The organism is Streptomyces sp. H39-S7 (assembly GCF_027158205.1).
GTDB lineage: Bacteria > Actinomycetota > Actinomycetes > Streptomycetales > Streptomycetaceae > Actinacidiphila.
Window position 1 is genome coordinate 225,255 of the sequence record NZ_JAPVLU010000001.1, and the last position, 111,619, is coordinate 336,873.

Annotated in this window: 107 protein-coding genes, 1 tRNA gene and 1 pseudogene (2 of these 109 only partly in view); 58 read left to right on the forward strand and 51 right to left on the reverse strand. The window is 70.2% G+C overall.

The window, feature by feature from the left end; genetic code table 11:
- Window positions 1-916, forward strand: the 3' portion of a protein-coding gene (locus O3X23_RS01125) for a M18 family aminopeptidase (protein ID WP_269269086.1). Its footprint begins 374 nt before the window's first position; 916 of the gene's 1,290 nt are visible here — the last part of the coding sequence; the start codon falls outside the window, past its left edge; its stop codon occupies window positions 914-916.
- A gap of 111 nt (window positions 917-1,027) precedes the next feature.
- Complete coding sequence (locus O3X23_RS01130) at window positions 1,028-1,252, forward strand: DUF6458 family protein (protein WP_269269087.1); 225 nt, start codon at window positions 1,028-1,030, stop codon at window positions 1,250-1,252.
- Between the two features lie 39 nt (window positions 1,253-1,291).
- On the opposite strand, the gene O3X23_RS01135 is transcribed toward O3X23_RS01130, so the two are convergent.
- Complete coding sequence (locus O3X23_RS01135; protein ID WP_269269088.1) at window positions 1,292-3,115, reverse strand: NHL domain-containing thioredoxin family protein; 1,824 nt, start codon at window positions 3,113-3,115, stop codon at window positions 1,292-1,294.
- Window positions 3,116-3,154: 39 nt separating this feature from the next.
- Here O3X23_RS01135 and O3X23_RS01140 point away from each other — a divergent pair, with 39 nt between their 5' ends.
- Window positions 3,155-3,658 (forward strand): LURP-one-related/scramblase family protein, encoded by a 504-nt coding sequence (locus O3X23_RS01140; RefSeq protein WP_269269089.1) that lies wholly within the window; start codon window positions 3,155-3,157, stop codon window positions 3,656-3,658.
- A gap of 33 nt (window positions 3,659-3,691) precedes the next feature.
- Here the strand turns inward: O3X23_RS01140 and O3X23_RS01145 are convergent, their stop codons facing one another.
- The gene (locus O3X23_RS01145; RefSeq protein WP_269269090.1) at window positions 3,692-4,492 is read right to left on the reverse strand and encodes a carbon-nitrogen family hydrolase; all 801 of its coding nucleotides are present in this window, start codon (window positions 4,490-4,492) and stop codon (window positions 3,692-3,694) included.
- 134 nt (window positions 4,493-4,626) lie between these two features.
- On the opposite strand from O3X23_RS01145, the gene O3X23_RS01150 reads away from it, so the two are divergent.
- Window positions 4,627-5,451: a maleylpyruvate isomerase family mycothiol-dependent enzyme gene (locus tag O3X23_RS01150; RefSeq protein ID WP_269269091.1), complete on the forward strand. Its 825-nt coding sequence runs from the start codon at window positions 4,627-4,629 to the stop codon at window positions 5,449-5,451.
- A 28-nt stretch (window positions 5,452-5,479) separates the two neighbouring features.
- Here O3X23_RS01150 and O3X23_RS01155 read toward each other — a convergent pair whose 3' ends face one another.
- The 6 genes from O3X23_RS01155 to pdhA (O3X23_RS01180) all read right to left on the reverse strand — a co-directional run bounded on the left by O3X23_RS01155 (window position 5,480) and on the right by pdhA (O3X23_RS01180) (window position 11,413).
- A complete protein-coding gene (locus O3X23_RS01155) occupies window positions 5,480-6,760 on the reverse strand; it encodes an MFS transporter (RefSeq protein WP_269269092.1) in 1,281 nt (426 codons plus the stop codon).
- 2 nt (window positions 6,761-6,762) lie between these two features.
- Window positions 6,763-7,431 (reverse strand): GntR family transcriptional regulator, encoded by a 669-nt coding sequence (locus O3X23_RS01160; protein WP_269269093.1) that lies wholly within the window; start codon window positions 7,429-7,431, stop codon window positions 6,763-6,765.
- A gap of 81 nt (window positions 7,432-7,512) precedes the next feature.
- On the reverse strand, window positions 7,513-7,707 hold the full coding sequence (locus O3X23_RS01165) for a hypothetical protein (RefSeq protein ID WP_269269094.1): 195 nt from the start codon (window positions 7,705-7,707) through the stop codon (window positions 7,513-7,515).
- 150 nt (window positions 7,708-7,857) lie between these two features.
- Entirely contained in the window at window positions 7,858-9,237 is a 1,380-nt protein-coding gene (locus O3X23_RS01170; RefSeq protein ID WP_269269221.1) for a dihydrolipoamide acetyltransferase family protein, read from the reverse strand.
- 56 nt (window positions 9,238-9,293) lie between these two features.
- A complete protein-coding gene (locus tag O3X23_RS01175) occupies window positions 9,294-10,274 on the reverse strand; it encodes an alpha-ketoacid dehydrogenase subunit beta (protein ID WP_269269095.1) in 981 nt (326 codons plus the stop codon).
- Window positions 10,275-10,276: 2 nt separating this feature from the next.
- Window positions 10,277-11,413 (reverse strand): pyruvate dehydrogenase (acetyl-transferring) E1 component subunit alpha, encoded by a 1,137-nt coding sequence (gene pdhA / locus O3X23_RS01180; RefSeq protein ID WP_269269096.1) that lies wholly within the window; start codon window positions 11,411-11,413, stop codon window positions 10,277-10,279.
- Between the two features lie 308 nt (window positions 11,414-11,721).
- Here pdhA (O3X23_RS01180) and O3X23_RS01185 point away from each other — a divergent pair, with 308 nt between their 5' ends.
- The 3 genes from O3X23_RS01185 to O3X23_RS01195 all read left to right on the forward strand — a co-directional run bounded on the left by O3X23_RS01185 (window position 11,722) and on the right by O3X23_RS01195 (window position 13,946).
- Window positions 11,722-12,387: a response regulator gene (locus O3X23_RS01185; RefSeq protein ID WP_269269097.1), complete on the forward strand. Its 666-nt coding sequence runs from the start codon at window positions 11,722-11,724 to the stop codon at window positions 12,385-12,387.
- 92 nt (window positions 12,388-12,479) lie between these two features.
- Window positions 12,480-12,896 (forward strand): pyridoxamine 5'-phosphate oxidase family protein, encoded by a 417-nt coding sequence (locus tag O3X23_RS01190; protein ID WP_269269098.1) that lies wholly within the window; start codon window positions 12,480-12,482, stop codon window positions 12,894-12,896.
- A gap of 15 nt (window positions 12,897-12,911) precedes the next feature.
- Window positions 12,912-13,946, forward strand: a complete 1,035-nt coding sequence (locus tag O3X23_RS01195; protein WP_269269099.1) for a phosphotransferase enzyme family protein — start codon at window positions 12,912-12,914, stop codon at window positions 13,944-13,946.
- A gap of 68 nt (window positions 13,947-14,014) precedes the next feature.
- Here O3X23_RS01195 and O3X23_RS01200 read toward each other — a convergent pair whose 3' ends face one another.
- A complete protein-coding gene (locus tag O3X23_RS01200) occupies window positions 14,015-15,562 on the reverse strand; it encodes a protein kinase domain-containing protein (protein WP_269269101.1) in 1,548 nt (515 codons plus the stop codon).
- A 208-nt stretch (window positions 15,563-15,770) separates the two neighbouring features.
- Between O3X23_RS01200 and O3X23_RS01205 the strand changes: the two genes are divergently transcribed.
- Window positions 15,771-17,495: a protein kinase domain-containing protein gene (locus O3X23_RS01205; protein WP_269269103.1), complete on the forward strand. Its 1,725-nt coding sequence runs from the start codon at window positions 15,771-15,773 to the stop codon at window positions 17,493-17,495.
- A gap of 72 nt (window positions 17,496-17,567) precedes the next feature.
- Here the strand turns inward: O3X23_RS01205 and O3X23_RS01210 are convergent, their stop codons facing one another.
- The 12 genes and pseudogenes from O3X23_RS01210 to pdhA (O3X23_RS01265) form a co-directional block, all read right to left on the reverse strand.
- On the reverse strand, window positions 17,568-18,113 hold the full coding sequence (locus tag O3X23_RS01210) for a bacterial proteasome activator family protein (RefSeq protein ID WP_269269222.1): 546 nt from the start codon (window positions 18,111-18,113) through the stop codon (window positions 17,568-17,570).
- 137 nt (window positions 18,114-18,250) lie between these two features.
- Window positions 18,251-21,103, reverse strand: coding sequence for an FtsX-like permease family protein (locus O3X23_RS01215; RefSeq protein ID WP_443047656.1), 2,853 nt, complete (start codon window positions 21,101-21,103; stop codon window positions 18,251-18,253).
- Complete coding sequence (locus O3X23_RS01220; protein ID WP_269269104.1) at window positions 21,100-21,837, reverse strand: ABC transporter ATP-binding protein; 738 nt, start codon at window positions 21,835-21,837, stop codon at window positions 21,100-21,102. Before O3X23_RS01220 ends, O3X23_RS01215 begins: the two co-directional genes overlap by 4 nt.
- 87 nt (window positions 21,838-21,924) lie before the next feature.
- The gene (locus O3X23_RS01225) at window positions 21,925-22,632 is read right to left on the reverse strand and encodes a PadR family transcriptional regulator (RefSeq protein WP_269269105.1); all 708 of its coding nucleotides are present in this window, start codon (window positions 22,630-22,632) and stop codon (window positions 21,925-21,927) included.
- An 88-nt stretch (window positions 22,633-22,720) separates the two neighbouring features.
- On the reverse strand, window positions 22,721-22,945 hold the full coding sequence (locus O3X23_RS01230; protein ID WP_269269106.1) for a hypothetical protein: 225 nt from the start codon (window positions 22,943-22,945) through the stop codon (window positions 22,721-22,723).
- Window positions 22,946-23,736: 791 nt separating this feature from the next.
- A complete protein-coding gene (locus tag O3X23_RS01235) occupies window positions 23,737-24,693 on the reverse strand; it encodes an NAD(P)H-quinone oxidoreductase (RefSeq protein ID WP_269269107.1) in 957 nt (318 codons plus the stop codon).
- A 10-nt stretch (window positions 24,694-24,703) separates the two neighbouring features.
- Complete coding sequence (locus tag O3X23_RS01240) at window positions 24,704-25,876, reverse strand: potassium channel family protein (RefSeq protein ID WP_443047657.1); 1,173 nt, start codon at window positions 25,874-25,876, stop codon at window positions 24,704-24,706.
- 49 nt (window positions 25,877-25,925) lie between these two features.
- Complete coding sequence (locus O3X23_RS01245) at window positions 25,926-27,362, reverse strand: molybdopterin molybdotransferase MoeA (RefSeq protein WP_269269108.1); 1,437 nt, start codon at window positions 27,360-27,362, stop codon at window positions 25,926-25,928.
- A pseudogene (locus O3X23_RS01250) lies at window positions 27,359-28,281 on the reverse strand (NTP transferase domain-containing protein). Before O3X23_RS01250 ends, O3X23_RS01245 begins: the two are co-directional and overlap by 4 nt.
- Before the next feature lie 81 nt (window positions 28,282-28,362).
- The gene (locus O3X23_RS01255) at window positions 28,363-29,745 is read right to left on the reverse strand and encodes a dihydrolipoamide acetyltransferase family protein (protein WP_269269109.1); all 1,383 of its coding nucleotides are present in this window, start codon (window positions 29,743-29,745) and stop codon (window positions 28,363-28,365) included.
- The gene (locus O3X23_RS01260) at window positions 29,745-30,767 is read right to left on the reverse strand and encodes an alpha-ketoacid dehydrogenase subunit beta (protein ID WP_269269110.1); all 1,023 of its coding nucleotides are present in this window, start codon (window positions 30,765-30,767) and stop codon (window positions 29,745-29,747) included. Before O3X23_RS01260 ends, O3X23_RS01255 begins: the two co-directional genes overlap by 1 nt.
- Window positions 30,764-31,930 carry a pyruvate dehydrogenase (acetyl-transferring) E1 component subunit alpha gene (gene pdhA / locus O3X23_RS01265; RefSeq protein WP_269269225.1) on the reverse strand — a complete coding sequence of 389 codons (1,167 nt, stop codon included), beginning with the start codon at window positions 31,928-31,930 and terminating at the stop codon, window positions 30,764-30,766. The genes O3X23_RS01260 and pdhA (O3X23_RS01265) overlap by 4 nt, the downstream gene beginning before the upstream one ends.
- A gap of 161 nt (window positions 31,931-32,091) precedes the next feature.
- On the opposite strand from pdhA (O3X23_RS01265), the gene O3X23_RS01270 reads away from it, so the two are divergent.
- Window positions 32,092-32,574, forward strand: coding sequence for an Lrp/AsnC family transcriptional regulator (locus O3X23_RS01270; RefSeq protein WP_269269228.1), 483 nt, complete (start codon window positions 32,092-32,094; stop codon window positions 32,572-32,574).
- Between the two features lie 51 nt (window positions 32,575-32,625).
- On the opposite strand, the gene O3X23_RS01275 is transcribed toward O3X23_RS01270, so the two are convergent.
- The 3 genes from O3X23_RS01275 to O3X23_RS01285 are packed head-to-tail and all read right to left on the reverse strand — an operon-like array spanning window position 32,626 to window position 35,565.
- Complete coding sequence (locus O3X23_RS01275; RefSeq protein ID WP_269269111.1) at window positions 32,626-33,390, reverse strand: alpha/beta hydrolase family protein; 765 nt, start codon at window positions 33,388-33,390, stop codon at window positions 32,626-32,628.
- Between the two features lie 58 nt (window positions 33,391-33,448).
- Entirely contained in the window at window positions 33,449-34,051 is a 603-nt protein-coding gene (locus O3X23_RS01280) for a TetR/AcrR family transcriptional regulator (RefSeq protein ID WP_269269112.1), read from the reverse strand.
- Window positions 34,052-34,059: 8 nt separating this feature from the next.
- Window positions 34,060-35,565 (reverse strand): 3-hydroxyacyl-CoA dehydrogenase, encoded by a 1,506-nt coding sequence (locus tag O3X23_RS01285; protein ID WP_269269113.1) that lies wholly within the window; start codon window positions 35,563-35,565, stop codon window positions 34,060-34,062.
- Between the two features lie 121 nt (window positions 35,566-35,686).
- Between O3X23_RS01285 and paaN the strand changes: the two genes are divergently transcribed.
- The gene (gene paaN / locus O3X23_RS01290) at window positions 35,687-37,363 is read left to right on the forward strand and encodes a phenylacetic acid degradation protein PaaN (protein ID WP_269269230.1); all 1,677 of its coding nucleotides are present in this window, start codon (window positions 35,687-35,689) and stop codon (window positions 37,361-37,363) included.
- 148 nt (window positions 37,364-37,511) lie between these two features.
- Complete coding sequence (locus tag O3X23_RS01295) at window positions 37,512-38,285, forward strand: TrmH family RNA methyltransferase (RefSeq protein ID WP_269269114.1); 774 nt, start codon at window positions 37,512-37,514, stop codon at window positions 38,283-38,285.
- On the opposite strand, the gene O3X23_RS01300 is transcribed toward O3X23_RS01295, so the two are convergent.
- Entirely contained in the window at window positions 38,282-39,643 is a 1,362-nt protein-coding gene (locus O3X23_RS01300) for an HTTM domain-containing protein (RefSeq protein WP_443047658.1), read from the reverse strand. The two genes, O3X23_RS01295 and O3X23_RS01300, sit on opposite strands and share 4 nt — an antisense overlap.
- Window positions 39,640-40,401, reverse strand: coding sequence for a DUF5819 family protein (locus tag O3X23_RS01305; RefSeq protein WP_269269115.1), 762 nt, complete (start codon window positions 40,399-40,401; stop codon window positions 39,640-39,642). The genes O3X23_RS01300 and O3X23_RS01305 overlap by 4 nt, the downstream gene beginning before the upstream one ends.
- Before the next feature lie 189 nt (window positions 40,402-40,590).
- On the opposite strand from O3X23_RS01305, the gene paaA reads away from it, so the two are divergent.
- The 6 genes from paaA (at window position 40,591) to O3X23_RS01335 (ending at window position 45,418) form a co-directional block, all read left to right on the forward strand.
- On the forward strand, window positions 40,591-41,565 hold the full coding sequence (gene paaA, locus O3X23_RS01310; protein WP_269269116.1) for a 1,2-phenylacetyl-CoA epoxidase subunit PaaA: 975 nt from the start codon (window positions 40,591-40,593) through the stop codon (window positions 41,563-41,565).
- Window positions 41,565-41,852, forward strand: coding sequence for a 1,2-phenylacetyl-CoA epoxidase subunit PaaB (gene paaB / locus O3X23_RS01315; RefSeq protein WP_269269117.1), 288 nt, complete (start codon window positions 41,565-41,567; stop codon window positions 41,850-41,852). The genes paaA and paaB overlap by 1 nt, the downstream gene beginning before the upstream one ends.
- Window positions 41,849-42,565 carry a 1,2-phenylacetyl-CoA epoxidase subunit PaaC gene (gene paaC / locus O3X23_RS01320; protein ID WP_269269118.1) on the forward strand — a complete coding sequence of 239 codons (717 nt, stop codon included), beginning with the start codon at window positions 41,849-41,851 and terminating at the stop codon, window positions 42,563-42,565. The genes paaB and paaC overlap by 4 nt, the downstream gene beginning before the upstream one ends.
- Window positions 42,559-43,119 carry a 1,2-phenylacetyl-CoA epoxidase subunit PaaD gene (paaD, locus tag O3X23_RS01325; protein WP_269269119.1) on the forward strand — a complete coding sequence of 187 codons (561 nt, stop codon included), beginning with the start codon at window positions 42,559-42,561 and terminating at the stop codon, window positions 43,117-43,119. The genes paaC and paaD overlap by 7 nt, the downstream gene beginning before the upstream one ends.
- Window positions 43,120-44,175, forward strand: coding sequence for a 2Fe-2S iron-sulfur cluster-binding protein (locus O3X23_RS01330; RefSeq protein WP_269269120.1), 1,056 nt, complete (start codon window positions 43,120-43,122; stop codon window positions 44,173-44,175).
- 85 nt (window positions 44,176-44,260) lie between these two features.
- Complete coding sequence (locus O3X23_RS01335; protein ID WP_269269121.1) at window positions 44,261-45,418, forward strand: acyl-CoA dehydrogenase family protein; 1,158 nt, start codon at window positions 44,261-44,263, stop codon at window positions 45,416-45,418.
- 23 nt (window positions 45,419-45,441) lie between these two features.
- On the opposite strand, the gene O3X23_RS01340 is transcribed toward O3X23_RS01335, so the two are convergent.
- From O3X23_RS01340 to O3X23_RS01350, 3 genes are all read right to left on the reverse strand, one after another.
- Window positions 45,442-45,774 carry a rhodanese-like domain-containing protein gene (locus tag O3X23_RS01340; protein WP_269269122.1) on the reverse strand — a complete coding sequence of 111 codons (333 nt, stop codon included), beginning with the start codon at window positions 45,772-45,774 and terminating at the stop codon, window positions 45,442-45,444.
- 95 nt (window positions 45,775-45,869) lie between these two features.
- Complete coding sequence (locus tag O3X23_RS01345; RefSeq protein ID WP_443047669.1) at window positions 45,870-46,712, reverse strand: hypothetical protein; 843 nt, start codon at window positions 46,710-46,712, stop codon at window positions 45,870-45,872.
- Window positions 46,713-46,743: 31 nt separating this feature from the next.
- Window positions 46,744-48,186, reverse strand: coding sequence for a DUF2252 domain-containing protein (locus O3X23_RS01350; protein WP_269269124.1), 1,443 nt, complete (start codon window positions 48,184-48,186; stop codon window positions 46,744-46,746).
- A 240-nt stretch (window positions 48,187-48,426) separates the two neighbouring features.
- On the opposite strand from O3X23_RS01350, the gene O3X23_RS01355 reads away from it, so the two are divergent.
- Window positions 48,427-51,057 carry a SpoIIE family protein phosphatase gene (locus tag O3X23_RS01355; RefSeq protein ID WP_269269125.1) on the forward strand — a complete coding sequence of 877 codons (2,631 nt, stop codon included), beginning with the start codon at window positions 48,427-48,429 and terminating at the stop codon, window positions 51,055-51,057.
- A 39-nt stretch (window positions 51,058-51,096) separates the two neighbouring features.
- Here O3X23_RS01355 and O3X23_RS01360 read toward each other — a convergent pair whose 3' ends face one another.
- Entirely contained in the window at window positions 51,097-51,534 is a 438-nt protein-coding gene (locus O3X23_RS01360; RefSeq protein WP_269269126.1) for a winged helix-turn-helix transcriptional regulator, read from the reverse strand.
- A gap of 138 nt (window positions 51,535-51,672) precedes the next feature.
- Here O3X23_RS01360 and O3X23_RS01365 point away from each other — a divergent pair, with 138 nt between their 5' ends.
- Window positions 51,673-52,320: an FMN-dependent NADH-azoreductase gene (locus O3X23_RS01365; protein ID WP_269269127.1), complete on the forward strand. Its 648-nt coding sequence runs from the start codon at window positions 51,673-51,675 to the stop codon at window positions 52,318-52,320.
- 28 nt (window positions 52,321-52,348) lie between these two features.
- On the opposite strand, the gene O3X23_RS01370 is transcribed toward O3X23_RS01365, so the two are convergent.
- Complete coding sequence (locus tag O3X23_RS01370; protein ID WP_269269232.1) at window positions 52,349-52,789, reverse strand: MarR family winged helix-turn-helix transcriptional regulator; 441 nt, start codon at window positions 52,787-52,789, stop codon at window positions 52,349-52,351.
- A 230-nt stretch (window positions 52,790-53,019) separates the two neighbouring features.
- On the opposite strand from O3X23_RS01370, the gene O3X23_RS01375 reads away from it, so the two are divergent.
- Window positions 53,020-54,393, forward strand: coding sequence for an MFS transporter (locus O3X23_RS01375; RefSeq protein WP_269269233.1), 1,374 nt, complete (start codon window positions 53,020-53,022; stop codon window positions 54,391-54,393).
- Window positions 54,394-54,460: 67 nt separating this feature from the next.
- On the opposite strand, the gene O3X23_RS01380 is transcribed toward O3X23_RS01375, so the two are convergent.
- Together O3X23_RS01380 and O3X23_RS01385 are read right to left on the reverse strand one after the other, a co-directional pair.
- Window positions 54,461-55,036, reverse strand: coding sequence for a TerD family protein (locus tag O3X23_RS01380; RefSeq protein WP_138351212.1), 576 nt, complete (start codon window positions 55,034-55,036; stop codon window positions 54,461-54,463).
- A 217-nt stretch (window positions 55,037-55,253) separates the two neighbouring features.
- Entirely contained in the window at window positions 55,254-55,778 is a 525-nt protein-coding gene (locus O3X23_RS01385; RefSeq protein ID WP_269269128.1) for a PadR family transcriptional regulator, read from the reverse strand.
- A gap of 104 nt (window positions 55,779-55,882) precedes the next feature.
- Here O3X23_RS01385 and O3X23_RS01390 point away from each other — a divergent pair, with 104 nt between their 5' ends.
- The 6 genes from O3X23_RS01390 (at window position 55,883) to O3X23_RS01415 (ending at window position 61,713) form a co-directional block, all read left to right on the forward strand.
- The gene (locus tag O3X23_RS01390) at window positions 55,883-56,449 is read left to right on the forward strand and encodes a hypothetical protein (RefSeq protein WP_269269129.1); all 567 of its coding nucleotides are present in this window, start codon (window positions 55,883-55,885) and stop codon (window positions 56,447-56,449) included.
- A 6-nt stretch (window positions 56,450-56,455) separates the two neighbouring features.
- On the forward strand, window positions 56,456-57,802 hold the full coding sequence (locus tag O3X23_RS01395; protein ID WP_269269130.1) for a carotenoid oxygenase family protein: 1,347 nt from the start codon (window positions 56,456-56,458) through the stop codon (window positions 57,800-57,802).
- Window positions 57,803-57,894: 92 nt separating this feature from the next.
- Window positions 57,895-58,653, forward strand: a complete 759-nt coding sequence (locus O3X23_RS01400) for an aquaporin (protein ID WP_269269131.1) — start codon at window positions 57,895-57,897, stop codon at window positions 58,651-58,653.
- A 57-nt stretch (window positions 58,654-58,710) separates the two neighbouring features.
- The gene (locus O3X23_RS01405) at window positions 58,711-59,322 is read left to right on the forward strand and encodes a TetR/AcrR family transcriptional regulator (protein WP_269269132.1); all 612 of its coding nucleotides are present in this window, start codon (window positions 58,711-58,713) and stop codon (window positions 59,320-59,322) included.
- On the forward strand, window positions 59,306-60,940 hold the full coding sequence (locus O3X23_RS01410; protein ID WP_269269133.1) for an acyl-CoA dehydrogenase family protein: 1,635 nt from the start codon (window positions 59,306-59,308) through the stop codon (window positions 60,938-60,940). Before O3X23_RS01405 ends, O3X23_RS01410 begins: the two co-directional genes overlap by 17 nt.
- Window positions 60,937-61,713: a crotonase/enoyl-CoA hydratase family protein gene (locus O3X23_RS01415; RefSeq protein ID WP_269269134.1), complete on the forward strand. Its 777-nt coding sequence runs from the start codon at window positions 60,937-60,939 to the stop codon at window positions 61,711-61,713. Before O3X23_RS01410 ends, O3X23_RS01415 begins: the two co-directional genes overlap by 4 nt.
- Before the next feature lie 81 nt (window positions 61,714-61,794).
- Here O3X23_RS01415 and O3X23_RS01420 read toward each other — a convergent pair whose 3' ends face one another.
- Window positions 61,795-63,378 carry an FG-GAP repeat domain-containing protein gene (locus tag O3X23_RS01420; RefSeq protein WP_269269135.1) on the reverse strand — a complete coding sequence of 528 codons (1,584 nt, stop codon included), beginning with the start codon at window positions 63,376-63,378 and terminating at the stop codon, window positions 61,795-61,797.
- Window positions 63,379-63,627: 249 nt separating this feature from the next.
- Window positions 63,628-63,710, reverse strand: a tRNA-Leu gene (locus O3X23_RS01425).
- A 424-nt stretch (window positions 63,711-64,134) separates the two neighbouring features.
- Here O3X23_RS01425 and O3X23_RS01430 point away from each other — a divergent pair.
- From O3X23_RS01430 to pknB, 6 genes are all read left to right on the forward strand, one after another.
- Window positions 64,135-64,998: an FhaA domain-containing protein gene (locus O3X23_RS01430; protein ID WP_269269136.1), complete on the forward strand. Its 864-nt coding sequence runs from the start codon at window positions 64,135-64,137 to the stop codon at window positions 64,996-64,998.
- Window positions 64,999-65,008: 10 nt separating this feature from the next.
- Complete coding sequence (locus O3X23_RS01435; RefSeq protein WP_269269137.1) at window positions 65,009-65,524, forward strand: FHA domain-containing protein FhaB/FipA; 516 nt, start codon at window positions 65,009-65,011, stop codon at window positions 65,522-65,524.
- A gap of 60 nt (window positions 65,525-65,584) precedes the next feature.
- A complete protein-coding gene (locus tag O3X23_RS01440) occupies window positions 65,585-67,096 on the forward strand; it encodes a PP2C family protein-serine/threonine phosphatase (RefSeq protein WP_443047670.1) in 1,512 nt (503 codons plus the stop codon).
- Between the two features lie 22 nt (window positions 67,097-67,118).
- On the forward strand, window positions 67,119-68,519 hold the full coding sequence (locus tag O3X23_RS01445) for an FtsW/RodA/SpoVE family cell cycle protein (RefSeq protein WP_269269139.1): 1,401 nt from the start codon (window positions 67,119-67,121) through the stop codon (window positions 68,517-68,519).
- Window positions 68,516-69,979 carry a peptidoglycan D,D-transpeptidase FtsI family protein gene (locus O3X23_RS01450; protein WP_269269140.1) on the forward strand — a complete coding sequence of 488 codons (1,464 nt, stop codon included), beginning with the start codon at window positions 68,516-68,518 and terminating at the stop codon, window positions 69,977-69,979. Before O3X23_RS01445 ends, O3X23_RS01450 begins: the two co-directional genes overlap by 4 nt.
- Before the next feature lie 178 nt (window positions 69,980-70,157).
- A complete protein-coding gene (gene pknB, locus O3X23_RS01455) occupies window positions 70,158-72,128 on the forward strand; it encodes a Stk1 family PASTA domain-containing Ser/Thr kinase (RefSeq protein WP_269269141.1) in 1,971 nt (656 codons plus the stop codon).
- A 167-nt stretch (window positions 72,129-72,295) separates the two neighbouring features.
- Here pknB and O3X23_RS01460 read toward each other — a convergent pair whose 3' ends face one another.
- The 7 genes from O3X23_RS01460 to O3X23_RS01490 form a co-directional block, all read right to left on the reverse strand.
- Window positions 72,296-73,258: a BRO-N domain-containing protein gene (locus O3X23_RS01460; protein WP_269269142.1), complete on the reverse strand. Its 963-nt coding sequence runs from the start codon at window positions 73,256-73,258 to the stop codon at window positions 72,296-72,298.
- 85 nt (window positions 73,259-73,343) lie between these two features.
- The gene (locus O3X23_RS01465; RefSeq protein ID WP_269269143.1) at window positions 73,344-74,036 is read right to left on the reverse strand and encodes a class E sortase; all 693 of its coding nucleotides are present in this window, start codon (window positions 74,034-74,036) and stop codon (window positions 73,344-73,346) included.
- 45 nt (window positions 74,037-74,081) lie between these two features.
- Window positions 74,082-75,368 (reverse strand): class E sortase, encoded by a 1,287-nt coding sequence (locus tag O3X23_RS01470; protein WP_443047671.1) that lies wholly within the window; start codon window positions 75,366-75,368, stop codon window positions 74,082-74,084.
- A gap of 209 nt (window positions 75,369-75,577) precedes the next feature.
- Complete coding sequence (locus O3X23_RS01475) at window positions 75,578-76,216, reverse strand: aminodeoxychorismate/anthranilate synthase component II (protein ID WP_269269145.1); 639 nt, start codon at window positions 76,214-76,216, stop codon at window positions 75,578-75,580.
- Window positions 76,213-76,407: a hypothetical protein gene (locus O3X23_RS01480; RefSeq protein WP_269269146.1), complete on the reverse strand. Its 195-nt coding sequence runs from the start codon at window positions 76,405-76,407 to the stop codon at window positions 76,213-76,215. Before O3X23_RS01480 ends, O3X23_RS01475 begins: the two co-directional genes overlap by 4 nt.
- Window positions 76,408-76,489: 82 nt before the next feature.
- The gene (locus tag O3X23_RS01485; RefSeq protein WP_269269147.1) at window positions 76,490-77,203 is read right to left on the reverse strand and encodes a class E sortase; all 714 of its coding nucleotides are present in this window, start codon (window positions 77,201-77,203) and stop codon (window positions 76,490-76,492) included.
- A gap of 66 nt (window positions 77,204-77,269) precedes the next feature.
- Window positions 77,270-78,052: a DUF881 domain-containing protein gene (locus O3X23_RS01490; protein ID WP_443047661.1), complete on the reverse strand. Its 783-nt coding sequence runs from the start codon at window positions 78,050-78,052 to the stop codon at window positions 77,270-77,272.
- Between the two features lie 139 nt (window positions 78,053-78,191).
- On the opposite strand from O3X23_RS01490, the gene crgA reads away from it, so the two are divergent.
- Window positions 78,192-78,446: a cell division protein CrgA gene (gene crgA, locus O3X23_RS01495; RefSeq protein ID WP_250976783.1), complete on the forward strand. Its 255-nt coding sequence runs from the start codon at window positions 78,192-78,194 to the stop codon at window positions 78,444-78,446.
- A 265-nt stretch (window positions 78,447-78,711) separates the two neighbouring features.
- On the opposite strand, the gene O3X23_RS01500 is transcribed toward crgA, so the two are convergent.
- Window positions 78,712-79,560, reverse strand: a complete 849-nt coding sequence (locus O3X23_RS01500) for a rhomboid family intramembrane serine protease (RefSeq protein ID WP_269269148.1) — start codon at window positions 79,558-79,560, stop codon at window positions 78,712-78,714.
- 84 nt (window positions 79,561-79,644) lie between these two features.
- Window positions 79,645-80,178: a peptidylprolyl isomerase gene (locus tag O3X23_RS01505; RefSeq protein WP_269269149.1), complete on the reverse strand. Its 534-nt coding sequence runs from the start codon at window positions 80,176-80,178 to the stop codon at window positions 79,645-79,647.
- A gap of 238 nt (window positions 80,179-80,416) precedes the next feature.
- On the opposite strand from O3X23_RS01505, the gene O3X23_RS01510 reads away from it, so the two are divergent.
- The gene (locus tag O3X23_RS01510) at window positions 80,417-81,151 is read left to right on the forward strand and encodes a DUF5324 family protein (protein ID WP_269269150.1); all 735 of its coding nucleotides are present in this window, start codon (window positions 80,417-80,419) and stop codon (window positions 81,149-81,151) included.
- 117 nt (window positions 81,152-81,268) lie between these two features.
- On the opposite strand, the gene O3X23_RS01515 is transcribed toward O3X23_RS01510, so the two are convergent.
- From O3X23_RS01515 to O3X23_RS01525, 3 genes are all read right to left on the reverse strand, one after another.
- A complete protein-coding gene (locus tag O3X23_RS01515; RefSeq protein WP_269269151.1) occupies window positions 81,269-82,876 on the reverse strand; it encodes an MFS transporter in 1,608 nt (535 codons plus the stop codon).
- Between the two features lie 46 nt (window positions 82,877-82,922).
- Window positions 82,923-86,210: an AfsR/SARP family transcriptional regulator gene (locus O3X23_RS01520; protein WP_269269235.1), complete on the reverse strand. Its 3,288-nt coding sequence runs from the start codon at window positions 86,208-86,210 to the stop codon at window positions 82,923-82,925.
- Between the two features lie 598 nt (window positions 86,211-86,808).
- A complete protein-coding gene (locus O3X23_RS01525; RefSeq protein ID WP_269269152.1) occupies window positions 86,809-87,246 on the reverse strand; it encodes a pyridoxamine 5'-phosphate oxidase family protein in 438 nt (145 codons plus the stop codon).
- A 674-nt stretch (window positions 87,247-87,920) separates the two neighbouring features.
- Here O3X23_RS01525 and O3X23_RS01530 point away from each other — a divergent pair.
- From O3X23_RS01530 to O3X23_RS01540, 3 genes are read left to right on the forward strand one after another with little or no spacing between them, the layout of a single operon-like run.
- On the forward strand, window positions 87,921-88,496 hold the full coding sequence (locus tag O3X23_RS01530) for a hypothetical protein (protein WP_269269153.1): 576 nt from the start codon (window positions 87,921-87,923) through the stop codon (window positions 88,494-88,496).
- 3 nt (window positions 88,497-88,499) lie between these two features.
- The gene (locus O3X23_RS01535) at window positions 88,500-89,615 is read left to right on the forward strand and encodes an MAB_1171c family putative transporter (RefSeq protein WP_331283871.1); all 1,116 of its coding nucleotides are present in this window, start codon (window positions 88,500-88,502) and stop codon (window positions 89,613-89,615) included.
- A 23-nt stretch (window positions 89,616-89,638) separates the two neighbouring features.
- Window positions 89,639-90,826: an amidohydrolase family protein gene (locus O3X23_RS01540; protein WP_269269155.1), complete on the forward strand. Its 1,188-nt coding sequence runs from the start codon at window positions 89,639-89,641 to the stop codon at window positions 90,824-90,826.
- 57 nt (window positions 90,827-90,883) lie between these two features.
- Here O3X23_RS01540 and O3X23_RS01545 read toward each other — a convergent pair whose 3' ends face one another.
- Window positions 90,884-91,777, reverse strand: a complete 894-nt coding sequence (locus tag O3X23_RS01545) for a helix-turn-helix transcriptional regulator (RefSeq protein ID WP_269269156.1) — start codon at window positions 91,775-91,777, stop codon at window positions 90,884-90,886.
- 659 nt (window positions 91,778-92,436) lie between these two features.
- Between O3X23_RS01545 and O3X23_RS01550 the strand changes: the two genes are divergently transcribed.
- The 21 genes from O3X23_RS01550 to O3X23_RS01645 all read left to right on the forward strand — a co-directional run bounded on the left by O3X23_RS01550 (window position 92,437) and on the right by O3X23_RS01645 (window position 109,399).
- Window positions 92,437-92,826 carry a hypothetical protein gene (locus O3X23_RS01550; protein WP_269269157.1) on the forward strand — a complete coding sequence of 130 codons (390 nt, stop codon included), beginning with the start codon at window positions 92,437-92,439 and terminating at the stop codon, window positions 92,824-92,826.
- A gap of 59 nt (window positions 92,827-92,885) precedes the next feature.
- Window positions 92,886-93,467, forward strand: a complete 582-nt coding sequence (locus O3X23_RS44075; protein ID WP_443047663.1) for a WhiB family transcriptional regulator — start codon at window positions 92,886-92,888, stop codon at window positions 93,465-93,467.
- A gap of 63 nt (window positions 93,468-93,530) precedes the next feature.
- Window positions 93,531-93,893, forward strand: a complete 363-nt coding sequence (locus O3X23_RS01555; protein ID WP_269269158.1) for a hypothetical protein — start codon at window positions 93,531-93,533, stop codon at window positions 93,891-93,893.
- Window positions 93,890-94,753 (forward strand): hypothetical protein, encoded by an 864-nt coding sequence (locus tag O3X23_RS01560; RefSeq protein WP_269269159.1) that lies wholly within the window; start codon window positions 93,890-93,892, stop codon window positions 94,751-94,753. Before O3X23_RS01555 ends, O3X23_RS01560 begins: the two co-directional genes overlap by 4 nt.
- A 2-nt stretch (window positions 94,754-94,755) precedes the next feature.
- Window positions 94,756-95,481 carry an ATP-binding protein gene (locus O3X23_RS01565; protein WP_443047664.1) on the forward strand — a complete coding sequence of 242 codons (726 nt, stop codon included), beginning with the start codon at window positions 94,756-94,758 and terminating at the stop codon, window positions 95,479-95,481.
- Entirely contained in the window at window positions 95,481-95,831 is a 351-nt protein-coding gene (locus tag O3X23_RS01570) for a DUF4326 domain-containing protein (RefSeq protein ID WP_269269237.1), read from the forward strand. Before O3X23_RS01565 ends, O3X23_RS01570 begins: the two co-directional genes overlap by 1 nt.
- Window positions 95,828-96,247, forward strand: a complete 420-nt coding sequence (locus O3X23_RS01575) for a DUF6195 family protein (protein WP_269269161.1) — start codon at window positions 95,828-95,830, stop codon at window positions 96,245-96,247. Before O3X23_RS01570 ends, O3X23_RS01575 begins: the two co-directional genes overlap by 4 nt.
- Before the next feature lie 62 nt (window positions 96,248-96,309).
- The gene (locus O3X23_RS01580) at window positions 96,310-97,362 is read left to right on the forward strand and encodes a DUF2637 domain-containing protein (RefSeq protein WP_269269162.1); all 1,053 of its coding nucleotides are present in this window, start codon (window positions 96,310-96,312) and stop codon (window positions 97,360-97,362) included.
- 341 nt (window positions 97,363-97,703) lie between these two features.
- Window positions 97,704-97,997 carry a hypothetical protein gene (locus tag O3X23_RS01585; protein WP_269269163.1) on the forward strand — a complete coding sequence of 98 codons (294 nt, stop codon included), beginning with the start codon at window positions 97,704-97,706 and terminating at the stop codon, window positions 97,995-97,997.
- 485 nt (window positions 97,998-98,482) lie between these two features.
- Entirely contained in the window at window positions 98,483-99,088 is a 606-nt protein-coding gene (locus tag O3X23_RS01590; RefSeq protein ID WP_269269164.1) for a hypothetical protein, read from the forward strand.
- Between the two features lie 45 nt (window positions 99,089-99,133).
- The gene (locus O3X23_RS01595) at window positions 99,134-100,075 is read left to right on the forward strand and encodes a C40 family peptidase (RefSeq protein WP_269269165.1); all 942 of its coding nucleotides are present in this window, start codon (window positions 99,134-99,136) and stop codon (window positions 100,073-100,075) included.
- A 48-nt stretch (window positions 100,076-100,123) separates the two neighbouring features.
- Complete coding sequence (locus O3X23_RS01600) at window positions 100,124-100,462, forward strand: hypothetical protein (RefSeq protein WP_269269166.1); 339 nt, start codon at window positions 100,124-100,126, stop codon at window positions 100,460-100,462.
- A gap of 105 nt (window positions 100,463-100,567) precedes the next feature.
- Window positions 100,568-101,779 (forward strand): hypothetical protein, encoded by a 1,212-nt coding sequence (locus O3X23_RS01605; protein WP_269269167.1) that lies wholly within the window; start codon window positions 100,568-100,570, stop codon window positions 101,777-101,779.
- Between the two features lie 73 nt (window positions 101,780-101,852).
- A complete protein-coding gene (locus O3X23_RS01610) occupies window positions 101,853-103,364 on the forward strand; it encodes a hypothetical protein (RefSeq protein ID WP_269269168.1) in 1,512 nt (503 codons plus the stop codon).
- Between the two features lie 3 nt (window positions 103,365-103,367).
- Entirely contained in the window at window positions 103,368-104,894 is a 1,527-nt protein-coding gene (locus O3X23_RS01615; RefSeq protein ID WP_269269170.1) for an SCO6880 family protein, read from the forward strand.
- Complete coding sequence (locus O3X23_RS01620; protein ID WP_269269171.1) at window positions 104,891-106,327, forward strand: ATP/GTP-binding protein; 1,437 nt, start codon at window positions 104,891-104,893, stop codon at window positions 106,325-106,327. Before O3X23_RS01615 ends, O3X23_RS01620 begins: the two co-directional genes overlap by 4 nt.
- Entirely contained in the window at window positions 106,324-106,710 is a 387-nt protein-coding gene (locus O3X23_RS01625; protein WP_269269172.1) for a DUF6238 family protein, read from the forward strand. Before O3X23_RS01620 ends, O3X23_RS01625 begins: the two co-directional genes overlap by 4 nt.
- Window positions 106,710-106,973, forward strand: coding sequence for a hypothetical protein (locus tag O3X23_RS01630; RefSeq protein ID WP_269269173.1), 264 nt, complete (start codon window positions 106,710-106,712; stop codon window positions 106,971-106,973). Before O3X23_RS01625 ends, O3X23_RS01630 begins: the two co-directional genes overlap by 1 nt.
- A 34-nt stretch (window positions 106,974-107,007) precedes the next feature.
- Window positions 107,008-108,456, forward strand: a complete 1,449-nt coding sequence (locus O3X23_RS01635; RefSeq protein WP_269269174.1) for a type IV secretory system conjugative DNA transfer family protein — start codon at window positions 107,008-107,010, stop codon at window positions 108,454-108,456.
- Window positions 108,453-108,968, forward strand: a complete 516-nt coding sequence (locus tag O3X23_RS01640; RefSeq protein ID WP_269269175.1) for a hypothetical protein — start codon at window positions 108,453-108,455, stop codon at window positions 108,966-108,968. Before O3X23_RS01635 ends, O3X23_RS01640 begins: the two co-directional genes overlap by 4 nt.
- Before the next feature lie 14 nt (window positions 108,969-108,982).
- Window positions 108,983-109,399 (forward strand): hypothetical protein, encoded by a 417-nt coding sequence (locus O3X23_RS01645; RefSeq protein WP_269269176.1) that lies wholly within the window; start codon window positions 108,983-108,985, stop codon window positions 109,397-109,399.
- A gap of 137 nt (window positions 109,400-109,536) precedes the next feature.
- Here the strand turns inward: O3X23_RS01645 and O3X23_RS01650 are convergent, their stop codons facing one another.
- The 3 genes from O3X23_RS01650 to O3X23_RS01660 form a co-directional block, all read right to left on the reverse strand.
- Window positions 109,537-110,013 (reverse strand): TrmO family methyltransferase domain-containing protein, encoded by a 477-nt coding sequence (locus O3X23_RS01650; protein ID WP_269269177.1) that lies wholly within the window; start codon window positions 110,011-110,013, stop codon window positions 109,537-109,539.
- A gap of 39 nt (window positions 110,014-110,052) precedes the next feature.
- Window positions 110,053-111,444 (reverse strand): Tat pathway signal protein, encoded by a 1,392-nt coding sequence (locus O3X23_RS01655; protein WP_269269178.1) that lies wholly within the window; start codon window positions 111,442-111,444, stop codon window positions 110,053-110,055.
- Window positions 111,445-111,604: 160 nt separating this feature from the next.
- On the reverse strand, window positions 111,605-111,619 hold the final stretch of the coding sequence (locus O3X23_RS01660) for a GNAT family N-acetyltransferase (RefSeq protein ID WP_269269179.1). Its footprint extends 513 nt past the window's final position; only the last 15 of its 528 coding nucleotides appear in the window; its start codon lies beyond the right edge, outside the window — the gene reads right to left on this strand; the stop codon is at window positions 111,605-111,607.

A 111,619-nucleotide genomic window follows, 5' to 3' on the forward strand; every position in this document is an offset into this window, starting at 1 on the left:
CCTCGGACTCTCCGGCCGGCTGACGCTGCGCGACGGCACCTCCCGCCTGGTCAACGTCGACCGGCCGCTGCTGCGCGTCCCGCAGCTCGCCATCCACCTGGACCGGGGAGTGACCGACAACGGCCTCGCGCTGGACAAGCAGCGGCACATGCAGCCCGTCTGGGGCCTCGGCAAGGCCAGTGACGGCGACCTGATCGACTTCCTCGCCGAGGAGGCCGGGGTGACCGGGTCCGACGTCGTCGGCTGGGACGTGATGGCGCACGACGTGCAGCCGCCCGCCTATCTGGGCCGCGACCGCGAACTGCTGGCATCGCCCCGGATGGACAACCTGCTGTCCGTGCACGCCGCCACGGCCGCGCTGGCGGCCGTCGCCGGGCAGGACCTCGCCTACATCCCCGTCCTCGCCGCGTTCGACCACGAGGAGAACGGCAGCGAGTCCGACACCGGCGCCCAAGGGCCCCTGCTCGGCAACGTGCTGGAGCGCTCCGTGCACTCCCGCGGCGGCGACTACGAGCACCGCCAGCGCGCGCTGGCGGGCACGGTCTGCGTCTCGTCCGACTCCGGGCACGCGGTGCACCCCAACTACGTCGAGCGGCACGACCCCACGCACCACCCGCGCGCCAACGGCGGTCCGATCCTCAAGACCAACGTCAACCAGCGCTACGCCACCGACGGTTCGGGGCGCGGCATCTTCACCGCCGCCTGCGAACGGGTCGGCGTGCCGTTCCAGCACTTCGTGTCGAGCAACGCCATGCCGTGCGGCACGACGATCGGTCCGATCACCGCGGCCCGGCACGGCATCACCACGGTCGACGTCGGCGTGCCGATCCTGTCGATGCACTCGGCCCGCGAGCTGAGCGGCGCGGACGACCCGTACCTGCTGGCCAGCGCGCTGAAGTCCTTCATCGAGAGCTGACCGCCGGTCCGGGAGCCATCAACTCCGCAGCCGCGCATGCCCGTTCCGGTCGGGGGTAGACGCCCCTCCACAAGCAACCGGAACGGCCAAGGGACGACGGAGGCGGACATCATGGGAATCGGCGGCTGCATCGCACTGATCGCGGTCGGCGCGATCCTCACTTTCGCGACCGACTGGGACATGTCCGGAGTCAATCTCGACCTGGTGGGCCTGATCATGATGGCCGTCGGGGCGATCGGCGTCGCGGCCTACGTCAGCATCTTCAAGCGGCGTCGGCTGGAGACCGTGCGGGGCGGCGTCGAGCCCGTCGTCGAGGAGCGCCGCTACTACGAGTGACGGCCACCGGGGCCGTGTTGCGGCCCCGGTCGCTGTCGTTCACTCGCCCGGCTGGTCCATCCCCGCCAGCACCAGCGCGAGCCGGCCGGCGCCGGCGGCGGCCAGCCGGACCGGAACGCCCCAGTCCTGCTGGTGCATGTGGCAGGCCGGGAACTCCTCGTCGGGGTCGTCGTCGCACGAGGCGGCCATCGCCGACACATGCAGCACCCCTTCGGTGACCTCGGGGTTCAGCACCAGGTCCCGTCCCAGGTCCGTACCCTTCCCCTCACCCTCCAGCAGGAGTTCCGGCGGGGTCGAGCTGACCAGCAGCCGGGTCGAGGGACCGTAGCGATCGTCGCTCTTCTGGCCCGCGGGCGCGGTGAAAATCACCTCCAGCCGGAACGGTCCCGCGGACACCTCGGTCGCCGGGCGCTGCGTGCGGTGCGCGGCCGACTCGACCCGCACCGCCTCCTCGGGCAGCCGCAGCCGGGTGAGCCGGTGCCGCGCCGACTCGACCACGACGACGTCCTCGCCCACCAGCACCGCGTCCGACGGCTCCCGCAGATCGGTCGCGAGCGTCGTCACCTCGCCGGTCTCCGGAGCGAAGCGGCGCAGGGCGTTGTTGTACGTGTCGCTGATCGCGACCGATCCGTCGGGCAGCGCGGTGACGCCCAGCGGGTGCTGCAGCAGCGCCTGTCCGGCGGCGCCGTCCCGGTGCCCGAAGTCGAAGAGCCCGGTCCCGACCGCGGTCCGCACCACGAACCCGTCGCCGTCGCTCTCGACGTAACGCACCGCGGACGTCTCCGAGTCCGCCACCCACAACCGGTCGCCGGCAGCCGCCAGGCCCGACGGCTGCGCGAACCACGCCTCGTCGGCGGGCCCGTCGACCAGCCCTTCGTTGGTCGTACCGGCCGCGACCTCCACGGTCTCCGCCACCGGGTCGTAGGCCCACAGCTGATGCACGCCCGCCATCGCGATCCACAGCCGGCCGGCGAACCAGGCGACGTCCCACGGCGACGACAGCGCCACCTCACGGGCGGGACCTGCCGTCGGGAACCCCTGCCACCACTGGCCGCCGGTCCCGGCGAACGTCGTCACGGCACCGGTCGCGGTGTCCAGCCGCCGCAGGGCGTGGTTCACCGTGTCCGCGACGGCGACGGAACCGTCCGGCAGCAGCGCCAGCCCCTGCGGCTCACTGAACCGCGCCACGTCGGGACCGCCGTCCACCAGCCCGCGCTCCCCGTCGCCGATCCGCCGCACGACGGTCTCGCCGTCCGCCGCCAGTTCCACGAGCTGGTGCCGGGTCGTGTCCGAGACGAGGAAACCGCCGTCGGCCAGCGCCAGCGCCTTCCCCGGGAACCGCAGATGCGTCGCCACAGGCTCCGGCGCCACGTAGGGCCCGTCCCCGCGCCGCAGTGTCCCCTTGGCGCCGTGCTCCGCCTCCAGCTCCGTGACCAGCGCCTCCAGCGCGTGCGCGTGCCCCTCGCCCGCGTGCTGCGCGACGACGTATCCCTCGGGGTCGATCACCACCAGCGTCGGCCACGCCCGCACGGCGTACTGCTTCCACGTGCCGAGCTCCGGGTCGTCGAGCACCGGGTGACGCACCTGGTACCGCTCCACGGCGTCCACGACCGCCTGGTGCTCCGCCTCGTGCACGAACTTCGGCGAGTGCACCCCGACGATCACGACCGTGTCCCGGTGCTTCTCCTCCAGCTCCCGCAGCTCATCGAGCACATGCAGGCAGTTCACACAGCAGAATGTCCAAAAATCCAGAATGACCACGCGTCCTCGCAGGTCGGCGAGAGTCAGGGGCAGGCCACCGGTATTGAGCCAGCCGCCCTTGCCGATGAGTTCCGGGGCTCGAACGCGCGCGCGTGCAGTCATACCCCCATCCAACAGCACGCACCGGGTAGACATTCCTCCATGAAATACCTCGTGCGGGAGAAGCTGTTCGCGGTCGGTGACGACTACTGGATCGAGGACGAGCGCGGTGACCGGGCGTTCTACGTCGACGGGAAGGTCATGCGGGTGCGGGAGACGCTGGAGCTGCGGGACGCCCGGGGGGCGGAGGTCGCGGTGATCCGGAAGAAGCTGGTGAGCCTGCGGGACACCATGACGGTGGAGCGCGGCGGGGACGTGCTGGTGACCGTCAGGAAGAAGCGGCTGACGCTGCTGCGGGACGTGTTCCGGGCGGAGCTGGCCTCGGGGGAGGAGCTGGAGGTCCGCGGGGACATCGTCGGCAAGGAGTTCGACATCGAGTACGAGGGGGAGCGGCTCGCGCGGATCTCCCGCAGGTGGTTCCGGATGCGCGACACGTACGCGATCGACGTGGAGCGCGAGGACGCGGACGCGGGGATGCTCATCGCGATCGCGGTGTGCGTGGACCGGCTGGTCGACAAGGAGCACGAGGAGCACGGGAACGACTGAGCCGGCCGGGTCCCGGCCGGCTTCCGCGTCCGGTCAGCCGAGGCGGCGGTCCCGGAGCACCGGGAAGTCGAGCCGGGTCTTCGTGACGAGGGCGGGGTCGAGGTCGACGGTGAGGACCTCCTCACCGGTGCCGGCCTCGGCGACGATGTCTCCCCACGGGTCGACGACCATGCTGTGGCCGGCGAGCTCGACCCCCGCGTGGGTGCCCGCCGTGCCGCAGGCCAGGACGTAGGTCTGGGACTCGACCGCGCGGGCCCGCGCGAGCAGCCGCCAGTGCTCCCGCCGCTTCGCCGGCCAGCCGGCCGGGATGACGAGGAACTGGGCGCCGGCGTCGACGAGGAGCCGGAACTGCTCGGGGAAGCGCAGGTCGTAACAGGTCGCCAGGCCCAGGACGGTGTCCGGGAGGGCGACCGTGACGATCTCCTCGCCGGGCGCCATCAGCGCGGCCTCGCCCCGGTCGAAGCCGAAGCGGTGGATCTTGCGGTAGGTGTGCCGCAGCTCGCCGTCCGGATCGAAGACCAGCGAGGTGTTGTAGAGGGGGCCGTCACCCGCGGCGGAGCCGCTGACCGCTGCAGCGCGCTCCACGATCGAACCCGCGTGCAGCCAGACTCCCGCGTCCCGCGCCGCCGCTGACATCGCGTCGGCCGTCGGCCCGTCGAGCGGCTCGGCCTCCGTCGCGAAAGTGTCCGACGCGAAGGCTCCGACGGGCCACAGTTCGGGCAGTACGACCAGATCCGCCCCGGCCTGCGCACGCACCAGCGTGGCCACCCGGGCGCGCCGTCCGGCCACCGTTTCGTTCAAGTCGACGTCGATCTGCAGCAAAGAAGCGCGCATACACCCACCGCCCATACGTTTGGTCGTCAAGTCGGGCCTACCATCGTCACTCGAAAGCACTGCGTGGGTACCCGCGCGGAGCGTAACTTAGGCGCACACCACCACGACCGCGCATCGATCCGTCGAGGGGTCCCGTGACCGTCCACAGTAAGATCCAGCCGTACATCGACGCCTGGACCCACTCCATAGAATCCATAAACGAATTGGTCGCCCCCCTCGTCGAGGGTGAATGGAACCGGCCGACCGAGTGCCCGTACTGGTCGGTGCGTGACGTCGTGTCCCACGTCATCGGCTACGAGTGCGAGATGCTCGGGGATCCGCGCCCGATCCACACCCTTCCGAGTGATCTGCGGCACATCACCAGCGAGTTCGCCCGGTACATCGAGGTGCCGGTGGACACCCGGCGCCACCACACCGCCCCGGAGATGACCTCCGAGCTCGAGTACACGATCATCCGGCGCTCCCGCCAGCTGCGGAACGAGTCGCGCGGGCCCGAGCAGAGCATGCGCGGTCCGATGGGCCAGGAGATGACCCTCGAACACCTGCTGTGGATGCGGACCTTCGACGTCTGGGTCCACGAGCAGGATCTGCGGCGGGCACTGGGCACGCCGGGGAACCTGGCGTCGCCCGCCGCCGTGTACGCGCGGGACTTCCTGCTCCGTGCGCTGCCGAAGGTGATCGCCAAGGACGCCGGCGCGCCGCCCGGGTCCGCGGTGGTCTTCGACATCCACGGCCCGCTGGAGTTCATGCGGACGGTCCGGGTCGACCAGGACGGGCGCGGCACGATCGACTCCGCGGTCTCGCTGGGTCCGGCCGTGACCTTCAGCACCGACTGGGAGACGTTCCTGCGGCTGGTCTGCGGCCGGGTGCGCCCGGCGGCCGTCGCGGACCGGGTGAAGGTGGAGGGCGACCAGGGGCTCGCGAACGCGATCCTGGCGCACATCGCCCTCACGCCGTAGGCCGTGTGCCGGCCGGGGGGCTCGCCCGCTACACCGGCACATGCACGCTCTCGACGCGGCTGACCGCGATCCGGTCCTTCTCCAACCGGGTCGCGCGGCCGCGCAGTCGCAGGATCTGGACGGTGCCGATCGCCTGGAGCACGAAGACGCTGCACCAGGCGATCCGGTAGTTGTCCCCCGTCGCGTCCAGCAGCACGCCGATCGCCAGCAGCGTGATCATCGAGGCGGTGAAGCCGCCCACGTTGACGATGCCGGAGGCGGTGCCGAACCGTTCCGGCGGGTTGGCGGGGCGCGCGAAGTCGAAGCCGATCATCGACGCGGGGCCGCAGGCACCGAGCGCGACGCACAGGCAGATCAGCATCCACAGCGGGACGTGGCCGCCGGGCCAGGACAGGACGGACGCCCAGGCGACGGTGCTCGCCCCGATCGCGGTGAGCGTGATCGGCATCCGGGCGCCGTGGTGACGGGCGATCAGCTGGCCGAAGAGCGTGCCGAAGACCATGTTGGCGAGCACCACGAGGGTGAGCATCGAGCCGGCTGCCCCGCGCGACATCCCCTGGTCCTCCACCAGGTAGGGCAGCCCCCACAGCAGCAGGAAGACCATCCCGGAGAACTGCGTGGTGAAGTGCACCCACATGCCGAGCCGGGTGCCGGGCTCCCGCCAGGCGGAGGCGATCTGGTGGCGCACGTAGCCGAAGCCGGCGTGCTCGGCGGGGGCGGGCTCGTAGCCGTCGGGGTGGTCCTTGAGGAACAGCAGCACCAGGACGAGGACGAACGCGCCGCCGATCGCCGTTCCGGTGAACGTGGCGGTCCAGCCGGCCGAGTGCAGGATGCGGGAGAGCGCGACCGTGCTGATCAGGTTGCCCGCGACGCCGAAGAGCGCGGCGGCCTGGGCGATCATCGGGCCCCGGCGGGCCGGGAACCAGCGGGAACCCAGCCGCAGCACGCTGACGAACGTCATCGCGTCACCGCAGCCGAGCACCGCGCGGGCGCCGAGGGCCATCCCGTACGAGTGCGACAGGGCGAACGCGAGCTGCCCCGCGGTGAAGAGCACGATGCCGATGGTCAGCACCTTCTTGGTGCCGAGCCGGTCGACCATCAGCCCGACGGGGATCTGCAGTCCGGCGTAGACCAGCACCTGGAGGATGGAGAACGTGGAGAGCGCGGAGGCTCCGATGTGGAAGCGTTCCGCAGCGTCGATCCCGGCCACGCCGAGGCTGGTGCGGTGCACCACGGCGACCATGTAGACGAGCGTGCCGATGCCCCACACGGTGGCGGCCCGCCTGCCGCCGGGCGGTTCGCCGGTCATGCTCACGCGTCCCCCCGGGCCATGACCTTCACCCATGAGACGTGGCGGTGCACCAGGGCCGCGGCGCGGACGCCGTCGCCGTCACGGAGCGCCGCGAGGATCTCGCCGTGCTCCACGAGGTTCTTCGCGACGCGGCTGGGTTCGGCGTGCATCGTGGCCACGCCCATCCGCAGTTGCCGGTCGCGCAGCTGGTCGTAGAGGTGGGCGAGGATGCGGTTGCCCGCCGCCCGGACGATCTCGGCGTGGAAGCAGCGGTCGGCGACCGCGAACGCCGCGAGGTCGCCGGCGTCGGCGTGTCCCTGCTGCTCGGCGAGCAGGTCCTCCAGCCGGGCGAGCAGCGCGGGCGGCGCGGCGGGCACCAGCTTGGCGACCGCGTGCTGCTCGACGAGCAGCCGGGTCTCGACGACGTCGGCGATCTCCTGCATGGAGACCGACAGGACCAGCGCGCCCTTCTTCGGGTAGAGCTTGATCAGCCCCTCCGCCTCCAGGCGGAGCAGCGCCTCGCGCACCGGCGTGCGGGACACCCCGACGGCCTCGGCGAGATCGCCTTCGGTGAGCAGGGTGCCGCCCTCGTAACTGCGGTCGAGGACACCCTGCTTGACGTGGACGTAGACCCGCTCGGCGGCGGGCGGCGACTTTGCGGCGGGAGCCGCCACGGGAGCGGGAATCATGATGCACGCATCATAGATACATCACGTATCCACGAGGAACCGGCGTCCGCGATACGGACCGTCAGTGCCGGGGACGGCTCGTCAGGGGTGCAGGCTGCTCACCACGTTGGCCGTCGCCGTGAGCCCGTTCTGGATGGTCGGGGCGACGCTGGAGCCCGCCAGGTAGAAGCCGAGGAAGACGCAGACCAGGGCGTGCGAGACCTTCAGGGACCCGCTGCGCAGGAAGACGACCGCCATGATCAGGAGAAGCAGGATCGCGGATACGGAAACGGCCACGGCGTCCTCCGGGCTGAAAGCCTGAAATCTGGGTTTCTCCCTGTATATCGCCACAGAACGTTCCTTTCATGGCACCTGGACACGCGAAAGAGGCTCGGACGTTTGTACGTCCGAGCCTCTTTCGCGTGACACACGTTCCGCTGCGGCGCATTACGCCCAGGTCAGAAGCCGCTTCGGCTGTTCCAGCAGCGCCGCGACATCCGCGAGCACCTTCGAGCCCAGCTCGCCGTCGACCACCCGGTGGTCGAACGACAGGGCCAGCGTGGTGACCTTGCGGACCTTCACCTTGCCCTTGTGGACCCAGGGCATGTCCTTGACCGCGCCGAAGGCGAGGATCGCGGACTCCCCCGGGTTCAGGATCGGCGTACCGGTGTCGACGCCGAAGACGCCGACGTTGGTGATGGTCACCGTGCCGCCCTGCATCTGCGCGGGAGAGGTCTTGCCCTCCCGCGCGGTCGCCACCAGCTCACCGAGCGCGGTGGCCAGTTCGGGCAGCGTCTTCGCGTTCGCGTCCTTGATGTTCGGCACGATCAGCCCGCGCGGGGTCGCCGCAGCGATGCCCAGGTTCACGTACTCCTTGCGGACGATCTCCTGGCCGGCCTCGTCCCAGGTCGCGTTGACCTCGGGGTTGCGCCGGATCGCCACCAGCAGCGCCTTCGCCACCAGCAGCAGCGGGCTGACCTTGCGGCCGGCGAACGCCGGATCCAGCTTGAGCTCCTGGACCAGCTTCATCGTCCGCGTGATGTCGAACGTCACGAACTCCGTGACGTGCGGCGCGGTGAAGGCGCTCGCGACCATCGCCTGCGCGGTGGCCTTGCGGACGCCCTTGATCGGCGTCCGGGTCTCCCGGACGCCCGGCTCCGCGACGGTCTCCGGGCTCGCGACGGCGGCGGCGGGCGCCACCGCCATGACGGGCTCGGACGACGCGAGCGCGAGCGCCGCGTGCACGTCCTCGCGGGTGACGGTCCCGTCGGGGCCGCTCGGGACGACGGCGCTCAGATCAATGCCGAGGTCCTTCGCGAGCTTGCGCACCGGCGGCTTCGCCAGCGGCCGCTCCCCGGCGGGAGCGTTGAAGCCGTTGGCCGTGCTCGCGCCGTGCCCGTTCAGCTCCGCCGCGGGACGGCCCTTGGGCCGGTCGGGGGCGGAACCCGTCTTGCGGGCCCGGCGGACGGTCGACGCCTCGGAGACGCCGTACCCCACCAGCACCGCCTGCCGCTTCGCCGGCTCGGCGGGCGGCTCGGGCGCCGCTTCGGCGGGCGCGGCCGAAGCCGGCGTCCCAGCCGTGGCGGGAACCTCGTCCGGGGCGCCCGGGGTGGTGTCCACCGAGATGATGGCGGTGCCCACGTCGACCGTCTCCCCCTCGGGGAAACGGATCTCGTGCACGACGCCGTCGAACGGGATCGGCAGCTCCACGGCCGCCTTCGCCGTCTCGACCTCGCAGACGACCTGCCCGTCGGTGACGGTGTCACCCGGCTTGACGTACCACTTGAGGATCTCGGCCTCGGTGAGTCCCTCGCCCACATCGGGCATCTTGAACTCGCGGAAGCGCTGCGCAATGTCGGTCACTGTCACGCTCTCCTCGCCTCTCAGTACGCCAGCGCGCGGTCGACGGCGTCGAGTACGCGGTCCAGGCCGGGCAGGTACTCCTCCTCGAGCCGCGCCGGCGGGTACGGGGCGTGGAAGCCGCCGACCCTCAGCACGGGAGCCTCGAGGTGGTAGAAGCACCGCTCGGTGATCCGGGCGGCGATCTCCGCGCCGGTCCCCAGGAAGACGGGAGCCTCGTGCACGATCACCAGCCGGCGGGTCTTCTCGACCGACGCCTGGATCGTGTCGAAGTCCATCGGCGACAAGGACCGCAGGTCCACCACTTCCAGGCTACGGCCCTCCTTGGCGGCCGCCGCGGCGGCCTCCAGGCAGACCTTCACCATGGGACCGTACGCCGCCAGGGTGAGATCCGTGCCCGCACTGGCCACCCGGGCCTTGTGCAGCGGGCCCGGAATGGCCTCGGTGTCGACCTCGCCCTTGTCCCAGTAGCGGCGCTTCGGCTCGAAGAAGATCACCGGGTCGTCGCAGTCGATGGCCTGCCGCAGCATCCAGTAGGCGTCCTGCGGGTTGGAGGGCGAGACCACCTTGAGGCCCGGGATGTGCGCGAAGAGCGTCTCCGGGGACTCGCTGTGGTGCTCGACCGCGCCGATGCCGCCCGCGTACGGGATGCGGATGGTGACGGGCATCCTGACCTTGCCCAGCGCCCGCGCGTGCATCTTGGCGAGCTGCGTGACGATCTGGTCGTACGCCGGGAAGACGAAGCCGTCGAACTGGATCTCGACGACCGGGCGGTAGCCGCGCAGCGCCAGGCCGATCGCGGTGCCGACGATGCCGGACTCGGCCAGCGGGGTGTCGATGACCCGCTCCTCGCCGAAGTCCTTCTGCAGGCCGTCGGTGATGCGGAAGACGCCGCCGAGCTTCCCGATGTCCTCGCCCATGAGCAGGACCTTGGGGTCCGTGTCCAGGGACTGGCGCAGCGCCTCGTTGAGGGCCTTGGCCATGGTCAACGTGGTCGTGGTCATGGTCAGTGCCCCTCAGTCTCGTCGGCGAACGACGCGAGGTACTCGGCGAACTGCGCGCGCTCCTCGTCGACGAGCGCGTGCCCGTCCGCGTAGACGTTCTCGAAGATCGCCATGGTGTCGGGGTTCGGCATGGTGCGCACACCGTCCCGCACCCGCTTGGCGAGCGCGTCGCTCTCCTGGTCGATCGAGGCGTAGTACGCCTCGTCGGCGAGGCCCTCGGCCTCCAGGTACGTCCGCAGCCGCAGGATCGGGTCCTTCGCCTCCCACTGCTCGCGCTCCTCGTCGGCGCGGTAGCGGGTGGGGTCGTCGGTCGTGGTGTGCGCGCCCATCCGGTAGGTGAACGCCTCCACGAGCATCGGCCCCTGGCCGGTGCGGGCCCGCTCCAGGGCGGCCTTGGTGACGGCCAGCACGGCCAGCACGTCGTTGCCGTCGACCCGGACGCCCGGGAAGCCGAAACCGGCCGAGCGCTGGTAGATCGGCACCCGGCTCTGCTTCTCGGTCGGCTCGGAGATCGCCCACTGGTTGTTCTGGCAGAAGAACACCACGGGGGCGTTGTAGACGGCCGCGAAGGTGAAGGCCTCCGCGACGTCGCCCTGGCTGGAGGCACCGTCGCCGAAGTAGGCGATGACGGCGGAGTCCGCGCCGTCCTTGGCGACACCCATCGCGTAACCGGTCGCGTGCAGCGTCTGCGAGCCGATGACGATCGTGTAGAGGTGGAAGTTGTTCTCGTTGGGGTCCCACCCGCCGTGGTTGACCCCGCGGAACATGCCCAGCAGGTTCAACGGGTCCACGTCGCGGGTCCAGGCCACACCGTGTTCGCGGTAGGTGGGGAACACGTAGTCGTCCGGACGGGTGGCCCGGCCCGATCCGATCTGTGCCGCCTCCTGGCCGAGGAGCGAGGCCCACAGGCCCAGCTCGCCCTGCCGCTGCAGTGTGATCGCCTCGGCGTCGAAGCGGCGGGTCAGCACCATGTCGCGGTACAGGCCACGCAGCTCGTCCGGGGTCAGGTCGATGGAGTACTCGCTGTGCTCGACGCGCTTGCCCTCGGGGGTCAACAGCTGTACGAGCTCGGGCTCGCCCCCACGGCGCTTCGCGCCGCCGCGGGTGGTTCTCCGCGCGGCAGTGCTCTTCACGCTCACGTTCGCTCCTCCGTCTGTCCGGCCCCCGGGATCCGCCGGGAGGCCAGTTGCGGCTCACCTGGTTCGACGCGGCGCACGGGGTATGTGCGGCATGGCCGAGCCAGGCGTGACAGTGCCCCGGCAAGTGGCCTGCAAGAAAGACGTTACCCACTACATCCGCAATCGCGCGAAGGCGTCCTACCTGCGGTTTTGCTTGGATTACCTAGTAAATAGGCGTTGTCGCAGGCCACCGGGACAGAGGAACGGTATCTCGCGGATCGAATTGGCGTAAGAGGTCTGGAGATCGAATCGTGTGGGATGCTCGATTCGTGCGCGAAGACGGAAAAATCCGTGTATTCCTCCTCGATGACCACGAAGTGGTCCGCCGAGGCGTCCATGAGCTGCTCTCCGTGGAGGCCGACATCCAGGTCGTCGGCGAGGCCGGCACGGCCGCCGAGGCCCTGACCCGCATCCCCGCCACCCGCCCCGACGTCGCGGTCCTGGACGTCCGGCTGCCCGACGGCAGCGGCGTCGAGGTCTGCCGGGAGATCCGGTCCGACGACCCGGCCATCAAGTGCCTGATGCTGACGTCGTACGCCGACGACGAGGCGCTCTTCGACGCGATCATGGCCGGCGCGGCGGGCTACGTCCTCAAGGCCATCCGGGGGACGGACCTGCTCAGCGCCGTCCGGGACGTCGCCGCCGGGAAGTCGCTGCTGGACCCCGTCGCGACCGCCCGGGTGCTGGAGCGGCTGCGGCTCGGCGCGGACAAGGGCGACGACCGGCTCGCCGACCTGACGGACCAGGAGAAGAAGATCCTCGACCTGATCGGCGAGGGCCACACCAACCGGCAGATCGGCGAGCGGCTGCACCTCGCCGAGAAGACCGTCAAGAACTACGTCTCCTCGCTGCTCTCCAAGCTCGGCATGGAGCGCAGGACCCAGGCGGCCGCCTACGTCGCCCGGATGCACGCGGAGGAGAACCAGCGGCGCTGAGGGCGCCCCGGCGCCCCCACGGGACCAAGGGCCCCCGCGAAGGGGCCCGGGGACCCTGTTTCGGCCCGACCGCCGCAAGCCACTGTGGAGGGATGTCCCCCCAGGAACGACGCGCGATCGAGCTGGTGGCCGGCGCCCGCTACGGCCGCCTGGCCCTCTCGCGCCACGCCATGCCGTACATCGCCGTCACCCGGCACGTCGTGGTCGACGAGCACGTACTGATCCGCGCCCACCGCGGTTCGGGCGTCCACAGCGCCTGCGACGGCTCCGTCGTCGGCTACCAGGCCGACAATCTGGACACGGCCACGGACTTCGTCTGGTCCGTGCACCTCACCGGCACCGCCCGCGTCGTCCCGGCACCCCGGAACCCGGGTCGGATGTTCGAACCGCTTCCCTCGTTCGTGGACGATCCCGCCTTCGAACCCGTCCACCTGCGGATCGACCCGGAGTTCGTGGACATCCAGTTCGCCAGGGATGTCGCGCAGTGGCCGGGGCCGCACGCCGCGTGATCTACGCTTGGGCGAGTGACGGGCACGGCGACGGAGCTGCTCCCCGTAAGCACGCTCGGCACTCTGCTGCGCCGCTACGAGGGCGCCGGCACCCCGCTGGCCTGTGATCCGGTCCCCCAGGGACTGCTGAACCGCGGCTACCGGCTGGCCACCACCCGCGGCCGCTTCTTCCTCAAGCACTACGTCGCGCCGGACACCGCGGACCCCGCCGTCATCGACCGCCAGCACCGCGCGACGCTGCTCCTGGACGGTCTCGGGCTGCCCGTCGCCCCGCCGCTCGCCGACACGGAGGGCAGGACCGTCGCCGTCGTCGGCGGGCGCTGCTACGCGCTCTACCCGTGGGTCGAGGGGCGGCACCGGGAGGGCACCGAGCTGACCGCCGCCCAGTCCCGGCGCCTCGGCGCGCTCCTCGGCCATGTGCACGCCGGCCTGGCCCGCGTACAGCCCTCGCCGGAGGCGGACCGGATCCCGCACCCCAGCGCCGACCCCGCGCGGACGTACGCACTCATCGACGAGCTGCTGGAGCTGGCTCACGCGCACGAGCCGCGGGGGCCCTTCGACGAACTGGCCGAGCACCGGTTACTGGAACGCCGCACCCTGCTGGAACGGCACGCCCACAGAAGACCGCCCCCGCCGGACGCGCCCGCCACCGGCTGGGTGCACGGCGACTTCCACCCGCTGAACCTGCTCTACCGGGGCGACGAACCCGTCGCCATCGTGGACTGGGACCGGCTGGGCGTGCAGCCGCGCGCGGAGGAGGCGGTACGGGCCGCCGCGATCTTCTTCGTTCGGCCGGGCGACGGGCAGCTGGACCTGGCGAAGGTGCGGCCCTACGCGCGCGCCTACCGGCTCGCCGCCGGGGTGACCTCACGGGAACTGGCCGCGGCCGTGCACCGGGTCTGGTGGGAGCGCCTGAACGACTTCTGGATGCTCTGCTGGCGCTACCAGGAGCGCGACCTGCGCTCCGACCCGCTCTTCCCGGCGTCCTCGGCGCTCGCCGTGTGGTGGACGCGCGAGTACGAGGCCGTCAGCGAGGCGTTCACCGGCTGACCGGCCGGGTGGCCGGTCAGCCGGGTGGCCGGCCGGCCCGTCGGCCGGGGCCGGTGAACGCGTCGCTGTCAGTTGCCGGGCTTGTTGTTGCCGGTGGCGCCGCCGGTGGGCGTCGACGTCTGCGGAGGCGTCGTCGGGTCATCGGTCGGCGTCGGGGAGTCCGAGGGGGACTCGGTGGGCGTCGAGGTCGGGGACTTCGTCTCCGTCTCGCTCGGCTTCTCCGTGGGCGTCTGGGTGGCGGTGCGCGTCGGACGGCGGGACGGCGCCTGCGTCGTCTCCTGGGTGGCGCCCCCGGTGTCCTCGCCCGGATCCGTGGAGGGGTCCTGGCTCGGCGCGGAACTCGAACCCTGCGAGGTCTGCGAGCTCGGCGACACCCCGCCCTTGCCCGGATCCTTCTTGTTCCCCGCCTGCCCGACGGCGAAGTACACACCCATCGATATGGCCAGCACCGCGGCCAGCACGAAGAGCACCGGCTTGAGCCACTTGTTGCCGCCCCGGCCGCGGCCGTGCTGCGGTTCGAGGTAGCCGCGCGTCTCGTCCGCCCCGCCACCCGCCGCGCCCAGCATCACCGGCCGGCTGAACTCCGCCGTGGTGCTGTTGCCCTGCCGCCCGATCGTCGTGCCGGGGTTCCCACCCGTACCCGCGGGCGGGCCGACCGGGGCCGTGTGCGGCACGACGCCGGTGTCCCAGACGTTGTTCCAGCCGCCCTGCTCCTGCAGCATGTGCAGCGCGTACTGCACCACGCCGCGCATCTCCTCGGCGCTCTGGAACCGGTCGTCCGGGTGCTTCGCGAGCGCGCGCAGCACCAGGCCGTCGAGTTCCGGCGGCACCCGGTCGCTGACCGTGGACGGCACCTGCGGTTCGTCCTGCACGTGCTGGTAGACCACCGACAGCGGCGTCTCGCCGGTGAAGGGCGGCCGCAGCGCCAGCAGCTCGTAGAGCATGCAGCCGGTCGCGTACAGGTCGGAGCGGTAGTCGACGGCCTTGCCGAGCGCCTGCTCGGGGGAGAGGTACTGCGGCGTGCCCATGACCATGCCGGTCTGGGTCATGGTGCTGGCCGCGCCGTGCAGCGCGCGGGCGATGCCGAAGTCCATGACCTTGACGGCGCCGGTATTGGTGATGATGACGTTGGCCGGCTTGATGTCACGGTGCACGATGCCGTGCTGGTGGCTGTAGGCGAGCGCCTCCAGCACACCGGAGATGATGATGAGCGCCTGGTCGATGGGCGGCGCCTCGGCGCCGGTCAGCAGGTCGCGGATGGTGTGCCCGTCGACCAGCTCCATGACGATGTAGGGAACCGCGCCGGTGGGGGTGCGGTCCTCGCCCGAGTCGTACACCGCGACCACGGCGTGGTGGTTCAGCCCGGCGACCGACTGTGCCTCGCGGGTGAAGCGCGCCTTGGAGACCGGGTCCTCGGCCAGATCGGAGCGCAGCAGCTTGATCGCCACGATCCGTCCCAGCCGTACGTCCTCGGCCGCGAAGACCTCGGCCATTCCGCCGCGTCCGAGCCGGTGGGTCAGCCGGTAACGTCCGTCACCGACCATGCCCTGCGCGCCCCACAATTCGGGCGAATCGGACCCTCCGGTTCCTGCGGTCGTCTCATGGGGGTCGACCATCAGTCCTCGCCGTCGGTTGTGCCTCGCCTTACAGGTTTTCTGGTCGGTCACGCTACCGTCTCCGGGGACGGTGGCGGGCCGCTCGTGTATAGGCCCCATGCGCATCAGGTGACGAGATGGTCACCAAACTTGACGTGCCCGCGCGATAAGCCAGACTTGGCGGGCAAGCTCGCGGGACGAGGGCCTTCTCTAGGGGGAAGCGGTACAGATGAGCAGCGGGGACGGCGCGCAGCCCAATTACGCGGGTCGCTCGGTCGGAGGCGGTCGCTATGTGCTGCGCGATCTCCTCGGCGAGGGCGGTATGGCCTCAGTGCACCTGGGACACGACACGGTGCTGGACCGCCCGGTCGCCGTCAAGACGCTCCACACGAGCCTGGGGAACGAGCAGTCCTTCCGCGAGCGGTTCCGCCGCGAGGCGCAGGCCGTGGCCAAACTGAACCACACCAACATCGTCTCGGTCTTCGACTCGGGCGAGGACACCCTCGACGGCGCGATGGTCCCGTACATCGTCATGGAGTACGTCGAGGGCAAGCCGCTCAACGTGGTGCTGGCCGAGGACGTCGCGCAGTACGGCGCGATGCCGACCGAGAAGGCGCTGAAGATCACCGGCGATGTGCTGGCGGCGCTCGCGGTCAGCCACGAGATGGGCCTGGTGCACCGCGACATCAAGCCCGGCAACGTGATGGTGACCAAGCGTGGTGTGGTCAAGGTCATGGACTTCGGCATCGCCCGGGCCATGCAGTCCGGCGTGACCTCGATGACGCAGACCGGCATGGTCGTCGGCACCCCGCAGTACCTGTCGCCCGAGCAGGCGCTGGGACGCGGCGTCGACGAGCGGTCCGACCTGTACTCCGTCGGCTGCATGCTCTTCGAGCTGACGACCGGCCGGATCCCCTTCGAGTCCGACTCGCCGCTGGGCATGGCGTACCAGCACGTGCAGGAGATCCCGCCCGCGCCGTCCCAGTTCAACCGGGCGATCACCCCCGGGGTCGACGCGCTCATCGCGCGGGCGCTGAAGAAGAACCCGGCCGAGCGCTTCCCGACCGCGGACGCCATGCACGACGAGCTGGAGCGGGTCGGCGCCTCGGCGCAGGCCGGCGTCACCCCGCTGATCATCGGCGGGGGCCCGCCCGCCGGCAACCGCGGTGAGGGCGTCTCCGCGACGGTCTTCCCGCCCGTCCCGGGTGGTCTGCACACCCCGCCGCCGAACGTCCACAGCCCGTACCAGACGCCCACGCCGCAGCACAGCGCCTACGGCACCCCGGCGCCCGCGGCTCCGGCCGCGTACGGTTATCCGCAGCAGGTCCAGCAGCAGGCGCCGCAGTACCGGACGCCCGCTCCGACGGCCGGGTACCCGATGCAGCACGGGGCGGCCGGCGGACACGGCGGGGGCACCGGGGGCGGGAGCAACGGCGGCAAGTCCAACCGGGCCGTCCTGATCGGCGCCACCGTCGCGGTGGTCGCCGTCGCCCTGATCGTCAGCCTGATCATCGCGAACCAGGGCGGCAAGGACGACGACGCCAACAAGAACCCCGACCCCACCCCGTCGACCAGCCAGTCCAGCCAGTACGCGCCGGGTTCCTCCACCGGCGGGACGTCGCCGTCGACCGCGGCGAACGGCGGGATCGTCGAGGGTGACAAGACCCGGACGCTGGAGTCGTCGGCGTGCACCGGGGCCACCCAGGGCTTCACCAACACGGACCCGAACGTGGTCCTGTTCCCGCAGTTCAACACCAAGTACCGGGACTCCGTCGAGGCGTGCCTGAAGGCCGCCGGGTGGAAGTACACGGTGAAGTACACGAACGAGCAGCAGTGGGGCAAGGGCGCTGTCGTCGACCAGACGCCCAAGGCGCTGTCGGACTACAACGTCACGCAGAAGAACGACGCCAGCAAGATCACCATCTGGGTCTCCACCGGCAAGGGCGCCAACTGACCCGGCCGTAGCGACGACGAAGGGCCCGGCACACCTCACGTGTGCCGGGCCCTTCGCTCTTCTTCGCAGTGATTACAGGTAAGGGCCGGAGCGGGCGTTCGGGTGGCCGCCCTCGTCGTCCTCGTGGCCGCCCGCACCCGGCGGGAGGGCGCGGCGCATCTGCTCCAGTTGGGCCCTCGCCGCCATCTGCTGGGCGAACAGCGCCGTCTGGATGCCGTGGAAGAGGCCCTCCAGCCAGCCGACCAGCTGTGCCTGGGCGATGCGCAGCTCGGCCTCGGTCGGGATCGAGTCGTCGTTGAAAGGCAGAGAGAGCCGCTCCAGCTCCTCCACCAGCTCGGGGGCGAGTCCGTCCTCCAGTTCCTTCACGGAACTGGCGTGGATCTCCTTGAGACGGACGCGGCTCGCCTCGTCGAGAGGCGCCTGCCGCACTTCTTCCAGCAATTGCTTGATCATGCTGCCGATACGCATGACCTTCGCCGGCTGTTCCACCATGTCTGTCACCGGGACCTCGCGCGATTCATCGCCGCCGCCAGGGGTGCCGCCGAGCGCCATTCCGTCAGATCCCACGATCAGGACCTGCGGGCTCTCCTGCGACCGTTCGTTCATCGGCATCTCCATGCCGCCATTCTCTCGCACACCGCGTTCTCCTGAAGGTGTGCCCCCTGACGTGGCTGATCCACCACGTCAGAGGGCATACGTTCGTAGGTTCGGCAGGTCAGGCGCCGGTCAGGTACCGGCCCCCGCCGGGGCCGGCGTCACGACGCCTCGCGGCGTGACAGCGACGTGCGGGACCGGGTGACCAGGGCCGCCAGCAGTGCCGCGCCCAGCGGGACGGCGACGAGCAGGGCCGCCAGCGTCGGCCACGGAACGACGATCGGGATGTGCGGAGGGCTGCTCATGCCGCCCCAGCCCCGGTCCAGCGCCTCCTGGTAGAACTTCAGCTGCTGCCGTTCCTCGGCCTTGCGCAGCCCGATCGCGGGCAGCACGCCCGCGGCCGAGCCGAGGACGACACCCATCACGGCCACCACCCCGCACTGGAAGCCGGAGAGCGTCCTGCGCACCCGCGGGTCCGCGCCGATCGCCGCCAGCGTCTTCAGGTCGGGCTCGGCGTCCGCCTGGGCCAGACCGGTGGCGATGCCCGCCGCACCGATGGTGACCAGGCCGGCGAAGACGGTCAGCGCCAGCAGGATGATGCTGTTGTCGCTGACGTACCCCCGCTCGACGTAGAGGTCCGGGTCGGCGCCCAGCTTGGCGAGATCGTCGTCCAGTGCCTGCCGCGCCTCGCTGCCGGGCGCCTTCTCGTTCACGAAGTACGAACCGAAGGGGACGGTCTGCAGCCCGGCGGCCTGGGCCGTGGCGGGCGTCATGACGGCGCGGACGCCGTAGGACTCCGTGCTGTCCTTGGCCACGTACGTGGGGAACGACTTCAGCGGCCCGACGGGTTCCTGGCCTTCGGCGACCGGCTTCGAGGAGTCCTCGACGATCCGGAAGGTGAGCCGGTTCTTCTCCACGTAGTGCTTGTCGAAGAGCACCGTGTGGCCGGCCGCCAGCGCCTGCTCGGCTCCGGCGTCCTTGATGCCGAGCGCGTGCAGCAGCCCGGCGTCACCGACCAGCACATCGGAGTCCGTGGTGATGGCGCTGGAGTGGTACACCCGGGCGCAGCGCCAGTCCTTGGAGAGCTTCCGGCGCTCGGCCACGCTGAACTTCGTCTCGGTGTCCCGACCGTCCATGGGGCACGCGTTCGCCGGGGGGAGGACCATCTCCGCCCGGCCGCAGCCGGGAGTGTCCCGGTACATCGTGCAGGTCTTCTTGCCGACGACGAGCCGGGAGACGTCCGCGCGGGACGAGACCGGGAAGCGCTTCTCGACGGCCGCCCGGACCGCGTCCAGGTCACGGCCCTGCTCCCGTTCGATGCTGACCGCCGCGACACCGTAGGGCGCCCGCGCCTCGTAGCCGTTGCGCGACTCCAGGTCGCTGCTGGCGGTGTACGTCGCCACCGCGACCGTGCCCGCGACGGCCGCGAGGACCGCGGCGACGGCCGGGGCCGTACGGCCCCGGTTGCGCACCGCGTCTCGCAGGGCGAGCCGCGGGGAGAGCGGCAGCCAGCCACCGAGCCGGCCGAAGAGCCCGACGAGGGTCGGGGTCAGCGCGACGATGCCGAGTTCGGCGATGGCGGAGCCGCCGCCGACGGCGAGCACGTTGTCGGTCTTCATCGAGCCGAAGACCGCGACACCGACGCCGAGGCAGACGGCGGCGAGGCCGAGCACCGGCAGCACCCGGTTGGCGTGCCGGACTCCGCGGCGGCCGGTCAGCGCGGCCAGCACGCTCTGCCGGGAGGCGACGATCGCCGGGACGATGGCGGCCAGCAGTCCGGTGAGGATCGCGAGCAGCCCGATGCCGAGGAGTTCGAGCGGACGCAGCGAGATCCCGCCGAAGCGTGCGCCGACGTACTGCTCCAGGGGCTCCTGGAGGGCGAAGGTCAGCGCGAGGCCGAGCACCGTGCCGATGACGGCGGCGGCCACACCGATCACCAGGCCGCCCGAGAGCACGATCGCGCGGATGTGGCGGCGGTCGCCGCCGTTGGCCCCGACCAGACCGAGCTGGCGGCGGGAGCGGCGGGCGCCGACGGCGAAGGCCGGTCCCGCGAGCAGGCAGATCTCCAGCATCGCCAGACCGACGATGGTCGCGCCCACGGCGAGCAGCGCGGCCCGCTCAGCGGTGCTGCCGCCGTAGTCGTGGTTCCAGTCCGGGTACTTGACGAACAACGGCACCGCGGAGTCGGCCGGCGGGTCGAGTGTCACCGCGCGGGAGTGGGCGACGACGCTCTTGGCGTTGATCTCCTGCACCATGTTCCACGTGAAACCACCGTCCAGGGCGACGAGGTACGTGGACGAGGTGCCGGGCCCGTCGCGTCCGGCCGCCTTCAGAGCCTTGGCCAGCGGAGCCAGGAAGGAGTCCGGCAAGGCGTTGATCTGCTCGGCCTTCAGCTCGCCCGGCAGGTCGTAGGCGCCGACGATCCTGTACTTGGTGGGCAGGTCGCGGGCGGAGACCGACGAGCCGACGTACAGCCCGCTCGTCTTGAGGAACGCGTTGGTCGCGATGACCTCGTCCGGCGCGGCCGGGAAGCGACCGCGGTCCAGCTCCATGATCCCGTCGGCCATCGGGTCGGAGGCCTTCAGCTCACGGATGTCGACGTCCAGTAGGCCGTACTTCGTGTGGACCTTGCCCGTGCCGACGGAGTCCTTCAGCGTCTTCGCCCCGGCGGGGATGACGGCCGGAATATTGACGCCGGGGCCGGTGCCGCCGGACACCAGGTGTCCTTCGGAGTTCTCGTTGACCAGCGCCTTGTTCTGGCCGTCCGGCGCCTGGTAGACCGGCATCCCGTCGTACCCGGCGTCGGAGAGCCGGGCGTCGGCGGCGCCGATGTCGCGGGCCAGCGACTGCTCGGCGGACAACTGCGAACTGCGAATGGTGATGTCCGCGGCGCTCACGCCCAGGATCGGCAGCGCGATCATGGCGAGGACGAGGATGCTGCGTCCCTTGAAGCGCCAGGCGTCACGCCGCGCGATCCGCACCGCGGCACGCCAGGACTGGAGCCAGCCGTTCACTGGGCGACACCGCCGCTGAGCAGCGAATCGGCCGACGAGCGCAGCGTCGTGTCGACGACGGAGCCGTCCCGCAGGAACACCACGCGGTCCGCCCAGGCCGCGAACCGCGGCTCGTGGGTGACGAGGACGCCGGCGGCGCCCGCGTCACAGCGGGCCCGGAGCAGCGCGAGCACCGACTCGCCGGTCTCGGAGTCCAGCGCACCCGTCGGCTCGTCCGCCAGGACCAGCCGGCGGTCGCCGACCAGCGCCCGGGCGATGGCGACCCGCTGCTGCTGGCCGCCGGACATCTCGTCCGGGAAGCGGTCGGCGAGGTGGTCGAGGTCCATCTCCTGCAGCGAGGCCAGCGCCTCCCGGCGGGCCTTGCGGGCGGAGGTGCCGTCGAGCTCACGGGGCAGGGCGACGTTCTCGACGGCGGTCAGCGCCGGGATGAGGTTGTAGTCCTGGAAGACGTACCCGATGCTGCGGCGGCGCAGCGCGGCCATCTGCTTGCGGTTCGCGGTGGTGAGATCGGTGCCCTCGACGAGCACCCGGCCCGAGGTGGGGAGGTCGAGTCCGCCCGCGATGGTCAGCAGCGTGGACTTGCCGGAGCCGGACGGGCCCATGACGGCGACGAGTTCGCCGGGGAAGACGGAAAGGTCGATGCCGCGCAGGGCGTGCACCTCCGTGGTGCCGCTGCCATGAACTCGGGTCAGCTCCTGCAACTGCAGGACGGGCTGATGCTCTTGGGCAGACATGGGTTGATCCCCCTGTGATCAGGTTTGCGTGGGTCGGGTCATCTGTCGCTTGGCGTGCGCGGCGCGGTGCGGCGCGGGGGGCTCGGGTCAGCGGCGGCCGGGGCGCGAGCGCGCCAGGGCGCCCCGCAGACCCCTCTCCACGGCGTCCTGCTTCTTCGCGCCCGGCTCGCCCTGCCCCGGATCCGCCGTCCGGTTCTTCCGGTCCTTCGGGTCCTTCGGGTCCTTCAGGTCGGCGCCGCCTTTGTCGGCGGCCATCGCGTCGGCGAGCCGTACGAGCCGGGTCTCCGCGTGGTCCAGCCAGCGCGCCTCGGCCTCCGCCTGGAAGATCAGCTGCTCGATGACGAGCAGCCACGCGACGTCGTCACGGTTCTGGTCCTGCTCCAGGGCGACGAGCGCCTGCGCCTTCAGCCGGGTGTAGTCCTGCAAGGCCTGGAGGGTGTGGTGCCGCTGCGCCTGGATGACGGCGCGGATGTCGATGTCGGACGAGCCGACGGCCATCGCCAGCTTGATCGCCAGTTCGTTCCGAGGGGGATTCGCCCGGTCCACAGGAGTGGAGAACCAGGTGCGCAGTTCGGAGCGTCCCTCATCCGTGATGGCGTACAGCGCGTGTCCGCCGTCGTCCTCCCCCGCCGGCACGACCAGGCCGTCGCGTTCCAGCCGGTTGAGGGTCGTGTAGACCTGGCCGACGTTCAACGGCCAGGTGGAGCCGGTACGGGACTCGAAGTCGGTGCGCAGCTGGAACCCGTAGCGGGGACCGCGATCGAGGAGGGCCAGAAGGCCGTGACGGATCGACATACTGAGTATGTATACCGAGTATGGTCACGGAGAGCAAGGACGAGGGGTGGGGCAAGGGGTGCGGCAAGGGGCGGATACCGCCGGTGGATCAGCTTCTGCGCAGGCGGAGACCGAGGAAGCCGAGGCCGAGGCCGACCAGAGTCAGTCCCGCCCCGAGCGGAAGCACGCTCACCGCACGGACGACGGAATCCCCGGCCTCCTGTTCGACGGCGGGAGCGTCGGTCGGACGCACCGGAGCCGGCGCTTTCGGCAGCACCGGAAGCGGGACGACGAGCGCGGTGGACGACTGCGGCCCCACGGGCTCGTACTCCACGGCGGCACCTGGGTCTTGAGGCGTGTCCTCGTCCGGGGGCTGGTACTGCGCTGCGATCAGTTCATCGCCGGAACCGGAACCTGAGCCGGAACCGGAGTCGGGGTCGGTGACGTCCGAGCTGGAGGCGTCCGAGATGCCATGTGCCCCGTGATGCGGCTTCGAGGGCTTCGGCGTGGCCGGTTTCGTCGTGGCCGGTTTCGGCTTGCCGGGCTTGGGCTTGCCAGGCTTCGGTTCGACGGGTTTCGGCTCGGCGGGCTTCGGTGTGCTGGGCTTCGGAAGACCGGGCTCCTGCGGCTGCGATGGCGGCGGCGGCCATGACGGCCACGACGGCCGCCCGGGTGACGCCGGGGGCGCGGGTATCGGGGGACGCGACGGCTCGGGCGGCACGTGCACCCTCGGCTGCTTCGGCCACTCCGGCCACTCCGGAAGGCGCGGCAGTTTCGGCATCCGGGGCATCGCGGGGGGTATCACGGGCGGCTGTGCCGTGAGCGCGAGCCCGCCCGGCACCGTCACGGTCACCGTCGCGTGGTCCTGTGCCGCCCACCCGGACCCGACCGGAAGGAGCAGCAGTGCTCCGGTCAGTACGGCTGCCGCCATCACTCGCCCACCGGGTGCCGAACGCAAGACGCCCGCCCCTCTCAGCCACCGACTCCACTGTGAAACACAGCCTCACACAGGGGGTCAATTGCGGCATCTCGGGCGGGCGTCGGAGGTCGAGCGGTCAGAGCGACCGAGCTCCGACCGACCTCTGACCCGAGCTTGACCGGGCCCAGAGCGACCTCGGAGCGACCTCAGACCGTCAGGACGACCTTCCCGACGTGCGTACTGCCCTCGACGATCCGGTGCGCCTCGGCGGCCTCGGCCATCGGGACGGTACGGTCGACGACCGGCCGCACCGTACCGGCCTCCAGCAGCGGCCAGACGTGTTCCCGCACGGCCGCCACGATCGCGGCCTTCTCGCCCAGCGGGCGCCCGCGCAGCGAGGTCGCGGCGACCGCCGCCCGCTTGGTGAGCAACTTGGCGAGGTTCAACTCGCCCTTGGCGCCGCCCTGCAGCCCGATGATGACGAGCCGGCCGTTGACCGCCAGCGCGTCCACGTTCCGTTCGAGGTACTTCGCGCCCATGATGTCGAGGATCACGTCGGCCGTGACCAGCTCCGCGAAGTCCTCCTCGCGGTAGTTGATCAGGATGTCCGCGCCCAGCTCCCGGCAGGCCGCCAGCTTCTCCGCGCTGCCGGCCGTCACCGCGACCTTGGCGCCGACCGCCTTCGCGAGCTGGATCGCCATGGTGCCGATACCGCTCGAACCGCCGTGGACCAGCAGCGTCTCGGCGGGGCGCAGGTGCGCGACCATAAAGACGTTGGACCATACGGTGCAGGCGACCTCGGGCAGCGCGGCCGCGGCCACCAGGTCGACGCCCTTGGGCACCGGCAGCAACTGTCCGACCGGCACGACGACCTTCTGCGCGTACCCGCCGCCGGCGAGCAGCGCGCACACCTCTTCGCCCACCGCCCAGCCGGAGACGCCGGGGCCGAGTCCGGAGATCCGGCCGGAACACTCCAGGCCCGGATACGGGGACGAGCCGGGCGGCGGGTCGTAGAAGCCCTGGCGCTGCAGCAGATCGGCGCGGTTGACGGCGCCGGCCACGACCTCGACCAGGACCTCGCCCGCGGCGGGTACGGGATCCGGGACCTCGGCCCAGACGAGCGCCTCGGGTCCGCCGGCTTCGGGGATGGTGATCGCATACATGAGCGCGAGGCTACTCCCCGGACGGCAGGTCGGGGCCGGCGCGATGGATGGCGATCAGACGATCCGCGAACTGCAGCGTCCCCGCTTCCGGGTCGTCGAAGCCCAGCAGCCGGTGGCCGCGCTTGATGGAGACGACGAGATCGGACACGTCCCGCGGCGCCCTGCCCACCTCGGCCTTGGTGACCGGCCGCTCGATGAGGTCGAGCCCGCTGCCGTACGTGATCAGGTCCTCCATCACCTGCCCCACGCTCGGGCTGAGCATCGACAGGCCGAGCAGCCGGCCGGCGGCGCTGGAGCTCGTGATCACCGCGTTCGCGCCGGACTGGCGCAGCAGCGGGGCGTTCTCCTCCTCGCGCACCGAGGCGACGATGTACGCGCGCTTGTTGAGCTGGCGCGCGGTCAGGGTGACCAGCACGGCGGTGTCGTCGCGCTGCGCGGCGATCACGATCTCCTTGGCGCGCTCGGCCTCGGCGCGCAGCAGCACGTCATTGCGCGTCGCGTCACCCACCACCCCGACGAAGCCCTCGGCGGTGGCCGCCTGGATCACCTTGGGGCTGGGGTCGACGATGACGATCTTCTCGACCGCGATCCCCCGGCCGAGCAGCGTCTGCGCGGCGGACCGGCCCTTGGTGCCGTATCCGACGATGACGATGTGGTCGCGCAAGGTGGACCTCCAGCGTTTGAGCCGCCATAGCTCGCGGGTGCGCTCGGTGAGCACTTCGAGGGTCGTGCCGACCAGGATGATCAGGAAGATGACGCGCAGCGGCGTCACCAGGAAGACGTTGCACAGCCGCGCGGTGACGCTGTACGGGACGATGTCGCCGTAGCCGGTCGTCGAGAGCGTGACCGTTGCGTAGTAGAGCGCGTCGAGGAACGAGACGGTGTCGTCGGCGTTGTCGTGGTAGCCGCCGCGGTCCAGATAGACGATGAGGACCGTGGCCAGCAGGACGAGCAGCGCCATCGCCAGCCGGCGGGACACCTGGACCAGCGGGCCGATGGCCTGCCGGGGGAACATCACCCGGTAGGCGAGACTGCCCGGGCTGTCGTGGTCGGCGGAATGACCGCCGCGGTGTTCGCTCCAGCCGTGGTCGTCGGCCTGGTTGTGGGCGGGGTCACCACCGGAGTGGTCGTCGGAATCGCCGTCCGCCCGGCCCGCGGCGGCGTCGTGGCGGGGCAGTTTCAACGGACTTCACCTCGTGGCACTTGTCATTCCCGTAACTGTCGGGCCGATATCAGCAACCCGCGGTCCCCCATCCGAGGTCGAGCACGGCCGTCTCCTGCCCGGCCACCGCGCCGCCGGGCGGAATGACCGCCAGCCCGTCGGCGGTGGCCAGGCCCCGCAGCATGGCGGGGCCGTGGAAACGCAGCGGGACGACGGCCGATTCGTCGTCGAAGAGGACCGGCACCAGCCGCGTGTCGGTCGGATGGCCGGGCACGTCGGCGGTGAGTGCCGCGGTGTACGGGGCCGGGACCGGACGGCCGGCGAGCATGCGCAGCAGGGGAGCGGCGAGGGTGATGACGCCGGAGACCGCCGCCAGCGGATTGCCCGGCAGCCCCACGAGGTGGCCGCCCCCGGGGAGTTCGGCCAGCAGCATGGGGTGGCCCGGTCGTACGGCGACCCCGTCGACGAGCAGTTTCGCGCCCAGCGACCGCAGGACGGGGTGGACGTGGTCGACCGGTCCGCCCGCCGTCCCACCGGTGGTGACCAGCAGATCGGCGGTGGTCCCGCTGATCGCGGCTGTGAGGGCGCCGACCTCGTCGACGACGCGCCGGGTGCCGGTCACCTCGGCGCCGAGCGCCTCCAGCCACGGCGCCAGCATCGGGCCGAGGGCGTCGCGGACGAATCCGGCGTGGGGGAGTCCGTGGTCGAGCAGCTCGTCGCCGAGGATCAGCACCTCCACCCGGGGGCGGGTGATGACGCGCAGTTCGTCGTACCCGGCGGCCGCCGCGAGACCCAGCACGGCGGGGGTGACGACGACGCCGGGGGAGAGCAGTTCGTCGCCGCCTCGGCACTCCTGGGCGCGCGGGCGCACGTCCTGGCCGGGGGTGGGCGCGCCGCGGGTGGCGTACAGCAGCTCGCCGTCGGTGCGCCGTTCGGTCCGGCCGTGCTCGTTGCGGATGATCGCGGTGGCGCCGGGCGGGAGCGCCGCGCCGGTCGCGATCGCGATGGCGTGGCCGTCGAGCAGCGCGACGCCGGGCCGCTGGCCGGCGAGGAGCTGCCGGGTCTCCAGCCGCCAGGGGCCGGGGCCGGCCACGGCCCAGCCGTCCATCGCCGAGGTGTCGAAGGACGGCAGGTCGGTCAGGGCGGTGAGGGGGGCGGCGAGCGCGTGACCGAGCGCTCCGGCGAGCGGCCGGCTGACGGCGGGCAGCCGCCGACCCGCGGCGCGCGCGGCTCTGCGGGCCTCGGGCCAGGTGTGGTCGTGGTGCCGGGGTGAGGGCTCGGTCTCGGCTGTTTCAGTCCCGGGCTCGGGCGCGGGACCGGGTTTCACCTTGCCGGTGTCCAGACCCACGGTGGCGAGGGGGTCGAGGCTGGGGGTCCGGTCGGGGCCCGGGTGGGGGTGGGGACGGTCCCCGTGCCCGGCCGCGTACCCGCCGGCGGTCCTGCCCTCGTTGGCGAGCATCAGCGCTTCGCCCATCGCGTTGAGGGCGGCCGCCTCCTGATCCGTCATCCGGCCGGGCTCCCTGCTGCGGAAGGCCCGGTATCGCTGCCTTTGGCGGCCTCGGCGGACCAGCGTTCGGCGAGTTCGGCTGCCTTGCGGGCAGCGTTGCGCACTTCCTCGGGGCCGCCCCCGGACTGGGCGGCGGCATAGCCGACCAGAAACGTGGTCAGCGGGGCGGCGGGGCGGGCGACACCATGCGCGGCATCGCGGGCGAGGTCGAGGAGGACCGTGGTGTCGACCTCGAGCTCGATCCCCAGTTCGGCCTTGGCTGCGGCGATCCATTCATCCAACACACGCCCATCGTCCCCGATGCGTGGCCCATCGCCGCGCAGGCTCACCCCTGCTCCAGTCGCGCCCGTGCGGCGGCCACGTCGTCCCAGGTGTCGCAGTCGAAGGAATCCGAACCCGAGGGGTCCGGCAGTCGGTGCAGCCGCAGCTCCTCGGCGAGCAGCCGCAGCGGCAGCCCGACGAGCGTGCCGTGCTCGGTGGCGATCAGCGCCAGCCCCCGGCGCAGGTCCTCCGTGCGGTAGGCCGCGGCCAGCGGCTGGTCCCGGCCGGACGGATCGGTCAGCACGACGCCGTCCGCGTCCTCGGCGTCCCGCAGCGCCTCGCGCAGGGCGTCCCCCGTCGCCCGGGTCAGGAACGGCATGTCGGCGGCGAAGACCAGCACTGTGTCCGAGCCGACCCGCACCAGACCGGCGGCGAGGGCGGGCAGCGGTCCGCCGCCCGGCGGATCCTCCCGCGTCCACAGCACCGGACGCCCGGTGGGCCGGCGCGGGCCGACGACCACCGTGGCGACAGCGCCCTCGCACGCTTCCAGCACCCGGTCGAGGAGCGGCCGCCCCGCGACGTCCAACCCCGGCTTGTCCGCCCCGCCCAGGCGCCTGGCGGCGCCGCCCGCCAGCACCACGGCGTCATGTGCACTCATGCCGCGCAGTATGCCGTGAGGCCCCGGCCGACGGTTCTCCACGGTTCTCCACGGACCCGAAGCGCGGGCAGGGCCACTCGGTCAGACAGCGGCGAGCAGCACCGCCGGCTGTTCCACGCAGTCGGCGACGAACCGCAGGAAGCCGCCCGCCGTACCGCCGTCGCACACCCGGTGGTCGAACGTGAACGACAGCTGGACGACCTTGCGTACGGCCAGCTCCCCCTGGTGGACCCAGGGTTTGGCAGCTATCCGGCCGACCCCGAGCATCGCGGCCTCGGGGTGGTTGATGATCGGCGTCGAGCCGTCGACACCGAACACTCCGTAGTTGTTGAGGGTGAACGTGCCGCCGGTGAGGTCCGCGGGGGTGAGCCGGCCGTTGCGGGCCGCCTCGGTGAGCCGGGCGATCTCCGCCGACAGGTCCGTGGTGGTCCGCGCCTGGGCGTCCTTGACGACCGGGACCATCAGCCCGCGTTCCGTCTGCGCGGCGAAGCCGATGTGCACGGCGGGCAGCCGCACGATCTCGTTCCGCTCGGTGTCGACGGTGGCGTTGAGCTCCGGATACCGCGCCAGCGCCGCCGTACAGATCCGCGCGAGCAGCGCGAGCACGGACACCTTCGGTCCGCCTCCCGCGTTCATCGCGGTCCGGGCGGCGAGGAGTTCCGTGGCGTCGGCGTCCACCCAGCAGGTCGCGTCGGGTATCTCCCGGCGGCTGCGGCTGAGCTTCTCGGCCACCGCTCCCCGTATCCCGCGCAACGGCACCCGCTCCCCCGCCACGGCGACGGCCGGTCCGGCCGTCGCGGCCGCGGCCGGTTCCGCCGTGCCGGCGCTTGCCTCGGCGACCGCCCGCTCGACGTCCGCGCGCAGGATCAGTCCGTCCGGTCCCGAGCCCGTCAGGGACCGCAGATCGAGCTGGTTCTCCCGCGCGATCCGCCGCACCAGCGGCGAGATGACCGCCACGGGACCGTCGACGGACGACGTCTCCCGTACGGGAACGGGGACGGAGGCCGGGACGGGGTTGGAGGCGGGCACGGGCGCCGGCCGCTCAGCTGGTGCCGGACGCCCGGTGGCGGCAGCCACCGGCCGGACCCGGCGGCGCCGGGCCCCGGGCGCGGTCGTGCCGTAGCCGACCAGGACGTTGCCGGAACCCTCGGTCGCGCCGCCGTCAGCGGAAGCGGTACCCCCACCGGCAGAGCCGCCGGTGGCGCCGGCGCCCATCGCGGGTCCGACCGCCACCGTGATCAGGGGGCGCCCCACGGCCAGCGATTCGCCTTCCGCGCCGTACCGGGCGGTGACGACCCCGCCGTAGGGGCACGGAACCTCGACCACGGCCTTGGCCGTTTCGACCTCGACGACCGGCTGGTCGATGGCGACGACCTCGCCGACCTGCACCAGCCAGCGGACGATCTCCGCCTCGGTCAGCCCCTCTCCCAGGTCGGGGAGGGTGAACTCCTTCACGACGGCCATCAGCGCGCCTCCCACTGGAGCCGGCCGACCGCGTCCAGGATCCGGTCCACGCTGGGCAGGTGGTGCCGCTCCAGCATCGGCGGCGGATACGGGATGTCGAAGCCGGCGACCCGCAGAACCGGTGCTTCCAGATGGTGGAAGCAGCGCTCGGTGACCCGGGCCGCGATCTCCGCGCCCGCGCCGCCGAATCCGGCGGACTCGTGCACGACGACCGCCCGGCCCGTCCTGCGCACCGCTGCCGCGACCGTCTCGTCGTCGAACGGGACCAGGCTGCGCAGGTCCAGGACTTCGAGGTCCCAGCCCTCCTCGCGGGCCGCTTCCGCGGCCTCGAGGCAGACCGGCAGGGAGGGGCCGTACGTGATGAGGGTGGCGCTGCGTCCCGGGCGCCGCACGACAGCGCGCCCTATCGGCTCCACCGCGGCCGGCTCGTCCGCGTTCCAGTCGTCCTTGGACCAGTAGAGCCGCTTCGGCTCCAGGAAGACCACCGGGTCGTCCGAGGCGATGGCGGCCCGCAGCAGCCCGTACGCGTCCCCGACCGTCGCCGGGGTGACCACGTGCAGGCCGGGTGTGTGCAGGTAGTACGCCTCCGAGGAGTCGCTGTGGTGCTCCACACCGCCGATTCCGCCGCCGTAGGGCACCCGGATCGTGATCGGCAGCGGCACCGCCCCGCGGGTGCGGTTGCGCATCTTGGCCACATGGCTGATCAGCTGCTCGAAGGAGGGGTAGGCGAAGGCGTCGAACTGCATCTCGACGACCGGGCGCAGCCCGTACATCGCCATGCCGATCGCGGTGCCGAGGATCCCCGCCTCGGCGAGCGGCGTGTCGGTACAGCGGGTCTCGCCGAATTCTTTGGTGAGGCCGTCCGTGATCCGGAAGACGCCGCCGAGGGCCCCGACGTCCTCGCCGAGTACGTGCACGGCCGGATCCGCGGCCATGGCGTCCCGCAGTGCCCGGTTGAGCGCTTGCGCCATGGTGGCGGGCTTGCGCGCGGTGGTGGGGGCGGGGGCGGTCGCGGTGCTCATGAACCGGCTCCGGCATGCTCGGTGTGATCGGTGTGCCCGCCGTCGAGTTCGGCGTCGAGCTCGGCGCGCAGCATGGCCGCCTGCTCCCGCAGCTGCGGGGTCGGCTCGGCGTAGACGTGGGCGAAGAGGTCCATCGGGTCCAGCAGCGGTTCAGCGTTCATCCGCTCGCGCAGGTCCGCGGCCATCGTCTCGGCGGCTTCCTCGGCGACGTGCCGCATCGTGTCGTCGAGCAGCCCGCGCTCCTTCAGCTCCCGCTCCAGCAGGGTGATCGGGTCGTGCTCGCGCCAGGCCTCGACCTCGGATTCCTCCCGGTAGCGGGTGGCGTCGTCGGCGTTGGTGTGCGCCTCCATGCGGTACGTGACCGCCTCCACGAGCGTCGGTCCACCGCCCGCGCGGGCCCGGTCCACGGCCTCGGTGAGCACCTGGTGCACGGCGGCGGCGTCGTTCCCGTCCACGAGCCGGCCCGGCATGCCGTAGCCGACCGCCTTGTGGGCGAGCGAGGGGGCGGCGCTCTGCTTGTCGAGCGGCACGGAGATGGCGAAGCCGTTGTTCTGCACGAGGAAGACGACCGGCGCGTTCCAGACAGCCGCGAAGTTCAGCGCCTCGTGGAAATCGCCCTCGCTGGTGCCGCCGTCGCCGACCATGGCGAGCGCGACCACGTCGTCGCCCTTGAGGCGGGCGGCGTGCGCGAGGCCGACCGCGTGCGGCAGCTGGGTGGCCAGCGGGGTGCTGAGCGGTGCCACGTGGTGTTTGCGCGGGTCGTAGCCGGTGTGCCAGTCACCGCGCAGCAGGGTGAGCGCCTCGACGGGGTCCACACCGCGGGCGATGACGGCGAGGGTGTCCCGGTAGCTCGGGAAGAGCCAGTCCTGGGGGCGCAGCGCCAGTGCGGCGGCGACCTCGCACGCCTCCTGACCTGTGCTGGAGGGGTAGACGGCCAGCCGGCCCTGCCGGGTCAGCGCGGTGGCCTGCCGGTTGTATCTGCGTCCGCGCACGAGCTGGCCGTAGAGCTCGGTGAGCAGCGCCGGGTCGAGCTTGGCGGCGTCGGGGGTGCCCAGCAGCCGGAACGGTTCCGTCTCGGGCAGCAGTGGCGTGGCGTCGATGGGGGGGCGCTGGGGTCCCCCATGCCTGTGGCCAGGGGCGGGTTTCTGGTCCATGACGGTCATCGCGAGCACCTCCTCGTAGGTTGGAGGACGGATCACGTCCTCCCAACCGATTGTTCGGTTGTCGGAGGCATTTTGGCCACAGGTACGTTCAGCCTGTGGACAAACGGTTCTGCACAGCCTGGAATGGAGCCAGTCCGTCCATGGTAGGGAGGTTCGGGGGCATGCCGCGAGAACAGATGGCCGAGCCTGATCCGCAGAGTCGCCCCCTCGATCCCATCGACCGGACGATTCTGCGGCTGCTGCAGGAGGACGGAAGGGCCTCGATCCGTTCTGTGGCCGAGCGCGTGCACGTTTCGCGGGCGAACGCCTACGCCCGGATCAACCGCCTCATCGAGGACGGCGTCATCCGCGGGTTCACCGCCCGGGTGGACCACGAACGCGCCGGGCAGGGCGCGTCCGCGTACATCACCCTCAAGATCGTTCAGAACTCATGGCGGACGGTTCGGGAAACACTTCTCACCCTTCCGGGTGTAGCCCATATTGCGCTGGTAAGCGGAGATTTCGATGTATTGATGCTGGTGCACACCGCGGACAACCGCAGCCTCCGCGAACTCGTGCTGACCCGCATCCAGGCCATACCGGAGGTCCTCAGCAGCCGGACGCTCCTGGTCTTCGAGGAGACGGACCTCGTCGTCGACGACTGAGCCGGCCGGGGAAACAGCGCGGGACGCCCCACGGGGCGGGCCGCGCCCCGCTCAGCCGCCGTACTTCTTCAGGAAGGCGGTGACCTTCGCCCAGTTCTCGGCGTCGTCGAGCATCGACACCCCGTGGTGCGCCCCGGTCACGATCAAAAGAGAGTTCTCCTTGGCCTTCGCCGAGGCCTTGCTGAGCGCTTTGGTGGACTCGGCGAACGCGGCGTCCCCGTCCGCCGCCATGTAGAGGATCGGCGCGGTCAGTCCCGGGACGGCCGCCGCCGCGTCCATCTGCCCGTACTGCTCCGGCGCGGAGAGCGAGACGACCGCGTCCGCGGGCGGCTGCACCTTCGCGGCGGCGGTCAGCACCGAGGTGCCGCCCTTGGAGGCGCCCATGAGCACCAGCTTCTTCGCCCCCTTGCCGCGGAGCAGCTGGGCACCCGCGACGACCTCGGGCGCCTCGTCACCGTTGGAGTCGATCGCCAGCACCTGGAAGCCGCTCCTGGCCAGCTCGAGCGCCTTGGGCACCCATTGGCAGACCGTGCCGTCCGACTGGTGCGCGAGCACGATGCCGGTGGCACCGGTGCCCGCCAGAAAGCCGTCCACGGCGTTGCCACCGGTGTCCTTGAACGTGATCGAGCCGGCCTTGGCCTGGGCCGCGGTCAGACAGTCGAAGGCCTTCACCGTGGCGGTCGGGGACGGCTCCGCCGTCGCCTTTCCCCCGCTGCCGCCGTCGTCGCCACAGGCCGCCAGGAGCAGGGGGAGCGCGGTGGCCAGAGCCACGGCGGTGACCGCGCGGAAGGTTTGGATGCGTCCAGCCGAGTACATGGCTGGATGGTGTCGGCGCCCCCACACGGAGGTCAATGGTCTGGACCTTACGGTTCGGCTACGTGCGCAGCCCCTCGAAGGCGAGGCGCACCGCGGCGTCCGCCACGTGCTCCCCGTCGATCGCGCCCTTGGCCTCGGGCCGGTACCACTCCACGATGGAGTTGATCATGCCGAAGAGCAGCCGCGTCGCCAGCCGGATGTCCATGTCGGAGCGGAGATCGCCCTCGCTCGCGGCGTCCTTCAGCAGGTCGGAGACCCGCTGGTCGAACTCCCGGCGCCGCTCCATCGCCCAGCGCTCGGTGCTGGTGTTCCCGCGCACCCGCAGCAGCAGGGTGACGTAGGGCAGCTCCCGCATCAGCACCTCGGCGGTACGCCGGGTGACGTACTCCAACCGCTCGATCGCCCGCCCCCGACACGCCCGCGGCTCCTCCAGGATGCCGAACAGACCGTCCAGCGCCCGCCCGACGGCGCGGCGGAGCAGCTCCTCCTTGCCGCGCACATGGTGGTAGATCGAGGACTTGGAGATTCCGGCGGCGCGGGAGAGGTCCTCCATCGAGGTGCCGTCGTAGCCGCGCTCGTTGAACACCTCGACAGCGACGGCGAGCAGCGTGTCGGGGGTGTACGTGTCCCGCTTGACGCGCGGACTGGGGTGCTCGGCCATGGTCACGATTAGAACAGCTTCCCGTCGGCCGCCGTACGGCGGCGCAGCAGCGGCGACGGGGCGTAACGGCCACCGGGGCACGAATCGTGCAGCTCGGTCAGGACCTCGCACACCCATCGCGCGCCGAGGCGGTCGCCCCACTCCAGCGGACCGAGCGGATAGTTCACGCCCAGCCGCATCGCGGTGTCGATGTCGGCGGGCGAGGCGACCGACTTGGAGACCGCGTCGGCGGCCAGGTCCACGAGCATCGCCACCGTACGGGCGACGATCATGCCGGGAACGTCCTCGATCACGCTGACCTGCTTGCCCAGCGCCTGGAACAGGCCGGCGGCCGCCCGGACCGCATCCGGCCGCGCGGTGTCCCCGGGCGCCAGGGCGGTCCGGGTGGCGGCCCGGTAGTCCAGCGCGAGGTCGAAGTGGATGACGCTGTCACCGCGCTCGGTGGCGTAGCCGCCGTTGGTGAGGAAGAGCCAGTCGTCGTCACCCAGCAGGATCGCCCCGGGACCGTCCTCCTCGTGGTCGACGGGAATGCCCGCCTCCTCCATGAGGGCGACGAGTTCCGCCGCCGGCCCCAGGTCACCCAGGACCGTCACCCGCTCGGGGGCGGGCGCGGGGGCCGCCGCCGCCGGAAGGGGCCGGTCCTCCTCGTCCCCGTACCGGAACCAGCCGCGCCCCGACTTCCGGCCGAGCAGTCCGGACTCGACGAGGCGGCGCTGGGCGAGAGACGGCGTGAACTTGGGGTCGTGGAAGAACGACTCCCAGACGGAGCGGGTGACGGCCTCGTTCACGTCGTGGCCGATCAGGTCGGTCAGCTCGAACGGGCCCATCGCGAACCCGCCGCACTCGCGCAGGACCGCGTCGATGGTTGCGGGATCGGCGGCCGCCTCCTCGTGGAGGCGGAAAGCCTCGGCGTAGAAGGGGCGGGCGATCCGGTTGACGATGAAGCCGGGGGTGTCGGTGCAGCGCACCGGCGACTTGCCCCAGGCGGCGGCGGTCGCGTACGCGGTGCCAGCCGCGTCCTCGTCGGTGGTCGCGGCGGAGACCACCTCCACGAGGGGGAGGAGCGGCGCCGGATTGAAGAAGTGCAGGCCCACGAAGCGGCCGGGACGCCGCAGGGCGCCGGCGACGGCGGTCACCGAGAGCGAGGAGGTGTTCGTGGCGAGCAGGCACGTGTCGTCGACGACGTCCTCCAGCTCGGCGAAGAGCCGCTGCTTCGCGGGCAGGTCCTCGATGATCGCCTCGATGACGAGAGCGGCGCCGGCCAGTTCGCCGAGGGCCGCCGCGGGAGCGAGCCGGGCCAGCGCGGCATCCCGTTCGGCCGCGTCCATCCGGCCCTTTTCAGCCAGCCGGGCGAGCCGGGCGGCGATGGCGGCCGCGCCGCGCTCGGCGCTGCCGGGAGCAGCGTCGTAGAGCCGCACGCGGTGGCCCGCGACCAGTGCGACCTGGGCGATTCCCTGGCCCATCGTGCCGGCGCCGATGACGGCAACGGTGTGGGTCCGATCAAGCGCGATCATGATGCCGGCTGCTCCTCGCCAAGTTGTCCACAGCTCCGGCCGCCCTCTTGAACCGACCGAACATTCGGTTAATCTAGCGGTGTTCCCCTACCCAGCCCAGCTCGACGAGGAGTTGGTCCCCATGGCCGCCGATCTCACCGCTGTCCCGTTGATCGAACGGCATCGCGGCACTCTCGACAAGGCGCTCGAAGCGATCAGGACCCGTGAGTTCTGGTCGCCGTACCCCGAACACCCGAAGGCTTACGGAGACGGAGCCGACGGCAAGGGCGCCTTCGAAGCGCTGCTCGGGCAGCGCTTCCCGCTCGACCAGCCCGGTACCGACGACTGGACCGGACGCGAGACCTCGCCCTACGGGATCGAGCTCGGGGTCGAGTACCCGCACCCGGACATCGAGGTGCTGCTGCCGGCGATGCGGGCGGGCATCCCCGCGTGGCGGGACGCGGGACCGGAGCTGCGGGCGATGGTGTGCCTGGAGATCCTGGCACGGATCAATGTCAGAACCAACGAGTTCGCCCACGCGGTGATGCACACCTCGGGCCAGGCCTTCACGATGGCGTTCCAGGCCGGTGGGCCCCACGCGCAGGACCGCGGCCTGGAGGCCGTGACGTACGCGTACGCCGAGCAGGTCCGCACCCCGGATTCGGCCGAGTGGGTCAAACCGCAGGGCAAGCGGGACCCACTGCGGCTGCAGAAGACCTTCACGACCGTCCCGCGCGGCGTCGCGCTGGTGGTCGGCTGCAACACCTTCCCGACATGGAACGGCTACCCGGGCATCTTCGCCTCCCTGGCGACCGGCAACCCCGTGCTGGTCAAGCCGCACCCCCGTGCCGTACTGCCGCTCGCGCTCACCGTCGCGGTCGCCCGCGAGGTGCTGGCCGAGGCGGGCTTCGACCCCAACCTGGTCGCGCTCGCCGCCGAGCGGCCCGGCGAGGGGCTGGCCAAGACGCTCGCCCTCCGGCCCGAGATCCGCATCATCGACTACACCGGCTCCACCGCCTTCGGCGACTGGCTGGAGACCAACGCCCGCCAGGCACAGGTCTACACCGAGAAGGCCGGCGTCAACACCGTCGTCATCGACTCGACGGACGACTACAAGGGAATGCTGGGCAACCTGGCCTTCTCGCTGTCCCTGTACAGCGGCCAGATGTGCACGACCCCGCAGAACCTGCTCATCCCCCGTGACGGCATCACCACGGACGCGGGCCACCGGTCGTACGACGAGGTGGTGGCCGACCTGGCCGCGGCCGTCGAAGGACTGCTCGGTGACGACGCCCGGGCCAACGCCCTGCTGGGCGCGCTGGTCAACCCGGATGTGAAGGCACGGCTGGAGGCGGCGCCCTCGATCGGCGAGGTGGCCCTCGCCTCCCGGACCGTCACCCACCCGGACTTCCCGGAGGCGACGGTCCGCACCCCGGTACTGGTGAAGCTGGACGGGGCCAAGCCCGACGCCCAGGCCGCGTACCTGACGGAGTGCTTCGGACCGGTGTCGTTCGCCGTCGCGGTCGACTCCACGGCCGACGCGGTGGAGCTGCTGCGCCGTACGGTCCGGGAGAAGGGCGCCATGACGGTCGGCGGCTACACCACCTCGTCCGAGGTGGAGCGGCTGCTGGAGGAGGCGTGCTGGGAGGAGTGCGCCCAGCTCTCCCTGAACCTGACCGGCGGGGTGTACGTCAACCAGACGTCCGCCTTCTCCGACTTCCACGGTTCCGGCGGCAACCCGGCGGCCAACGCGGCGCTGTGCGACGGCGCCTTCGTGGCCGGCCGCTTCCGCGTCATCGAGGTGCGCAGGCCCGCGTAGCAAGGGTCTGTCCCGTCCGGGCTCAGAGCCAGCCCCGTCCCGAGTTGCCCTGTCACTCCGGACGGGGCTCCCCCGCCCGCGCTCAGTACGGTTCGGCCCAGCTCAGCGCCCTGGCGGGGCGGCCCTCGTGGCGCCGTACGCTGAGGCCATGACGGAAGCGGAAGACGAGGCCGGGCGTGCGGCACGACAGTGGCGCGAGGCAGCCCCCGGCGCCGTTCTGCTCGACGGCTTCCATGCCCTCAAGCACGCACTGCGCTTCGGCGCCGACGTGCGGTTGGCGCTGACCAGTGACCGGGCCGCCGCCCTGGCGCTCGCCGAGGAGCTCGCGGACGACGTGGCCGGCCGGCTCCGCGCGATCCTCGTCGAGGTTCCCGGGCAGGTGCTGCGCGAGCTGCTGCCGCGCATCCACCCGACCGGTGTGGCCGCGCTCGCCGTCAGGCCCGGTGCCGGCACCAACCTCGACGCCCTGAACGCGGCGCCCCGGCGGTCACCTGTCGTCGTCCTGGACAACCCGCGGAACCTCGGCAACATCGGGGCCGTCATCAGGCTCGCCGCCGGATTCGGCGCGACCGGCGTGGTCACCACCGGGGACATCGACCCCTGGCACCCGAACGTCGTGCGCGCGAGCGCGGGCCTGCACTTCGCCACCGCGGTCGAACGGCTGGACCTCCCCGACCTGCCGGCAGGCCCGCTCTACGTCCTGGATCCGGAGGGCGAGGACATCAGGTCCACGGTGATCCCGGACGACGCGCTGCTCGCGTTCGGCTCGGAGCGGCACGGGATCTCACCGGAGCTGCGCGCGCGGGCGACCGAACTGATCGCGGTGCCCATGCGCCCGCACGTCTCCAGCTTCAACCTGGCCACCACGGTGGCGATGGCGCTCTACCACTGGCTGCCCGCGCCCGGCACGGAGCTCGTCTAGACGCGGGAGCCGTCTCCCGCGCCACCTGCCTCGCCCTGGGCCAGCTGCGGCTCGGTGGCGGGCCGCCCGATCGTCGTACCCAGCTCCCGCACCCGGTCATCGTTCGGGTCCTGGTCCGGATCCTGGTCACGCGGGTCGCCGGAGCGGGGGTTGGCCTGGCCGCCCGCACCGCCCGGCACGAGGCCGGCGATCCGGCTGCCGGCCCAGCGCAGGAAGTTCGTCGGCAGGAAGACCGCGTCGGCGGCGATCATCGCGAGGGAGAAGAACGGCAGGCCGAGCACGATCGCGATCGACGCGTGCTCGATGATCATCGCGACGAGCAGCACGTTCTTCACCCGCCGGTTGAAGAGCGTGAAGGGGAAGGCGACCTGCACGATCACCGTGCCGTAGGTGATCGCCATGACGATGAGGCCGGCACCGGCGAGGGTGTGCGAGAGCGCGGGCCACGGGGTGAAATCGTCGAGGTGCAGCGGGTAGTACAGCGCGGTGCCGTCCTGCCAGCGGGAGCCCTGGATCTTGTACCAGCCGGCCGTCGCGTAGATCAGGCACACCTCGACGACGATCACGAGCATGCCGCCGTTGTGAACGAGGTTGGCGATGATGTCCAGCACCTTGCGGGGCTCGCCGGCCGCGTTGCGCCGCGCGGCCCACCAGGCCGCCTGCACCAGCCAGAAGCCCCAGAAGATCGTCCCCCAGAGCGGGTCGAGCTTCCCCAGCAGCGTGATGAGGACGAGCGCGGCGCCGAACACCGACCACAGGCCCACACCGGCCAGGTCCCGGTCGGGGGTCCGGTCCTGCTCGGGGACCCGGTCCTGTGCCGGTTCCCGCGTCCGATCGGCGCGTCGCCTGTCGAAGGACCAGACCTGCCCGCAGCGGGTCAGCACCAGGTAGATCGCCATCAGGTGGATGACGTTGTCGCCGCCGTCGCCCATGAAGATGCTGCGGTTCTGCAGCGACAGCACACCGACCATGAACAGCAGCGACGTGGTGCGGGTCCGCCAGCCGAGGAGCAGCAGCAGGCTCGTGATGATCGAGATCCCGTAGACGAACTCGAACCAGAGCCGGCCGTCGTTCCACATCAGCACGCTGAACGGGGAGCCCGTGTCGGTGTCGGCCATCAGACGCTGGGCCATGCCCCACGCCCACACGCCGTCGGGACCGTACAGCTCGGCCCGGTGCGGCCATTCGCGCAGGAGGAAGAGCAGCCAGGTCAGCGAGAAGCCGATGCGGACGACAGCGCTCTGGTACGGCCCCACCGCGGTGGTGGTGATCCGGGCCAGCCCACGGGTCAGGCCGGCGTCGAGCGCGCCGCCGAGCCCCGCGAAGGGGGACGGCGGCAGATCCTTGCGAGCGCTCACGAGGCGTTCTCCTGTCCGGAGGTGGCCACCGACCACCAGAGCGTCTCCTGGTACTGCGTCCCGGTGGTGGGTTTCGTGTCGCTCCACGCGGGCGGGGGGACCGACGTGGTCGCCGAACGCGCCTGGACGCGGACGACGTCACCGCCGTCCAACGTGGGGCCGAACCGGCTCTCCACGATCCGCTGCACGTACTCCTGGCTGAGCTGGCCGCGCACGCCGTTGGGTGTGTTGTTGTCGCCGTGCGAGGAGGTGTAGAAGCTCCAGGCGCGGCGCAGCTCGTTCTGCCGGGTGTGGCTGGGGGCGAGGGTGTGCTGGATGCCGGTCAGGTCGATCGCCGTGAGGTCGACCCATCCGGTCGTCCGCAGCCCGCCGTCAGGCCCGCGCACCTGGGCGCGGGCCTGCACGTGGATGTTCTGCTGGAGCGGGTCGGGCGCGAAGAGCTTCCAGTTCTGCTCGAACTCGGGGTAGATGTACGAGTCGACCGTCGACCTGTACTCGTTACTGGCCGTGTTCGACGGCGCGACGTGCAGGAACACCATCGCCAGGTGGAAGACGACGCCGACCGCCACGGCCGCGACGGCGAGTGAGACCACGACCCAGGATCCGGTGGACAGGGACGGCAGCTGCCACGCTTCGGCGGCCTCGGCCTCTTCGGAGGTCTCCGTCGCTGCGGAAGCTTCCGCCTCTTCGGTGGCCCCGCCCGCGACCGCACCCGGCTCCGTGTCCGGTCCCGGTTCCGGCCCCTCAGGTGGCTCCATGGTCTCCCCGTTCCTCACGGCGCTCCGCTTCCGCACGGAACGCTACTCATGCCCTCGCGCCAACGGTGACCGTACTGGGTTATCCACAGCCGCCGAGATGGCCTTGACACCCCACGGTGCTCAGCCGACCATTGAACCGAACGATCGGTCGGTCGGTTGAGCCGGAGCGGAACAACGTAGGGGGCACACATGACCACGGCAGCCACGGTCGAGGAGGCGGCACCGCAGGCCGGTCTCCTCGCCGCTTTCGAGGCGGCACTCGCCGAAGACTCCCGGATCGAGCCGCGGGACTGGATGCCCGACGCGTACCGCGCGACGCTTATCCGCCAAATGGCCCAGCACGCACACTCCGAAATCATCGGAATGCAGCCCGAGGCCAACTGGATAAGCCGCGCCCCCTCGCTCCGCCGCAAGGCGATCCTGATGGCCAAGGTGCAGGATGAGGCCGGACACGGTCTGTACCTCTACAGCGCCGCGGAAACCCTCGGCGTCGGCCGTGACGAGCTGCTCGACAAGCTGCACGCCGGCCGCCAGCGGTATTCGTCGATCTTCAACTACCCCACCTTGACCTGGGCCGATGTCGGAGCGGTCGGCTGGCTTGTGGACGGCGCGGCGATCACCAACCAGGTGCCGCTGTGCCGCTGCTCGTACGGGCCCTACGCCCGGGCGATGGTGCGCATCTGCAAGGAGGAGTCCTTCCACCAACGGCAGGGGTACGAGCTGCTGCTGGCTCTGAGCCAGGGCACCGAAGCGCAACACGCCATGGCGCAGGACGCCGTGAACCGCTGGTGGTGGCCGTCGCTGATGATGTTCGGCCCGCCGGACACCGAATCCGGGCACTCCGAGCAGTCCATGGCCTGGAAGATCAAGCGGCACTCCAACGATGAGCTGCGGCAGCGCTTCGTCGACATCTGCGTCCCGCAGGCCGAGGTCCTCGGGCTCACCCTCCCCGACCCCGCACTGCGGTGGAACGAGGAGCGGGGCGCCCATGACTTCGGGGAGATCGACTGGACCGAGTTCCACGAGGTGCTGCGCGGCAACGGGCCGTGCAACGAACAGCGGATAACCCAGCGCCGCACCGCCCATGAGCAGGGCGCCTGGGTCAGGGAAGCGGCCACGGCATACGCGGCCAAGCAGGGAACCGAGCACGGAGAGGTGCGCTGATGACTGCCACTGACTGGCCGCTGTGGGAGGTCTTCGTCCGCAGCCGGCGCGGGCTCAACCACAGCCACGCGGGCAGCCTCCACGCGCCCGACGCGGAGATGGCGCTGCGCAACGCACGCGACCTCTACACCCGGCGGGCGGAGGGCGTGTCGATCTGGGTGGTGCCGTCCACGCAGATCACCGCCTCGTCGCCGGACGAGAAGGACTCCTTCTTCGAGCCGGCCGGCGACAAGCCGTACCGGCACCCGACGTTCTACAAGATCCCGGAAGGGGTGCGGCACCTGTGAACCCGGTACTCGTCGGCACCGCGCTGCCCCTCGGTGACGATGCCCTGGTACTCGCCCAGCGGCTGGGGGAGTGGGCCGGGCACGCGCCGGTCCTCGAAGAGGACGTCGCCCTCGCCAACATCGCGCTGGACCTGCTGGGCCAGGCCCGGGTGCTGCTCTCCCTCGTCGGTGACGAGGACGAGCTGGCCTTCGGCCGGGAGGAACGCGCCTTCCGCAACGTCCAGCTGGTCGAGCAGCCGAACGGCGACTTCGCCCACACCATCGCCCGCCAGCTCTACTTCTCGACGTACCAGGAGCTGCTCTACACGGAGCTGGCGCGGGGCGACAGCGAGCTGGCGCCGCTGGCCGCGAAAGCGGTCAAGGAAGTCGCCTACCACCACGACCACGCCCGGCAGTGGACGCTGCGGCTCGGGGACGGCACGGCCGAGAGCCACGAGCGCATGCAGCGGGGCCTGGACGCCCTGTGGCGGTACACCGGCGAGCTCTTCCAGCCCGTGGAGGGCCTGGCCACCGACCTCGGCGCGCTGCGCGAGCCCTGGCTGGAGCGCGTCTCGGCCGTCGTCCGGCAGGCCACGCTGACGATGCCGGAGGGTCCCGACGTGACGGCCTGGTCGGCGGGCGCGGGCCGGCAGGGCATCCACACCGAGTCGTTCGGCCGGATGCTCGCCGAGATGCAGCACCTGCACCGCGCCCACCCGGGTGCGACATGGTGACCGGCGGCACGGCGACCGGCGGCACGGCAGCCGCCGCTCGGGCCGACGAGACGGCCGCGGCCACGCCGGACGGCGTGCTGGAGGCGGAACTGCTGCGGCTCGCGGGCTCGGTTCCGGACCCCGAACTGCCGGTGCTCACCCTCGCCGAGCTCGGTGTGCTGCGCGGCCTGCAGCTGCTCGGCCCCGGCCGGGTCGAGGTGCGGCTGACGCCGACCTACACCGGCTGCCCGGCCATCGACACGATGGTCGCCGACATCACCCAGGTCCTCCGCGAGCGCGGCATGACCGAGGTGTCCGTCCGTACGGTGCTCGCGCCGGCCTGGTCGACCGACGCGATCAGCGCCGAGGGGCGGCGCAAGCTCGCCGAGCACGGGATAGCGCCGCCGCGCCCGGTCGGCAGCGGCGGCCCGGTCCCGGTCGCCCTGTCGGTGCGCTGCCCGCACTGCGGCTCGGTGGACACCACCGTGCTGAGCCGGTTCTCCTCCACCGCGTGCAAGTCCCTGCGCCGCTGCGAGAGCTGCCGCGAACCGTTCGACCACTTCAAGGAGTTGTGAATGTTCCATCCGCTCCGGGTCACCGGGATCGAGCGGCTCACGGACGATTCGGTGACCGTGACCTTCGATGTGCCCGCCCCCCTGCGCGAGACGTACCGCTTCGCGGCAGGCCAGCACCTCGCGGTGCGCCGGTTCGTGGACGGGACCGAGATCCGGCGGACGTACTCGGTCTGCGACCCGGCCCCCGGCCCCGCGGGGCCGGAGAGGCTGCGGGTCGGCGTGCGGCTGGTCGAGGGCGGCGAGTTCTCGGTGTACGCCCACAAGGAGCTGGCCGTGGGCGACGTCGTGGACGTCATGCCGCCGATGGGCCGGTTCATCCTCGACCCGCGCCCCGGCTACTTCGCGGCCGTGGTCGGCGGCAGTGGCATCACCCCGGTGCTCTCGCACATCGCCACCGTCCTCGGACGGGAGCCGGCGGCCCGCTTCTGCCTGGTGCGCAGCGACCGGACCGCCGCTTCGACGATGTTCCTGGAGGAGATCGCCGACCTCAAGGACCGCTACCCGGACCGGCTCCAGCTGGTGAACGTGCTGTCCCGCGAGGACCAGCAGGCGGGGCTGCCGTCCGGCCGGCTGGACGAGGAACGGCTGGCCGCCCTGCTGCCCGCGCTCCTGCCGGTGGACGCGGTGGACGGCTGGTACCTGTGCGGACCCTTCGGACTGGTGCGGGGGGCCGAGCAGGCGCTGCGCGGTCTGGGAGTGGACCGGTCCCGGATCCACCAGGAGATCTTCCACGTGGACGACAGTCCGGTGACCGGTCCCGCGCGGACCCCGGCCCCGGTCGGCAGCGTGGTCGCCGCGACGCTCGACGGGCGCGGCGGGAGCTGGCCGTCCGAGGGCGGTGAATCCGTCCTCGAGACGGTGCTGCGCAACCGGTCGGACGCCCCGTACGCCTGCAAGGGCGGGGTGTGCGGGACCTGCCGGGCCCGGCTGGTCTCGGGCGAGGTGCGGATGGACAGGAACTTCGCGCTGGAGCCGGACGAGACGGAGGCCGGGTACGTTCTGGCCTGCCAGTCGCACCCGCTCACCGACCGGGTGGAGCTGGACTTCGACGCGTAACGGTGTTCCGCCGCTCTTCCCTCTCACTAGAACGTGTTCTAACCTGACGCACTGTCAGGAGACCGTGCGGTGGGAGGGGCTAGCAGTGGACTTCAGCTTCACCGAGGAGCAACTGGCGGCGGTCGAGGCGGCGCGGGCCGTGTTCTCGGGAGTCGCACCGGACGCGGTCCCCAGCCCCGCGCTGACCCATGGTGCCGTCGCCGAGGACTTCGACCGCGCCCTGTGGCGCAAGCTCGCGGACAGCGATCTGCTGAGCCTCGCCCTGGCCGGGACCCACGGCGGAGCCGGCCTCGACCCGATAGCGCTCTGCCTCGTCCTGCGGGAGGCGGGCAAGGTGCTCGCCCGGGTGCCGCTGCTGGAGACCTACGCCGCCGGGCTCGCCGTACAGACCCACGGCTCCGAGGCGCTGCGCGCCCGGCTGCTTCCGGCGGCGGGCAGCGGCGGGATCGTTCTCACCGTCGCCTCCAACGGCCGCACCGGCCACGACGGGGCCGAACTCGCCGTTCAGGCACGCCACCAGGACCAGGGGAACGCGGCGGCGGACGGGAGTCAGTGGCTGCTCGACGGGGTACAGACGGCCGTCCCGTGGGCGCAGCAGGCCGACCACGTCCTGGTGCCGGCCCACACCACCGAGGGCCGGCCGGTCATCGCGGTGGTCCCCCGGGTGCACGAGGGTGTGACTCTCGCCGAGCAGGTCTCCACCAGCGGTGAGCGGTTCGCCGAGATCACGCTCGACGGCGTGCGGATCCCGGCCGACGACGTCATCACCGCGGACGGCGCCTGGGAGTGGCTGCGCAATGTGCTCGCCACCGGCACCTGCGCGCTGGCGCTCGGCCTCGGCGAGGCGGTCCTCGGCATGACCAGCGCCTACGCGAGCAAACGGGAGCAGTTCGGGCACCCCATCGCGACCTTCCAGGCGGTCGCGGTGCAGTCCGCCGACCGCTACATCGACCTGCGGGCGATGGAGGCCACCCTCTGGCAGGCCGCCTGGCGGCTGAGCACCGGCACCTCGGGCGCGCTGCCCCTCACCGGAGACGTCGCGGTCGCGAAGATCTGGGCGGCGGAGGGCGTCCGCCGGGTCGTCCAGACCGCGCAGCACCTGCACGGCGGCTTCGGCGCGGACACCGACTACGCCCTGCACCGCTACCACGCCTGGGCCAAGCAGCTGGAGCTGTCGCTCGGTCCCGCCGCCGCCCACGAGGAGGTCCTGGGCGACCTGATAGCCGCCCACCCGCTCGGCTGAGCCGCGCCGAGACCCGTCCGGGACTAGAGCACGAAGGCCGGACCGTCGCCGTCCGCCACGACCGGCCGTCCGGCCGCTTCCCAGCCGAGCATCCCGCCGTCCACGTTCACCGCGTCGACGCCCTGGGCGATCAGGTACTGGGCGACCTGCGCGGACCGTCCGCCGACCCGGCAGATCACATGCACCGTGCCGCCGTCCGGCACCTCGGCGATCCGGCTCACGACCTCGCCCATGGGGATGTGGAGCGCCTGCTGCGCGTGCCCGGCCGCCCACTCGTCCTGCTCCCGGACGTCCAGCAGGATGCCGTCGGCGGGAACGCCGGCGGCGTCGATGGCGGGCAGCTGGGAGTTGAACATGGGAAGGGCCTCCTCGGCACAACAGGCTCCGCGCCGCTCAGCCCGACTCGGATCGGGCTCGGCGCGCGGGACACGACGGACCTGAGAAAACTACCTCAGCCCCCGGCGGGGCGGACCAGCTCCGCGAGCCGTGCCTCCCGCGCCCCGACCTGTTCCAGCAGCTGCTCGGCGATCTCGTTGAGCAGCCCGTCGGGATCGTCGGGAGACAGCTTCATCATCTGCCCGATCGCGCTGCCGTCCAGATCCGTGGCGATCACGGACAGCGCCTCCTTGCGTTCGGCCAGCCACTCCAGCCGGGCGTAGAGCACCTCCGCCTCGGTCGGCAGCTCCTCCTCGAGCACCGGGCCGGCCTCCCACTCCGCCCCGAGCTCGCGCAGCCGGTCCTCGTCGGCGTCCGCGTAGGCCTCGTTCACCCGCGCGATGAAGACGCTGCGCCGCTCCTTCTCCGCCTCGTCCTGTGCCAGGTCCGGGTGCGCCTTGCGGGCCAGCTCGCGGTAGAGCCGCTGCGCCTCCTTGCCCGGCCGCACCCGCCGCGGCGGATTGGGGTCCTCGACCGGCCGGACCCCGTCCTGGCCGAGCATCCCCTCGAAGAGCTCCTCTATGCCCGGCATGGGCATGACGAGGGCGCGCGCCTCCCAGGCCCGCTCGATGTCCGCGCGGTCGCCGCTGTTCGCCGCCACCGCCTCCGCGATCAGGGCGTCCAGCTCGTCCAGCCGGGCATACATCGGGCCGAGTCGCTGGTGATGCAGCCGGGAGAAGTTGTCCACCTCGACCCGGAAGGTCTCCACCGCGATCTCGAACTCGATGAGTGCCTGCTCAGCGGCGCGCACCGCCTTCGCCAACCGCTGGGAGGCCGCTTGATCCACCTGTTCCGCTTCCGGGTTCGTCACCCGCACAGCGTACGGATTCCGGCGGCCCCCCGTCCCGCGGCCCCGCATCGAAGCCACAGCTTCCGCTCCGTCGGCCGCGCTAGATCCCCAGCTCCGCCGCGACCTTCCCCGTCCTGATCGCCCTCAGCAGCTCCGCGTGATCGGCCTCCGTACGGTCCGCGTACGCCACCGCGAAGGACGTGATCGCCGTGTCCAGCTCCTCGTTCTTTCCGCAGTACCCGGCGATCAGCCGCGGATCCGCGCTGTGCGAGTGCGCCCGTGCGAGCAGCGCCCCCGTCATGCGCGCGTAGTCGTCGATCAGTCCCGCCTCCAGCGACGCCGGGTCCACGCTCCCCTTCCGGTTGCGGAACTGGCGCACCTGGTAGGGCAGCCCTGCCACGGACGTCCACCCCAGCAGGATGTCGCTGACCACCTGCATGCGCTTCTGCCCGAGCACCACCCGCCGGCCCTCGTGCGCGTCGTGCGAGGACAGGGAGGCGGCGGACGACAGGGAGGTGACACCCCCCTCCGCCCCCGCACCGGCGAATCCGGCCTTCTCCGCGTACGGCCGCAGCGCGGACGCCCGCGCCTCCTTCACCTGGAGCACCAGCGGCTCCCCCAGGTGGTCGAGGAGCAGCACCACGTACGACCGGGTCCCCACGCTCCCGGTCCCCACCACCCGGAACGCCACATCGTGCACCGCGTAGCGCGCGAGCAGCGGCAGCCGGTCCTCCGACACCGTCCGCAGATAGCCGTCCAGCGCCCCGGCGACCGCCGCCGCCTCCGCGTCCGGCACCCGCCGCAGCACGGGCAGCGCGTCGACGAAGCGCCGTCCGCCGTCCTCCAGCAGCTCCGTCGACCGTGCGACGAACTTCGCGCTGGTGTTCTTCCGCGCCTTGGCCGACACCTGCTCCAGCGTGCCCAGCAGGTCGCGCGCGTCCGCGTGCGCGACGAGCTCCTCGTGCGCGATGGCGTTCCACGCGTCCAGCACCGGCAGCTTGGCGAGCAGCCGCATGGTGCGCCGGTACGCGCCGACCGCTTCACAGGCCGCCGAGCGGCAGACGTCCTCGGAGGCGCCCGCCTCCCGCCCGGCGAGCACCAGGGAGGCCGCGAGCCGCTTCACGTCCCACTCCCACGGGCCGATCAGCGTCTCGTCGAAGTCGTTGATGTCCATCACCAGCCGGCCGCGGGCGTCGCCGTAGAGGCCGAAATTCGCCGCGTGCGCGTCACCGCAGATCTGGGCGCCGACACCGGTCACCGGAGTGTCGACGAGATCGGCCGCCATCAGGCCGGCGGAGCCGCGGAGGAAGGAGAACGGGCTCGCCGCCATCCGTCCCACGCGCAGCGGTATCAGTCCTTCTATCCGGCCGGAATTCGACGCCTCCAGCGCCCCCAGCGGCCCCGGCCGGTCATGCCCCTCCGACAGCTGGGCGTGTGCCGATCGGGGCACCCGGCCCCGCAGCGCCTTGCCCGCGCTCTTCGCCGTGGCCTCGTGCGGCCAGCGCGCGAACCCCGTGGTCCGCGGCACCCTCAACTCGCTCATGCGCTCTCCCCCTCAGCGGACGCGCGCACCGGTTCCACTTACCCCGCGCTGGGGGCAATCTGGCCATTTGGTCGACCTCGCCCGAAGTTTCGTGCTTGCCTTGAGTCGAGACCCTACTCAGCGCCGAACCGCAGGTGCACGACGTTGAACGAGATGACCCGGCTTTCCCAGTCCGCCGATACGGCCAAAGGCCCGTCCAAGGCTCCGGTCACCGGCGCGGAAGCGCAAACGGAGAGGGACGTGTCCGCCGACTTTTCCTCCGGAAACGGCAGCCGTACGGTGGCCGGCACCAGCACCGCGACCGGCACCACCGCTGACAGCGGCGCGCACGCCGAGAACGGCGACGGCATCAAGACCGGCGCCGAAGCCGCCGAGAGCATCGCCCCGGAAGTTGCCCCTCTGGCCGTCGGCGGCGTGGCCGCGCTCCTGCGGCTCGCGGTCATCTGCGTGGACCCCGACGGCCGCGTCTCCTACTGGAACCGCGGCTCCGAGGAGCTCTTCGGACACCGCTGGGAAGGCGTTTTCGGCCATCGTGCCTCCGGGTTGCTGACCGCCTCCGGCGCTCCGCACCAGGACACCCTCGATCTGCTGGACGACCTCACCCACCCCGCCTGGGCCGGTTCGCTCGCCACCACCGACCGGGACGGCACCCTTCGCGACGTGCTGTGGTGGACGTACCGGATCATGGAGCCCGCCGGCCGCAGCCTGCTGGCCATCGCCGCCAACGCCAAACCGCTGCGCAGCGGTTCCCTGCGGATCGCCATCGGCGACCGCCTGCTGCCGTACGCCGCGGAGGAGCCGGCGCGCGAGGCCCGTGAGGGCGTCGCGGTCTCCGCGCAGCTCGCGCCCGTCCCCGACCTGGCGCACGCCCGGCAGCTGACCACCCGCCTCGGCATCGTCCTGCCGCGGGTGAGCGCGGGCCGCCTCGAACGGATCATGCGGCAGGTCGTACCGCTCGGCTATCCGGTCCTGCGGGTGGACGGCAGCACCGAACTCCCGGTGCTGCCGAGGGAGTACGAGGCGGACGGCGGAACCCTGCGGCCGGTCCGCACCAACCGCCGGGAGCTGCTGCCCGGTCCCCGTTCGGGCTCGTCCGTCGACGCGCGGGCAGCCGTCAACTCCGCGGGACGGAGGGCCGGCGGGGTGCGCACCGGAGCCGACGGCCTGTCCGCCGTCCCGGTCTTCGCGGTGCCCGCCCCCGGCCATGTGCTCGACGAGCAGCTCGCGTTACTCCGCGAGACCGGCACCAAGGTCGGCAGCACCCTCGATCTCGACACCACCGCACGCGAGTTGTGCGCCGTGACCGTCCCGCGCTTCGCGGATTTCGCGGCGATCCTCATCGTCGACCAGCTGTTCTCCGACACCGAGCCGCCGAAGGACGACCGCCCGTCCGACACCGTCCTGCTCCGCCGGGTCGCCGTCGCCCTGAACGGGCCGCCCGGTGTCTGGGACACCGCGGTCCCGGAGGGCGAGTTGATCACCCTCGCCGCCGACGACATCACCCCGCGCCTCAACGAGCCCATGCTCATCCCCGTCATCGAGCCGGCGCTCGCCGACGACCTCGCCTTTGACCTGGGCGTTCCGGCCCTCGGCCCGCTGCTGCCCGGCCGTTCCATGGTCGTGGTCCCGCTCACCGCGCGCGGGACGGTCCTCGGCCGGATGTGCTTCCTGCGCCAGCCGAACCGGCGCCCGTTCGACGCCAAGGACGCCGCGACCGCGGGCGAGATCGTCACCCGCGGCGCCGTCCACCTCGACAACGCCCGGCTGCACCGCTTCGAGTCCCGGGCCGCCGCGACGCTGCAGCGCAGCATGATGCCGACGCGTCCGCCCAGGATCCCCGGCGTCCGTATCGCGCACCACTACATGCCGGGTGACCGCCAGGCGCAGGTCGGCGGCGACTGGTTCGACGCGATCCAGCTCCCGGGCGGCCGGGTCGCGCTCATCGTCGGCGACGTGATGGGGCACGGCCTGATCAGCGCGGCCGTCATGGGCCAGTTCCGCACGTCCGTCATCACCATGGCGGCCCTCGACCTGCCGCCGGCGCAGTTGCTGCGGCACCTCGACAACCTCGCGCACCGGCTGGGCCCCGAACACCTCGCCACCTGCGTCTACGCGGTCTACGATCCGATCCACCGCAATCTGACGCTCGCCAACGCCGGCCACATCCCGCCCGTCCTGGCCCGCCACGACGGGGTCAGCGAACTGCTGCAAATCCCGAAGGGCGCACCGATCGGCGTGGGCGGGGTGCCGTTCGAGACCGTCGAGATCCCGGTGCCGGACGGCAGCTGGCTGGTGCTGTGCACAGACGGCCTGGTCGAGGTCCGCGGCCAGGGGATAGACGCGGGGCTCGCCGCCCTGTGCGCCAACGTCATCGAGCCGCAGCAGACCCCGGAGGACGTGTGCGCGCAGATCCTCAGCCGGCTGCACTCCGAGGACCGGCGGGACGATGTCGCCCTGCTCGTCGCCCGGTTCGAGGGGATCGCCTCCGAGGACGTCGCGCAGTGGACGCTGGGCATGAGCGAGTCGGAGGTCCGCACCGCGCGGGAGCTCACCCGGCGGCAGCTCGGCATCTGGGGCCTCGAACGGCTGGCGGACGTCACGGAACTGCTGGTCAGCGAGCTGGTCACCAATGCGCTGCGAGCGGCGTCGCACGACGTGCAGCTGCGGCTGATGAACGTCGGCAAGCTGCTGGTCGAGGTCAGCGACGACGATCACAACCTGCCGCAGTTGCGGCGGGCCGACGCGGACGACGAGGAGGGGCGTGGCCTGGCGCTCGTCTCGCACCTGTCGCGGCGCTGGGGCACCAGCCGCAAGGCGGTCGGCAAGGTCGTCTGGTTCGAACTCCCGCTGCCGGCCCAGGACTCCGGCTGACCGGTCGGTCCCCCGACCGGCCCCGGTGGTTCCGGACGTTCAGCAGATCTCGGGCCGCTGGGGCCGGGAGGGGCTGGTGTGCGCTCCCGCGCACGGCCCTTCCAGCAGGCTCGCTTCGTCGATGCCGTCCAGCAGGTACGTCTCGGCCCACAGACCGAGCTCGTGGAGTGCCGGGCCCAGGCCGAGGCCGGCTTCGGTGAGGCGGTAGGCCACGCGCAGCGGCGGGCCCTCTTCGACCTCACGGACGACCAGCCCGGCGTCGGTCAGCTCGCTCAGCCGGTCCGACAGCATGCGCTCGCTGATCTTCGGGAGGGATCGCCGCAGGTCGGCGTAGTAGGCAGCGCGCTGGGTGAGGACGGCCACGATCAGCCCGGTCCACCGTTTCCCCAGCAGTTCGAAGACGCGTGTGAGCGCGATGTCGACGCCCGTGCACGCCTGCTCCCGCTGCTCCGCCCGCGTCTGCTCTCCCCGTTGCATGAGTACAGCCTACTGCCGCCCCTCTTGGTACTGCAGAAAAGTAAGCTACTGTGCTATCAATAGCTACATACGAAAGAGCGCGCCGCTGTCCCTCGCGTCACGGCGTGCGCACCGTCTTCCGAGAGTGGAGGCATTTCCATGCCCACCCTGCTGCACATCGACTCCTCCGCCTTCCACGAGGGCTCCGTCTCCCGCGAGGTCGCCGCGACCTTCCGCAAGGAATGGGAGGCCCAGCACCCGGACGGCACCGTGATCTACCGCGACCTGGCGGCCGATCCGCTCCCCCATCTGACCGCCGACGCCATCACCGCGTCCTTCGTCCCGGCGGCCGGCCACACCCCCGGGCAGCGGGCGGCGCACGCACTGCGCGAGACCCTCGCCGAGGAACTGGAGCGGGCCGACGCGGTGCTGATCGGCACCCCGATGTACAACTTCACGATCCCCTCCAGCCTCAAGGCATGGCTGGACCAGGTCATCATCATCGGCCGCACCGCCGGCGAAGGGTCCTCGGTGGCCGGCACCCCGGTCACGGTCGTGACCGCCCGCGGCGGTTCCTACGCCGCCGGCACGCCCCGGGAGAGTTTCGAGTTCGCTTCGAACTACCTGGAGAAGGTCCTCACCGGCATGCTCGGCCTCGAAGTCGACTTCATCGTGCCCGAGCTGACACTCGCCCACGTCAAGCCGGAGATGGCCGACCTCCGCGAGCTGGCCGACGCGTCCCGCGCCCGCGCCCACGAGGAAGCGGTCGCGAAGGCCAAGGCCCTGGCCGTCCGGCTCGCCGCCTGAGGTTCCGCCTCCCGCGCCGAGCCACGCGTCAGGGTGCCTCGCCGGCCCCGCCCGATTCCGGGCGGGGCCATTCGCGTCCCTCCAGTGCCTCGATGCTGCGGTTGAACCGGGCGAGCACGTCCTCGAACTGCTCGATCTCCTGCGGCGTCCACGCCGCGAGCACCCGGCCCAGGCCTTCCTGATGAGCCGTCCGGTCCACGGCCAGCCGGTCCTTGCCCTCGCCGGTGATCCGCAGCTTCCGCGCCATCCCGCCGTCCGGATCGGCGACGCGCTCCGCCAGTCCGGCCCGCAGCAGTGCGGCCGTCTGCCGGTTGACGGTCGAGGCGTCGAGGCCGAACGCCTCCGCGAGCTGCCCGATGGACATCGCGCCGTCCGCGTCGATCCTGGTCAGCAGCAGGTAGGCGGACTTCTCCAGCCGCCCGCCGGCCGGGTCCCGGCGGGCCATCACCTGGTGCCGGGCGACAAGCATCAACTCCCGTTCGAGTCGCTCCAGCACACTGCCTCCTATGTCACCGCGTCCTGCGCGCCACGCGTACCCACAAGGTACGCAATGTGCACGATACACATCATGTGTATCGTGCACATCAACAACTTCCCCCGGAGGCGGTACACGTGCCCGAAATATCCGATCCTGCTGCCCGCGACCGGGGCGGCTCCATCGTCGTGGTGCTCGCCTTCGCCGGCATCGTCGTGGCGGTCATGCAGACCCTCGTGGTCCCGCTGATCCCCGAACTCCCCTCACTGCTGAACGCCTCCGCCTCCGACGCCTCGTGGGTGATCACGGCCACCCTGCTGGCCGGCGCCGTCGCCACCCCCGTCATGGGCCGGCTCGGCGACATGTACGGCAAGCGGCGCATCCTGCTGGTCAGCCTCGGTCTGCTCATCATCGGCTCGCTGATCTGCGCCTTCGCCACCTCGCTGCTCCCGATGGTGATCGGCCGGGCCTTCCAGGGCGGCGCGATGGGCGTCATCCCGCTCGGCATCAGCATCATGCGGGACGAGCTGCCCAAGGAGCGGATGGGCTCGGCCATGGCCCTGATGAGCTCCTCACTCGGCATCGGCGGGGCCCTCGGCATGCCGGGCGCCGCGCTGATCGCGCAGCACTTCGACTGGCACTCCCTGTTCCTCTGCTCCGCGGGGCTCGGGGTCGCCGCCGCCGCGCTGATCTTCTTCCTGGTCCCCGAGTCCCCGGTGCGCACCCCCGCGCGGTTCGACTTCCCGGGCGCCGTCGGGCTCTCGGCCGGCCTGGTCTGCCTGCTGCTGGCCGTGTCCAAGGGCGGCGACTGGGGCTGGGGCGGCGCCACCACCCTCGGGCTGCTCGCCGCGTCCGTACTGATCCTGCTCGGCTGGGGCGCCTTCGAGCTGCGGACGACCGCGCCCCTGGTGGACCTGCGGACCACCGCCCGCCCTCAGGTGCTCCTCACCAACCTCGCGTCGGTCCTGGTCGGGTTCGCCCTCTTCGCGATGTCGATCGTGCTTCCGCAGCTCCTGCAGTTGCCCAAGGCGACCGGTTACGGGCTCGGCCAGTCGATGGTCGCGGCCGGGCTGTGCCTGGCCCCCGGCGGGCTGGTGATGATCGTGGTCTCGCCGCTGTCGGCGCGCCTCTCGGCCGCCCGCGGCCCGAAGACCTCGCTGATGCTGGGGGTGTCGGTCGTCGCCGCCGGTTACGCCATGGGGCTGTTCCTGATGGACACGGTCTGGGAAATCATCCTGGTCTCGGCGGTCATCGGCACCGGCATCGCGCTCGCCTACGCGGCCATGCCCGCGCTGATCATGGGCGCCGTGCCGCTGTCGGAGACGGCGGCCGCCAACGGCCTCAACACCCTGATGCGGTCGATCGGCACCTCGGTCTCCAGCGCGGTCGTCGGCGTCGTTCTCGCCCATATGACGCAGCCGTTCGGGGGCGTGCCGCTGCCCACGCTGAACGGTTTCCGGGTCGCGTTCGCGATCGCCTGCGGGGCCGGCCTCGCCGCCCTGCTGATCGCCGCCTTCATCCCGGCCCGCCACATGCGGCCGCAGGTCGCGGCCTCCGGCCCGGCCGCCGTCAACACGCCCGCCGACCAGCCCGCCTGAGTCGACCGGCGAACGCGGAAGGGCCGCGCGACGCGTGTCGCGCGGCCCTTCGCTGTCGCTCGGCAGGTCAGAGGTTGACGCCGAAGTCCTGCGCGATGCCGCGCAGACCCGAGGCGTAGCCCTGGCCGACGGCACGGAACTTCCACTCCGCGCCGTTGCGGTACAGCTCGCCGAAGACCATCGCGGTCTCGGTGGAGGCGTCCTCGGTGAGGTCGTAACGCGCCAGTTCGTTGTTGTCCGCCTGGTTCACCACGCGGATGAACGCGTTGCGGACCTGGCCGAAGCTCTGCTGACGGCTCTCGCCCTCATAGATCGAGACCGGGAAAACGATCTTGTCGACCTCGGGCGGAACGGTCGCGAGGCTCACCTTGACGGCCTCGTCGTCGCCCTCGCCCTCACCGGTGAGGTTGTCACCGGTGTGCTCGACCGAGCCGTCCGGGCTCTTGAGGTTGTTGAAGAAGATGAAGTGCTTGTCCGAGACAACCTTGCCGGTCGTGTCGACCAGCAGCGCACTCGCGTCCAGGTCGAAGTCCGTGCCGGTCGTCGTGCGCACGTCCCAGCCCAGGCCGACGGTGACCGCCGTCAGTCCGGGGGCCTCCTTCGTCAGCGAGACATTGCCGCCCTTGGAGAGACTGACACCCATGATGGACTCCCTGTTCAATCCGGCGCGGGCCGCACCGCTTGACGATTCCTTTGCCCAATAGCTCCAACGGACACCACCCTGCCCCGGTTCCCGTCCGACTGCCACCCTTGAGCGGCCGGGCAGGCCGGCCGCTCCGCCACTCGGCCGATCGACGGTGCGGGACGGGCGTCCCGCACGGAGGCCAGGCGCCCCGGCGCGGCCCGCGGGGGACAGCGGCTCAGCGCGGGCGGCCCGCGACCTGGTCCGCGGCCCAGCGGGCCCACTCCTCCTGCATGGCGGTGAAGCGCAGCCCGTACTCCAGGGCCAGCCGGCCGTAGACGGAGGGCTGGTCGTCGCCCCAGTCCACCGCCGCTTCCAGCTCCTTCAGGGACGCCCGGTGGTCGGCCGCGCGGGAGGCCTCGTTCCCGAGGTAGGCGCACGCCTCCACCGGAGTGAGGACGCCCAGGAAGAAGACCCGCAGCAACGTCTCGCTGCGGCGCACCCGGTCGGGTTCCGTCTCGGTGAGCCAGCGGCGCAGCTCGGCGAGTCCTTCGTCGGTGAGGGCGTACTCCTTGCGGCCGCGAGGTCCTTCCGCGGCCACCTCCAGCAGGCCCGTATCGGCGAGACGTCCCAGCTCGCCGTAGACCTGGCTCTGGGTCGCGGGCCAGACATTGGCGAGGGAGGTCTCGAACAGCTTCATCAGGTCGTAGCCGCTGGCCGGACGTTCGACCAAGAGGCCCAGCAGTGCGTGGCGGAGGCTCATACGCCCCATCCTACCTTCCACTCTTGACACGTCAATGCTAGACGTTCTACTTTTGACACGTCGGGAATGGAATACCGGAAATCCGGACCACTGGAAGGCCTGTCATGAACTACCTGCGCGGCTTCATCCCCTGGATCGCCTTCGCCGCCGTCTCCGCGGCCGGCTGGCAGTGGGGAGCCCTCACGGGTCTCGTTCTCGGCATCTGGCTGCTGATCCAGGACCGCAAGGCCGGCATCGCCGCCGACTCCCAGATCCTGGAGTTCAGCACGATCGCCTTCTTCGCGGTCCTCACGGTGGTCGCCTTCGCCAGTCCGGACTCCAGCCTGGAGGACTACAGCGGCGCGCTGTCGCTCGGCTGGCTGGCCGTCACCGCCTGGGCCACCCTCGCCGTCCGCCGCCCCTTCACCACCGGCATCGCGAAGCGTCAGGCGCCCCCCGAGGTGTGGAACAGCCCGGTCTTCCGCCGCATCAACGTGGTGATCACCGCCGCCTGGGCCGCCGCCTTCACCGTCACCGCCGCCGTGCTGATCCCCGTCTACCACGCGGATCTGGGCAGCGGTGTCTCGATCCCGATCCAGGTCGCCGGCTTCGTGGTCCCCGCGCTCTTCACCGCCCGCTACCCGGACCGCGTCCGGGCCCGCCTCTCCGCCCCCGGCGCGCAGGAAGGCTGACCCCGCATGACCCAGCAGTCCGCCGCCCCGCACCTGTCGGGCAACTTCGCCCCGGTCGCGGAGGAGCTCACCGCCCACGACCTGCCGGTCACCGGCGCGATCCCGCCCGAGCTGACCGGCTGGTACCTGCGCAACGGCCCCAACCCGCAGGACGCGGCCTCCCCGCACTGGTTCTTCGGCGCCGGGATGGTGCACGGCGTCCGCCTGGAGGGTGGCCGCGCCACCTCGTACCGCAACCGCTGGGTCCGCACCTCGACCTTCACCCACGGCGCCCGGATCTACGACGACCAGGGCAACCTGGATCTCACCGCCGGCCCCGCCAACACCCACATCGTCCGGCACGCGGGCCGCACCCTCGCCCTCGTCGAGGCGTCGTTCCCCTACGAGATCGACTGCCGCCCCGGCCATGAGCTGGAGACAGTGGGCCCGCACGACTTCGGCGGCCGGCTCGACACCCCGATGACCGCCCACCCCAAGACCTGCCCGGTCACCGGGGAGCTGCACTTCTTCGGATACGGCGGGCTCACCGCGCCGTACCTCACCTACCACCGGGCCGACGCCTCCGGCGAACTGGTCGTCAGCCGCCCGGTGGACGTACCGGCGCACACGATGATGCACGACTTCCATCTCACCGCCTCGCACGTGGTGTTCATGGACCTGCCGGTCGTCTTCAACCTCCAGGAGGCCATGCGCCCCGGCGGCGGCATGCCGTACCAGTGGGACCCGGCGTACGGCGCCCGGCTCGGCGTTCTGCGGCGCGATGACCCGTACGGCGCCGTGCAATGGCTGCCGATCGACCCCTGCTACGTCTTCCACGGCCTCAACGCGTACGACGAGGGCGACGGCGAACGGATCGTCCTGCACGTCACCCGCTATCCGCACCACTACGCACCGGACCTGGCCCACCAACCCGCCACTTTGTGGCGCTGGACGCTGGACCTGGCGACGGGCACCGTCGCCGAGGAGCAGCTCGACGACCGGCCGTGCGAATTCCCCCGGATCGACGACCGGCTGGCCGGACAGTCCGCCCGCTTCGGCCACGTCACCACCGCCGAGGGCCTGGGACGCGGACCGGTGGCCGGCGCCCTGCTCCGCTACGACCTGCGGACCGGTGGCGTCACCAGCCATGAGTTCGCGCCCGGCCGCACCCCCGGCGAAGCCGCCTTCGCTCCGGCCGACGACCTCGCGGGCGGCCCCGGCTGGCTGCTCACCTACGTCCACGACGCGGGCACCGGCACCAGCGACCTGGTCGTCCTGGACGCGGAGCACCTAGCGGCCCCACCGGTCGCGACCGTCCATCTGCCCCAGCGGGTGCCCTATGGATTCCACGGCAACTGGCTCCCCGACCAGTGAGTGGCCGGTGAAACCGGACCCCCGCGATACCGAACGCATCTCGTTTCCAAGATACGGAAACAGTATTCCGAAACAGCCAGCAGAATCTGGCTATGCAGACACAGGCCGCGCAGCCGCGGGAAGCCGCCCCGCGGGCAGCCCCCGCCCCGGAACAGGGTTTCGTGCCACCGGTCGCGCCGCTCAGGAGAGCCGCCGCGGAACTGATCGGCACCGCCGCTCTCGTCACCGTCGTGGTCGGCTCCGGAATCCAGGCCACCCGCCTCAGCCAGGACGTCGGGGTGCAACTGCTGGCCAATGCGCTGGCCACCGCCCTGGGGCTGTGGGTACTGATCACCCTCCTCGCCCCGGTCTCCGGCGCGCAGCTCAACCCGGTGGTCACCCTCGCCGACTGGTGGACCGCCCGCGGTGGCCCGTCCGCGTACGGCGTCCGAACCGTGGCCCTGTACGCCGGCGCGCAGACCATCGGCGCCATCGCCGGATCGATGCTCGCGAACGCCATGTTCGACCACCCGCTGATCAGCTGGTCCACCCACGACCTGTCGGCCGGACATCTGCTGCTGGGCGAGACCGTCGCCACCACCGGACTCGTCCTGATCGTCACCGGCCTCGTCCGCAGCGGCCGCGCGCGGTCGGCCCCCGCCGCCGTCGCCACCTACATCGGCGCCGCCTGCTGGTTCACCCCCTCCGGCTCGTTCGCCAACCCCGCCGCGACCGTCGGCCGCTCCTTCAGCGACACGTTCACCGGCATCGCCCCCGGCTCGCTGCCCGGCTTCATCGCCGCCCAGCTCACCGGCACCGTCCTCGGACTGGCCGCGGCCACCGCGCTCTTCCCCGCGAGGAAGCCTTCTTGAAGACCCCTTGCTGAAGACCCCTTGTTGAAGCTCTGAACCACTGCTTCACTTCTACGTATGCCCTACCGCAGAACCCCCACCATCCAGGCGCGCCTCGACGCCCAGCGCGACGCCGTGCTCCAAGGAGCGGTGGAACTGCTCGCCGAACGCGGGTACGCCGCCTGCTCGGTGGCCGCGGTCGCCGAACGGGCCGGGATCGCGGCGGGCAGCGTCTACCGCTCCTTCCCCAGTAAGGCCGAGCTCGTCGCGGAGCTGTTCCGGTTGGTCTGCGGCCGGGAGGTCGAGGCCGTCAGGGCCGCCGCCCGCCGTCCCGCCGACCTGCACGACCGGGTCGCCGCCGTCGTGGAGACCTTCGCCGGGCGGGCGCTGAAGTCCCCGCGGCTGGCCTACGCCCTGCTCGCCGAGCCGGTCGACGCCGCCGTCGACGCCGAACGTCTCGTCTTCCGCCGCGCGTTCCGCGATGTGATCGCGGAACAGATCGCCGCCGGCGTCGCTTCCGGGCGGCTGCCGGTCCAGGACCCCAACCTCACCGCCGCCGCCCTGGTGGGGGCCGTCGGAGAAGCCCTCGTCGGGCCCCTCGCGGACGGCGGCGCACCCGACGACCTGATCCCCGCCCTCGTCTCCTTCGCCCTACGCGCTCTGGGAGGACGCAATGCCGCAGACTCATGAGGTCACCAACCAAGCACCGCCCCTGACCGGCCACGACGTCGCCGCCGACCCCGCCCTCATCGAGGGTCTGCACCGCCAGGGCGCCGGCTGGTCCGAGGACTCGCTGCACGCCCTGGGAACGCTCGCCGGCACGGAACACTCCCAGGAACTGGGCCGGTTGGCCAACGAGAACGAACCGGTGCTGCGCACCCACGACCGGTTCGGCAACCGCGTCGACGAGGTCGAGTTCCACCCCGCCTGGCACGAGCTGATGGACACCGCCGTCAGCAACGGCCTGCACGCGGCCCCCTGGCGCGACGACCGGCCCGGCGCCCACGTGGCCCGCGCCGCGAAGCTCTACGTGTGGGGCCAGGTCGAACCCGGCCACATCTGCCCGATCTCCATGACCTACGCCGCCATCCCGGCCCTGCGCGCCAACCCCGCGCTCGCCGACGCGTACGAGCCGCTGCTCGCCGCCCGCGAGTACGACTTCGGACTCCGCGCCCCGGCCGGCAAGCGCGGCCTCATCGCCGGTATGTCGATGACCGAGAAGCAGGGCGGCTCCGACGTCCGCACCAACACCACCCGGGCCGTCCCGGCCGGCGGCGAGGCGGGCACGTACGCGCTGACCGGCCACAAGTGGTTCACGTCCGCGCCCATGTCGGACCTCTTCCTGACCCTCGCCCAGGCTCCCGGCGGCCTCTCCTGCTTCCTGCTGCCGCGTGTCCTCCCCGACGGCACACGCAACCGCATCCACCTGCAGCGCCTCAAGGACAAGCTCGGCAACCGCTCCAACGCCTCCGCCGAGATCGAGTACGAGGGCGCCCTCGGGTATCTCGTCGGTGAGGAGGGCCGCGGGGTCAGGACCATCATCGACATGGTCAACCTGACGCGCCTGGACTGCGTCCTGGGCGCCGCCACCGGTATGCGGGCCGGGCTGATCCGGGCCGTGCACCACACCGCCCACCGCGCGGCGTTCGGCGCCCCGCTCATCGACCAGCCGCTGATGCGCAACGTCCTGTCGGACCTCGCCGTCGAGTCCGAGGCCGCCACCACCGTCGCGTTCCGGCTGGCCGGCGCCACCGACCGCGCGGCGCGCGGTGACGCCGCCGAGGAGTCCTTCCGGCGCCTGGCGCTGGCCGTCACCAAGTACTGGGTGTGCAAACGCGGCCCCGTGCACGCCGCGGAAGCCCTCGAATGCCTCGGCGGCAACGGCTACATCGAGGAGTCGGGCATGCCACGCCTCTACCGCGAGGCGCCGCTGATGTCGATCTGGGAAGGCTCGGGCAACGTCTCCGCGCTCGACGCGCTGCGCGCGATGGCCCGTCAGCCCGACTCCGTCGAGGCGTTCTTCGCGGAGATCGACCTGGCGGCGGGCGCCGACCGGCGGCTGGACGCGTCCGTCGCCGGGCTCAGGAAGGAGCTCGGCGACCCCACCGACCTCGAATTCCGCGCCCGCCGCATCGTGGAGTCGATGGCGCTGGTCCTGCAGGGCTCGCTGCTCGTCCGGTACGGCAGCCCGGCGGCCGACGCGTTCTGCGCCTCCCGGCTCGGCGGCGACCACGGCCGCGCCTTCGGCACCCTGCCCGCCGGCACCGGCACCGCGCCCCTCATCGACCGCGCCCGCCACCTCGTATGACCACCCCGAACACGGTCGACGTCGAACGCGAGGGCCCCGTCACCACCGTCGTCCTGAACCGTCCCGAGGCACGCAACGCCGTGGACGGCCCCACCGCCGCCGCCCTCGCCGCCGCCTTCCGGGAGTTCGACGCCGACCCCGACGCGGCTGTCGCCGTCCTGTGGGGCCGGGGCGGCACCTTCTGCGCCGGGGCGGACCTCAAGGCCGTCGGCACCGACCGCGGCAACCGGGTCTCCGCCGACGGTGACGGACCGATGGGGCCCACCCGGCTGCAGCTGTCCAAACCCGTCATCGCCGCGATCAGCGGCCACGCCGTCGCGGGCGGACTGGAACTCGCCCTCTGGTGCGACCTGCGGGTCGCCGAGGAGGACGCCGTCCTGGGCGTCCTCTGCCGCCGCTGGGGCGTTCCGCTCATCGACGGCGGCACCGTACGGCTGCCCCGCCTCATCGGCGAGAGCCGGGCGATGGACCTCATCCTGACGGGCCGCCCGGTACCCGCCGCCGAGGCCCACGCCATGGGCCTCGTCAACCGCCTGGTACCCCCCGGTGAAGCCCTCCGCGCCGCCCGCGAGCTCGCCGCCGACATCGCCCGCTACCCGGCCGCGTGCATGCGCGCCGACCGCCACTCCACCCGCACCCAGGCAGGCCTCTCCGAACCCGAAGCCCTCCGCCAGGAACTCCACAACGCCACCCCCGCCCTCACCGGGATCACCGAAGGCGCCCGCCGCTTCACCTCCGGCCTCGGCCGCCACGGCGACTCCACCACCATCTGACCCACCCGGAAAACGCGTCTGCCGCGCCCCCCGAGGTGCGCGGCAGACGGTTGTCCGGAGACGTTCCGACGCATATCGCGGTCAGTCGGCCGACACCACGGCCGTCCAGTCCAGATCGCCGTGCGCCCCTGTCGCGGGCGCGAAGCCGCCGCCCTCGCGTCCGGCGAAGAACTTCAGCACACCGCGCTTGTCGGCGGCGTAGAGGTCCGCGACGCCGTCGCCGTCGGCGTCCCCGGCGCTGAGGATCCGCGGGTAGGCCGCGGCCGTGAAACCCGAGCCGTACGCGGTCCAGGCCGAAGGGTCGGCGAGCGTCCCGTCGGCGTTGGCCGCCGCCAGGGTGAGCAGGCCCGAGACGTCGTCGCGGAACAGGACGTCGGCGATACCGTCACCCGTCACGTCGCCGGGGGTGACGACCGTGCGGTGCTCCAGGCCGGTGGCCAGCACGACGGGCGTCATCCCGCCGAAGTTCGCCTCCCAACGGATCAGCTGCCCGTTCTCGACGCTGAGCAGATCCCCGTCGCCGCCGCCGTGCAGGATCTGCCGGGCGACCGTCCAGCTCGTGCCGCCGGCCCGCGTCCACCGGCCCGTCCGCGGTGAGGACTGCCCGAAGTCGCCCAACCCGTTGTTGCCGTACCCCGTCACATAGCCGGTGGAGTTGACGCGGAGCAGGTCCTGGTAGCCGTCGTAGTTGATGTCCCCGTTGCGCACCACGGCCCCCGGGGCCCAGTCGCTGCCGGTCCCGGCGTACGTCACCGCCTTCTTCAGCGTGCCGTCGCCCTTCCCGTACAGGACATACAGCTTCCCGTCCCCGCCGATGGCCAGCAGGTCGGGGTGGGCGTCACCGTTCAGGTCGCCGGCGTGGTCCTGCTCGGTGGCGGACGACACGTAGAACTCGTACCGCACCGGTGTCGAGACGTTGCCCGCCCGGTCCACCGTCTGGACGCTGACCCAGTTGGTCCCCCACTGCGTGGGGGTCAGTTTCACCCTCGCGGTGCCGTCGGGGCCGACCGGAACGGATGCGTTGCCCGTGACGGCGAGATCCCGGTCCAGCGCGTACTCGAACCGCACGGCGTCGGCCGCCGCCGGCCCCGAGACCTTGAAGGTGAAGGCACCCGTGGTGCGGACGGGCGGCGCCGGAGTCGTGGAGCCGGAAGGCGGGAAGACCCTGGACTTCACGACCGGGGCGGCCGGCGGCGTGTGGTCGGCGATGAAGTGGCAGTCCGCCGACCAGTCGGAGGCCGTACCGTCCGAGGCCGTCTCCCGCACGCGCCAGGTGTACGTCACCCCGTCGGTGAAGTCGGCGGCCGGAAGCTGCAGCCGGCGCTGACCCCCGCCGTACCCGGATTGCGTGTAGTCGTACGGCGCCGACCCGTCGCTCGGCTGGACGAGGAACTCGGTGCTGTACGAGACCAACGGCTTACCGTTCGATGTCGCCAAAAAGGTGACGCCGGTGTTGCCGATCCAGCCGTACGGAGCGGTCGCCCCGCAGGCGTCACCCCCGCCCTTCGGGGCCGGCGTCGTGGCGAGCCCGCCCGGTGCGGGTACCGGTGCTGCGTCCTGGGCTGCTGCCGGTGTCACGGCCGCCGCGGCGGCGAGCAGCGCGGCGGCGGGCACGACGGCCGCGGCGCGCAGCCGTCCGCGCAGCCTTCGGTGGATCACGGTCATGAATCCCCCCTCGGGATCCGGCGCGAGGCGCCGGTGATCGTTCGGTGATCGTCGGTGACGACACCGGCGATGAATCTACGCGGGGGGTCGGACAACGCCAACGGAGTTCCGGGGAGGCGGATGAGGCCCCTGGGGAGTGACGCGCATCACGCGGAGGGGTGGAGCCCCGTCAAGGGGCGGCCAACGAAAAACGGCCCCTCCAGGGCGACTTTCGTCACCTCGGAGGGGCCGTTCACCGGTACTGCTCTGTGCGCGAGGGGGGATTTGAACCCCCACGTCCCGAAGGACACTGGCACCTGAAGCCAGCGCGTCTGCCGTTCCGCCACTCGCGCAATAAGTGGCGCCGATCGATGCTCCTTCACCTTCCGGACCTTGGTCCGGACAGTGCGGGAGCGCCTTCCGACTCGAGAAGATTAGCACGGCGGCAGGGGTGGAATCACACCCGTTTCCGCCCGCCCCCGGGCCCGGCACCGGGGCGGACGCGGTCCGGCGCGGGGTCCGCCACCCCGACGCGTCCCGGGCCCGTCCGCGCTGTGTACCCCGGCCCCCACCGGGCAGGGTTCACCCGACAGCACCGCGCTGTACGGCCGCGCCTCCGGTTGCGGGACACTGGACAGGAGCCGCATCTACCATCCGAGTGGACCGTGTGAGGGTTGACACTGCCCCGTCCTACGGGATCGGGGAACCAGCCGTTTTCCCGGCGCGTGGATACGATCAGTAAGCAGTATCGGAAGAGCCCGAGGAGGGAGGTGCCCCATGGGAGTAATGAAGCGCTTCGAGCAGCGTCTCGAGGGCTTTGTGAACGGCACCTTCGCCAAGGTGTTCAAGAGCGAGGTCCAGCCGGTCGAGATCGCGGGCGCGCTCCAGCGTGAGTGCGACAACAACGCCACGATCTGGAACCGCGACCGCACTGTGGTGCCCAACGACTTCATCGTCGAGCTGAGCACGCCCGATTTCGAACGGCTCAGTCCGTACTCCGTGCAGCTCGGCGAGGAACTGGCCGGCATGGTGAAGGACTACGCCAAGCAGCAGCGGTACACCTTCATGGGCGGCATCAAGGTCCACCTGGAGAAGGCCGACGACCTCGACACCGGCCTGTACCGGGTGCGCAGCCGCACGCTCGCCTCCAGCGAGTCCCAGCAGCCGCAACCCCACCAGCAGCAACCGGCGCCCCAGCCCAAGCAGCAGTACGAGCCGCCGCGCGCCGCGGCGCCGTACCGCCCCTCGGGGCCGCCTCCGATGCCGGCGGGAGCGCCTCCGGGCGGTCGGGCCGGCGGACCGGCGCCCGTGACGCGGCTGCCCGGTGCGGGATCGCCCTCCGGCGGTCCGGCCGGCGGCGCGGTGCGGCGCTGGATCGAGATCAACGGCAACCGGCACCAGATCTCCCGGCCGACGCTCGTTCTCGGCCGGAGCACCGAGGCGGATGTCAGGGTCGACGACCCCGGCGTCTCGCGCCGGCACTGCGAAATCAGGGTCGGATCGCCTTCCGTGGTCCAGGACCTCGGATCAACAAACGGCATTGTGGTGGACGGGCAGCACACCCAGCGCGCTACGCTCCGCGACGGCTCTCGCATCGTCGTCGGGAGCACCACCATCGTGTACCGGCAAGCCGAAGGGTGAAGCGGGGGCAATGTCAGAGCTGACCCTGACGGTCATGCGGTTGGGTTTCCTCGCCGTACTGTGGCTGTTCGTCATCGTCGCGGTACAGGTCATCAGAAGTGACCTGTTCGGGACCCGGGTGACCCAGCGCGCGGCACGGCGCGGGGCAGACCCGTCCCGCCCGCCGCAGCAGCGCCAACAACAGGCGCAGAACCAGCGGCAACAGCCGCAGAACAACCGACAGCGCCGAGGTGCCCCGACCAAGCTGGTCGTCTCCGAGGGCTCGCTGACGGGCACCACGGTCGCGTTGCAGGGCCAGACCATCACGCTCGGCCGGGCGCACGACTCAACAATCGTGCTCGACGACGACTACGCGTCCAGTCGGCATGCCAGGATCTACCCGGACCGGGACGGTCAGTGGATCGTCGAGGACCTCGGATCCACCAACGGCACCTATCTGGACCGGAATCGGCTCACCACGCCGACCCCGGTGCCGATCGGCGCGCCGATCCGCATCGGGAAGACCGTCATCGAGCTGCGGAAGTAGTCGCACAATGGGCGAGCCCAGGGAGCACAGCCAGCGAGCGAGAGGGTGGGCAGCGTGCGGATGTACCCGGAGCCGACGGGCGAGGTGCGCATGACTCTGAGCCTGCGTTTCGCCGCCGGTTCGCACAAGGGCATGATCCGGGAGGGCAACGAGGACTCCGGCTATGCCGGCCCGCGCCTGCTCGCGATCGCCGACGGCATGGGCGGCCAGGCGGCCGGTGAGGTCGCCTCGTCCGAGGTGATCTCCACCATCGTCACGCTCGACGACGACATTCCCGGTTCCGACATCCTGACCTCGCTGGGCACCGCCGTCCGGCGCGCCAACGACCAGCTGCGCGTCATGGTCGAGGAAGATCCGCAGCTGGAGGGCATGGGCACCACGCTCACCGCGCTGCTGTGGACCGGGCAGCGGCTGGGCCTCGTCCATGTCGGCGACTCCCGCGCCTACCTGCTCCGCGACGGTCTGCTTACGCAGATCACGCAGGACCACACCTGGGTGCAGCGGCTCGTCGACGAGGGCCGGATCACCGAGGAGGAGGCCACCACCCACCCGCAACGCTCCTTGCTGATGCGCGCGTTGGGCAGTGGCGAGCACGTGGAGCCCGACCTGTCGATCCGCGAGGTGCGGGTCGGCGACCGGTATCTGATCTGCTCCGACGGGCTGTCGGGCGTCGTCAGCCACCAGACCCTCGAGGACACCCTCGCGGGGTACCAGGCACCCAACGAGACCGTGCAGGAGCTCATCCAGCTCGCGCTGCGCGGTGGCGGCCCCGACAACATCACCTGCATCGTCGCCGACGTCCTGGACGTTGACGACAGCGACACGCTGGCCGGACAGCTGAACGACACCCCCGTCGTGGTGGGCGCCGTCGCCGACAGCCAGCTGCCGCTCTCCGACCCGCGGCACCTGCAGACCCCGGCCGGCCGCGCGTCGGAGCTGGGCCGCAACCCCCAGTCCCAGCAGCAGACGCAGCAGACGGGGCCCGCGGGCTCCTTCGGCCCGCCCGGCAGCGGTGACCTGGGGTCGGCCGGCCCGGGGCCGCTGGGCTCCTTCGGGTCGTTCGACGACGCGGATCTGGACAAGCCGGTCAGGAAGCGCAAGTGGCTCAAGCGCTCGGTGATCCTGGTCGTCGTCCTCGGCGTCCTCGGCGGCGGCCTGTACGCCGGCTACCGCTGGACGCAGACCCAGTACTACGTCGGCGCCAACGGCCAGCACGTCGCCGTCTACCAGGGCATCGACCAGAAGCTGGCGTGGATCGACCTGTCGAAGGTCAAGCAGGACCGCCCCGAGATCGAACTCAAGTACCTGCCGGCCTACCAGCGCGACCAGGTCGAGGCCACGATCGCGCTGAGCAGTCTCAGCCAGGCCACCGACAAGGCCGACGATCTGGCCAAGCAGGCCGAAGTCTGCAAGAAGGTCGAAGCGAGCAAGACCAACGCCGCGAAGGCCAAGGCCGCCGCGAAGGCGGCACAGGACAAGTTGAACAAGCCGACCGGCACCGTCCCGACCCCTGGCCCCACCCTCTCACCCGACGAACAGAAGCTGGCTCCGCAGTGCGGCGCCCAGCAGTAGTACGAGGAGGGGGCAGCTCTTCATGAGTGCCAGCCACACCAGCACCATCTCTTCCGTCGGCGCTCCCAGCCGGCGCAACACCGAGCTCGCACTGCTCGTCTTCGCCGTTCTGATCCCGGTCTTCGCGTACGCCAACGTCGGCCTGGCCAAGGACGGCTCCCTCCCCGCAGGGCTGCTCGCCTACGGCCTCGGCCTCGGCCTGCTCGCGGGGATCGCGCACATCATCGTGCGGAAGTTCGCGCCGTACGCCGACCCGCTGATGCTGCCGATCGCGACGCTGCTCAACGGCATGGGGCTGGTCCTGATCTGGCGGCTCGACCTGGAGCCGTCGATCACCACGGCGCGCCTCGGCGGCGCCATGGCCCCGAAGCAGCTGATGTGGTCCGCGCTGGGCGTCGCGCTCTTCGTCGGGGTCCTGGTCATCCTCAAGGACCACCGCATCCTCCAGCGCTACACGTACATCTCCATGGTCGTGGCGCTGGTGCTGCTGATCGCCCCGATCTTCTTCCCACCGCGCTTCGGCGCCCGCATCTGGGTCACGCTGCCCGGTATCGGATCACTCCAGCCCGCCGAGTTCGCGAAAATCATCATCACCGTGTTCTTCGCGGGCTATCTGATGGTGAAACGGGACGCGCTCGCGCTGGCCAGCCGCCGCTTCATGGGGCTGTACCTGCCGCGCGGGCGCGACCTGGGGCCGATCCTGGTCCTGTGGGCCCTCAGCCTGGTCATCCTGGTCTTCGAGACCGACCTGGGCACCTCGCTGCTCTTCTTCGGCCTCTTCGTGATCATGCTGTACGTCGCCACCGAGCGCACCAGCTGGATCGTCTTCGGCCTGCTGCTCAGCGCGGGCGGAGCCGTCGCCGTCGCCACCTTCGAGAGCCACGTGAAGGTCCGCGTCGACAACTGGCTGCACCCCCTCGACCTCGCCTCCAACGGCGGCGTCACCGAGACCGCCCAGGCCATGTACTCCTTCGGCTCCGGCGGGATGTTCGGCTCCGGCCTCGGCCAGGGCTACTCCCGCCTCATCGGCGGCATCGCCCCCAAGAGCGACTACATCCTCGCCACCATCGGCGAGGAGCTCGGCCTGGCCGGGGTGATGGCGATCGTCGTGCTCTACGGCCTGCTCATCGAACGCGGCCTGCGCACCGCCCTCGCCGCCCGCGACCCGTTCGGCAAGCTGCTCGCCGTCGGCCTGGCCGGCGCCTTCGCACTCCAGGTCTTCGTGGTCGCCGGCGGTGTCACCGGACTCATCCCGCTCACCGGCATGACGCTGCCGTTCCTCGCGCAGGGCGGTTCGTCCGTCATCGCGAACTGGGCGCTCGTCGCCATCCTGCTCCGTATCAGCGACACCGCGCGACGCCCGGCACCCAGCCCCGCTCCGTCAACCGATGCCGAACCGACCCAGGTGGTGCGCACCCAGTGAACAAGCCCCTGCGACGGGTCGCAGTCTTCTGCGGCCTGCTCGTCCTCGCTCTGCTGCTCCGCGTCAACTACGTGCAGTTCGTCCAGGGGGACACCCTCGCGAACGACAAGCACAACCGGCGGGTGAGCATCAACCAGTTCGCCCAGCCGCGGGGCGACATCATCGTCGACGGCAAGTCGCTCACCGGCAGCGTCGAGACGCCCGGCAGCGACTTCAAGTACAAGGCGACCTTCAAGGACGGCCCCATGTGGGCCCCCGTCACCGGCTACGCCTCCCAGGCGTACCAGACGACGTTCCTCGAAGGCGTCTACGACAAGTTCCTCACCGGCAACGACGACCGGCTCTTCTTCAACCGCACCATCGACATGCTGACCGGCAAGGAGAAGCAGGGCGGCAAGGTCATCACGACCCTGAACGCCAAGGCGCAGCTCGCCGCGTTCACCGGCCTCGGCAAGAAGAAGGGCGCGGTCGCCGCGCTCGACCCCCGTACCGGCGCGATCCTGGCCCTGGCCAGCACGCCCTCGTACGACCCGTCGTCCTTCGCCGGCTCCTCCACGAAGACCGACCAGAAGAACTGGCTGGCCCTCCAGAAGGCCAACAACCCCGACGAGCCGATGCTCAACCGGGCGCTGCGCCAGGTCTACCCGCCCGGCTCGACCTTCAAGGTCGTCACCGCGGCCGCGGCGCTGGAGAACAGCAAGGTCACCGACATCGACGCGCCGACCGACTCGCCACTCCCCTGGAAGCTGCCGCTGAGCTCGAAGTTCCTGGAGAACGAGGGCGACCTGCCCTGCAAGAACGCCTCGCTGCGGGTGGCTCTCAAGGTGTCGTGCAACACGGTCTTCGGTCACATGGGTGACGTTCTCGGCAAGGACAAGATGCGCGAGCAGGCCGAGAAGTTCGGCTTCAACAAGGAGATCATGACGCCGGTCCGCGCCGACGCGAGCGTCTACTCCAAGGAGATGGACGCGCCGTCCAACGCTCTCTCCGCGATCGGCCAGTACAACACCGCCGCCACCCCCCTGCAGATGGCCATGGTCGCCGCCGCCATCGCCAACGACGGCAAGCTGATGCAGCCGTACATGGTGGACAAGCTGCAGGCGCCGAACCTCAACGTGATCGAGCAGACGAAGCCCGAGGAGTACTCGCAGCCGCTCAGCCCGGCCAACGCCCAGAAGCTCCAGCAGATGATGGAGACCGTGGTCAAGGAAGGCACCGGCACCAACGCGCAGATCGACGGCGTCACCGTCGGCGGCAAGACCGGCACCGCGCAGAACGGTGTCGCCAACAGCAAGAACCCGTACGCCTGGTTCATCTCCTACGCCAAGGCCGCCGACGGCTCCCCGGTCGCCGTCGCCGTCGTCGTGGAGGACTCCGACGCCTCCCGTGGCGACATCTCCGGTGGCGGCCTCGCCGCGCCGATCGCCAAGAAGGTCATGGAGGCCGTACTGAACAAGTGACGTGGGTCGCGTGACACACGTCACCCACCGGGCTGTTTCCACCCCATAACCACCCCATCGCCGTTCCAGGCGATACCGGTGGGATATCGGGACCCGGTCACGTCCCGGATCCATCGAGCGTGCCGGGTACCGTATGCCCGAGCATCCACAGGGCACGGTTAAGGGAAGGGCAAGAGCTATGGAAGAGCCGCGTCGCCTCGGCGGCCGGTACGAGCTGGGTTCGGTGCTCGGCCGCGGTGGCATGGCCGAGGTGTACCTCGCCCACGACACCCGGCTCGGCCGCTCCGTCGCTGTGAAGACGCTCCGGGTGGATCTCGCCCGCGACCCGTCCTTCCAGGCCCGGTTCCGCCGTGAGGCCCAGTCGGCCGCCTCCCTGAACCACCCGTCGATCGTCGCCGTGTACGACACCGGCGAGGACTACGTCGACGGTATCTCCATCCCGTACATCGTCATGGAGTACGTCGACGGCTCCACCCTCCGCGAACTGCTGCACTCCGGGCGCAAGCTGCTGCCCGAGCGCTCGCTGGAGATGACCGTCGGCATCCTCCAGGCCCTGGAGTACTCGCACCGCGCCGGCATCGTGCACCGCGACATCAAGCCCGCGAACGTGATGCTCACGCGCAACGGCCAGGTCAAGGTCATGGACTTCGGCATCGCCCGCGCCATGGGCGACTCCGGCATGACCATGACGCAGACCTCCGCGGTCATCGGCACGGCCCAGTACCTCTCCCCCGAGCAGGCCAAGGGGGAGCAGGTCGACGCCCGCTCCGACCTCTACTCGGCCGGCTGCCTGCTGTACGAGCTGCTGACCGTGCGGCCGCCGTTCGTCGGCGACTCCCCGGTGGCGGTGGCGTACCAGCACGTGCGCGAGGACCCGCAGCCCCCGTCGAACTTCGACCCCGAGATCACGCCCGAGATGGACGCCATCGTCCTCAAGGCGCTGACCAAGGAGCCCGACTACCGGTACCAGTCCGCCGACGAGATGCGCGCGGACATCGAGTCGTACCTCGACGGCCAGCCCATCGCGGCGACCGCCGCCATGGGCTCCGTCGGCCACGGCGGGTACGGCGGCGGCTACGGGGACGGAGCCGCCACCACGGCGATGCCCGCGCAGAACCCCGCGACCTCCATGCTCCCCCCGGTCCGCGACGACGACGGCAGCTACGGCTACGACGACCGCCCCGACCGCCGCCGGCAGAAGAAGAACCACACCTCCACGGTGCTGCTGGTCCTGGCCGGCATCCTCGTCCTGGTCGGCGCGATCTTCCTCGGCCGGGCGGTGTTCGACGGCAATGACGCACCGGACACCCTCACGGCCCCGAACCTCGTCGGAAAGACCCTCGCCGACGCCCAGAGCTCGGCCGTCAACGTCGACCCGTCCATCAAGGTCGTCAAGGGCGAGACCAAGTTCTGCGAGGGTCAGCCGGCGAACATGATCTGCGACCAGCTGCCGAAGGCCAACGAGGCGCTCGCGGCCGACAAGACGATCACGGTCTCCATCTCCAAGGGCGTGGCCCCGATCGCCGTCCCGGACGTCGTCAACGACAAGTTCGAGGACGCGAAGAAGACCCTTGAGGAGAAGGGCTTCCAGGTCAAGCAGGAGACCGAGACGTCGAACACCAAGGACGACGGCACGGTCCTCAAGCAGGACCCGAGGGGCGGCACCCTCAAGCCGAAGGACACGGTCATCACGCTGACCGTGGCCAAGAAGCCCGAGGAGATCACGGTCAAGGACGTCACGCAGATGCCGGTCGACCAGGCCAAGCAGACGCTCGTCGCCCAGGGCCTCAAGGCGCGGACCCAGGAGGAGGAGTCGGCGGACAAGCCGGCGGGCTCCATCCTCCGGCAGGACCCGGCGGGCGGCAGCACGGCCCAGCCCGGCCAGACGGTCACCCTGTTCATCGCCAAGGCTCCGCAGCAGCAGAACCAGACCATCCCCGGCGACCTGATCGGCAAGAACCTCAAGGACGCCAAGGCCCAACTGGAGGGCATGGGCCTGCACGTCCAGGTCATCGGCTCCAAGAAGGATGACGCCGTCGTCGCCGGATCCAACCCGCAGCCGAACCAGCCCGTCCAGCAGGGCGGCAACGTCCAGCTCTTCACCACCGGTGGAACAGGCGACAACAACGGCGGCCTGTTCGGCAACTGACGCCGGCACCCGGCAGCACGACCACAACGAAGGGGCCACGGACACGACGTCCGTGGCCCCTTCGTGTGACACAGCGCCGAACCTCTCACAAACAGCCGGAGAGGGTCTGTAGTCTGCCTGCCGGGGGCCGCCGCAACTTCTGTTTGCGACGGCCCCCTTCGTTCTGACTACTGCCGGTTCAGCGCGTAGACCGGTGACCCCTCGGGGGTCCCGCCGATCGAACGGATGCAGGCGTGCTTGCGCATGAACCGCAGGCACTCGTTGACCCGATGGGTCGTCAGGCCGGTCCGTGCCGCGATGGTCTCCAGCGACTGCCGGATCTCCCCGTGCTCAGCCAGCACGGGAGCGATCGTGACGGCCACCGCCCAGACGTCCTCCGTCACGGACAGCCGTTCTTTCCACTCCGCAAGGACGGACTCCGCCGTGACCCGGGGCGGCTCGGCCACGGGGGCCGGGGTCGGAGCAGTCGATACCTGCCGGGCCAGCATGGCGTCCAGCGTGTCACCGATCCGGTCCAGGGCACCCGCCATCCGCTCCTGCGACCGCGCCAGGTCCCGGCGGGTTGCTTGAGCCTCGCGCTGGGTGACCACCAGCGCTTCGTCCAGCCGGAGGTTGTGCTCCTCCAGCCGGACGATCGCATCGGCGACGCCCGTCGGCATGGCGTAGACGGTCGCGGTGCCGGACGCGACCGGCTGCACCTCCGCCTTCTGCAGGGAGTAAGAACCATCCCGCTGGACGGCGACGACAACCTCCGCCACCCACTGTTTGAACGGCTCGGCCTCGGGCTTCGTGCAGGCGCTCACGAGCCGGATCAGGCCCTGTAGGTTCACCAACTTCATGTGGTTCTTGAGCCCGTGAGCTGCGAACTTGTGGGAACCGTCTGTCACACAGACGGTTCGTGCAAGTTCCCCCACATTGGTCGCGCACGTTGCGGGGACGTGCATGCTGAGCGCCTGCCGTGTGTTTGCGTAGCCCAGATTCACCGCGACATCGACTGCCGGGAACCAATGGGTTCCGTCCGGCATGGTGACGCGACGCACTCGTGACCCCGTCGCCGCGTAGACAAAGTCGTTGACGTCGATCGCGTCCTGCTGAGCCGCCGGGGCCGGCAGCTTGATGTGTTCGCTCATACGAACCACCTCCTGGGCGGAACGTAGAACGGGGTAAATCGAAAGTTCCAGCCTATTGTTGGATGTTCATTATTCCGGGTGACATTCAGCCCAGTTCGGTCGGCGGGGTGCGGTTCGCGTCGACTTTTTCGGTGCGGGTGAGTTCTGCCCAGACGACGTAGCGGTAGCGCGAGGTGTAGACGGGCGTGCAGGTCGTGAGGGTGATGTAGCGGCCCGGCTTCTTCTTGCCGGACTCCGTCGGGATCTGGTTGATGACGTCGACGTTGTACTTCGAGGTCTCGTCCAGGACCGAGTAGACCTTGTAGACGTACCAGGTGTCCTTGTCCTCGAAGACGACCGGATCGCCGTTCTTGAGCTTGTCTATGTTGTGGAACTTGGCGCCGTGGCCGTCGCGGTGGGCGGCGAGGGTGAAGTTGCCCTGCTTGTCCCACGGCATGGCCGACTTGACGGGCTGGTCGTAGTAGCCGGCGACGCCCGCGTTGAGGGTGTCGGTGTCGGTGCCCTTCTTGACCAGGACCTCGAAGTTCCTGCCCATCGCGGGGACGTGCAGGAAGCCGATGCCGTCCTTGGTGTCGAGGCCGCGGGGGCCGGTGGCGGCCCAGTCCTTACGGACCTTGTCGCTGTCCTTCTTCGCGTGGCGATCGGCTATGACGTTCGTCCACCACAGCGAGTAGGCGACGAACAGGGCGAGCACCAGCCCCGCGGTGATCAGCAGTTCACCGATCACACTGATGATGGCCGCGACCGGGCCCCGCCCGCCGCGATTGGTCGTCGTCACCGCTGTTCCGTTCTGTGGCAGTCCGTTGGCCGGCCCCGGGGCCGGTCAGTCGGGCAGCGCCGCAGGCTTGCCCTGGCTGCGCGGCCGTTCCTCGACCATCTTGCCCCAGACGATCATCCGGTACGTGCTGGTGAATTCCGGCGTGCACGTGGTGAGGGTGATGTAGCGGCCCGGCTTGGTGAATCCGGATCCCGGCGGGATCGGCTGGATCACCTTGACGTTCGAGGGGGAGGTGCTCGGCAGCACGCTCGTCATCTCGTACGTGTAGAACGTGCTCTCGGTCTCGACCACGATCTTGTCGCCCGGCACCAGCTTGTTGATGTAGCGGAACGGTTCTCCGTGGGTGTTGCGGTGGGCCGCGAGCGCGAAGTTGCCCTGCTTGTCCCACGGCATCGCCGTCTTCAACGCACCGGTGTAGTGGCCGACCATGCCCTTGTCCAGCACGTTGTGCTTGGAGATGCCCTCGGCGATCGGGGCCTTCACGTCCAGCTTGGGGATGTACATGATGGCAAAGCCCTGACCGGGGGAGAAGGCACCGGCCGCGCGGTCGTCGCCGGACTTCTGCTCGCCCTTGTCCTTGTCCTTGTCCCACTGGTTCTGCAGCGCGCTGGTCGCGCCGCTGGCCTGCTGATGGGCGCGGATGTTGGTCCACCAGAGCTGGTACGTCACGAAGAGCAGCATCAGGACGCCGACCGATATGAACACCTCGCCGATCACCCGGCTGAGGATCACCGCCGGGCTGTCCTTGGCCGCCCGCTCCGCCCGTCTGGCCTCCAGACGGGTCATGGGGACAGCCGGAGCCGCCTGGGCCGCCCCGGGGCCCGCGGGGCTCCCGGAAGCCGCTCGGCCCCTGGCGCGGTGCCCAACGCCCTGCTTGGCGGCTTTACGGCGCTCGGCACGGCCACCGGGCGCCGGAGCGGTCACCTCCGCGGGCGTGGGCTCCCCCACAGCGACCGACGCGTCGGAATCCGAGGTCTCGGCCGTCTCGGCGGACTCATCCGGCGTTCCGTCCGGGCGCACGGCCGGGAACTGCGCCGTCTCGCCGGGCACGCCTCTGCGCCGGACCCGGGGCGGCGGCGCGGGGGCAGGCTCGGACACGGGTGCGGGTTCGGACAGGACGGCGGGTTCAGGTTCGGGCGGCGCAGCGGGCCCGGCGGCGTAGCCGCTGTCGTATCCGCCCTCGTATCCGCCCTCGTACCGGCCCTCGTACGTGCCGGCGTATCCCGCGCCGTACCCCTCGTCGTATGCCGCGTCGTACGCGGGCGGCGACGTGGCGGCCTGCGCGGTGGCCTGCGGGGCCGGCGGCGGGTCCTGGGGCGCCTGCTGCGGCATGTCGTGCGGGCGGAACCAGGGGGAGCCGATGACTCCCTCGTCCGCGTCCGCCGGTGCGGCCGCGGGAGGGGTCTCCGCCACCTCGGGCGCGGGCGGCGCCGGCGTCCGGCCCGGAAGGGGGTCGCTGAGCGGGTCCGCGAGTTGTCCGACCGCCACCGCGAACTGGCCCGTGTCCTCGTAGGACGGGGGCTCGTCCGGGCGGAGCCCGGTCACACCCCGGCCCTGCCGACCACGGGCGCCAGTCCCGTCGAACGGTCGGGGGCGCCCTCGTCCCCGCACGCCACCAGCCAGTTGGCGAGCATCAGATGGCCCCATTCGGTGAGCACCGACTCGGGGTGGAACTGCACGCCCTCGACGGCCGCGTCACGGTGCCGCAAGCCCATGATGATGCCGCTGTCCGTCCAGGCCGTGACCTCGAACTCCGGCGGCACGGTGTCCCGCTCGACCGCGAGCGAGTGGTACCGCGTCGCGGTGAAGGGCGTCGGCAGGCCGGCGAACACGCCAGTGCCGGTGTGCGTCACGAGCGAGGTCTTGCCGTGCAGCAGCTCGGGCGCCCGGCCGACCACGCCGCCGTAGGCGACGGCCATGGACTGCAGTCCCAGGCAGACGCCGAAGACCGGCACCTCGGTCTCCGCGCAGTGCCGGACCATGTCGATGCAGACCCCGGCCTGCTCGGGCGCGCCGGGACCGGGGGAGAGCAGCACCCCGTCGAAGCCGTCCTGCGCGTGCGCGAGCTCGACCTCGTCGTTGCGCAGCACCTCGCACTCGGCACCGAGCTGGTAGAGGTACTGGACGAGGTTGAAGACGAAGCTGTCGTAGTTGTCCACCACGAGGATGCGAGCAGTCATCGGACGGAGGCCATCCCGTTCGTCGCGTTCATTCCGTTGTCCACTGTCACGTCGTTGAACGGCAGCAGCGGCTCGGCCCACGGGAAGACGTACTGGAACAGGACGTAGACGACGGCCAGTGCGAGCACGAGCGAGATCAGCGCCCTGAGCCACACGTTGCCCGGCAGATGCCGCCAGATCCAGCCGTACATGCGGTGCCTTCCTTCCCGGTTCTCCGGAACAGAGTAAGGGGAGATCGGCAGGACCGTCGGCCTACCCGGACAAACCGTTCGGCTACCGGGACAAACCCTCCGGCTCGCCCTGCTCGGCCGGGCTCACCGTCTCCAGGTGCGCCCAGGCGATGAGCCGGTGGCTGTGGCCCCACTCGGGATCGCAGGTGGTCAGCGTCAGGTAGCGGCCCGGCGCGGTCCAGCCGGACGCCCGCGGCACCGGGTCGATGACGCCGGTGTCGGTGGGGACGGTACGGAAGGGGGCGCGGTCCAGCACGTACGTGTACCAGGACACGCCGTCGAAGAGGTAGACGCGGTCGCCCTTGCGCAGCTCGGGGAAGTCCTTGAAGGGGTCGCCGTAGGTGCGCCGGTGGCCGGCCACCGAGAAGTTGCCGGTCGCCCCGAGGCGGGCGGTGCCCGGGTAGTGCCCGAGCCCCTTCTTCAGCACGCCGGTGCCGGTGCCCTGGAGGACGGGCTTGTGCCAGCCGGCACCGAGCCGGGGGATGTACATGACGGCGAAGGACGTGCCGTCCTTGTAGGGGGCCGGCGCGGGGGGAGCGGTGGACGGGGTGCCGCCCTGCGGGGCCGCGCTCGGGGCGGGGGCGGGGGCCAGCGATCCGGTGGCCCAGGTGTTCTGCAGCCGGTCGATCTCGCCGTTCATGGCGCTGTCCGCGCGCACACCGGTCCAGAACAGGAGGTAGACGACGAAGAGCACGATCAACGCACCGGCCGTGACGCACAGTTCGCTCAGCGTCCGCACGACCAGCCGGATCGTCATCGGCGCCCCTGCCCCCTCGCCCCGCAGCCGGTCACGCGGCCGGTCCCGCAGACGGTCGGGAGACGGTCAGGAGACGGGCTTCGCGTAGTGGAGATCCACTGTGCCGGAGTAGCCGGGAAGAGTCACCCGGTTGTCCGCCTCCACTTTCCAGCCGAGCCCGTAGGCGTTGACGTACTGGAGGTAGTTCTGGATGGTCGCGTTCCGGTCGATGGCCGCGCGCAGCTTCTTCTGGTCACCCACAGCGGTGATTCTGTACGGCGGGGAGTAGACCCGGCCCTGCAGGATCAGGGTGTTGCCGACGCAGCGGACGGCGCTGGTGGAGATCAGCCGCTGGTCCATGACCCTGATGCCGACCGCCCCGCCCTCCCACAGCGCGTTGACCACGGCTTGCAGGTCCTGCTGGTGGATGACCAGGTCGTTGGGTTGCGGGTCGGGGACGCCGGGGACGAGCGCGGTGGCGTTCGGCGGGGCGTCGTTGAGGGTGACGTTCAGCGCCGGGCCGGTCACCGCCTTCGTGCCGGCTTCCTCTTCGAGCAGGTCGAGCTGCTTGCGGGTCGCGTCGGCGGCGCCGGTGCCGCGGCGGGTGAGGGCGTCGACGTCGCCGCGGACCCCGATGAGCTGGTTCTCCAGCTCCTGGTTCCGGCCGCTCTGCTTGCGTACGTTGTCCGAGAGCTTGGGCAGCGGGTCGTCGCTGCGGATGTTGACGCCCTTGGCGGTGTCGAAGCTCATCCAGAAGATCAGGCCGGCGAGCGCGAAGACTCCCGCACTGAGCGTCCGCAGTACTACGGTGCGGGTGGAAGGACGAAAGGGAGAAGGACGGGTGCGGGACGTGTCGCCGGAATCGGTCACCGTACCCTTGTCTCCTTCACACCCGAGGAAGCACTACGCTAACGGACGCCCGTCCGCGGTGGTGCCCCCACCCGCCCGGCCAGCCTCACATCCCGACATCCCCGCGCGGTTACGCAGCGCATCGACAGGAGAGTCCCTCGTGCCGAAGTCACGGATCCGCAAGAAGGCCGACTTCACTCCGCCGCCGGAGAAGACGCAGTCGATAAAGCTCAAGTCCGGCTTCAACTGGGTCGCGCCCCTGATGCTGGCGTTCTTCGTCATCGGCCTGGCCTGGATCGTCCTCTTCTACGTCACGCAGGGCAGCCTGCCGATCGACGCGCTGGGGAACTGGAACATCGTGGTCGGCTTCGGCTTCATCGCGGGCGGATTCGTGGTCTCCACACAGTGGAAGTAGCCGGCTCCCCAGCTGGTCCGGACGGTTCTCCCCAGAGTTGTCCACACGGTTATCCACAGTGGGGAAAAGGTCGGAAGATCTGTGGATAACCTCTACGAAGTTGACGCCGGTGTGACCGGTGGCCGATGCGTCGGCCACCGGTCTTTCGTTGATCTTGCAGGGAAAACACGATGCGGTGACCGCACGCACACGCGTTCCCCACAGGGTGCACAGGCTCGGGTACTCGTTGTGGATAACGTCTGATCAACGCCAGTGGTAACGCCCTTCAGGCGGTAATCTGAGCCACCGCGATCCAGCTGGCCACGAGGGTGACCACCAGCACCCCCGCACAGGTCCCCCACTGCACCAGATTCCGGCGCTCGCGCGGCGCGTACGCCAGCCCGATCGCGATCACCGTGCCGGCCGCCAGACCACCGAGGTGGCCCTGCCAGCTGACGTTCGACCAGGTGAAACTGAAGAACAGGTTCAGCCCGAGCAGGATCATGATCGGCCGCATGTCCATGCGGTTGCGCCGCATGAAGACAACGGTGGCCCCGAAGAGGCCGAAGATCGCCCCGGAGGCGCCCAGGGCGCCCGGGTACGGGGAGAGCACCAGGACCAGAGCGCTGCCACCCAGTCCCGAGATCAGGTACAGCGCCAGATACCGGGCCCGGCCGAGCATGGCCTCCAGCGGGGCGCCGATCCACCAGAGCGTCAGCATGTTGAAGCCGATGTGCCAGTACTCCTGGTGCGCGAAGACCGAGCTGATCAGGCGGTACCACTGGTCGGGACCCTCGGAGACGCCGATGCAGTACTGCTTCACGACCGGGTCGCAGTACGCGTACAGCGACAGGTCGCCGGCGAGCCGGTCGCCGAGCACCTGCACCAGCAGGAAGACCGCCAGGTTGAGCCCGATGAGGATCTTCGTGACCAGGTGCGGGTCGGCCGCCACGGTGCCGCCGACGGCCGTGCGCGGCGTCGGCGTCGTCCGCCGGGCCTCGCCCAGGCACTCCGGGCACTGGAAGCCCACCGAGGCACTGACCATGCATTCCGGGCAGATCGGCCGGTCGCACCGGATGCAGCGGATGCCGGTCTCGCGATCGGGGTGCCGGTAGCAGCTGACCACCTGGTCCATGAGGTCCTCTTCCTGGGGACGCGCGTCGCCCTGCCCCTCCATACGGACGGGCAGGGCGCGGTGTTCCCGAAGAGTACGGCGCGATCAGTCCTTGCGGGTCTCGATCACGACCGACTCGATCACGACGTCCTCGACCGGACGGTCGGTGCGCGGGTTGGTCGGGGTGGCGATGATCGACTCGACGACCTTCTGGCCGGCCACGTCGACGACCTCGCCGAAGATGCTGTGCTTGCGGTTCAGCCACGTGGTCGGGGAGACCGTGATGAAGAACTGCGAGCCGTTGGTGCCCGGCCCCGCGTTGGCCATCGCCAGCAGGTAGGGGCGGTCGAAGCCGAGCTCGGGGTGGAACTCGTCCGCGAACTCGTAGCCGGGGCCGCCGGTGCCGTTGCCCAGCGGGTCACCGCCCTGGATCATGAAGCCGGTGATCACGCGGTGGAACACCGTGCCGTCGTACAGCTTCGCGTGGGTCAGCTTGCCGGTCTTCGGGTCGGTCCACTCCCGCGTGCCCTCGGCGAGCTCGACGAAGTTCTTCACCGTTTTCGGCGCGTGATTCTGCAGCAGCCGGACCTCGATGTCCCCGTGGTTGGTCTTCAGGGTCGCGTAGAGCTGTTCGGCCACGATCTACCTTTCATAGTCTTCGCTGACAGGGACAAATCCTCGCACGGACGCGGACACGCCGTCGGCCCGCGCGGCCCCATCGCGTCCCGGCCCGCATCGTGGCATCGTCTGTCTCAGCTCTCGCGTGTCCCGCCATGACCCATATGCCCGGTCGCACATGCCGGACCAGCCGTAAACAGGCATGATTTCAAATCGGGTGGATAGGCGAAAACCGTACGCCACCGAGGAGGAGGTTCCTGTGACCCGCATCGACAGCGTGCGCAACGCAGCCGGGCAGACCAAGGACAGCATGCAGCACGCCGCTGAGGTGGTCGCTCCATACGCTGTCACCGCCAAGGACAGCGCCGCGCACTACGCGGACGAAGCCCGTACCTGGTTGACGCCACGAGTCGTGACCGCCGCGTACAAGGCACACGCGGCGCTACCGCCCAAGGTCGCTTCGGCCGTGGACACCGCGGCCGTCAAGGCCGTGCTGACCGCACGGCAGGCCAACGAGTACGCGGCCCCCAGGGTCGGACACGCGGTGGAGGTCACCCGTGCCGCCGCGGGCCCCGCCCGTGACGAGGCCGTGGCACGTGGCGCGGCCGCCCTGGCCGCACTGCAGGGCAAGGTCTCGGTCGCCGAGATCGAGAAGCTGACCCGGAAGCACCGGCGCCGCGCCAGGGCGGGCAAGGCGGCCAAGCGCCTCGTCGTCATCGGCATCATCAGCGGGGCCGGGTTCGCCGCGTGGAAGTGGTGGAGCAAGCAGACCAACCCGGACTGGCTGGTCGAGCCCGCCGCACCGACCGAGGTCGCGGACCGTGCCACGCTCAACGGCAGCGGTCCGGTCGTCGTCGGGATGGACCGTTCGGACGGCGTCGACCCGCTCGACGTGGTCGACGGCTCGCCCGTCGAGCCCCTCGACCCCGAGGTGCAGGCGAAGCAGGCCGAGGCGGACCGGGTGGAACGCCCGGAACGCGACAACGAGTCCTGACCACGGACCGGGCCGGCAGCCGATAGCGGCGCGGTCCTGGATCCCCTGTCGAACAGCGCGTACGCCGAAGGGCGGGAGACCATACCGGTCTCCCGCCCTTCGACGAGCACGGTGGTGTCAGCTTCCGACCAGCTCCTCGGCACCGGCCGCGGCAGGCTCCTGGCCCTCGGCACCGGCCGGCTCGTCGATCACCGCGGGGACGCCCCGCAGGGTGTGGAGCGCGGCCACCGCCGCGACGGCGATCAGTACGGCGCCCGCCAGGGTGGTGACGTGCATGCTGTGGGTGAAGGCGTCACGCGCCGTCTCGGCCACCTGCCGCCCCATCGGGCCGGACAGCTGCGCGCCGGACCCGGCCGCCCCGCCCACGGATTCCCTGGCGGCCTCGGCCGCACCGGCCGGAAGGCCGGCCGGCAGGTCGAGTCCGCTGCGGTAGACGCTGGTGAGGACCGAGCCGAGGACCGCGATGCCCAGCGCCCCGCCGAGCTCCATCGCCGTCTCGGAGATCGCCGCCGCGGCGCCCGCCCGCTCCTTCGGCACGCTCGCCAGGACCGTGTCGGAGGTGACGGTGAAGGTCAGGACAATGCCCACACCGTTGACGATCAGGGCGGGCAGCAGCACCCAGTAGCTGGAGTCGGGGGTGACCAGGCCCAGCCCGACCATGCTGACCGACATCAGGCCCAGGCCCAGGGCCACCACCCTGGCCCGGCCGATCATGGGCACCAGGGCGGAGGACAGCGGAGCGGCGAAGGCGGCGGACAGCGGACCGGGGAGCAGCGCCAGGCCCGCCATCAGGGGGGACCAGCCGCGGACGACCTGGAAGTAGAGCGAGAAGGCCAGCGAGAGCGAGGCCGAGGCGAAGATCGCGACCAGGTTGGCGCTGATGGAGCCGGTGAAGGCCGGGTTACGGAAGAGCCTGACGTCCAGCAGCGGTGCGGCGATGCGGGTCTGGCGCCTCGCGAAGACGATCAGGCAGACGACGCCGATCGCTGCGGCGATCCACGCCGAGGGCTCGTGCACACCGTCACGGGCAGCCGTCTTGATGGCGAAGATGACACCCAGCAGGCCGACGATCGACAGCGGGACGCTGATCCGGTCCAGCCGTCCCGGGTGAGGGTTGCGCGACTCGGGGAGCACGATCACCCCGGCGATCACGACCGCCAGCAGGATCGGGACGTTGATCAGGAAGACCGAGCCCCACCAGAAGTGGTCCAGCAGCGCACCGCCCACGACCGGGCCGAGCGCGAAGCTGCCGGCCCCGACACCGCCGGAGATGCCCACGGCCGTGGTGCGCTCGCGGGGGTCGGTGAACACGTTGCGGACGATCGACAGCGTCGACGGCATGATCGTCGCACCCGCCACGCCCAGCAGGGTACGGGCGCCGATGAGCATCTCCGGGCTGCTCGCGTACGCGGTGAGGACCGACGCCACCCCGAAGGCGCCCGCGCCCAGCAGCAGCAGCTTCTTGCGGCCTATCCGGTCACCGAGGTTGCCCATCACCACCAGCAGGCCGCCGAGGGCGAACCCGTAGATGTCCGCGATCCACAGGATCTCGGTGCCCGACGGATTCAGGTCGGTGACGAGCGAGGGGATCGCGTAGTTGAGCACGCTGGTGTCGATGCCGAGCAGCGCCGCCGCCACACAGCAGATCGCCAGTACCGCCCAGCGCCGGGGGTCCGAGGGAGTGGTGAGGGTCGTCGTCCGCGCCGTCTTCGGCTTCTTCGTCATGCCGGTGACTGTGGCAGCGGGTTCTGACCGGTCACTGACCGCTCGCTTACCGCGCGGCCTCGAAAACGGTCAGCGCCTCTTCCCGGGAGAGGGCGACCCCTCGGGCGTGCGCCGCGGCGAAGGCGGCGGCGCCGAGCGCGGCACGGGCGGCGGCGCCGACCCTGGCCGTGTCCGGGTCGGGCGGCACCTCGGCTCCGCGCAGCGTCCGGGCGGTCCCGAGCAGCAGCGCGGCCCGCTCCGGTACGCCGTCCAGCAGCGCCAGGCCGGCCAGCGCCTCCGCGAAGCTCGCGGCGACCGGGCCGTTGCGGCCCACCAACTCGGCCTCGGGAAGCTGCCGGTAGTAGCCGCGGGCCTGTTCCAGGTCCCCCTCGGCCTCGGCGATCCTGGCCAGCCCGATGAGGATCAGCGAACGGTTCATGTCGACGCCGGCCCACCCGATGCCGCTCTCGCCGAGGGCCAGTTCGCAGAGCGCGCGGGCGTCGGCCAGCTCACCGAGCCGCCGGGCGACCTCTCCCAGCCCGAGGTGGGCCATCGCCATGCAGTCGGGCGCACCGGCCCGCCGGGAGAGTTCGACCACCCGCTCGTAGTCGGCGCGGGCCGCTTCGGTGTCCCCGTCACGGGCGCTGCGTTCGGCCCGCCGGCACAGCAGTTGCGCCATGTCCTCGATCGCGCCGAGCGGTTCGACGTAACCCAGCGCCTCGTCGGTCAGCGCGGCGGCGCGCTGGTGGTCGCCCTGCCAGTCGGCGAGCTGCGCCAGTACGTCCAGCGCGTTGGCCATCGCCCAGCGGTCGCCGAGCGCCCGGAAGCCGGCCAGCCCGGCGGTGAACTCCCGCTCCGCCTGCGCCGTGTCACCCCGCACCATCCAGTGCGCATAGCCCTGCCCCAGGTGCAGCAGCGCCGCTGACCACGGGTCGCGGCCGGGATCGTCCAGACTCCGCGCGATCAGCTCCGCGGCGTCGCTGGTGGGCGCGCCCATGGCCATCGCCCAGATGACGGTGAGGGTGGGGAAGCGCTGCGGCATGTAGCCGAGGTCGGCCATCACCGCTTCGGCGGCGGCCGTGTGCGCGCTCAGCTCCTGGTGGTCGGAGGGCCCGTTGGCCGCGGCGAGCACACACAGCACGTACTCCTCGTCGAGCCCCGCGGGCGCCCGCGGGCCGGTGAGGTCCAGCAGGGTGCGGGCGGGGCCCGCGCCCTCCAGGCGCACGCCGCGCAGCAGCCAGTACGTCGACAGCGGTGCCAGCAGCCGCAGCGCCGTCGTGACGTCGCCCTCCTCCACCCGGCGGCGCAGCGCGGCGTGCAGGTTGTCCTGGTCGGCGGCGAGCCGTCGCAGCCAGTCGAGCTGCTCCGAGCGCCGCAGATGGGGCTCCGCCGCGGCGGCGACACCGAGGAAGTACCGGGCGTGGGCGCGGCGCAGGGCTGCCGTCTCGCCGGCTTCCGCGAGCCGCTCGGCCCCGTAGGCGCGGATCGTCTCCAGCATCCGGTAGCGGACCCCGTCGGCGCCCTCGGGGCGGTGGGCGACCACCAGGGACTTGTCGACGAGCGAGTCGATCAGATCGAGCACGTCGAACGCGTCGACCCCGGCCTCCGGCGTGGCCCCCTCGTTCTCCTCGGGATCCGTGCAGACGGCCTCGGCCGCCTCCAGCGTCCAGCCGCCGGCGAAGACCGAGACCCGGCGCAGGACGGCGCGTTCGGACTCCGTGAGCAGATCCCAGCTCCAGTCGACGACCCCGCGCAGCGTCTTCTGACGGGGCTGGGCGGTACGGCTGCCACGCGACAGCAGCCGGAACCGTTCGTCGGGGCGGATCCCGGGCCCGTACTCACCCTGCTCCGGTGCGGACAGCGCACCGAGCCGGGAGGCGATCTCGGACGCGGACATCGAGCGCAGGCGGGCGGCGGCCAGTTCGATGGCGAGCGGAAGTCCGTCAAGCGCCGTACACAGCCGCAGGACGGCGTCGAGATCGGCGGCCAGCTCGAACTCGGGCTGCACGGCCACGGCCCGCTCGGTGAACAGCCGCACCGCGGGGAACGCGAGCGCGCGGACGTGGTCCGTGCCGGGCGGCGGCAGCCGCAGCGGAGGGATCGGGCACAGCGTCTCGCCGGGGATCCCCAGCGGCTCGCGGGTGGTGGCCAGCACGCGCAGGTCTCCGCAGTCCCCGAGCAGCTGACCGACGATCTTGGCGATCTCGCCGACGACGTGTTCGCAGTTGTCCAGCACGAGCAGCAGCGGCCGGCCGGCCAGGGCCGCGGTCACCCGGGCGACCGGATCCGGGGCCGGACCGGCACCGGGCATCACCCCGGCCTCGCGCAGCCCGAGCGCGCCCTGGATCGCGTGCGGCACCTCGGCGGCGTCGGTGAGTCCCGCCAGTTCGACGAAGCAGGCCTCGCCGCCGTACCGCCCGGCCGCCTCGACCGCGATCCGGGTCTTGCCCGCCCCACCGGGGCCGATGAGGGTGACGAGCCGCCCCTCGGACAGCTGCGCCCCGATCCGGTCCAGTTCCTCGTCACGGCCGACGAAACTGGTGAGCTGCGTGGGCAGCGCGAAGCGCGGTCCGGCCGATTCGGGCGATGTTCCACGTGGAACATGCGCGTGCACGGCAGGCGTCAGCCCCGCATCACCGCGCAGCACCGCCAGGTGGACGGCGGCCAGCTCGGGCCCCGGGTCCGCGCCCAGTGTCTCGGCGAGCTCGCCGCGAGCCGCCTCATAAGCCTCCAGCGCCTCGCTCTGCCGTCCACTGCCGTACAGCGCCCGCATCAGCTGGCCGCGCAGCCGCTCACGCAGCGGATGCGCGTCGACGAGCTCCCGCAGCCCGGCGACCAGCTCCCGGTGACTGCCGAGCGCCAGTTCGGCCTCCATCCGGTCCTCGGCGGCGGAGACCCGCAGCTCCTCCAGACGCGTCACCTGCGGCTGTGCGAACGGCGCGTCCCCCACATCGACCAGCGCGGGCCCGCGCCACAGTTCCAGCGCCTCCCGCAGCAGTGCGGCGGCGCGCGCGGGATCACCTGCGGCCAGCGCCTCGCGCCCCTGCGAGCCGAGCCGCTCGAAACGGTGCGCGTCGACGTCGTCGGGGTCGATCACCAGCCGGTACCCCGCGGGACCGAACTCGATCGGCTGCCGCAGAACGTGGCGCAGGCGCGACACCTGCGACTGCAGGGCGTTCGCGACCCCGGCCGGCGGTTCCTCCCCGTACAGGCCGTCGATCAGCCGTTCGGGCGTCACCACCCGGCCCGCGTCGAGCAGCAGCATCGCCAACAGCGCCCGCCGCCGCGGCCCGCCCAGCACGACCGCGCCGCCGTCCCCGTTCCAGACCTGCGTCGCGCCAAGGATGCCGAACATCACGCCCCCGATTGTGCAGCACCTGATGATGATCCGATACGCACATCAGCGCGGGACCGTGAACGGTCCCGCGCTGATCGACACTGTGGAGCCTAGGAGATTCGAACCCGAAATCGTTACGTCTCTGACCTGCGGAAATGCCGGAGAACCGGGACAATAGGCCCCGTTTCCATCCTCCTGGATCCTGCTCCATCCGCCTCGATCCGGCTCCGGTGTTGACGTGTCAACACGGGCCCGGCACGCGTTGCTGAAGAGAATCCGCAGCCCTGGCCAAGCCCCTGAATACCTTGCCAGACAGGCGATGTGTCCCATCCTCCACGTTCCTTGCGCGGGCAAAGCACCGGCCGAGGCCATCAAGCGGCGTCGTGGTCGTCAACATCGGCAGGTTCCTACGCCTGCGCTCAGCGGCCCGGCACCGGTGCCCCTTATTTGGGCTCGGCACGCCGACGTCCGTCAAGGGCTGCGTACGGGTTACCACGTCGATTCGATCAGCTCTCGTGTTCCCATGCCGGGGGTCCCATGAGCACGTCACCGCGCCCCGCACTGGTCGTCGAGCACATCGGCTCCTCGCGTTACATCGCCGGAGCTGTCAGGAGGACTACGCCGCGGCCTGGGTTGCCTGTGGCCGGACTCGGAACGTCTGGCCCATCGCCCGTTCGACCGAAATCAGGAGGACGACTCGCTCAGGGTCCGGGGCCGGCGTCCGTCCGTATCGCTCTCCGTAACGGGAAACTGCGTCTTCGACCGCTGCCGCGTCGGTGCACACCTCCGCCACGCCTTCGAGCGTGGCCCACCGGCCCCCGTCGACTTGGCAGACCGCGACTCGGGCCCCCTCCCCGCCCGCGAGGATGTTGGTGACTTTCCGGCTCGATTTCCGGGTGATAACTCTGGCCAGTCCTGCGGCAGCGTCGACGGTCACGCCAACGGGAACAACGTGCGGTCGGCCGTCAGGTCGCAGCGTAGTTATTGTGCACAGATGGTATTCGTTCCAGAACTCTTGGTAGTCATTGCTCTGGCCGGTTATTGCGTTGGACATGGCTGAAAGCGTAATGGCGCCAGTTGCCCGAACTGCCCCGAAGTGACCGCCGCCACACGCCGCCTAGCTGGGCGATTAGCCCGATTCATTGGCGTATGACACACGTAGTTCAACCCTAAATATCTCAGATTCATAACGGACTCGCGGTGAGGGCTGCCGTTTTTGAAGCCGTCACCCTGGAGCACAAAACGCCAGGTCAAAGCGCTTGATCGAATGGTTTGTAGTCGATTTGAATCGTTTTGAGATGGCAGGATTACTTGCGTCCTACACTTATTGATCATGCTTTTCAGGCCATGCCTTGCCTGAGCCGTCACGTACTGTCCAACGAGGTTCCCGGAGGCTCCTGCGAGATCGCCCGCCGGGTGTCTCATCGTGTGTTCGCGTATGTGACACCAGGGGTGGGCGAGGCAATCTGAAAGCCAGGCAGCAGGGCCCCTTGTGAGGGTTTGGCGGGGCTCGCAGGCATGTCTAACTGCGGTCACTTCCGGCCTCGGGAACCGGACGTCATCGACGTGGGCGCGATGTCGCCCCGGCTCGGGGAAGCCATGATCTGCCGTTGGAGGGATTACTCAGTGTGGTCAGAGAAGAGTGGTCGAGGCGCGGCGGAGCCGACGATTCCCGCGCAAGGCGGGGTCGGTCGCGGGCGCCGCTGGCGCACAGCCGGAAACCGGACCGTGGAGAAGGATCTGCACCGCCTGATTCGGCGTGAGCTTCAAGACCTCGGGATAACTGCCCCGCTCAACGTCGAAGAACTCTGCCAGGCGCTCAGTCGCCGACGGGGACGTCCGCTGTACCTGCGGGAAGCTCCTCTTCCGAAGCCGGGTCCCTCGGGGCTGTGGGCCTCGTACGAGGGCTACGACGTGATCCTTTACCAGCAGGAGACGACTCGGCTGCACCAGGAGCACATAATTCTCCACGAGGTAGGGCACATCCTCGTGGCGGAGAACGAGGAAGCGGCCGAGAAGGCTGCGGGCGAGACGTCGGAACAAGCTCCCGCGCTGGACCCTGATGAGGAGTCCGCCGTCTCCGTGGAGGGCTGGGCCACCATGTTGCCCGTCTTCGAACCCGAGACGATCAAGCGGGTCGCGTTCCGGTGCTCGTACGACGACGGGGAGGAGTGCTCCGTCGAGCTGGTGGCCACGATCATCCTGGAGTGGTCTTCCCTGCTGAACGACTCCACTCCGCTGTCGGACGACCCCGCGCTCCGGCGTGTGGAGTCGGCTCTCAGTGACCGGCGAGGATGGCTGTAACCCGTGGAACTGCTACTTCTGGGGCTCCTGGCTGCTCTCGTCTGGAAGCTCTACCAGTGGAGGCGATCCCCGCACGACGCCCCTCTGCGGTCGGTCACCCTCTGCTTGCTCTGCGCCGCGCTGTCGTACCCCGTGGCTATGCCCGGGGGCGCGTCAGGCGTTGACACGGTTGCTGGCCATGGGGCAGCGAAGCTGATCCAGAATGTGCTGCTGCTCATCGCGATGTACTTCCTGATGTGCTTCTACCTCTACTCCACCGCTGACGAAGAGGCGGGCCGCCGCCGGGCACGTAAGGAGGCTGTGGTCGTCGGAGTCGTCGTGGTGGCCATCACGGTGGCTGCCGTGTCGGTGCCGAACGAGGTCTTCGCCGGCAGTTTCAGCACGGCGGACATGACGATTCCGCAGATCGCCTTCTTCTACGGCGGAGCCGGTCTCTACCTCATGTACGTCCTCGCCCTGGCCTGCCGGTGGACTCGGCGCTATGCCCGAATGTCCCGGCGCCCCCACTCCACCGGGCTCTGGATGACGGCCGTTGGCCTCGGAGCGATGGCGGTGGCCTGCGCGATCCGGGCCGTCATCGTCGCCGTTCGATGGGCTGGTGTTGAGGTACCCAAGCCGCTGATGGCCGCTGTCGCCTTCCTCCTGGTGGCGTCAATCCTCACGTTCGCGGGCGGGATCACCTACTCCGGAGCCCGAGCCCGGATCGCCTCGCTGCGGCTCTGGCTCCAGCACCGGCGCGATCACCGTCGTCTCGCCCCTCTGTGGGAGCTGCTGGCAGAGGCGTACCCCGACAACGTCCTGCGGCCGGCGTCCCCGGCCGCACTGGACCGGTGGCGGGCCCGGGGTGTGCACCGGCGCTATCACCGTCGCATCGTGGAGTGCCGTGACGGCCTGGTGGACATCAGCCCGTACCTGCTGGGTGACGGTGACAGCAGCGCGGTACTCAACGTCGACTCCGCAGAACTCGCCGCCCGGCTCCGCCGCGCGTCCGCCCGGATCGACAAGGGTGTTCCTGCACCCCGCCGACCGGTCCCCCTCGCCATGGCTCTGGGGAGCGACCGCAAGTCGGATGTGAAACAACTGATTGCGGTGTCCGACGCACTGCGTCAAGCCGCATGACCCCCCATGATCAAGGAGTCAACATGCTGATCACCGGTGGACGAGTGCTCGTCGACTCGGGGTCCTACCTGGAAGACGGCGCCGTTCTCATCGACGGAGGCTTGATCGCTGCCGTCGGTCCGCGCAAGGAGATCGAAGAGCAGGTCGGCGTCGACGTGCCTCGGTTCGCGTTCGACGGCGCTGTCCTGCCGGGGCTGATCGACGCCCATGTCCACCTCGCCTTCGACGGCGGGCCTGATCCGGTAGCCACTCTCCAGAACTCAACGGACGAGGTTCTGTTCGAGGACATGCGCCTTCGCGCGGAACAGCTCCTGCTCAGCGGCGTCACCACGGCCCGTGATCTCGGTGACCGGGGCGGCCTGGCGCTGCGTCTCGCCGCAGAGGTCGCGGATGGTCGTACACCGGGGCCGAGGATCGTGTCCGCGGGCACGCCCGCAACCATCGTCGGCGGGCACTGCCACTTCCTGGGCGGCGAGGTCTCCGGTGAAGCCGAGATCCGGGCCCTCGTGCGCCGTAACCTCACGGCGGGTGCCGGGGTCATCAAAGCGATGGTGACAGGCGGCGGCCTGACCAAGGACGGGCCCAAGAGCCACCAGTCCCAGTTCTCAGCGGAGGAACTGGCTGCGCTCGTGGACGAGGCCCATAAGGCGGGCGTTCCCGTAGCAGCCCACGCACACGGCTCCGACGGCATCACCGCGGCCGTGGAAGCAGGTGTGGACACGATCGAGCACTGCACATGGATGACGGGCGACGGCCTCGACTTCCGGCCGGACGTAGTCCAGCAGATCATCGACCGGGGTATTAGCGTCTGCCCGGCCGTCAGCCCCCACTGGCAGATGCTCCCCCGCATCTTCGGCGAGGAGCGGGCGAGCGCGATGTTCGACCTGGTGCGGCAGATGGCCGACGCGGGCGTTCGCCTGGTGGCCGGAACGGATGCGGGAGTGCAGCGCGCGGGCTTCGATGGCCTGGTCCCGGCACTGTCGTTCTACTCCCACCTGGGCCTGCCGAATGCGGCGATCATCGACATGGCAACGTCCGAAGCGGCGACGGCGCTGGGGCTGGGCTCCACCACGGGGCGGATCGCTCCCGGCTACCACGCGGATCTCCTCCTGGTCGACGGAGACCCGCTCGCAGAACTCAACGCGCTGAAAAACGTGCGGGCTGTGTTCGCCTCCGGCCAGCGCTACGAGCCCAACGCGGCCACCGAGTAGAAGTACCTACGCGGTGCCCTGTTTCCCGCGACTCGCTGAGTCTCGGGGAACGGGGCACTATTCGTCGGCGTCGGGCGCGTCCTTCTTCTCCAACTCGGTGGCGAACTCGTTCAGCATCGAGAGGACATCGGCCGACAGACCCTCCGAGCCCATCCCTCGCGCTCGAATGCGGCCCACCTTCCCGCTCTTGCCAGCCCTCATCAGGCGAAGCCCTTCGACGACCTGCCGGGCGACCTCGTCGCCTGGCTCGAAGTAAAGGCGCGTGACGCCAAGGAACCTGGCGATCCCGTCCAGGACGACCGGAGCAGGGGCTTCGGCCTCGTCGGCGCCCGTACGAAGGGCCTCCACCTTCTCGGCCGTGGTGACCTGCGACCCCGCGTACGCGTTCACAGCATCCGCGATCTCGCCGTCCCCCGGCGCAGCCCCTGACGGGTACGAGCGCTCCAGGAGAAGAGTGATCTTCTCAGCGAGCGTGCGGGGCGGTTCCTCGACCGACGCGGCGGCAGCGTCGCCCTCCAGCTCTTCGCCCCGGGCCTTCGCCATGGACCGTTCCTGCGCTTGCTCCAGCTCCTTCACGGTGACGCCATACGCCGTCGCCAGATCAGGGAGGTACCTCTCCTTGAGCGGGCGGACGCCGTTCTCCGCGCCGGCCACTGGACCGGCGCTCTTGGTCCCGATCACCCCCGCCACCTCGTACCGGTAGAGGCCGGCGTCGCACCGCAGGTCGGTGAGGTCGGGCAGACCATTCCGCGGGAACAGCACGTCAAGCGGCTTCTTGAGCACCCGGGCGAGGGCGGGCAACTTCTCCTGGTCAGGCGCGTTCGTGCCCAGCTCCCACCCCGCCACCGTCGAGTCCGCGACTCCGACGGCAGATGCCACGTCGGACTGCGAAGTCTCGGCGTCTCGACGCACCTTCCGCACACGATCTCTGTCGAAGAGCCGGGCTGGCATCAGACCTCGTTTTTGAATGAAACCGAGGAAACCTCGGTCTGTTGACTTTTTATGGCAACCGCGATAGCTTCAGTTTAGCGAAAAACGAGGGCGTTCGCACCCCCTCGCCATCGCCCGCCAGGCCGAACCGATCTCGGGCCGACCCGGTGGAGAGGGGAAGTTGCGTACAGCTCGTGCGCTCCACGTCCCCTCAAAACGCCATCGGCGCCCGGAAGTTCGCACCTCCCGGACGCCAGACAGCTCGTGATCCGAGGCTCCGCATGGGACCGCAAGATCACTCGCACAGCCACTCCGTGTCCATTCGCACGGCACTGCGGAGCGGCGTACCACATAGAGGAGTGTCGCATGTCCCCTACTGCGGATTGCAAGCCGAAGGCCGGGATCGCCTCGGGACCGGCTGAACGGTTGGCCGAGCAACTGACGTCCATGTTGCCCCCCGGGGCCGCTGTCGTACAGGTCCGTCTCCAGGGCCCCCGGACCCTCTGGCCCCACCTCGGCCTCACGGCCGTGAGCGATCGGGGCCGCGTACTCCGCGTGCCTCGCGCCAAGGCGCTGACCATCGCGCGGTGGATCATCCGCTCGTTTCCCCAGGCCGGATGGGCAGCCTCCGGCGGCCAAGCCTTCGACCTGCGGACGGCTCAGCTGCGCGGGCTGGACGCATGATGTCGGCCGTCGCACCAGCCACCGCGGTTCCTGCCGCCCTCGGGCCCAACGAATTGCAGGGGCTCGCAGCCGTGATGAGCCTGCTCGCTCAGGCCGGCGGGATCGACGCTCTGTTGGGCAACCGTCAGTCGGAACATGGCGAAAAGCGTCTCCACCTCGGATACAGCGAGGCTGCCGAGCGGCTGAATATCCCGGAAAAGTGGCTGCGGGAGCGAATCTCCTCGCTGCCCCACCGCAAATTCGGGAAGTTCGTCCAGTTCGCCGAGGAAGACCTCCGCGCGATTTCGGATATGCATTTCGTAAACCCCGGTATGGCGACTGAAAAGAACCGCGAGTCGGCCTTGATGGCCATCCAGCCATCTAAGCGTTCACGCAAGCGCTTCTGACCTCTCCTTGCGTTCGAGCGCGTTAATGCGCTTGGCGCCGTGAACATCGCGAGATACAAATGAGCACTGAAATATCCAGTCTCATCGAGGCTGCATTGCAAGGGAACTGGGCTCCTCTCGTTAAGGAATCCAGAAAGGCTGCCGGGAAGCACTGGGCCGAAGACGCCAGATGCTCGAATCAAGAAATCAACATGTTCGTTCCCCTATGGGATGGGCCTCGTGAAGATCCCGAGACCGTAAAAAGCAAGCTGGGCACATCCCTTAACAGGCCCCGCAATCTATGTGCATCCTGCCCTTTGGCCGTGGCTGCCCGGTGCCTGGTCGAATCGCTCAGGGAAGACGATGAGTTCGGAATTCGGGCTGGCCTCCTGGCCTCAGAGCGGTCCGCACTGCGCGCCGCGTGGCAGCGGCGCGCGAACGAACGGGCCGTGGAGAGTGCCCTCCAAGGCTGTACCGCAGCTCTCAGTAAGGTCGAGCGCGACGCGGTAATTGCGCGATTCGCAACGGATTCGTCATTTGACCCTGCCGCTGTCGCCCGGGGGCTCGGCGTTACGCACGAATACCTCTTGAAACTTGCGCGCCGCCACAGGAAGAAGTGGCCGACCGCGCCGCTGGCATTGCACGGCGCTCACGCCGCCTGATACGCCGCCGAGGAAACGATTCTTCTTGCAAGGCAGCGCCTTGTGGTTCCGGGAGTTCTCTCCATGATTCAGAACGACCCCGCCGGTTCGCGGTGCATAAATCTCGGTGCCTCGATCCGCGAAATAGTGCCCACGGCTGTGCTCGTGCGGGTGTATCCCGAGCGTCGGTCTGTTACCCACCTTTTCGGATCGGACTTCTTCCCCATGCCTATCGACCGCCAGACCGAAGTAAAGGTAGCTCAAATGGTTAGACGCCACTTTGGCGAGGCTGCCGACTGGCGTCGTTCCCACGATTTCCACATCCCCACTGGCGCGCTCTATCTCACCCCCGAGCCGAACCAGAACGGCTATATCCCGGAAGACGATTACTCTTTCGGCCTCTCGCCCTTCCGCTGCATAGCGATAGCCAACGGGGATTGCCGATGAGCGATATAGCGACCAACTTGGTCTGGTCAAAGTCTAAGTCGTGCAGGGGCTCCCGCCTCGTCATGCTCGCGCTCGCCCGGAAGTCTGACGACGAAGGCAAAGCCAGCCTGACGCTGGAAGAGATATCCACGCTCACGCAGCTCACGGCTCGCTCGATAACCAAGTGCCTTGGAGAATTGGCGAAGCTCGGTGAACTCAGCCACGAGCGAGGAGGGGGAGCCTCAAACCCCAACAGCTACTCAATCCTCCTGTTCAGCGCGGATACCGCTACCCACGCCGATTCAGAGAAGGAACTTCCCACTCCGTGCCTCAGAGCGTCAGGAGAGGGAACTACGTTCCAGGAAGCGTCTTCCCAGAACTCTGCTTCGGCGGCCGAAAGTGGGAAGTTCCCGCACGCCAACTTGGAAGTTTCTTCCTCGCGCACGCGTGGTGGTAATACTCCCTACGGGAGTATTACCACCACCAAAAAGCAAGCTAGCTCGTCAGGGCTGAGGCGACCGAACAGCGATGCCGAGCAGGACTCGGTGAAGGTGCCGGACGGCGCCAAGGATCTGGTAACAGCCGTAACGAACGCAGGAATGCTCGTCGGCTGGCGGCTGACTGAATCCGAATGGGATCGGGTAACAGCTCTCGCGGCCCGTTGGGGCAATGAACGGCTGGTCGAGATGGTGGCGCGGCGGTGGAACGCCTCACGTCCGCCCCAGTCGGCCCGCTACCTGCTCCGCATCTGGGCGGACCTTCCCTCACACGCCTCCTCCGCGGTCTCCGAAGGCAACGTCGTGCCTCTGCGTCGACCGTCCGGAAGCTGGGTTCCTTTTCAGCACACCGCCGCCGACAGCGCTTACCAGAACGGATTTTGATCATGGCTGAGCCGGAACCCGTAGGTAGTGCCAGGTCAATGCGCGCTATGGAACGAATACTCACTGCGAAAGGGATTCAGGTCGTGCCCGACAACCCTGCCGAAGACTCTTCGGAAGAAAACCCGGGAGACCGGGACTGGCACCGCCGCGCTCGGGCCGACTACGCGCTGAGCCGCTGGGCGACCGCCACTCCTCCCCGGTTCAGCGACGCCGAGGCGACCATGCCCGAGGTCACCCGCTGGGCTGACCGCGCACTCGCGGACAACTCCGCTGCTGGTGCTCTGCTCCTCACCGGCCTCACGGGGACGGGAAAGACTCACCAGGCGTACGGAGCCCTTCGGAGGATCGCGGCCGGCGGCCCGGACCGGTTCGAGCTGATCGCCGTGAACTCGGCAGACATGTACGGCAACCTGCGTCCCTCACAGGTCATGGGCGCGGCGGAACGGGAGCTGCGGCGGCTCAGCGAGGTGCAGTACCTCTTGCTCGACGACCTCGGTACGGCGAAGACGTCGGAATGGACCGAAGAGGTCACGTATCGGCTCATCAACTTCAGGTACAACCACTGCTTGCCGACGATCATCACGTCCAACCTGCCCGCTCGCGACGAACACGGGTCGGACCTGACCGACTTCGTCGGGGCCCGTGTGGCGAGTCGCCTGGCCGAGATGGTGACAACCCTCGTCCCGATGATCGGTGCGGACCGGCGTCGCGGCGGGAGGGCAGCGTGATGCCGGTCCGCCTCCGTGGTGCGTCCCGAGACGCCGCGACGTTGTCCACAGCCTGTGCATACGTCGGCCCTCACAGCCGGTACGCGAACCCGTTCACAGTGGGTACCCGGTCTCCGCTCGGTCCTCCGCTGGACGCTGCTGAGTCCGTGGACCTTTTCGCCGCCACCCTCCGAGGCCCGGTAGGCCGCTGCTACGCCGCGCGGTTCGCCCGAACACTGCACGGTCTCGACCTGATGTGCACGTGCCCTCTTGACGTGCCGTGCCATGCGGACGTCCTCCTCCGCCTCGCCAACGAAGCGTGCGGCGGCAGCGCAATCCGCGCCCCTTTTCTCCTGGAAGGCCCCCGATGAGTCACCCGATCATGTTCGCTGCGGCCAAGCGCCTGACGACCTCCGAGGAGCGGCGCACGGCCGCCCGGGAGAATGCTTTCCGCACCTGGGGCCCGAGGTCCATCACGGCGGCGTCGAAGTACGCACGTCGTCTCCTGGGGGATGAAGCGGTCACACTCGATTGGGAGGTCCTGGGCCTCCTCTCGTTCGAAGAGCACCTGCAAGCCTTCACGTCCCTCGACACGGTCGGGGGCCAGCACCTGGAGCTGTACTACACCGACCAGGGCGGCACGGAGCGCATCCTTCTGCGGGTCTCGTGCGTGAGCTGCCCAAGTCAGCACGTGCACGAGGTGACGTCCATGGAACAGCTCGGACAGTTGCTCTCCCAGACCCCGGCCTGGCAGTCCATCAACCCGCGTGCCGGGGGGAACCTCTGATGTCCGAGGCGCACATACCCGCGGCGGCAGCCGAACCGCGGGGTGCCCACAGCCTCCGCGGGATGACGGCCTGGGACCGCTCCGCGATCATCCTGCTCGGCGCGGCCGGCTTCCTCTTCTCCTACGACGCGCTGCGACAGATCGCCATCGCGATCCACGCGCGGGAGAGCCTGAGCTACCTGTTCCCGGTGTTCATTGATGGGTTCATTGCGTACGGCGTTCGAGCGATCGTGCTCCTTCGTCACCAGCGTTTCGGCGCTCGGCTATATGCCTGGTTCCTGTTCCTCGCGGCGACCGGGGCAAGTCTCGGCGCGAACGCCTTGCACGCCATCACGTTGAACGATGGTCCGCAGGCCGGACGGTCCGCACTGCACCTGACGGACGGCGTCGTCGGCGTCCTGTCGATGCTCGCACCGCTCGCGCTGGCGGGTTCCGTGCACCTCTACATTCTGATGGCGCGGACGGCGGAACTTTCGGTCCCGGACAGCGCGGACAACGGTCCCGGACCGGTCCGGGAGGAAGGGCTGAGGCTGGAAAGAACCGCAGTTCAGTCCGCGCTTCGTCCGCCGGAAGCAACGATCACGGCCGGGGTGCGAAGCCTTCCGTCCGGTCCGTCCGCAGCAGAAGACGCGGGTCCGGCCCCCGTCGACCTGCAAAAACATGAGGTGGGGCAAGACGACGGGGCGCGTGCGGACGAGTCCGCGACTCACGCGCCCGCAGGCACCGAAGGTGCGGACGAGGTTCCCTGCGACGCGGACGGACCGGCTGTTGGACCTGCGGACGACTGGCCGACGGCGGCGCCCCCGGCAGCGGCTAAGACCACCGTCGTAGCGGCGGTCCGTGCCCTTGCGGACGGCGAAATGCCGTCCGTCCCGGACGATGCTGAGTGTCCGCAGGATCGAGAGGCGGACGACGAGTGGTTGGCGGAACTTCTGCCGATCGCACGGGCCGCCACCGAGAAGGCCGGACGGATCAACCGTGACGTGGTGGGAGGAGCCGTCCGCCCGCACCAGCCGATCAGCAACGACCGGTTGGGTGTGCTGCTGGGCCGGCTGAAAGAGGAGGAAGACGAGGCGGCCGGGACGCCCCCCGCTGCATCCCGAGCCCTCTGGTGATCTCATCTCAAGAGTGCCCCCGGGGCCTGCGCGGCTCTCGCCGTACAGGCCCCGGGCGGCTCGTTCGACCAGGAAGGAAGACCATGTGGAGTCGCCGACGCGACCGGGCGGAGAACGCCGTCAGTCCTGACGCCGTTCAGGCAGCGTCCGCGCTGACGGTTCACCTCCAGGGCGGGGGCAGTCTTCTGCCGGTCCCAGTGGAGGGCGTTCCTCTTGCAGACGCCGAGGTCGCATTCGCGGACGTGACGTGCTCGACCGCTCGCTTCTACGGAACAGAGGTTGCTTACCCTCGCTCGGGTGCCGGGTACTTCGAGGACCACCCGACCTTCGGTCGGCGGTGGGTGTCCAACGGCCGCCTCGACGCCAGGCGGCGCCATGAGGCGGAGGTTGCCGCCCGGCCGCAGTGGCGCGACCCCGCCATGGCCCGCGTGGTTCTCACCTCGATCGGTGTGCGGCTCTTGCCGACCGGATCGCCCTCCTGGCTGCCGTTCGACCATGCCCTCCTGGCGGGAGTCACGGAGGAACAGTCCGCGGTCGTGCTCTCGTACAGCGTCTGCGCTCCGGTCCTTCTCGCTGGTGCAGCAGCTCCGTGGCTCGGTGTGGCCATCGAGCACATGCGCCGCACGGCCATGTAGGTCCGAAACGGCCAAAACGCCTCTTCCATCACAGAAGTCGGAACCTAATTCCTGGAATTAGGTTCCGGCTTCTTTGTTGATTCGAGTTGTCCGCGGACCCCTGCAAAGATTCAGGCATGGCCAACGCCGCAAGGCACTTCCGGCCCTTGAGATCTGCTCTCTGATCTCTCCGAATCGCGCTAGGGGTTGATGGCCTTGATATGAGTAACGGACTTTGTCGCTCGACCTACGCGCACAACTGCGCGAGTCGAGGATGGAATCAGAATTCGGCCTGACGCGAGACGCGACCGAACTCTTCCACGATTGAGACCGGGCAGATAGAGCCACACGCTCCGGCCCGCTTTCAATTTCTCCGGCAGTCGCCGGTAAAAGCCCGCAGGAGGAAACCCCCCTCCTCCTGCGAAGGGGCGGCGTAGGCCCCAGCCCCCGCAGGGCCGCGCCGCCCGCTCTCTCGAAAACCGTTGCACCAAGGTGGTGGTTCCCGCATGCCTCGATCAACCCGTTTCATACCTATATCCGCCGCAATAGGAGTCGTCGGTTCTCTGGCCCTTCTGTCGACCGGCTGCTCCAGCTCGACCGACGGGCCGCCCGGGGCCGCGACCGCGCAACCGCACTCCGTCTCGGCGGGCATCACCGCGGCGTCCACTCCGAGCGCGGAAGGTCCGGCGGCGCCGCCGCCAAGCACCGGCCTACCGAAGGACGTTGACAGTGCCGCGAGGGCGTTCACCACGGCATACGCCGAACACGATGCCCGCGACGGCAAGGACGGCTCGTACGCCGATGCCGGCGCTCGCGCGGCCAAGCTCGCAACGGGTGAGCTGGTGGAAGTCCTGGGCCAGCGGCGACCGAGCCAGGATGCCGTGTGGACCGCACTGCGGGCTGAGAAGGCCCGCCAGTCGGTCACGATCACCTCTGCCGTGGTCCCTGACGGCGCACCGGCCGTAACGCAGTCCTCCGCCCTGGTTCGCGTCGGCTACACCCTCACGACCACCCCGCAGTCCGGGGAGCGGCGGCACAGCAACGAACAGCTCGCCCTACGCCTGGAGCACACCTTCGAGGGCTGGCGCATCACCGCCATGCCCTGGGCGTGACGGGGCGAGATGAACAAGGGAACACAGGCTGGACTGGGGCTTCTCGTGACAGCGGCTGTATCGGGCGTCGCTCTGTTGACCACCTTCGGCGGGGCGGACAGTGCTTCCGCGCAGGAGGCCGGTCCCGGCGGCGGAATCACGACGGACGCTCCTGTTCCCGGCTGGGTCCGGGAGCTGATCAACAAGCATGCGGGTGAATGCCCGCAGGTCACGGCCTCGCTCCTAGCGGCTCAGCTCTACACCGAGAGCAACTTCAACCCCGCGGCGACATCGCCCGTCGGCGCCCTCGGAATCGCACAGTTCATGCCCGCGACCTGGGCTGAGCACGGCGTGGACGGCGACGGCGACGGCATCAAGGACATCCGCAACCCGGCCGACGCCATCGCGGCACAGGCGAAGTACGACTGCACCTTGGCCAACGAGGTCAAGGGTGTGCCGGGGGACTCCACGGACAACATGCTCGCCGCGTACAACGCGGGCGGCCCCACTGTTATCAAGTACGGCGGCGTCCCGCCGTACGCCGAGACACGCGGCTATGTGAAGGACATCCGTGAACTGGCCGCGAAGTGGGCGGCGGCGGTGAACCCCGACGCGCCTGCGGGCAAGGGCGCTGCTCGCGCCATCTCCGCCGCGAAAACGGCTCTGGGGACTTGGTACCAGTGGGGCGGCGACTGCGTCTCGCCCTACAAGGGCCAGGGCGGATGCGACTGCTCCTCGCTCACCAAGATGGCCTGGGCCTCGGCTGGCGTGAACCTTCCCCGCGTCACCTACGACCAGGTACGCGCCGGAACTGCTGTCAAGAGCGTTTCCCAACTTGTCCCCGGTGACCTGCTGTTCAGCGTCCCCGGCAGCGCAGGGCCCGAGCACGTCGGCATGTACATCGGCGGCGGCCAGGTCATCGACGCCCCGCACACAGGAGCCCAGGTGCGGATCAAGCCGCTCAGCTACTGGACACCGCAGATCATCGCGATGCGGCACATCGGTTAATCATCACAAATTATCTCATTCACTCCATAAAGTACCAAGGGGCTGAAAATGTACAACCTCCTGTCTGCCGCTGCTGATCCCTCCCTGCACACGACCCTCGCCGCCGGAGCTGACGTCGTTTCCGGCGTGAAGCCGGACTGGGGTCCCTTCGGGAAGCTCGGGGGCACGGCGAAGGTGATCCTCGGTGTCATTGCCGCCGTCGTCCTCGTCGTTGGTGCGGGCGCCTTCCTTGGCGGAGTCGGCAAGTCCAAGGGCTGGTTCGGCGAGGGCCACAGCACGATGGACAGCTCGCGCGGCAAGGGCATGATGGTGGGCGGCCTGACCTGCGTCTTCCTCGTGGCCTCCTTCGGCACCATCTTCGCCATCACGTACGGCATGGGTGTGTGACCCATGGCTTCCCGATCCCCACGGAGGAACGTTTCCTCCACGAAGTCCACCGGGGCACGCCGTTCGTCGGCCAAGCTCTGGAGCATCGCCGCCGGCGGTGCGGCCGTGGTCACCGCGGCCGGGGTGATTGTCAACATGGCCACGGCCAGCCCGTCCACCCCTGCTCCCTCCTCATCAGCTACCGCCCACTCAGCACCGCAGGCCAACGAAGACAGCGTGCGTGAACTGGACGGTGTCCCCGTGGGTTACCCGCAAACGCAGTCTGGCGCCAAGGCGGCGGCGGCCAACTACACCACGGTCAGCGGCAGTTATAAGTTCCTCACGAACAAGGACGCGAGGCACCGCGCTGTAGCGGTCATGGCGGCCAAGGGCACGGCCGAAGCGACAGCGAAGACGTCCGATCACGCCTCCGCTGAGGCGGTCAGCTCCCTTCGGGGCGACACCTCCAAGGTCTCTGCCGAGAACGCCATCGCCCGTACAGGCGTTCTCTCGGCTCACGTCCTGGGCTTCGACGCTCGTGGGGCGATGGTGCGGCTGTGGACGACGACGGTTCGCGGCAGCGCGGCGGGGCACTCGACGCCCAAGACGGACTTCCAGTCGGTGACGGTCACGCTCACCTGGGAGTCCAATGACTGGAAGCTCAAGGGAAGTTCGGCCACGAACGGCCTGGTCGCTCCCATCGACGTGCGGCAGGCGTCCAACGTCCCGGGTGACTTCTCCGGCTACGTTCCGACTGCTGCAGAAGACCCTGTCCTGAGCGGTTCGGCCAATCAGGACGGATTCCCGGCAGCGTATGGACGCGATGAGCGCGGTGCCCGTGCCGCTGCCGTCAGCGCCACCATGCTCTACGGCGATCCCCGGTTCTTCGTCAAGGAGGACTGGCGGCACCGGATGCTGGCGGCTACCGCCGCGTCCAACGTGCTGCACTCGGTCACCTCGGACACCGACTCGACGGCTCGCCTCGTCATGGAGAACCGAGGGGTCGGCGCCGATGGGAAGACCGCCGACGGAAGTGAGCTGATTACGCGGACGGCGCCGCTCGCCACCCGTTCGATCTCCTACTCCGACCAGGCCGCGAGCATCGAGCTGTGGACCGCGTCGGTGGGCGGAGTCGCTGGGAAGGACGAGACGCAGCGCCCGCAGGTCGCCTTCCTTCGGATGACCGTGGATCTGGTCTGGGAGGGCGGCACCTGGAAGACGACGGCCGTCACGCCTTCCGGACCGCTGGTGCCGTCGCCGCCGGCCATGCAGGAAGCGGACCCGGCCGACAGCTTCGCGGACGTAGGGGGTGCCAGCAATGCGCCTGCGACTGCGTGATGATGCCCCCGGCCTGCTGACCATCGAGCGGGGAACCCCGGGCCGCTGGCGGCGCCGCCTCCAGGCGGTAGCCATGGTCAACGTGATCATCGGGTTCGTGTTCGTGCCCTCGGCGGTGGCCAACCCCTTCTGCTACATCCCGATGGTGTGCGAGGCGAAGGCGGCGATCGACTTCGTCAAGGACCCGCTGGGCTTCTTGTTGCAGAAGCTCACCGAGGCGAACATCTGGTTCCTGCGCAAGATGCTGGAGCTGATCCAGAACACGACGAAGATCGACCTGACGTCGGCTGGCTTCCTGAAGCAGTACGCGATCATCTTTGCGGCCTCCAGCCTGCTGACTGTCGCCCTGTGGCTGATCGCCGTGGCCAAGCGTGCAGTCCGCGGAGTCGCCGTGACCACCGCGGTCTCCGAGGCGATCGGCTTCCTGCTCCTCCAGTTCGTGGTCAACGCGATGACGCCGGGCGCAATCGCTCTGCTGATGAAGGCCATTGACGAGGTAACGGCCATCTTCGAGCCCTACGCGACATCGAACTTCAAGCCGTTCCTGGAGAACATCCTCAAGGTCATGGCCATGAACCCCACCGAAGGTGTGGGTCAGCTGCTGGTCGTCAACCTCATCATGATGTGCGGCGCTGTGCTGATGTGGATCGAGCTGCTGATCCGCAGCGCGGCCATCTACGTGGCCGTGGCGCTCGGGCCCATCGTGAACGCCGGGCTCGTCGACCGCGACCTGTGGGGCAAGAGCAAAAAGTGGTTCGGCGCCCTCTTCGCCATCGGCCTGAGCAAGCCTGTGCTCTTCGCCCTGCTCGGCCTCGGCGGCGCGGTCCTCAGTGACACCTCGGGGAGCATGTCCGATGCGGTCTCCAAGACGCTGGTCGGCGCGCTGATCCTGCTGCTGGCCGTTTTCGCGAGCGCCACGCTCTACAAGTGGGTGCCTGCCTTCGGCGATGAGATGGCCAGCCTCCACCACGACCGGAAGAGTGCCCAGTCCTCCGGGCCGGCCGCTGCGGTCGACGGTCCCGCCCAACACGCAAACCGCGCAATGGGTTCCCGGGTGCAGGAGTCCTTGGTCGGTGGCGGCGCGAAGAGCGCTGGCGGAACGGCTGCGGCCGGCCCGGTCGCCGCCGGGGTGGCTGTGGCCAAGGCCGGTGTCGACATGGCGAAGAACAAGGCCACCAGCTCCCCGGGCGCACAGGGCACCGATGCCGCAGGCGGCGGCAAGCCCGAACAGGCCGAAGGTCAGCAGGGCGGCGACGACACCGCTGGTACGTCCGGTGCACCGGACACGGCTCGTCCCGGGGGAGCGACTTCCGACCCGGTCGTCAGCTCTCCTCCGGACCGGTCATCGGCCGGCGCCCACGCAGATGCCGGACGGCCGCAGGGAACTGGTGGAGCACCGAGCACGGCACAGCCGCCCTCGCCACGGTCTCCTGGCCCGGGTACTTCGGGCCCGACGCCGTCCGCCTCCCCTTCCTCCGCATCAGGAACCACCTCGGGCTCCGGGCCCTCCGTCACGCCCCCGCCGCCGTCGCGGCCGTCGGGCAACCAGGCACCCGGTCGTCCGACCCCCAGCAAGGATCAGTGACCCATGTCGACTCGTACGTATCAGTTCGGAAAGCACCGCCCCACCGGGCTGGTGGGCCGTCGGGACCTCGGCGAACAGGTCGTCCTCGGCGGCGGTGCGGTCTCCGGCATCACCTTGGGCTACCTCTTCAACGGCGTGACGGCCCTCGCCGCGACCTTCCTCGTCCTGCCGATCCTGACCGCCCTGGTCATCGTGTACGCCCCGTACCGGCCCAAGGGCACGTCCCAGCGGCGCACGCTCTACCGCTGGTGGAGGATCAACCGCTACCACCGCCAGGCGATCCGCCGTACTGGTGGTGTGTGGGTGTCCCCGGCGGTCGAAGCCGGTGTGTGCCGCGACGGCACCCCGCCGGACGCTGCCCTGGCAGAGCCGGAGGGCATCGCGGGCATGACGTGGGTACCGGTCACGGTCCGCGGTCAGCAGGCCGTTGTGGTCCTCCAGCCGGAGGCCGGATGCGTCACGGCCACCCTGGAGATCGCCTCGCCCGGCCTGGGCGGCAAGGAAGTCGGGGAACAGGTCGTCGCCGTGGAGCGCTGGGGCGAGCTGCTGGATGCCTTCGGAAACGTCGAGGAGCACCCGGTGAAAAGGGTGCAGGTCCTCGCTCGGCAGATGAAGTCCGACCCCTACGCCCACCAGCGATACATCGCGCAGCGCGACGAATCGGCCGCGACAACGGCTGCGCCGCAGTGGCTGAAGGACTCCTACGACGTGCTGGCCAACGCCGTGTCCACCAGCGCGGAGGAGCACCGCTACTACATCACCATCCACGCGAACTTCACCCGCGACCTGGCGGCCGAGGGCGCCGCCCGCGGCACCGGTGACGAAGGGGTCGCCGCCGCCATGGCCGCGTACCTGGATGAGCTGTGGTCCCGCGCGGAGGACGCCGACCTCTCCGTGATCGCGCCCCTGGACGAAGGCCGGATGACTGCGTTCGTCCGCAACTCCTACGACCCGGACCATGCGATCTGGGACACCGACCTTCCGCAGGCGCACGCCTTCCCCCGCAATGTCGACGTCCGCGACGGGGCCCACGTCGCCACCCGCGCGGCAGGCTCCACCGACAGCTGGTACCACGCCACGGCCGCTGTCGTCGGATGGCCCACCACCCCCGTCGGCCCCGACTTCCTGTCACCCCTGCTGATCGGGATGCCGGACGTGATTCGCACCATGTCGATCACGCAGCAGCTCGAACCCAACGACAAGGCCGTGGAACGGATGCTCGCGGAGGACACGAACAACCAGGCCGAGATGGACCGCGACCGTAAGCGTGGCAAGAACATCGACCCGCGCGATCAGATTGCCGCGAGCGCCACCGGATCACGGGGTATGGCCCTCGCCTCCTCCGGCGCGGCCGGCTCCGCCGTCGTCGGCTACATCACCATCTCCTCGCGCAGTGCCGAAGAGCTGGAACGCACGAAGCGCACCACCGCTTCCCGGGCCCGCAACGCACACCTGCGGATCGAATGGCTCGACCTCGAACATGCTCGCGCCTTCGCGACGACGCTCCCCCTCGCCGGAGGCATCAAGTGACTAACCTGCTCGACCTCGCCCCGCTGTCGCCGATGTACGAGACGGTGCGCCGTCCCCTCCACACCGAGACCACCACCAGCCAAGCCCTGTACCTGCCCATCGCACCGCCGACCCTCGGCACCGCGGGCGCGATCATCGGCCGGGAGCTCTACTCCGGCAAGGCGTTCATCTACTGCCCGTTCTCGGCGTTCGGCGACGGCCTGCCCGGCGGCAACATGATCGTGATGGGCGACACCGGCCGCGGGAAATCCGCCCTGACCAAGACGTACGCCGCGCGGCAGATCCGCCTCGGCCGTCAGGTGGTAGTGCTCGACACCAAGGAGCAGAAGGAGCGGGAGGAGGGGGAGTGGGCGGCGCTCGGCCGCTCGCTGACCGGCAAGGCCCCGGTGAAGTTCTCTCCCGGCGGCGGACGCGGTGCCTCCTGTATCAACCCGATGGACCCCGCCATCGCAGGCAAGCGCCAGATCGAACTAGTGCGGACGATCGTGGAACTCGGTCTCGGCAAACCCTTGGACGAGTTCGCCGGCTCCGCCCTGCGCCTCGCGATCCGCCGGGCCCACCAGCGGGCGGGCGAAGCCGACCGCACGCCGGTCCTGGCCGACGTGGCCGCCGCGCTCCGCTCGCCGGAAGAATCCGACGCCGCCGCCAAGCAGCGGACGCGGGACGAACTCCTCGGTGACGGTCTGGAAGCGTCCTACGTCCTGGACCGGCTCTGCGGGAGCGAGCAGGACGCGACCGGCGACCTCACCGGCATGCTCGACGGACCGACCAGCCTTGGCGTGGACCTTGACGCCGACATGATCGTCTTCGACCTGACCAAGGTCCCGTCTGGCGGCGTCGCCATGACCATCCTCGTCGCCGTCATCGGCGTCTTCCTCGAAGAAGTCTGGCTGCGACCGCTGTGCGAGTGCGGGACAGAACCGGGAAAGCACGAACGGATCGTGGTCGACGCGAACTCCGGCGCCTGGGAGCTGGGCCCGAACCGGGCGTCGGGCTGCCGCCGCTACACCCAGCGCAAGCGCATCCTCGTCTGCGAAGAGGCGTGGCACATTCTCGGAACACCCCAGCTGGCCAGCTTGTTGGAGAAGTTCCTCAAATTTGCCAGAGGCTACGGGTTGAGCTGCATCCTCATCGTTCACCACCTGTCGGACATCGATGACAGCCCGGAGACGCAGGCGGCTCTGAAGATGGCCGACACCATCGTGATCTACAGCCAGAAGAAGGCCGAGGCGGAAGCGACGGTGGCCCGGCTGGGCCTGCCGTCCTGGACGGCGGAGCACATCATGCGCCTGCGGCGCGGGATCGCGCTGTGGAAGGTCGGGGAGGTCATCTACCCCGGCGTCCAACACCTCCTGGTCGAAGCCGAACAGCATCTGTGCTTCTCCTCGGGTTCGATGACCGACCTCACCAGCACCTCCCCGGACGCCGCATGAGCAGCTACCGCCACCTCTCCGCCGCCGACACCTTCCACGCAGGTTCGGAGCGCGCCTCAGCCATGGTCACCGCCACCGATGTGACCGCGCTCCTGGACGACGAGCATGCGGTGCGAGCGGAAATCGACCAGTTGCACGCGGACGCCCTCGAACTCGCCCGCCGTACGAAGGCTCTGGCCACCGCGCTGGATCACGGCGACTACTCCGCCGCCGGTGGCCGCGTCCGGACGGCCGTCTCGCACTTCTGGCGGGCGGCAGAAGACCTGCACAGCGCCTTCCACACAGCCCCGCCCCGGTGTGCCGGACCCGACGCATCCCTGTCCCGGCTCTGCGGCCGGCGGATGCGTTACCTCGCCGCCCGGGTCGCGGGAAGGCCCGAGTAGTGGAGTTCATGCCGAGCAATATCACTCTCGCCCTGTACGCCCTGACCGGCGTTTGCGCGGTGGCCCTGGTGACCGTCTGGTTCCTGACGAAGCAGGGCCGACGCAGTGCCGGTTTCGCGACAAAATCGCAGCTCAAACGCCAGATGTCGGCCAAGGCAGTCCTGAAGGCCACGGAGATCCGTCCGTCCCTTGCCCGCGGTGAAGACCACCTCGCCCCTACGTCAGCGGTGAGCCTCGCGAAGGACCGATCCGCCGGTTCCTGACCCGCCCCGCCCCTCACTCGTTTCGGAGTACGTCATGCGCCGCACCCTCGATCCCAACGACTTCGGCTACTCGCTGGGGACTTCGCAACGCCCGAAGGGCGTCGAGTTGTGGTCCCGCGCCGACAAGGCATGCCGGGTCATCGGCCCCATGGGCAGCGGAAAAACGCTGCGTTTCTTCGCCCCGACCATCCGCAACTGGGCCGGGCCGGTCCTCGCCACCTCGACCAAACCAGACCTCGTGGAACTGACCCTCGATGCACGGCGGCGCGACGGCCGGCAGGTCGTGGCCTTCGACCCGCAGAACATCGCTCCCTCCCTCCCGAAGTTCCGGTGGACGCCGATTACCGGCGCGGCCGAGACGGAGGTCGCGATGATGCGCGCCAAGGCTTTCGTCGCCGGGTCTCGCACCCCCGGGTCGGCGGCACAGTCCAGCGAGGGCAGCGCCTTCTACAAGGGGCAGGCAGCCAAGATCCTCGCCGCGTTCTTCCACGCCGCCGCCCTCGACGGTGCCAACCTGGACTGGGTACTGAAGTGGGCCCGCAAGCTCACCGACCCCGCGCCTCTCGGCATCCTCAACGCCCACCCCGGCGCCGGCCCCGGCTGGGTGGACATGCTCCGCACGGCCACCACCGGCGACAGCCGCACAGTCGGCAACACCGCAAGCACCCTCGACGCGGCCCTTGAACCCCTCATGCACGAGTCGGTGATCCGTGCTCTTCAGGGGAACGGGGAGAGCCCCACGGACTTCCACGAGTTCCTTGACGCAGAAGGCACCGTCTTCCTGCTCGGCAAAGACTCGGAGGTGAACAGCGTCGCGCCGCTGACCACGGCGATAGCCGAGGACCTGCTAGACCTTGCCGAGGCTCACGCCATCGCGTCCCCGGCAGGGCGGCTCGACCCTGCTCTGCTAGCTGCCCTGGACGAGGCTCCGAACATCGCGCCCATCCCGAGCTTGCGCCAACGCGTCGCCGACGGCCGGGGCCGAGGCATCACGGTGATCTACGGCCTTCAGGGCTGGGCGTCAGCCCGCGCCCGCTTCGGTGAGGACACCGCGGCCGAGCTGGCGTCGTTCACCAACCACGTCGTGGTCTTCGGCGGAGCCAAGGACCCGGCCTTCCTCAAGGACATGTCCGACCTGTGCGGTCAGGTCGAGCGGGAGCGCACCACGAAGACCACGAGTGGAGGCGAACGCGGCGGTCACTCGACCGCCACACACATGGCCCTGGAGCCCGTTCTGCGCGGGGACGAGATCAGGTCCCTGTCCGAAGGCCACGCCCTGGTGCTCGCGGACAACCTCCCACCCGTCGTCACACGACTCGACGGCATGTGGACCTGGGACTCGTGGGCCGAGATCGAGGGTCACGTCCGCGAGCTGCGCGCCGCGAACGAGGCAGAGCGTTCCCGGCAGGCAGCGGCGAAGAAGAACCGGGCCGAATCCCACGCCACCGCCTGGGCCGGCCGAAGGGAAGCGGCTGCCGCATGACGAATCCGCTCGCACACTTCACCCCCTTCCCCGAACCGCCCGCGCTGATCTTGGAGTACATCGCGGAGCGAAGCGCGGAGGAGTCCGTAGTCGACGGCCCCTCGCCGTGGGACCTCGGAGCACTGTCCGCGGAATTGCTCGCGCCGATGCCCACGTGGCTCGACTCGGTGTGCCGCTGGCTGAACTGGACACACGCCTGGCAGCCACAGGACGTGATCCCACCCTGCTGGAAGAAGCACGAGGGTCTGGGATACGAGATCGCAGCCTTGGCCTTCGCCAGAAGGGACGCGTATGCGGACGCGGGTTCCTCCGTGATCTGGCACGAGCAGTACGACCGGTTCGTGAACCGGATGAACAAGGCGCTCGGCAAGGCCGGGGACGAGTGCCGAGTCGGACGCCATGAGGAGCGTCCGGCGCGCTTCCAGCTCGCAGCCTGGCCCGCGCAACCTGAAGGGGACGCCGAAGACCAGCAGTCGCCCGAGTCCGAGCGCATCGAGGAGATGGCGGGATGATGAGGAACCCCGACATGGTCTTCTCGACGGACCCCCGCCACGGGTTGGTGGCGCGAAGTGGCTGGGAACAGGAAGAAGCACGGGCTGTGCTCCACGATCTCGGCTGGGAGTGGCGGGAGGAGTTGCACGCGCTCGTATCGCCGGACGACATGCCGGACCTCGACGCCGGAGTTCAGGCGGTGGAGGAGCTGCACTTCCACGGGCATCGGGCGGGATACGCGGTTGGGCCGTACGGCACCATGCGACTGACCCTAGAACACGCGGAGCAGGTGTTCACGAAGGCCGCTGCGCGGGAGACCTCCGAGCCTCGGCCAGACACAGCCCATGGCAATCACGCCAACACGACGAAGCGGTGCCAATCGGCTTACAGCCAAGTGGCCGCTGAGGTTGAACCGGTCACGCCGGAGGCGCCAGACTCCCCCTCGGTCTAGAGCGACTTCGTCAGACGACCACCATCACGACAGCGTTCGAGGACGCACGGCTCCTCGAACGCTGTCGTGCTTCTGTCCGACTTCGGCGGTCTACCCTGGCGCCGGACCGGAGCCGGGGCCCGGCGGGGCGAGATCCCCTAGTGAGGCGCGGTGGTCCAGTATTCGGCGAGCATTTCGCCTGGCCACGCGGGCCCATGGATCGGGCCCCGCGGGCCCATCTCTTCGAAGTACGGCGAGAGGTCGTAGATCTTGGTACCGACCACAGCGTCCAGATCGGCAACGTGCAGGCTGAGCCCGTCGATCTTGAGGAGTCGCGGGAAGCTCTGCGCCATCTGGTTTGGTCGCCGGTGGTTGCGATGAGCAAACGTCCCCGTCGCTGGCCACTGCGCATTCCCCCGGGGGCTACGGGCGTGGTACTCAACATCGGCGGGCGATGCCTGGTCGAAGTGCCACACAACCACCAGGTGGGAGAACTCGTTCAAGCCCTGCACGGAATCGACGGGGAACTCGGACTCGTCAAGCTGGATCACTGACTCGATGCCGCCCCAAAAATCATCGGCAACCTCGGTGCGACCAGCGACAACTTCCCCGATTGGCTTGATCTCCAAGGCCATGACTCCAACCCTTCGACTCGGACTTGACAATTCGTCCGATCAATCTACTTGGGCAAGGTACGAGGCCGCGCGAGCATCGAGCACGCCCACTGCGTGGATGCCGCGCTTGCGGTAAGGAGACAACAGGGTCCGCATGTCGACAACCCGCTGTCGAGCGCGACCGGAGTAGATCCCGTCCTCCATCGCGTCCAGGACGCTGTTCCACGTCGAGCACGCCTCTTCTACGCCGCCCTGGGCAATCTGCGTGGCGCCCATGTACCCGAGGGTGACGGCATGCGTGCGCCTGAAGGCTGCCCCGCGCGTGCGTACGGAGCGCCGGAACTCCTTGACAGCCCCTCGGTGATCACCGAGGTCCCGCAGGGTGCACGCGGTCTCATGCGCCAAGGACGCCTCTCCGAAGAAGAAGGTTCGATCCGGTTCCCTTATCCCCTCACTGGCATTGGACAGGTCGTCTTCGGCTCGCCGCAGCGCGCGCGTAGCCTCTGCCTTGCGGTTGTTCGCCGCGAGGGTGCGCGCGTGAACAACCTGAAGGAGGGCTCGTTCCCGCGGGGTAGCTGCTGTATAGCTGTCGCCTCGCACCGATGCCTCCGCCCACTGGAGTGCTTCGCGGCGGAATCCTAAGTCGAGCGCCTGATGTGCCACAGCTCGCAGGATGTGCCCGATCAACGGGGCATCCCCGGACGTCGCTGCGAGTTTGACCGCGGCATTGAAGCGACTGAGCGCGACCGCGTGTTCGCTGTTGTCGAAAGCCATCCAGCCTGAAACATAGGCGAGTTCGGCAGTTGCGGAGAACATGGCCCGCCGGGTGGCATCGTTGGCGAACTTGCCCCGGACGAAGTCCCGTGCCTCGTGGCGCAGGTACGCGTCCACTGCTCTTCTGCCGTGGCCACCCCCGCGCTTCTGATCCATGCGGGAGAAAGCCAGTGTCAGTTCCTGAACTGTTTCGACGTCTCCGCGTCCGACCTTCGCCCCGGCCGGCACTCTCTCGTCCGGCGGCTGTGCCATGGCCTCCCACCACGTCGCGTCGGGAAGTGCCAGAGCTGCTGCGGAGTACACCCCGCCTGCCAGCAGGCGGCGCCTGTCCGTGTTCACGCCACTCCCCAAATCGCTCAGCGTGACCAGAGGATCGACGCGCCAGTCCAACGCCTCCCGCACCGGTGAGGTGGAAGCAGCACACCCCATCTCCTGGGGCGTGATCTCACGCCTCAACCGGCGGGATAACGCCTGGCACAAGATAGCGGGCGCGATGCCCGAGGGCTGGACTCCTCCAACCCACATGCTCACGTGGGAGCGTCCGATCTTGGAGTTCTCCCGCACCTGACCGTTCAGCGTCTCGACGGCGACCCGGTTGTACGCGGCTGCTACTTGCGCTCGTGACCAGCCCGCTTCGAGGAGGAGGGCGACCAGCCGCTCGTTTCTCTCGCGCTCCATCCTGCGCCCCCACCGCTGCAAACGATCTTTGACCACATTGACCGCCCCGCCCCGGCCGATAGCACGGGGACGAGCACAGCTCCAACGTAGTGCTCAACTAATGCCTGACGAGGGCAGAATGTCGGAACGTCACCCTGCCCGGGGATATGACTGTCCGTGACTAGGTCCGCAGGTT

What these genes read in the sequence shown, in the direction of transcription:
- O3X23_RS01130 (WP_269269087.1), top strand. Translation starts at nt 1,028, where the DNA reads ATGGGAATCGGCGGCTGCATCGCACTGATCGCGGTCGGCGCGATCCTC.
- O3X23_RS01135 (WP_269269088.1), bottom strand. Translation starts at nt 3,115, where the DNA reads ATGACTGCACGCGCGCGCGTTCGAGCCCCGGAACTCATCGGCAAGGGC.
- O3X23_RS01140 (WP_269269089.1), top strand. Translation starts at nt 3,155, where the DNA reads ATGAAATACCTCGTGCGGGAGAAGCTGTTCGCGGTCGGTGACGACTAC.
- O3X23_RS01145 (WP_269269090.1), bottom strand. Translation starts at nt 4,492, where the DNA reads ATGCGCGCTTCTTTGCTGCAGATCGACGTCGACTTGAACGAAACGGTG.
- O3X23_RS01155 (WP_269269092.1), bottom strand. Translation starts at nt 6,760, where the DNA reads ATGACCGGCGAACCGCCCGGCGGCAGGCGGGCCGCCACCGTGTGGGGC.
- O3X23_RS01160 (WP_269269093.1), bottom strand. Translation starts at nt 7,431, where the DNA reads ATGATTCCCGCTCCCGTGGCGGCTCCCGCCGCAAAGTCGCCGCCCGCC.
- O3X23_RS01170 (WP_269269221.1), bottom strand. Translation starts at nt 9,237, where the DNA reads ATGCCCGATGTGGGCGAGGGACTCACCGAGGCCGAGATCCTCAAGTGG.
- O3X23_RS01175 (WP_269269095.1), bottom strand. Translation starts at nt 10,274, where the DNA reads ATGACCACGACCACGTTGACCATGGCCAAGGCCCTCAACGAGGCGCTG.
- O3X23_RS01190 (WP_269269098.1), top strand. Translation starts at nt 12,480, where the DNA reads ATGTCCCCCCAGGAACGACGCGCGATCGAGCTGGTGGCCGGCGCCCGC.
- O3X23_RS01200 (WP_269269101.1), bottom strand. Translation starts at nt 15,562, where the DNA reads ATGGTCGACCCCCATGAGACGACCGCAGGAACCGGAGGGTCCGATTCG.
- O3X23_RS01205 (WP_269269103.1), top strand. Translation starts at nt 15,771, where the DNA reads ATGAGCAGCGGGGACGGCGCGCAGCCCAATTACGCGGGTCGCTCGGTC.
- O3X23_RS01210 (WP_269269222.1), bottom strand. Translation starts at nt 18,113, where the DNA reads ATGGAGATGCCGATGAACGAACGGTCGCAGGAGAGCCCGCAGGTCCTG.
- O3X23_RS01220 (WP_269269104.1), bottom strand. Translation starts at nt 21,837, where the DNA reads ATGTCTGCCCAAGAGCATCAGCCCGTCCTGCAGTTGCAGGAGCTGACC.
- O3X23_RS01225 (WP_269269105.1), bottom strand. Translation starts at nt 22,632, where the DNA reads ATGTCGATCCGTCACGGCCTTCTGGCCCTCCTCGATCGCGGTCCCCGC.
- O3X23_RS01235 (WP_269269107.1), bottom strand. Translation starts at nt 24,693, where the DNA reads ATGTATGCGATCACCATCCCCGAAGCCGGCGGACCCGAGGCGCTCGTC.
- O3X23_RS01245 (WP_269269108.1), bottom strand. Translation starts at nt 27,362, where the DNA reads ATGACGGATCAGGAGGCGGCCGCCCTCAACGCGATGGGCGAAGCGCTG.
- O3X23_RS01255 (WP_269269109.1), bottom strand. Translation starts at nt 29,745, where the DNA reads ATGGCCGTCGTGAAGGAGTTCACCCTCCCCGACCTGGGAGAGGGGCTG.
- O3X23_RS01260 (WP_269269110.1), bottom strand. Translation starts at nt 30,767, where the DNA reads ATGAGCACCGCGACCGCCCCCGCCCCCACCACCGCGCGCAAGCCCGCC.
- pdhA (WP_269269225.1), bottom strand. Translation starts at nt 31,930, where the DNA reads ATGACCGTCATGGACCAGAAACCCGCCCCTGGCCACAGGCATGGGGGA.
- O3X23_RS01270 (WP_269269228.1), top strand. Translation starts at nt 32,092, where the DNA reads ATGCCGCGAGAACAGATGGCCGAGCCTGATCCGCAGAGTCGCCCCCTC.
- O3X23_RS01275 (WP_269269111.1), bottom strand. Translation starts at nt 33,390, where the DNA reads ATGTACTCGGCTGGACGCATCCAAACCTTCCGCGCGGTCACCGCCGTG.
- O3X23_RS01280 (WP_269269112.1), bottom strand. Translation starts at nt 34,051, where the DNA reads ATGGCCGAGCACCCCAGTCCGCGCGTCAAGCGGGACACGTACACCCCC.
- O3X23_RS01285 (WP_269269113.1), bottom strand. Translation starts at nt 35,565, where the DNA reads ATGATCGCGCTTGATCGGACCCACACCGTTGCCGTCATCGGCGCCGGC.
- paaN (WP_269269230.1), top strand. Translation starts at nt 35,687, where the DNA reads ATGGCCGCCGATCTCACCGCTGTCCCGTTGATCGAACGGCATCGCGGC.
- O3X23_RS01295 (WP_269269114.1), top strand. Translation starts at nt 37,512, where the DNA reads ATGACGGAAGCGGAAGACGAGGCCGGGCGTGCGGCACGACAGTGGCGC.
- O3X23_RS01305 (WP_269269115.1), bottom strand. Translation starts at nt 40,401, where the DNA reads ATGGAGCCACCTGAGGGGCCGGAACCGGGACCGGACACGGAGCCGGGT.
- paaA (WP_269269116.1), top strand. Translation starts at nt 40,591, where the DNA reads ATGACCACGGCAGCCACGGTCGAGGAGGCGGCACCGCAGGCCGGTCTC.
- paaB (WP_269269117.1), top strand. Translation starts at nt 41,565, where the DNA reads ATGACTGCCACTGACTGGCCGCTGTGGGAGGTCTTCGTCCGCAGCCGG.
- paaD (WP_269269119.1), top strand. Translation starts at nt 42,559, where the DNA reads ATGGTGACCGGCGGCACGGCGACCGGCGGCACGGCAGCCGCCGCTCGG.
- O3X23_RS01330 (WP_269269120.1), top strand. Translation starts at nt 43,120, where the DNA reads ATGTTCCATCCGCTCCGGGTCACCGGGATCGAGCGGCTCACGGACGAT.
- O3X23_RS01340 (WP_269269122.1), bottom strand. Translation starts at nt 45,774, where the DNA reads ATGTTCAACTCCCAGCTGCCCGCCATCGACGCCGCCGGCGTTCCCGCC.
- O3X23_RS01345 (WP_443047669.1), bottom strand. Translation starts at nt 46,712, where the DNA reads ATGCGGGGCCGCGGGACGGGGGGCCGCCGGAATCCGTACGCTGTGCGG.
- O3X23_RS01350 (WP_269269124.1), bottom strand. Translation starts at nt 48,186, where the DNA reads ATGAGCGAGTTGAGGGTGCCGCGGACCACGGGGTTCGCGCGCTGGCCG.
- O3X23_RS01360 (WP_269269126.1), bottom strand. Translation starts at nt 51,534, where the DNA reads ATGCAACGGGGAGAGCAGACGCGGGCGGAGCAGCGGGAGCAGGCGTGC.
- O3X23_RS01365 (WP_269269127.1), top strand. Translation starts at nt 51,673, where the DNA reads ATGCCCACCCTGCTGCACATCGACTCCTCCGCCTTCCACGAGGGCTCC.
- O3X23_RS01370 (WP_269269232.1), bottom strand. Translation starts at nt 52,789, where the DNA reads ATGCTTGTCGCCCGGCACCAGGTGATGGCCCGCCGGGACCCGGCCGGC.
- O3X23_RS01375 (WP_269269233.1), top strand. Translation starts at nt 53,020, where the DNA reads ATGCAGACCCTCGTGGTCCCGCTGATCCCCGAACTCCCCTCACTGCTG.
- O3X23_RS01380 (WP_138351212.1), bottom strand. Translation starts at nt 55,036, where the DNA reads ATGGGTGTCAGTCTCTCCAAGGGCGGCAATGTCTCGCTGACGAAGGAG.
- O3X23_RS01385 (WP_269269128.1), bottom strand. Translation starts at nt 55,778, where the DNA reads ATGAGCCTCCGCCACGCACTGCTGGGCCTCTTGGTCGAACGTCCGGCC.
- O3X23_RS01390 (WP_269269129.1), top strand. Translation starts at nt 55,883, where the DNA reads ATGAACTACCTGCGCGGCTTCATCCCCTGGATCGCCTTCGCCGCCGTC.
- O3X23_RS01395 (WP_269269130.1), top strand. Translation starts at nt 56,456, where the DNA reads ATGACCCAGCAGTCCGCCGCCCCGCACCTGTCGGGCAACTTCGCCCCG.
- O3X23_RS01400 (WP_269269131.1), top strand. Translation starts at nt 57,895, where the DNA reads ATGCAGACACAGGCCGCGCAGCCGCGGGAAGCCGCCCCGCGGGCAGCC.
- O3X23_RS01405 (WP_269269132.1), top strand. Translation starts at nt 58,711, where the DNA reads ATGCCCTACCGCAGAACCCCCACCATCCAGGCGCGCCTCGACGCCCAG.
- O3X23_RS01410 (WP_269269133.1), top strand. Translation starts at nt 59,306, where the DNA reads ATGCCGCAGACTCATGAGGTCACCAACCAAGCACCGCCCCTGACCGGC.
- O3X23_RS01415 (WP_269269134.1), top strand. Translation starts at nt 60,937, where the DNA reads ATGACCACCCCGAACACGGTCGACGTCGAACGCGAGGGCCCCGTCACC.
- O3X23_RS01420 (WP_269269135.1), bottom strand. Translation starts at nt 63,378, where the DNA reads ATGACCGTGATCCACCGAAGGCTGCGCGGACGGCTGCGCGCCGCGGCC.
- O3X23_RS01430 (WP_269269136.1), top strand. Translation starts at nt 64,135, where the DNA reads ATGGGAGTAATGAAGCGCTTCGAGCAGCGTCTCGAGGGCTTTGTGAAC.
- O3X23_RS01435 (WP_269269137.1), top strand. Translation starts at nt 65,009, where the DNA reads ATGTCAGAGCTGACCCTGACGGTCATGCGGTTGGGTTTCCTCGCCGTA.
- O3X23_RS01440 (WP_443047670.1), top strand. Translation starts at nt 65,585, where the DNA reads ATGTACCCGGAGCCGACGGGCGAGGTGCGCATGACTCTGAGCCTGCGT.
- O3X23_RS01445 (WP_269269139.1), top strand. Translation starts at nt 67,119, where the DNA reads ATGAGTGCCAGCCACACCAGCACCATCTCTTCCGTCGGCGCTCCCAGC.
- pknB (WP_269269141.1), top strand. Translation starts at nt 70,158, where the DNA reads ATGGAAGAGCCGCGTCGCCTCGGCGGCCGGTACGAGCTGGGTTCGGTG.
- O3X23_RS01460 (WP_269269142.1), bottom strand. Translation starts at nt 73,258, where the DNA reads ATGAGCGAACACATCAAGCTGCCGGCCCCGGCGGCTCAGCAGGACGCG.
- O3X23_RS01470 (WP_443047671.1), bottom strand. Translation starts at nt 75,368, where the DNA reads ATGCCGCAGCAGGCGCCCCAGGACCCGCCGCCGGCCCCGCAGGCCACC.
- O3X23_RS01475 (WP_269269145.1), bottom strand. Translation starts at nt 76,216, where the DNA reads ATGACTGCTCGCATCCTCGTGGTGGACAACTACGACAGCTTCGTCTTC.
- O3X23_RS01480 (WP_269269146.1), bottom strand. Translation starts at nt 76,407, where the DNA reads ATGTACGGCTGGATCTGGCGGCATCTGCCGGGCAACGTGTGGCTCAGG.
- O3X23_RS01485 (WP_269269147.1), bottom strand. Translation starts at nt 77,203, where the DNA reads ATGACGATCCGGCTGGTCGTGCGGACGCTGAGCGAACTGTGCGTCACG.
- O3X23_RS01500 (WP_269269148.1), bottom strand. Translation starts at nt 79,560, where the DNA reads ATGGACCAGGTGGTCAGCTGCTACCGGCACCCCGATCGCGAGACCGGC.
- O3X23_RS01515 (WP_269269151.1), bottom strand. Translation starts at nt 82,876, where the DNA reads ATGACGAAGAAGCCGAAGACGGCGCGGACGACGACCCTCACCACTCCC.
- O3X23_RS01520 (WP_269269235.1), bottom strand. Translation starts at nt 86,210, where the DNA reads ATGTTCGGCATCCTTGGCGCGACGCAGGTCTGGAACGGGGACGGCGGC.
- O3X23_RS01525 (WP_269269152.1), bottom strand. Translation starts at nt 87,246, where the DNA reads ATGTCCAACGCAATAACCGGCCAGAGCAATGACTACCAAGAGTTCTGG.
- O3X23_RS01540 (WP_269269155.1), top strand. Translation starts at nt 89,639, where the DNA reads ATGCTGATCACCGGTGGACGAGTGCTCGTCGACTCGGGGTCCTACCTG.
- O3X23_RS01545 (WP_269269156.1), bottom strand. Translation starts at nt 91,777, where the DNA reads ATGCCAGCCCGGCTCTTCGACAGAGATCGTGTGCGGAAGGTGCGTCGA.
- O3X23_RS01550 (WP_269269157.1), top strand. Translation starts at nt 92,437, where the DNA reads ATGATGTCGGCCGTCGCACCAGCCACCGCGGTTCCTGCCGCCCTCGGG.
- O3X23_RS44075 (WP_443047663.1), top strand. Translation starts at nt 92,886, where the DNA reads ATGAGCACTGAAATATCCAGTCTCATCGAGGCTGCATTGCAAGGGAAC.
- O3X23_RS01555 (WP_269269158.1), top strand. Translation starts at nt 93,531, where the DNA reads ATGATTCAGAACGACCCCGCCGGTTCGCGGTGCATAAATCTCGGTGCC.
- O3X23_RS01560 (WP_269269159.1), top strand. Translation starts at nt 93,890, where the DNA reads ATGAGCGATATAGCGACCAACTTGGTCTGGTCAAAGTCTAAGTCGTGC.
- O3X23_RS01565 (WP_443047664.1), top strand. Translation starts at nt 94,756, where the DNA reads ATGGCTGAGCCGGAACCCGTAGGTAGTGCCAGGTCAATGCGCGCTATG.
- O3X23_RS01570 (WP_269269237.1), top strand. Translation starts at nt 95,481, where the DNA reads ATGCCGGTCCGCCTCCGTGGTGCGTCCCGAGACGCCGCGACGTTGTCC.
- O3X23_RS01575 (WP_269269161.1), top strand. Translation starts at nt 95,828, where the DNA reads ATGAGTCACCCGATCATGTTCGCTGCGGCCAAGCGCCTGACGACCTCC.
- O3X23_RS01580 (WP_269269162.1), top strand. Translation starts at nt 96,310, where the DNA reads ATGACGGCCTGGGACCGCTCCGCGATCATCCTGCTCGGCGCGGCCGGC.
- O3X23_RS01590 (WP_269269164.1), top strand. Translation starts at nt 98,483, where the DNA reads ATGCCTCGATCAACCCGTTTCATACCTATATCCGCCGCAATAGGAGTC.
- O3X23_RS01600 (WP_269269166.1), top strand. Translation starts at nt 100,124, where the DNA reads ATGTACAACCTCCTGTCTGCCGCTGCTGATCCCTCCCTGCACACGACC.
- O3X23_RS01610 (WP_269269168.1), top strand. Translation starts at nt 101,853, where the DNA reads ATGGTCAACGTGATCATCGGGTTCGTGTTCGTGCCCTCGGCGGTGGCC.
- O3X23_RS01615 (WP_269269170.1), top strand. Translation starts at nt 103,368, where the DNA reads ATGTCGACTCGTACGTATCAGTTCGGAAAGCACCGCCCCACCGGGCTG.
- O3X23_RS01625 (WP_269269172.1), top strand. Translation starts at nt 106,324, where the DNA reads ATGAGCAGCTACCGCCACCTCTCCGCCGCCGACACCTTCCACGCAGGT.
- O3X23_RS01635 (WP_269269174.1), top strand. Translation starts at nt 107,008, where the DNA reads ATGCGCCGCACCCTCGATCCCAACGACTTCGGCTACTCGCTGGGGACT.
- O3X23_RS01640 (WP_269269175.1), top strand. Translation starts at nt 108,453, where the DNA reads ATGACGAATCCGCTCGCACACTTCACCCCCTTCCCCGAACCGCCCGCG.
- O3X23_RS01645 (WP_269269176.1), top strand. Translation starts at nt 108,983, where the DNA reads ATGGTCTTCTCGACGGACCCCCGCCACGGGTTGGTGGCGCGAAGTGGC.
- O3X23_RS01650 (WP_269269177.1), bottom strand. Translation starts at nt 110,013, where the DNA reads ATGGCCTTGGAGATCAAGCCAATCGGGGAAGTTGTCGCTGGTCGCACC.
- O3X23_RS01655 (WP_269269178.1), bottom strand. Translation starts at nt 111,444, where the DNA reads ATGGAGCGCGAGAGAAACGAGCGGCTGGTCGCCCTCCTCCTCGAAGCG.